This is a genomic window from Arthrobacter sp. UCD-GKA (assembly GCF_001863355.1).
Lineage (GTDB): Bacteria > Actinomycetota > Actinomycetes > Actinomycetales > Micrococcaceae > Paeniglutamicibacter.
Genome location: NZ_MOLR01000001.1, coordinates 1 through 113211 on the forward strand (window position 1 = coordinate 1; position 113211 = coordinate 113211).

105 protein-coding genes, 1 tRNA gene and 1 riboswitch (1 of these 107 only partly in view) are annotated in these 113211 nt (G+C 66.9%); of the genes, 60 read left to right on the plus strand and 46 right to left on the minus strand.

What is annotated here, in order from left to right; genetic code table 11:
• The 5 genes from BLJ79_RS00005 to BLJ79_RS00025 form a co-directional block, all read left to right on the plus strand.
• The coding region (locus BLJ79_RS00005; RefSeq protein ID WP_502686085.1) for a PLP-dependent aminotransferase family protein at positions 1-588 on the plus strand (588 nt) is incomplete at its 5' end.
• Positions 589-730: 142 nt separating this feature from the next.
• Positions 731-2146, plus strand: coding sequence for an L-serine ammonia-lyase (locus BLJ79_RS00010; RefSeq protein WP_071212631.1), 1416 nt, complete (start codon positions 731-733; stop codon positions 2144-2146).
• A 123-nt stretch (positions 2147-2269) separates the two neighbouring features.
• Positions 2270-2791 (plus strand): GNAT family N-acetyltransferase, encoded by a 522-nt coding sequence (locus BLJ79_RS00015; protein ID WP_071212633.1) that lies wholly within the window; start codon positions 2270-2272, stop codon positions 2789-2791.
• 519 nt (positions 2792-3310) lie between these two features.
• Positions 3311-4669, plus strand: coding sequence for a magnesium transporter (mgtE, locus tag BLJ79_RS00020; protein ID WP_071212634.1), 1359 nt, complete (start codon positions 3311-3313; stop codon positions 4667-4669).
• Between the two features lie 197 nt (positions 4670-4866).
• A complete protein-coding gene (locus BLJ79_RS00025) occupies positions 4867-6015 on the plus strand; it encodes a baeRF2 domain-containing protein (protein WP_071212636.1) in 1149 nt (382 codons plus the stop codon).
• 87 nt (positions 6016-6102) lie between these two features.
• Here BLJ79_RS00025 and BLJ79_RS00030 read toward each other — a convergent pair whose 3' ends face one another.
• On the minus strand, positions 6103-7098 hold the full coding sequence (locus BLJ79_RS00030; protein WP_071212637.1) for a metal ABC transporter solute-binding protein, Zn/Mn family: 996 nt from the start codon (positions 7096-7098) through the stop codon (positions 6103-6105).
• 79 nt (positions 7099-7177) lie between these two features.
• Complete coding sequence (locus tag BLJ79_RS00035) at positions 7178-8503, minus strand: YibE/F family protein (RefSeq protein WP_083410888.1); 1326 nt, start codon at positions 8501-8503, stop codon at positions 7178-7180.
• A gap of 181 nt (positions 8504-8684) precedes the next feature.
• On the opposite strand from BLJ79_RS00035, the gene BLJ79_RS00040 reads away from it, so the two are divergent.
• Positions 8685-9296: a class I SAM-dependent methyltransferase gene (locus BLJ79_RS00040; RefSeq protein WP_071212639.1), complete on the plus strand. Its 612-nt coding sequence runs from the start codon at positions 8685-8687 to the stop codon at positions 9294-9296.
• Between the two features lie 33 nt (positions 9297-9329).
• Here the strand turns inward: BLJ79_RS00040 and BLJ79_RS00045 are convergent, their stop codons facing one another.
• The 5 genes from BLJ79_RS00045 to BLJ79_RS00065 all read right to left on the minus strand — a co-directional run bounded on the left by BLJ79_RS00045 (position 9330) and on the right by BLJ79_RS00065 (position 14839).
• On the minus strand, positions 9330-9704 hold the full coding sequence (locus tag BLJ79_RS00045) for a hypothetical protein (RefSeq protein ID WP_071212640.1): 375 nt from the start codon (positions 9702-9704) through the stop codon (positions 9330-9332).
• A 42-nt stretch (positions 9705-9746) separates the two neighbouring features.
• The gene (locus tag BLJ79_RS00050) at positions 9747-11231 is read right to left on the minus strand and encodes a gamma-aminobutyraldehyde dehydrogenase (protein WP_071212641.1); all 1485 of its coding nucleotides are present in this window, start codon (positions 11229-11231) and stop codon (positions 9747-9749) included.
• Complete coding sequence (locus BLJ79_RS00055) at positions 11228-11626, minus strand: cupin domain-containing protein (RefSeq protein WP_217641760.1); 399 nt, start codon at positions 11624-11626, stop codon at positions 11228-11230. The genes BLJ79_RS00050 and BLJ79_RS00055 overlap by 4 nt, the downstream gene beginning before the upstream one ends.
• Positions 11623-13089: an NAD(P)/FAD-dependent oxidoreductase gene (locus tag BLJ79_RS00060; protein WP_083410889.1), complete on the minus strand. Its 1467-nt coding sequence runs from the start codon at positions 13087-13089 to the stop codon at positions 11623-11625. Before BLJ79_RS00060 ends, BLJ79_RS00055 begins: the two co-directional genes overlap by 4 nt.
• 82 nt (positions 13090-13171) lie before the next feature.
• Positions 13172-14839, minus strand: a complete 1668-nt coding sequence (locus tag BLJ79_RS00065; RefSeq protein WP_071212643.1) for an amidohydrolase — start codon at positions 14837-14839, stop codon at positions 13172-13174.
• A 137-nt stretch (positions 14840-14976) separates the two neighbouring features.
• On the opposite strand from BLJ79_RS00065, the gene BLJ79_RS00070 reads away from it, so the two are divergent.
• Positions 14977-15663 (plus strand): TetR/AcrR family transcriptional regulator C-terminal domain-containing protein, encoded by a 687-nt coding sequence (locus tag BLJ79_RS00070; RefSeq protein WP_071212645.1) that lies wholly within the window; start codon positions 14977-14979, stop codon positions 15661-15663.
• 73 nt (positions 15664-15736) lie between these two features.
• Here BLJ79_RS00070 and BLJ79_RS00075 read toward each other — a convergent pair whose 3' ends face one another.
• Both BLJ79_RS00075 and BLJ79_RS00080 read right to left on the minus strand, forming a co-directional pair.
• Positions 15737-16219 (minus strand): hypothetical protein, encoded by a 483-nt coding sequence (locus BLJ79_RS00075; RefSeq protein ID WP_139194646.1) that lies wholly within the window; start codon positions 16217-16219, stop codon positions 15737-15739.
• Between the two features lie 10 nt (positions 16220-16229).
• A complete protein-coding gene (locus tag BLJ79_RS00080) occupies positions 16230-18146 on the minus strand; it encodes a primary-amine oxidase (protein ID WP_071212647.1) in 1917 nt (638 codons plus the stop codon).
• Positions 18147-18324: 178 nt separating this feature from the next.
• Here BLJ79_RS00080 and BLJ79_RS00085 point away from each other — a divergent pair, with 178 nt between their 5' ends.
• The 4 genes from BLJ79_RS00085 to BLJ79_RS00100 all read left to right on the plus strand — a co-directional run bounded on the left by BLJ79_RS00085 (position 18325) and on the right by BLJ79_RS00100 (position 23135).
• Positions 18325-18936 carry a TetR/AcrR family transcriptional regulator gene (locus BLJ79_RS00085; RefSeq protein ID WP_071212648.1) on the plus strand — a complete coding sequence of 204 codons (612 nt, stop codon included), beginning with the start codon at positions 18325-18327 and terminating at the stop codon, positions 18934-18936.
• A 134-nt stretch (positions 18937-19070) separates the two neighbouring features.
• A complete protein-coding gene (locus BLJ79_RS00090) occupies positions 19071-20000 on the plus strand; it encodes an AraC-like ligand-binding domain-containing protein (protein ID WP_071212649.1) in 930 nt (309 codons plus the stop codon).
• 134 nt (positions 20001-20134) lie between these two features.
• On the plus strand, positions 20135-21625 hold the full coding sequence (locus BLJ79_RS00095) for an APC family permease (protein WP_071212650.1): 1491 nt from the start codon (positions 20135-20137) through the stop codon (positions 21623-21625).
• A gap of 73 nt (positions 21626-21698) precedes the next feature.
• Positions 21699-23135, plus strand: a complete 1437-nt coding sequence (locus BLJ79_RS00100; RefSeq protein WP_071212652.1) for an aldehyde dehydrogenase family protein — start codon at positions 21699-21701, stop codon at positions 23133-23135.
• A 110-nt stretch (positions 23136-23245) separates the two neighbouring features.
• Here BLJ79_RS00100 and BLJ79_RS00105 read toward each other — a convergent pair whose 3' ends face one another.
• Both BLJ79_RS00105 and BLJ79_RS00110 read right to left on the minus strand, forming a co-directional pair.
• Positions 23246-23839 (minus strand): hypothetical protein, encoded by a 594-nt coding sequence (locus tag BLJ79_RS00105; RefSeq protein WP_071212653.1) that lies wholly within the window; start codon positions 23837-23839, stop codon positions 23246-23248.
• 123 nt (positions 23840-23962) lie between these two features.
• On the minus strand, positions 23963-24439 hold the full coding sequence (locus BLJ79_RS00110) for a hypothetical protein (protein WP_139194647.1): 477 nt from the start codon (positions 24437-24439) through the stop codon (positions 23963-23965).
• A gap of 156 nt (positions 24440-24595) precedes the next feature.
• Here BLJ79_RS00110 and BLJ79_RS00115 point away from each other — a divergent pair, with 156 nt between their 5' ends.
• Positions 24596-25090: a hypothetical protein gene (locus tag BLJ79_RS00115; RefSeq protein ID WP_071212656.1), complete on the plus strand. Its 495-nt coding sequence runs from the start codon at positions 24596-24598 to the stop codon at positions 25088-25090.
• Positions 25091-25158: 68 nt separating this feature from the next.
• Here the strand turns inward: BLJ79_RS00115 and BLJ79_RS00120 are convergent, their stop codons facing one another.
• Together BLJ79_RS00120 and BLJ79_RS00125 are read right to left on the minus strand one after the other, a co-directional pair.
• Complete coding sequence (locus tag BLJ79_RS00120) at positions 25159-26529, minus strand: aspartate aminotransferase family protein (RefSeq protein ID WP_071212658.1); 1371 nt, start codon at positions 26527-26529, stop codon at positions 25159-25161.
• A 35-nt stretch (positions 26530-26564) separates the two neighbouring features.
• The gene (locus BLJ79_RS00125; RefSeq protein ID WP_071212659.1) at positions 26565-28058 is read right to left on the minus strand and encodes a CoA-acylating methylmalonate-semialdehyde dehydrogenase; all 1494 of its coding nucleotides are present in this window, start codon (positions 28056-28058) and stop codon (positions 26565-26567) included.
• 114 nt (positions 28059-28172) lie between these two features.
• On the opposite strand from BLJ79_RS00125, the gene BLJ79_RS00130 reads away from it, so the two are divergent.
• Positions 28173-29822, plus strand: coding sequence for a PucR family transcriptional regulator (locus BLJ79_RS00130; RefSeq protein WP_071212660.1), 1650 nt, complete (start codon positions 28173-28175; stop codon positions 29820-29822).
• A gap of 162 nt (positions 29823-29984) precedes the next feature.
• Here BLJ79_RS00130 and BLJ79_RS00135 read toward each other — a convergent pair whose 3' ends face one another.
• The 3 genes from BLJ79_RS00135 to BLJ79_RS00145 form a co-directional block, all read right to left on the minus strand.
• Positions 29985-31271, minus strand: coding sequence for a dicarboxylate/amino acid:cation symporter (locus BLJ79_RS00135; RefSeq protein ID WP_071212661.1), 1287 nt, complete (start codon positions 31269-31271; stop codon positions 29985-29987).
• A 242-nt stretch (positions 31272-31513) separates the two neighbouring features.
• Positions 31514-33463, minus strand: a complete 1950-nt coding sequence (locus BLJ79_RS00140) for an acyl-CoA dehydrogenase family protein (RefSeq protein ID WP_071212662.1) — start codon at positions 33461-33463, stop codon at positions 31514-31516.
• A 194-nt stretch (positions 33464-33657) separates the two neighbouring features.
• Positions 33658-34329 (minus strand): helix-turn-helix transcriptional regulator, encoded by a 672-nt coding sequence (locus BLJ79_RS00145; RefSeq protein ID WP_071212663.1) that lies wholly within the window; start codon positions 34327-34329, stop codon positions 33658-33660.
• A gap of 96 nt (positions 34330-34425) precedes the next feature.
• Here BLJ79_RS00145 and BLJ79_RS00150 point away from each other — a divergent pair, with 96 nt between their 5' ends.
• From BLJ79_RS00150 to BLJ79_RS00160, 3 genes are all read left to right on the plus strand, one after another.
• On the plus strand, positions 34426-34833 hold the full coding sequence (locus BLJ79_RS00150) for a DoxX family membrane protein (protein WP_071212664.1): 408 nt from the start codon (positions 34426-34428) through the stop codon (positions 34831-34833).
• 265 nt (positions 34834-35098) lie between these two features.
• Positions 35099-35383 (plus strand): cupin domain-containing protein, encoded by a 285-nt coding sequence (locus BLJ79_RS00155; protein WP_071212665.1) that lies wholly within the window; start codon positions 35099-35101, stop codon positions 35381-35383.
• A gap of 261 nt (positions 35384-35644) precedes the next feature.
• Positions 35645-37264 carry an MDR family MFS transporter gene (locus BLJ79_RS00160; protein WP_071212666.1) on the plus strand — a complete coding sequence of 540 codons (1620 nt, stop codon included), beginning with the start codon at positions 35645-35647 and terminating at the stop codon, positions 37262-37264.
• A 110-nt stretch (positions 37265-37374) separates the two neighbouring features.
• Here the strand turns inward: BLJ79_RS00160 and BLJ79_RS00165 are convergent, their stop codons facing one another.
• A complete protein-coding gene (locus BLJ79_RS00165; protein WP_139194648.1) occupies positions 37375-38790 on the minus strand; it encodes an aspartate aminotransferase family protein in 1416 nt (471 codons plus the stop codon).
• Positions 38787-39224 (minus strand): Lrp/AsnC family transcriptional regulator, encoded by a 438-nt coding sequence (locus tag BLJ79_RS00170; protein WP_071213195.1) that lies wholly within the window; start codon positions 39222-39224, stop codon positions 38787-38789. The genes BLJ79_RS00165 and BLJ79_RS00170 overlap by 4 nt, the downstream gene beginning before the upstream one ends.
• A gap of 317 nt (positions 39225-39541) precedes the next feature.
• Between BLJ79_RS00170 and BLJ79_RS00175 the strand changes: the two genes are divergently transcribed.
• From BLJ79_RS00175 to BLJ79_RS00220, 10 genes are all read left to right on the plus strand, one after another.
• Positions 39542-40780, plus strand: coding sequence for an ABC transporter substrate-binding protein (locus BLJ79_RS00175; protein ID WP_286135205.1), 1239 nt, complete (start codon positions 39542-39544; stop codon positions 40778-40780).
• Complete coding sequence (locus BLJ79_RS00180; protein WP_071212667.1) at positions 40780-41997, plus strand: ABC transporter substrate-binding protein; 1218 nt, start codon at positions 40780-40782, stop codon at positions 41995-41997. Before BLJ79_RS00175 ends, BLJ79_RS00180 begins: the two co-directional genes overlap by 1 nt.
• A gap of 2 nt (positions 41998-41999) precedes the next feature.
• Positions 42000-43154, plus strand: a complete 1155-nt coding sequence (locus BLJ79_RS00185) for an ABC transporter ATP-binding protein (RefSeq protein WP_071212668.1) — start codon at positions 42000-42002, stop codon at positions 43152-43154.
• Complete coding sequence (locus tag BLJ79_RS00190; RefSeq protein WP_083410891.1) at positions 43151-44095, plus strand: ABC transporter permease; 945 nt, start codon at positions 43151-43153, stop codon at positions 44093-44095. Before BLJ79_RS00185 ends, BLJ79_RS00190 begins: the two co-directional genes overlap by 4 nt.
• A gap of 11 nt (positions 44096-44106) precedes the next feature.
• A complete protein-coding gene (locus BLJ79_RS00195) occupies positions 44107-44904 on the plus strand; it encodes an ABC transporter permease (RefSeq protein WP_071212669.1) in 798 nt (265 codons plus the stop codon).
• 104 nt (positions 44905-45008) lie between these two features.
• Positions 45009-45482 carry a MarR family winged helix-turn-helix transcriptional regulator gene (locus BLJ79_RS00200; protein WP_071212670.1) on the plus strand — a complete coding sequence of 158 codons (474 nt, stop codon included), beginning with the start codon at positions 45009-45011 and terminating at the stop codon, positions 45480-45482.
• A 409-nt stretch (positions 45483-45891) separates the two neighbouring features.
• Positions 45892-46128 carry a 50S ribosomal protein L28 gene (rpmB, locus tag BLJ79_RS00205; protein WP_071212671.1) on the plus strand — a complete coding sequence of 79 codons (237 nt, stop codon included), beginning with the start codon at positions 45892-45894 and terminating at the stop codon, positions 46126-46128.
• Positions 46128-46295: a 50S ribosomal protein L33 gene (rpmG, locus tag BLJ79_RS00210; RefSeq protein ID WP_007270730.1), complete on the plus strand. Its 168-nt coding sequence runs from the start codon at positions 46128-46130 to the stop codon at positions 46293-46295. The genes rpmB and rpmG overlap by 1 nt, the downstream gene beginning before the upstream one ends.
• Before the next feature lie 2 nt (positions 46296-46297).
• Complete coding sequence (gene rpsN / locus BLJ79_RS00215; protein ID WP_071212672.1) at positions 46298-46603, plus strand: 30S ribosomal protein S14; 306 nt, start codon at positions 46298-46300, stop codon at positions 46601-46603.
• A gap of 111 nt (positions 46604-46714) precedes the next feature.
• On the plus strand, positions 46715-46903 hold the full coding sequence (locus BLJ79_RS00220) for a hypothetical protein (protein ID WP_071212673.1): 189 nt from the start codon (positions 46715-46717) through the stop codon (positions 46901-46903).
• 67 nt (positions 46904-46970) lie between these two features.
• Here the strand turns inward: BLJ79_RS00220 and BLJ79_RS00225 are convergent, their stop codons facing one another.
• Complete coding sequence (locus BLJ79_RS00225) at positions 46971-47618, minus strand: DnaJ family domain-containing protein (protein ID WP_071212674.1); 648 nt, start codon at positions 47616-47618, stop codon at positions 46971-46973.
• Positions 47619-47769: 151 nt separating this feature from the next.
• Here BLJ79_RS00225 and BLJ79_RS23190 point away from each other — a divergent pair, with 151 nt between their 5' ends.
• The 12 genes from BLJ79_RS23190 to BLJ79_RS00280 all read left to right on the plus strand — a co-directional run bounded on the left by BLJ79_RS23190 (position 47770) and on the right by BLJ79_RS00280 (position 60198).
• Entirely contained in the window at positions 47770-47937 is a 168-nt protein-coding gene (locus tag BLJ79_RS23190) for a hypothetical protein (RefSeq protein WP_175475349.1), read from the plus strand.
• Positions 47938-48041: 104 nt separating this feature from the next.
• Positions 48042-49028 (plus strand): SDR family NAD(P)-dependent oxidoreductase, encoded by a 987-nt coding sequence (locus tag BLJ79_RS00230; protein ID WP_175475350.1) that lies wholly within the window; start codon positions 48042-48044, stop codon positions 49026-49028.
• A 322-nt stretch (positions 49029-49350) separates the two neighbouring features.
• Positions 49351-49635, plus strand: coding sequence for an HU family DNA-binding protein (locus BLJ79_RS00235; protein ID WP_071212675.1), 285 nt, complete (start codon positions 49351-49353; stop codon positions 49633-49635).
• 187 nt (positions 49636-49822) lie between these two features.
• A complete protein-coding gene (locus BLJ79_RS00240; protein WP_139194649.1) occupies positions 49823-50452 on the plus strand; it encodes a hypothetical protein in 630 nt (209 codons plus the stop codon).
• Between the two features lie 58 nt (positions 50453-50510).
• Positions 50511-51122, plus strand: coding sequence for a copper resistance CopC family protein (locus BLJ79_RS00245; RefSeq protein WP_071212677.1), 612 nt, complete (start codon positions 50511-50513; stop codon positions 51120-51122).
• A gap of 213 nt (positions 51123-51335) precedes the next feature.
• Positions 51336-51914: a copper chaperone PCu(A)C gene (locus BLJ79_RS00250; RefSeq protein WP_071212678.1), complete on the plus strand. Its 579-nt coding sequence runs from the start codon at positions 51336-51338 to the stop codon at positions 51912-51914.
• Positions 51901-53133, plus strand: a complete 1233-nt coding sequence (locus BLJ79_RS00255) for a Dyp-type peroxidase (protein WP_071212679.1) — start codon at positions 51901-51903, stop codon at positions 53131-53133. Before BLJ79_RS00250 ends, BLJ79_RS00255 begins: the two co-directional genes overlap by 14 nt.
• Positions 53134-53242: 109 nt before the next feature.
• Entirely contained in the window at positions 53243-55372 is a 2130-nt protein-coding gene (locus BLJ79_RS00260; protein WP_286135207.1) for a bifunctional copper resistance protein CopD/cytochrome c oxidase assembly protein, read from the plus strand.
• The gene (locus tag BLJ79_RS00265) at positions 55362-56135 is read left to right on the plus strand and encodes a hypothetical protein (RefSeq protein ID WP_139194650.1); all 774 of its coding nucleotides are present in this window, start codon (positions 55362-55364) and stop codon (positions 56133-56135) included. Before BLJ79_RS00260 ends, BLJ79_RS00265 begins: the two co-directional genes overlap by 11 nt.
• A 105-nt stretch (positions 56136-56240) precedes the next feature.
• A complete protein-coding gene (locus tag BLJ79_RS00270; RefSeq protein ID WP_071212682.1) occupies positions 56241-58196 on the plus strand; it encodes an NHL domain-containing thioredoxin family protein in 1956 nt (651 codons plus the stop codon).
• 245 nt (positions 58197-58441) lie between these two features.
• On the plus strand, positions 58442-58921 hold the full coding sequence (locus tag BLJ79_RS00275) for a MarR family winged helix-turn-helix transcriptional regulator (RefSeq protein WP_083410894.1): 480 nt from the start codon (positions 58442-58444) through the stop codon (positions 58919-58921).
• Positions 58918-60198, plus strand: coding sequence for an MFS transporter (locus BLJ79_RS00280; RefSeq protein ID WP_286135208.1), 1281 nt, complete (start codon positions 58918-58920; stop codon positions 60196-60198). The genes BLJ79_RS00275 and BLJ79_RS00280 overlap by 4 nt, the downstream gene beginning before the upstream one ends.
• An 18-nt stretch (positions 60199-60216) precedes the next feature.
• Here the strand turns inward: BLJ79_RS00280 and BLJ79_RS00285 are convergent, their stop codons facing one another.
• The 10 genes from BLJ79_RS00285 to BLJ79_RS00330 all read right to left on the minus strand — a co-directional run bounded on the left by BLJ79_RS00285 (position 60217) and on the right by BLJ79_RS00330 (position 69005).
• Positions 60217-61212, minus strand: coding sequence for a hypothetical protein (locus tag BLJ79_RS00285; RefSeq protein ID WP_139194651.1), 996 nt, complete (start codon positions 61210-61212; stop codon positions 60217-60219).
• Between the two features lie 47 nt (positions 61213-61259).
• Positions 61260-62963: a helicase HerA-like domain-containing protein gene (locus BLJ79_RS00290; RefSeq protein WP_139194652.1), complete on the minus strand. Its 1704-nt coding sequence runs from the start codon at positions 62961-62963 to the stop codon at positions 61260-61262.
• 77 nt (positions 62964-63040) lie between these two features.
• Complete coding sequence (locus BLJ79_RS00295) at positions 63041-63820, minus strand: amino acid ABC transporter ATP-binding protein (RefSeq protein ID WP_071212685.1); 780 nt, start codon at positions 63818-63820, stop codon at positions 63041-63043.
• Complete coding sequence (locus BLJ79_RS00300) at positions 63807-64472, minus strand: amino acid ABC transporter permease (RefSeq protein ID WP_175475352.1); 666 nt, start codon at positions 64470-64472, stop codon at positions 63807-63809. The genes BLJ79_RS00295 and BLJ79_RS00300 overlap by 14 nt, the downstream gene beginning before the upstream one ends.
• A gap of 66 nt (positions 64473-64538) precedes the next feature.
• Positions 64539-65360, minus strand: a complete 822-nt coding sequence (locus tag BLJ79_RS00305) for an amino acid ABC transporter substrate-binding protein (protein ID WP_071212686.1) — start codon at positions 65358-65360, stop codon at positions 64539-64541.
• 203 nt (positions 65361-65563) lie between these two features.
• On the minus strand, positions 65564-66490 hold the full coding sequence (locus BLJ79_RS00310; RefSeq protein ID WP_071212687.1) for an AEC family transporter: 927 nt from the start codon (positions 66488-66490) through the stop codon (positions 65564-65566).
• Positions 66491-66589: 99 nt separating this feature from the next.
• Positions 66590-66660, minus strand: a tRNA-Gly gene (locus tag BLJ79_RS00315).
• Positions 66661-66749: 89 nt separating this feature from the next.
• Positions 66750-67937 carry a cation:proton antiporter gene (locus BLJ79_RS00320; RefSeq protein ID WP_071212688.1) on the minus strand — a complete coding sequence of 396 codons (1188 nt, stop codon included), beginning with the start codon at positions 67935-67937 and terminating at the stop codon, positions 66750-66752.
• An 18-nt stretch (positions 67938-67955) separates the two neighbouring features.
• Entirely contained in the window at positions 67956-68438 is a 483-nt protein-coding gene (locus tag BLJ79_RS00325) for a cation:proton antiporter regulatory subunit (RefSeq protein ID WP_071212689.1), read from the minus strand.
• Positions 68439-68513: 75 nt separating this feature from the next.
• The gene (locus BLJ79_RS00330) at positions 68514-69005 is read right to left on the minus strand and encodes an SseB family protein (protein ID WP_071212690.1); all 492 of its coding nucleotides are present in this window, start codon (positions 69003-69005) and stop codon (positions 68514-68516) included.
• A 109-nt stretch (positions 69006-69114) separates the two neighbouring features.
• Between BLJ79_RS00330 and BLJ79_RS00335 the strand changes: the two genes are divergently transcribed.
• Entirely contained in the window at positions 69115-70821 is a 1707-nt protein-coding gene (locus BLJ79_RS00335) for a fumarate hydratase (RefSeq protein ID WP_071212691.1), read from the plus strand.
• 126 nt (positions 70822-70947) lie between these two features.
• Here the strand turns inward: BLJ79_RS00335 and BLJ79_RS00340 are convergent, their stop codons facing one another.
• The gene (locus tag BLJ79_RS00340) at positions 70948-72225 is read right to left on the minus strand and encodes an Nramp family divalent metal transporter (protein WP_071212692.1); all 1278 of its coding nucleotides are present in this window, start codon (positions 72223-72225) and stop codon (positions 70948-70950) included.
• Positions 72226-72360: 135 nt separating this feature from the next.
• Positions 72361-73194 (minus strand): M15 family metallopeptidase, encoded by an 834-nt coding sequence (locus tag BLJ79_RS00345; RefSeq protein ID WP_175475353.1) that lies wholly within the window; start codon positions 73192-73194, stop codon positions 72361-72363.
• Between the two features lie 179 nt (positions 73195-73373).
• Here BLJ79_RS00345 and dcd point away from each other — a divergent pair, with 179 nt between their 5' ends.
• Positions 73374-73955, plus strand: coding sequence for a dCTP deaminase (gene dcd, locus BLJ79_RS00350; RefSeq protein WP_071212694.1), 582 nt, complete (start codon positions 73374-73376; stop codon positions 73953-73955).
• 88 nt (positions 73956-74043) lie between these two features.
• Here the strand turns inward: dcd and BLJ79_RS00355 are convergent, their stop codons facing one another.
• From BLJ79_RS00355 to BLJ79_RS00365, 3 genes are all read right to left on the minus strand, one after another.
• The gene (locus BLJ79_RS00355; RefSeq protein ID WP_071213203.1) at positions 74044-74442 is read right to left on the minus strand and encodes a GNAT family N-acetyltransferase; all 399 of its coding nucleotides are present in this window, start codon (positions 74440-74442) and stop codon (positions 74044-74046) included.
• 83 nt (positions 74443-74525) lie between these two features.
• On the minus strand, positions 74526-75581 hold the full coding sequence (locus BLJ79_RS00360; RefSeq protein WP_071212695.1) for a malate dehydrogenase: 1056 nt from the start codon (positions 75579-75581) through the stop codon (positions 74526-74528).
• Between the two features lie 51 nt (positions 75582-75632).
• Positions 75633-76955 carry an MFS transporter gene (locus BLJ79_RS00365; protein WP_071212696.1) on the minus strand — a complete coding sequence of 441 codons (1323 nt, stop codon included), beginning with the start codon at positions 76953-76955 and terminating at the stop codon, positions 75633-75635.
• A 245-nt stretch (positions 76956-77200) separates the two neighbouring features.
• On the opposite strand from BLJ79_RS00365, the gene BLJ79_RS00370 reads away from it, so the two are divergent.
• The 6 genes from BLJ79_RS00370 to mnhG are packed head-to-tail and all read left to right on the plus strand — an operon-like array spanning position 77201 to position 83553.
• Positions 77201-80188 (plus strand): Na+/H+ antiporter subunit A, encoded by a 2988-nt coding sequence (locus tag BLJ79_RS00370; RefSeq protein ID WP_071212697.1) that lies wholly within the window; start codon positions 77201-77203, stop codon positions 80186-80188.
• Positions 80185-80649, plus strand: coding sequence for a Na(+)/H(+) antiporter subunit C (locus BLJ79_RS00375; RefSeq protein WP_071212698.1), 465 nt, complete (start codon positions 80185-80187; stop codon positions 80647-80649). The genes BLJ79_RS00370 and BLJ79_RS00375 overlap by 4 nt, the downstream gene beginning before the upstream one ends.
• Positions 80646-82271, plus strand: a complete 1626-nt coding sequence (locus tag BLJ79_RS00380) for a Na+/H+ antiporter subunit D (RefSeq protein ID WP_071212699.1) — start codon at positions 80646-80648, stop codon at positions 82269-82271. The genes BLJ79_RS00375 and BLJ79_RS00380 overlap by 4 nt, the downstream gene beginning before the upstream one ends.
• The gene (locus BLJ79_RS00385; protein ID WP_071212700.1) at positions 82272-82886 is read left to right on the plus strand and encodes a Na+/H+ antiporter subunit E; all 615 of its coding nucleotides are present in this window, start codon (positions 82272-82274) and stop codon (positions 82884-82886) included.
• The gene (locus tag BLJ79_RS00390) at positions 82883-83146 is read left to right on the plus strand and encodes an MrpF/PhaF family protein (protein ID WP_071212701.1); all 264 of its coding nucleotides are present in this window, start codon (positions 82883-82885) and stop codon (positions 83144-83146) included. The genes BLJ79_RS00385 and BLJ79_RS00390 overlap by 4 nt, the downstream gene beginning before the upstream one ends.
• Positions 83146-83553, plus strand: coding sequence for a monovalent cation/H(+) antiporter subunit G (gene mnhG, locus BLJ79_RS00395; RefSeq protein ID WP_071212702.1), 408 nt, complete (start codon positions 83146-83148; stop codon positions 83551-83553). The genes BLJ79_RS00390 and mnhG overlap by 1 nt, the downstream gene beginning before the upstream one ends.
• A gap of 105 nt (positions 83554-83658) precedes the next feature.
• Here mnhG and BLJ79_RS00400 read toward each other — a convergent pair whose 3' ends face one another.
• Positions 83659-83919, minus strand: a complete 261-nt coding sequence (locus BLJ79_RS00400; protein WP_071212703.1) for a DUF4235 domain-containing protein — start codon at positions 83917-83919, stop codon at positions 83659-83661.
• 69 nt (positions 83920-83988) lie between these two features.
• A riboswitch (TPP riboswitch) is annotated at positions 83989-84110 on the plus strand.
• A gap of 58 nt (positions 84111-84168) precedes the next feature.
• Here BLJ79_RS00400 and BLJ79_RS00405 point away from each other — a divergent pair.
• Both BLJ79_RS00405 and BLJ79_RS23875 read left to right on the plus strand, forming a co-directional pair.
• On the plus strand, positions 84169-84795 hold the full coding sequence (locus BLJ79_RS00405; protein WP_071212704.1) for an ECF transporter S component: 627 nt from the start codon (positions 84169-84171) through the stop codon (positions 84793-84795).
• 32 nt (positions 84796-84827) lie between these two features.
• On the plus strand, positions 84828-87182 hold the full coding sequence (locus BLJ79_RS23875) for an ATP-binding cassette domain-containing protein (protein WP_071213204.1): 2355 nt from the start codon (positions 84828-84830) through the stop codon (positions 87180-87182).
• A gap of 130 nt (positions 87183-87312) precedes the next feature.
• Here the strand turns inward: BLJ79_RS23875 and BLJ79_RS24000 are convergent, their stop codons facing one another.
• From BLJ79_RS24000 to BLJ79_RS00425, 4 genes are all read right to left on the minus strand, one after another.
• Positions 87313-87759 (minus strand): hypothetical protein, encoded by a 447-nt coding sequence (locus BLJ79_RS24000; RefSeq protein WP_502686091.1) that lies wholly within the window; start codon positions 87757-87759, stop codon positions 87313-87315.
• 107 nt (positions 87760-87866) lie between these two features.
• Complete coding sequence (locus BLJ79_RS00415; RefSeq protein WP_071212705.1) at positions 87867-88238, minus strand: hypothetical protein; 372 nt, start codon at positions 88236-88238, stop codon at positions 87867-87869.
• A gap of 490 nt (positions 88239-88728) precedes the next feature.
• Positions 88729-89190, minus strand: a complete 462-nt coding sequence (locus tag BLJ79_RS00420) for an NUDIX domain-containing protein (protein ID WP_071212706.1) — start codon at positions 89188-89190, stop codon at positions 88729-88731.
• Between the two features lie 57 nt (positions 89191-89247).
• Positions 89248-90123 carry an aminodeoxychorismate lyase gene (locus BLJ79_RS00425; protein ID WP_071212707.1) on the minus strand — a complete coding sequence of 292 codons (876 nt, stop codon included), beginning with the start codon at positions 90121-90123 and terminating at the stop codon, positions 89248-89250.
• Positions 90124-90224: 101 nt separating this feature from the next.
• Between BLJ79_RS00425 and cls the strand changes: the two genes are divergently transcribed.
• Complete coding sequence (gene cls / locus BLJ79_RS00430) at positions 90225-91715, plus strand: cardiolipin synthase (RefSeq protein WP_175475354.1); 1491 nt, start codon at positions 90225-90227, stop codon at positions 91713-91715.
• A gap of 34 nt (positions 91716-91749) precedes the next feature.
• Here cls and BLJ79_RS00435 read toward each other — a convergent pair whose 3' ends face one another.
• Positions 91750-92313 carry a TetR/AcrR family transcriptional regulator gene (locus BLJ79_RS00435; RefSeq protein ID WP_071212708.1) on the minus strand — a complete coding sequence of 188 codons (564 nt, stop codon included), beginning with the start codon at positions 92311-92313 and terminating at the stop codon, positions 91750-91752.
• A 75-nt stretch (positions 92314-92388) separates the two neighbouring features.
• Here BLJ79_RS00435 and BLJ79_RS00440 point away from each other — a divergent pair, with 75 nt between their 5' ends.
• Positions 92389-93285: an alpha/beta fold hydrolase gene (locus BLJ79_RS00440; RefSeq protein ID WP_071212709.1), complete on the plus strand. Its 897-nt coding sequence runs from the start codon at positions 92389-92391 to the stop codon at positions 93283-93285.
• A 15-nt stretch (positions 93286-93300) separates the two neighbouring features.
• Here BLJ79_RS00440 and BLJ79_RS00445 read toward each other — a convergent pair whose 3' ends face one another.
• Positions 93301-94497, minus strand: a complete 1197-nt coding sequence (locus BLJ79_RS00445) for an FAD-dependent monooxygenase (protein ID WP_071212710.1) — start codon at positions 94495-94497, stop codon at positions 93301-93303.
• A 449-nt stretch (positions 94498-94946) separates the two neighbouring features.
• Between BLJ79_RS00445 and BLJ79_RS00450 the strand changes: the two genes are divergently transcribed.
• From BLJ79_RS00450 to BLJ79_RS00465, 4 genes are all read left to right on the plus strand, one after another.
• Positions 94947-96230 (plus strand): MFS transporter, encoded by a 1284-nt coding sequence (locus tag BLJ79_RS00450; RefSeq protein WP_083410897.1) that lies wholly within the window; start codon positions 94947-94949, stop codon positions 96228-96230.
• 461 nt (positions 96231-96691) lie between these two features.
• Positions 96692-97810, plus strand: coding sequence for a PheS-related mystery ligase SrmL (srmL, locus tag BLJ79_RS00455; protein ID WP_071212711.1), 1119 nt, complete (start codon positions 96692-96694; stop codon positions 97808-97810).
• A gap of 164 nt (positions 97811-97974) precedes the next feature.
• Positions 97975-98331 (plus strand): VOC family protein, encoded by a 357-nt coding sequence (locus BLJ79_RS00460; RefSeq protein WP_071213206.1) that lies wholly within the window; start codon positions 97975-97977, stop codon positions 98329-98331.
• Between the two features lie 118 nt (positions 98332-98449).
• Complete coding sequence (locus BLJ79_RS00465) at positions 98450-98866, plus strand: DUF1801 domain-containing protein (protein ID WP_071212712.1); 417 nt, start codon at positions 98450-98452, stop codon at positions 98864-98866.
• A gap of 57 nt (positions 98867-98923) precedes the next feature.
• Here BLJ79_RS00465 and BLJ79_RS00470 read toward each other — a convergent pair whose 3' ends face one another.
• From BLJ79_RS00470 to BLJ79_RS00490, 5 genes are all read right to left on the minus strand, one after another.
• Complete coding sequence (locus tag BLJ79_RS00470) at positions 98924-100966, minus strand: chorismate-binding protein (protein ID WP_071212713.1); 2043 nt, start codon at positions 100964-100966, stop codon at positions 98924-98926.
• Complete coding sequence (locus BLJ79_RS00475) at positions 100956-101465, minus strand: low molecular weight protein-tyrosine-phosphatase (protein ID WP_071212714.1); 510 nt, start codon at positions 101463-101465, stop codon at positions 100956-100958. The genes BLJ79_RS00470 and BLJ79_RS00475 overlap by 11 nt, the downstream gene beginning before the upstream one ends.
• Positions 101466-101580: 115 nt before the next feature.
• A complete protein-coding gene (locus tag BLJ79_RS00480) occupies positions 101581-102201 on the minus strand; it encodes a LysE family transporter (protein ID WP_071212715.1) in 621 nt (206 codons plus the stop codon).
• Positions 102202-102281: 80 nt separating this feature from the next.
• Positions 102282-103772, minus strand: a complete 1491-nt coding sequence (locus BLJ79_RS00485) for a glycoside hydrolase family 1 protein (RefSeq protein WP_071212716.1) — start codon at positions 103770-103772, stop codon at positions 102282-102284.
• Positions 103773-103950: 178 nt separating this feature from the next.
• Positions 103951-104415, minus strand: coding sequence for a MarR family winged helix-turn-helix transcriptional regulator (locus tag BLJ79_RS00490; RefSeq protein WP_071213207.1), 465 nt, complete (start codon positions 104413-104415; stop codon positions 103951-103953).
• A gap of 125 nt (positions 104416-104540) precedes the next feature.
• Here BLJ79_RS00490 and BLJ79_RS00495 point away from each other — a divergent pair, with 125 nt between their 5' ends.
• The 6 genes from BLJ79_RS00495 to BLJ79_RS00520 all read left to right on the plus strand — a co-directional run.
• Complete coding sequence (locus BLJ79_RS00495) at positions 104541-106670, plus strand: MMPL family transporter (RefSeq protein WP_083410898.1); 2130 nt, start codon at positions 104541-104543, stop codon at positions 106668-106670.
• 256 nt (positions 106671-106926) lie between these two features.
• On the plus strand, positions 106927-108702 hold the full coding sequence (locus BLJ79_RS00500) for a DEAD/DEAH box helicase (RefSeq protein ID WP_071212717.1): 1776 nt from the start codon (positions 106927-106929) through the stop codon (positions 108700-108702).
• Between the two features lie 298 nt (positions 108703-109000).
• Entirely contained in the window at positions 109001-109474 is a 474-nt protein-coding gene (locus BLJ79_RS00505; RefSeq protein WP_071212718.1) for a hypothetical protein, read from the plus strand.
• A gap of 346 nt (positions 109475-109820) precedes the next feature.
• Complete coding sequence (gene dnaK, locus BLJ79_RS00510) at positions 109821-111665, plus strand: molecular chaperone DnaK (RefSeq protein WP_071212719.1); 1845 nt, start codon at positions 109821-109823, stop codon at positions 111663-111665.
• A gap of 14 nt (positions 111666-111679) precedes the next feature.
• Positions 111680-112237 (plus strand): nucleotide exchange factor GrpE, encoded by a 558-nt coding sequence (locus tag BLJ79_RS00515; RefSeq protein WP_071212720.1) that lies wholly within the window; start codon positions 111680-111682, stop codon positions 112235-112237.
• A 188-nt stretch (positions 112238-112425) separates the two neighbouring features.
• Positions 112426-113211, plus strand: partial view of a DnaJ C-terminal domain-containing protein gene (locus BLJ79_RS00520; RefSeq protein WP_071212721.1) — the 5' portion only. It continues 183 nt past the right edge of the window; the window shows 786 of its 969 coding nt (coding positions 1-786); its start codon is at positions 112426-112428; the stop codon falls past the right edge of the window.

Sequence of the window (113211 nt, forward strand, 5' to 3'; positions counted from 1 at the left end):
CGCGGCGGGATCATCCTGACCAACGACGCGGACATCGCCAAGAAGGTCAACTCCGCGGTGTTCCCCGGGCAGCAGGGCGGCCCGCTGGAGCACGTGATCGCCGGCAAGGCGGTCGCGTTCAAGATCGCCGCGACCGAGGAGTTCCGCGAGCGCCAGGAACGCACCCTGGCCGGGGCGCGGATCCTGGCCGAGCGCCTCACCGCACCGGACGTGGCGGCGGTCGGCATCAGCGTGCTGACCGGCGGCACCGATGTGCACCTGGTGCTGGTGGACCTGCGCAACTCCCAGCTGGACGGGCAGCAGGGCGAGGACCTGCTGGCGAAGGTGGAGATCACGGTGAACCGCAACGCGGTCCCCTTCGACCCGCGTCCGCCGATGGTCACTTCCGGGTTGCGGATCGGCACCCCGGCGCTGGCCACCCGCGGCTTCTCCGAGGCCGCGTTCGTGGAGGTCGCGGACATCATCGCCGAGACCCTCATCGCCGGCACGAAGGCGGACAACGAGGCGACGCTCGCGGCGCTGAAGGACCGCGTGCATGCCCTGGCCAACGCCCACCCGCTGTACCCGGAATTGGCAAAACTGGCATAATCCCGGTTCGCCAACCACCTCGCCGCGAGCCCGGGATCCACAAGGTCCTGGGCTCGCGGTCTCTGCACCACCGACAGTGACGCGCCTCACCAATCCGCGTGTCGGCTCCCACCCAGCAATGTCTCTTGAAAGAAGTATTCTCGTGGCTATCAGCGTTTTTGATCTTTTCACCGTCGGCATCGGGCCATCGTCCTCGCATACGGTGGGACCCATGCGTGCGGCCCACGCATTCGCCGCCAAGCTGGTGCGCGAGGAACACCTCGCGAACACCGCCACCCTGCGCGTCGATGTCTACGGCTCGCTGGCAGCCACCGGCCGCGGACACGGAACATTCACCGCAATCATGCTGGGCCTCGAGGGCTACGAGCCCGAGGCCATCCTGCCCGAAGAGGTGGACTCGCGCCTGGAAGACATGGCCGCCACGGGCAAGCTGCAGCTGTGCAAGGCCGTGGGCGAGGGCGCCGGCAAGGAACTCGACTACAAGGTCGAAGACATGATCCAGCACCCGCTGACCATCCTGCCGCGGCACACCAACGGCATGAAGATGGCAGCCCTGGATGCGGACGGCAACGTCCTGGCCGAGGACACCTATTACTCGGTGGGCGGCGGATTCATCGTGCGCGAGGGTGCCGAGGAAAAACTCGCGGCGAACCTCGAGGAGGCTGTCAGCGCGCAGCCCTACCCGTTCACCACCGCCGCCAAGCTGCTCGAGCACTGCGCGGAGACCGGGCTGTCGATCGCCGGGGTCATGGCCGCCAACGAGGAGGTCTACCGCTCCAAGGAAGAGATCCGGGAAGGGCTGCTGCACATCTGGCAGGTCATGGAGGACTGCAAGAACGCCTCGCTGGAACGCGAGGGCGTGCTGCCCGGCGGGCTCAAGGTCCGCCGCCGAGCTCCCGAGTGGCACAAGCGCCTGGCCAAGGAAGACAAGGACCGCGACCCGGTGTTCTGGCAGGAATGGGTCAACCTGGTTGCCCTGGCCGTCAACGAGGAAAACGCCTCCGGCGGTCGGGTGGTGACCGCCCCGACCAACGGGGCGGCCGGCATCATCCCCGCGGTGATGTTCTACGCGACCCACTACGCACCGGGCGCCAAGTACTGGAACCAGGAGGAGCGCGAGGACGTGATCGTGCGCTTCATGCTCACCGCCGCGGCCATCGGCGTGCTCTACAAGGAGCAGGCCTCGATCTCCGGCGCCGAGGTCGGCTGCCAGGGCGAGGTCGGTTCGGCCTCCTCGATGGCCGCCGGCGGGCTGGCCGAAATCCTCGGCGGAACCGTTGACCAGGTGGAAAACGCCGCGGAAATCGCGATGGAACACAACCTGGGCCTGACCTGCGACCCGATCGGCGGACTCGTGCAGATCCCGTGCATCGAACGCAATGCCATCGCCGCTTCCAAGGCCATCAATGCCGCCAAGATGGCGCTGATGGGCGACGGGCAGCACCACGTGACCCTCGACGAGGTCATCATCACCATGCGCGAGACCGGCAAGGACATGAGCGACAAGTACAAGGAAACCGCGATGGGCGGCCTGGCCGTGAACGTCATCGAATGCTAGCGGCGTAGTCGGTAGCCTGTTGCGGCCCGGCCGGTGCCGCGACCCGGAGGACTCCGGGACGCGGCACCGGCCGGGCCGTCGTTCTTTTTCCGGTGCAGGTGTCCGGCTGGTAGCGTTCGAAGCATGCTTGAGATTCGCCCCTTCACCGCCGCCGACGGCCCCGAGGCGCTTGCCGCGCGCACCGAACTGGACGCAGAGGACTTTGATTTCCTGCTTGGCTACTCCTCCCGGCGGGGCTTTGAATCCTACCTGGAGCAATTGCAGGCGCACGAAGACGGACTGGGCCTGCCTCCGGGATGGGTGCGTTCGGCGCTGTGGGGCGCTTTCGTCGACGGGCAACTGGTGGGCCGCACCTGCATCCGGTTCGAACTCAACGAGAACCTGCGGGCGGTTGGCGGGAACATCGGCTACGCGGTGCGTCCCGAGCACCGGCGCCGCGGCTACGCCACACAAATCCTGCGCCTGTCCCTGGCACAGCTGGCACAGCGCAACATCGAAGCGGCGCTGGTGACCTGCCGGGAAGACAACTTAGCTTCGGCCCGAACCATCGAGGCCAACGGGGGAGTGCTGGAGAACATCATCGAGGCCTCCGACGGGCCGACCAAGCGCTACTGGGTTCCCACCTCCGCGACGCCCCGGGGCTGAATCGGCGAAGGTGGACCACGGGGTCCGGAAGCCCGGGCCGGGACCCGCATTGGCCGTTCGAAGCGGTGGTGGCCTAGGATGGGAAGGACGCCCCGACCCGGTGCGGCTTGCCCGGAATGCGGCGGCCGTCCAGGGATTTTCGGGCCCTGAGGACGGATGGAGGTGACCGCACGCATGGATGACGGACCTAGTCGATCTATCACGCCGCGCGAGCATCACCTGGGTGCTCGGGAAGCCCTGACCCTCCAGCACTGATCCTCCCTTCCTCCGCCGGATGCCATGCACCGGCCCTGAGGGGGAATGGATCCCGCACCCTTGCGCGCACCGCGCCGAGGCTGCAGGTCCCCGATGAACGGATCACGGCCGGAGGCCACCGCGGGCCGTCCCGGGGATTGAGGCGCTTGCTGCGCGGTTGTGTTTTTGCGCAACACCCAGCCCACACCACCCATTCCTGGCACACGTCGCCAAGCACGCGCCGGCGCGATGCATGCGTGTGTTTTCACCGGAGGGAACCGGATCATGATCAAGACGCCCACCAGCTCGTTTGATTTCAGCGCGGAACAACTGGCCAAGGCCCTGGCCGCCAACGACATTGCCGCGACATCAAAGGTGTTCCACCCCCTGGGGACCGCCGAGACGCTGGAACAACTTGAACGCCTGAACACCTTCGACCGGGCGCTGGCCTACCGCACGCTGCCCAAGGACCGGGCCATGGAGGTCTTCGAGCGACTTGACGCCTCCTTGCAGGCGGACCTGGTCGCGGGCCTGCAGGAAGCCGACGTTGCCGAGGTCTTTGCGGCGATGAGCCCCGATGACCGGGTGGCGCTGCTCGACGAACTGCCGGCCGCGGTGGCGAACCGGTTGATCCTGGGACTGACCGAGAAGGAACGTGCGCTGACCAGCACCGTGCTGGGCTACCCGCAGGGCGCGGTCGGGCGCTACATGAGCCCGGAGTTCGTGATCACCCACCCTGAGATGAGTGCGGGGGAGACCCTGGGGCGGGTGCGTGCCCAGCTTGACGACGCCGAGTCCGTCTACACCATCCTGGTCACGGACACGGGCCGGCACCTGGTGGGCGTGGTGTCGTTGCGCGATGTGCTGCGCGCGGAGCCGGACGAGCGCGTGCAGGACATCATGAAGAAACCCATCAGCGTGGGTGCGACGCTCGACGCGGAGGAAGCCGCCCGCTATTGCGCCGACGCCAAGATCCTGGTGCTGCCGATCGTTGACGGCGAGGAACGCCTCGTGGGCATCCTGACGGTAGATGACGCGCTGCGGATCCTGGAGGATGCCGAGTCCGAGGACGCGGCCCGGTCCGGTGGCTCCGAGCCGCTGCGCCGCCCCTACCTGGCGACCCCGGTGCGCGCCATTGTGCGGGCCCGGGTGGTGTGGCTGCTGGTGCTGGCGCTCGGTGCCACCCTGACTGTCCAGGTCATCGGCGCGTTCGAGGCGACCCTCGAGGCCCAGGTGGTGCTCTCGCTGTTCATCCCGCTGCTCATCGGCACCGGCGGAAACACCGGGAACCAGGCGGCCACCACCATCACCCGCGCCCTGGCGCTGGGGGACGTGCGCCCGCGCGACGTGTTCAAGGTGTTTGTGCGCGAGGTGCGGGTCGGCGCGCTGCTGGGCCTGCTGCTCGGGTCCCTGGGCTTCGCCATCGCCGCGCTGGCCTTCGACGTGCCCATCGGGCTGGTCATCGGGCTCACGCTGCTGGGGGTGTGCACCATGGCCGCGAGCATCGGCGGGCTGATGCCGTTGCTGGGCAAGGCGGTGCGCGCGGACCCGGCGGTGTTCTCCAACCCGTTCATCTCCACCTTCGTGGATGCGGCCGGGCTGATCATCTACTTCCTGATCGCCACCAGCGTGCTGGGGCTCTAGGAAAAGCCCGGCAAAAGGGCCCCGACGTGCCGTTTCATTCGGGCCTACAGGCCGGGGCCGCAGGGCACGGATGAGATCATGGTACCGGCTGGGAGCCCTTCTGGGCAGACCCTTTCGGCGGGACCTCCAGCGGTGCTACGGTGAGCAGACGGTTCGAATCGGCACGCGGGCTTCCCCGCGTGGGAAGGAGCTCCCCCATGGCATCACGCGCAGGTTCCACAGGAATCGACGCCTCGCTCTACCGTCGAGAGGGCCAATGGTGTACCGCCCTCGTAGACGTTTCGCTTGGAACAACCGCCGCGCAGGAAGCGGTTGACGCACTGCCCGAGGTCGTGGGCAAGCTGCTCGCTTCGCAGCAGGCCTCGGAGGCCGACATTGCCGCCCTGGCCGAGGCGCTGCTGCCGGCGCAGGGCCATGCATCCCCGGTGGCACGCTTCGTCGCGGTGAACAACGGGGAGGTAGTTCTCGACGAGCTCATTGACGGACTGAAGGTCGAGGCCGCGGACGTCGACTGCGGCCCGTTCCCCAACCTGGTCGCCCTGGCCCGCGCCCGCGGCGGGCAATTCCCCTACCTGGTGGCCGAGGCCAGCAAGGACGGCGGCGAGGTGCGGCTCTACCATTCCTCGGTCCAAGGCGTCGGCGAGTCCCGCGGCGTCACCGGGGACCCGGAGGAGGCACACCACGCCCGGAAGGTTCCGGGCCGCTACGACGAACCCAAGAACCGTTCCAACACCGAGGAGATCTGGCGGCGCAACGCCGACGAGCTGGCCAAGCAGATCGACGAGCTGGCGCGGGAAAACTATGTGAAGCTGATCGTGCTGGCAGGCGACATCAAGGCCCGCGAGCTGGTGGCCGGCAAGCTGGCCCCGGCGCACAAGCCGATCACCAGCATCCTCGAGCAGCACACGCGCACCGGAGGCGCCGACCAGGCCGCGTTCGCGGCCGCGGTGCAGGAGCAGGTCGACGAGGTTCTGGGCCGGGACGTCCAGGACCTCTCGGAACGGGTGGCAAACCGCAGCGGCAACGGCCGCACGGAACTGGCCCTGGGCTTCGACGAGGTCGTGGCCGCGCTGCAGCAGGCCCAGGCCGACACGGTGCTGGTGGGCCAGTACCAGGACGATGAGACGCTCATGGCCCTGGATGCCGACCCGTGGCTGTGCGGCGAGGACTCCGAGGAACATTCCGAATCGGTCATCGGGTCCTGGCCGGCCCCCGAGGTGCTCCTGCGTGCCACGGCGTTGACCGATGCCACCATCCGCTATGTACCCGAGGGAGTGCTGCCCGAGGGCGTGGGCATTGCCGCGCTGCTGCGCTGGCCCAACAGCACCGCCGAGCCGGCGAGCTGACGGCAGGCGGGAAACGGCAAGGTCCGTGGGGCGCGAACCACCGGTTCGCGCCCCACGGACCTTTTTGCTGCCCGGCGGGAGGCAAGGCTACTTGGCCAGTGCCTCCATGGCCCGGATGTTGGCGTCCATCCAGGAGACGTAGTCGGTGTTCGGCGGCAGCGTCTCGGTGAAGTCGATGACCTCGACGTTGGCGGCGTCGGCCAGCGCGCGGATGCGTTCGGTCTGCGGGCTTTCGGTCTGGGTGTTGTAGGCCAGCACGTCGATGGAGCCGTTGTCGAACAAGGTGCCCATCTCGTTGAAGGCCTGCGGGGAGACCTCGCTGCCGCCCTCGATTGATTCGCTCAGGCCCTTGGGGGTGGCGTCCTCCATCCCCAGGTCCTCAAGCAGGTGGAATGGCACAGGTTCGGTCATGGCGAAGTGCTTGGCTTCCAGTGAGCCGCGCAGGGTTGCGACCTTGGCTTCCAGGCCCTGGATCTCGGTGGTCAGCCCCGCCGCGTTCGCGGTGAAGGTCGAGGCCTTCGCCGGGTCGAGGGTGGCCAGGCGGGCGGCGATCTCGTCGGAGAGCAGGCGCATGGATTCGAGGTCATACCAGACGTGCTCGTTGAAGGCGGCGTGTTCCTCGGCGGTTTCGCCTGCGTGGTCAGCGTGTTCCTCGGCGGTTTCGCCCGCGTGGTCGTCGTGTTCGTCGGCGGCTTCGCCCTCATCGGCCACCGGGGAGGTGTCCACCGCGCTGATGACGGTGGTCGCGGGAAGGTCCAGGTCCTTGGCCAGCACGTCCATGAAGGCGTCGTATCCGCCGCCGTTGGCGACCACCAGCTGGGCCTTGGACATCGCGAGCTTGTCACGCGAGGTCGCCTCGTAGGAGTGCGGGTCCTGGGACACCGAGTCGATGAGGGCGGTGGCCTGCACCGCGTCGCCGCCGATCTTTTCCACGAGGTTGGCGTACACGGTGGTGCTGGTGACCACCTGGAGCTTCTCGCTGCCGGGGGCTGGCTCGTCGCCGGCGGCGTTGCCGCCACAGGCGGCCAGTGCGAGGGTTCCGGCAAGGGCCAAGGGAAGCAGGGTGCGGGTGCGGCGATTCATGGGGCGGGAAGGTCCTTGTGTCGGGTGAAGGGATGATGCGTTCGGATTCCCAGCCTATCTTAAACAAGAACGATTCGCATTAGACGCCGGGGTGCGGGCCCGCATCCACCGCGACTCCGTCCTGCCGGGGCGTAACCGGTGCCGACGGCTGCAGCACCAGGGCCCGCCGTCCGGTTGGCCGGGAGGCGGCTTCTGCCGGAGCGGCACCCGAGCCTGTCGCCTTGACGACGGCCACCGCTATCGCGGTGGTAACCGGGATGGCCAGGACCAGGCCGATCGAACCCACCAGGATGCGGATGACCTCCTCGGCCATCTGCCCCGTGGTGAGGGTGTCGATCAGGGGCCTGTCGTACAGGCTGACCAGCACCAGGATGGGAAGGGCCGCACCCGCGTAGGCGAAGGCGATGGTGTAGACGGTCGAGGCGATGTGGTCCCTGCCGATGCGCATGCCCGAGGCGAAAAGCTGCCGGGCGGTGGAGTGCGGTGCGATCTCCGCCAGCTCCCACACCGCGGAGGACTGGGTGATGGTCACGTCGTTGAGCACGCCCATGCCGGCAATGAGCAGTCCGCACAGCAGCAACCCGGACAGGTTCAACTGCGGCACCACCGTGCTCAGCGTCAGCGCCGCGTCGTCCGTGGCCCCGGTCAGCGCCGCCGCATCGGTGGCCCAGACGGCTATCGCCGCGGTGACTCCCAGCCCGAACAGTGTCCCGAGCAGGGCCGTGGAGGTTCTGGCCGAGAAACCGTGGGCAAAATACAGGGCGGCAAACATGACGACGGTGGAGGTGGTCAGCCCGACCAGCATCGGGGACTCGCCCTCCAGCAGTGCCGGGATCATGAAGCCGACGATGAAGGCCAGCCCGCCAACGAGCCCGGCCAGGGCACGCAGCCCGCGCCAACGCGCGACCAGGCAGACAACCACCGCGTAGATGATTCCCAGCAGGGCCAGCGGGGTCGAACGCACGAAGTCAACAAAGACGTAGGGCGCCGAGGAATCGGTGGTGTGCGACAGATCGAGGTACTTGATCTTGTCCCCTGCCACCAGGGGCCGGGACTGGGTGGTTTCCGGGGGCACTTCCAAGGCGAAGGATGCGCCGCCGGCCTCGGGGGCGACGTAGGAAACATCGCACAGCAGCTCCTTGCCGCCGACCTCGTCCAGGCCCTGGGTGGAGGGACAGGTTTCGCTCACGGTCCGGGTGACGGTGCCGGTGGAGAGCTCCACGCCGTTCGCGGTGTCAAAGACATCGCCCAGGGGAGCCTGGGCGATGCCGCCGCTGGGCCAGAGCACCAGGGTCGCCACGAAGGCCAGGACCCCGACCGGGGCCAGCAGGATCCACAGGATGAGGTTGGCGCGGCGGCGCCTGGCGGGGTCGACGAGCACGTCGCCGTGGTGGTGTCCACCCATGAAAGTTCAGCTCCAGATCGGTTGGAAGGCCTTGTGTCCCCAAGTATTGCCCAAGGGAACAGTGTAGCGATTCGAGAAGAACAACTGGCGTTTGTGCCCGCCGGCGGCGTCAACGGAGCCGGTCCCGGAACACGGATTTGGAGCGCACAGTGCCATGGTGTGCCCGGCTAGAATCGAGCCCATGTCGAGAACCCGCGTGCGCGATGCCTACTCCCGGCGCGCCGATGAATACATCCAGGCCGTGGGCTCGATGGATCATGTCCATCGGGATGACCGTGAACTGGTGCTCGAGATGGCGCAGCTTGCCGAAGGGTTGATCCTGGATGCCGGTTGCGGGCCCGGCCAGTGGACCAATTTCCTGCAGGAACACGGTGCCGAGGTCGTGGGCGTGGATCTTTCCCCGGTCTTCGTCGAGCGTGCGCGGCAACGCTTCCCGCGGGTGCCTTTCCGGGAAGGCACCCTCGAGGACCTCCAGGTGCCGGACGGATCGGTCGGCGGGATCCTGTCCTGGTACTCGATCATCCACACCGATCCCGCGGACCTGGGCAGGATCCTGCGCGAATTCGCCCGCTGCCTCAGGCCCGGCGGCTACCTCGTGACCGGGTTCTTCGAGGGCCCGCGCCTCGAGGCCTTCGACCACCAGGTCGTGGGGGCCTATCGGTGGCCGGTGCGCGAACTGTCCGGCGCGCTTGGGGACGCCGGATTCACCGTGCATCGGGTCCACACGCGGACAGACCCGGGCCGGCGGCCCCACGGCGCGATTCTCGCCCGAAGGAACGTCGGAGACAACTAGCGCGGGGCCAAGGTTGCGGGGCCGGTCCCGGTGCTACAGGGCGTCCCCGGGAACCGCGACGACCTGCACGTCGTCCTCGTGCGTGATCGTCCCGGGGCTGGTTGAACGCAGCTCGATCCACCCGACATGGTGCCTGTCCAGCAGTTGAAGGTATTCCCGGGTCATTTCCAGCAGGTGCGTTGCCGAAACCTTGAACCACGAGCATGCGCCCGGCAGCGCATAGTATTCCGGAGACGCACTGGTCGGATCCGGATACAGCGCGTTGGCCGCGGCGTTGGCGGTGCGGTGCCAGGCCACGTCGGCAGGGTCGAGCCTTCCGGCGGAGGCCAGCCCGTTCGCCAGCGCAAACACACCGGGAAACCGGCCATGCCGGTTCGGGGCGGTGCCCTGGTACCTGATGAATTCCATGTCTCGACACTACGGCAGCGGGCGCTTGCCGGTGTCGGGGACCTAGCGCTGCTTGAAGACGGTGTCCTGCCAGGCCTTGTGCACGTCGGTGTCGTGGGAGATCAGCACGTGCTTGACGTTGGTGTATTCCTCGAAGGAGTAGGAACTCATGTCCTTGCCGAAGCCCGAGGCCTTGTACCCGCCATGCGGCATTTCCGAGACGATCGGGATGTGCTCGTTGATCCACACGCAGCCGGCCTGGATCCGGGCCGCGGCACGCATGGCCAGGTTCACGTTGCTGGTCCACGCGGAGGCGGCCAGCCCGTAGGGGGTGTCGTTGGCCAGGGCGATGGCCTCGTCCTCGGTCTCGAAGGGCAGCGCGACCAGCACGGGACCGAAGACCTCGTCCTGGACGATCTCGGAATCCTGTGCGGCACCGGTGATGAGCGTGGGGCGGTAGAACGCCCCGGGCAGCTCCGGGGCCAGCCCGCCGGCCAGCACGCTGGCACCGGAGTCCCGCGCGCGCTGGACCATGGAGGCGACCTTGTCGCGGTGGGCAAAGGAGATCAGCGAGCCCATGTCGGTGTCCGGGTCGGTGGGATCGCCCACCACCATCTGGTCCATGAGCTCGGCCACCCGTGCGGTGAATTTCCCGAACAGCGAGGAATGCACATAGGCGCGGGTCGCGGCGGTGCAGTCCTGGCCGGCGTTGATGGTGGAACCGGCCACGGCGCCGTGGGCCGCGGCCTCCACGTCGGCGTCGGCAAAGACGACCAGCGGCGCCTTGCCGCCAAGTTCCAGGTGCACGCGCTTTCCGGTCTCGGCGGCCATTTCCATGATGCGCCGGCCCACGGCCGTGGAACCGGTGAAGGAGCTCATGGCCACCCGCGGGTGGCGGACCAGGGCCTCGCCGACCTCGCGGCCGGACCCCGTGACGATGTTGATGACCCCGTCGGGGATGCCTGCGGCGGTGGCCGCCTCGGCGAAGACGAGCGAGGTTGCCGGGGTCAGTTCGCTGGGCTTGAGCACGATGGTGTTGCCGGCCGCGATCGCCGGAAGGATCTTCCAGGCCGCCATCTGCAGCGGGTAGTTCCACGGGGCGATGGAGCCGATCACGCCGATGGCCTCGCGGCGGATCATCGAGGTGGAGTTTCCGGCGTAGTCCCCGGCGGCGGCCCCCTGCAGGTTGCGTGCGGCCCCGGCAAAGAAGTTCACGTTGTCGATGGTGCCGGGCACGTCGAACTCGGTGGACATGCGCCTGGACTTGCCGGTCTGGGCTGTTTCCAGGGCGGCGAGCTGCCCGGCCCGGGAGGCAAGTTCGGTGGCGAAGGCCAGCAGGAAGTCGGAGCGGGCGCCGGGGGTCAGTCGCGACCAGGTGGTGAAGGCGGCCGCGGCGGCGGCCACCGCGGCCTCGACATCCCGGGGCCCGGCATAATCGATGACCGAGTCGACCGCCCCGGTGGCGGGGTTGATGCGTTCGGTGGCGGGGCCCGAACCCACGCGGTGGGAGCCGTTGATGTATTGGTTGCCCTGGCTGGCGGTGCTCATGGATTGCTCCCGGTGGTGTGGGTGGGGGTGAAGTAGATCTTGCGAAGCGGCTCGGTGACGGTCCAGGTGGTCTGCATTCCCGCGCTCAGGCGCATGATGGTTCCCGGCACAAGGTCGGCGGTGCGGGCGGGGTGGCCCTCGAAGGGGGCGATGACCACGGTACCGTGCCCGGCGGTGACAACGAAGATTTCCTCGGCTTCCACGTCGTACATGGAGCCGGCGGCCATCTCCCAGATCCCGAATTCGGTCCCGGCCAGGGTGCCGAGTTCCACCGCCGCGGTGGTGGTGGTTTCGTCGGCCGCCTGAGCGGGGGCCACCGGTTCGTGGTCCATGGGCACGCGGTTCACGCGCAGGGCCTGGCCGCCCAACAGGTGTGGGAAGTCGGGGGTGCTCACGAGTCGAACCCCATTCCGAGCCGGTCCATGGCCTTGAGGAACGGGCCGCGCCTGCCCTCGTTCCGGTCGGCCTTGACCAGGCCGTTGGTCATCAATTTGACGCCCRGCCAGGCCACCGGTTCCGGGGGGAAGGGCAGCGGCTTCTTCCTGACCATTTCCAGTTCGGTCAGTTCCGTATTGGCGCCCGAGAGCAGATCGAGCATGACCCGTGCCCCGAAGCGCGTGGCGCCCACGCCCAGTCCGGTGTACCCGGCGCAGTAGGCGACGCGTCCGCCGTGGGAGGTGTCGAAGAAGGCGAAGAAGCGGCTGCAGGTGTCGATGGCCCCGCCCCAGGCGTGGGAGAACCTGATGCCCTCCAGCTGCGGGAAGGTGCCCACGAAGTGCGCGGCGAGCTTCCGGAAGGTCTCGTGGTGGGTGTCGTATTGGTGCTTGACGCCCCGCCCGTAGTGGTAGACGGCGTCGTAGCCGCCAAAGAGGATGCGCCAGCCGCCGTTCGCATCCACGGTGGGACGGGAGTAGTGGAAGCGGTTGTTCAGGTCGGCCAGGCCCATGCCTTCCTCCCAGCCGATGGCCGCACGCTGCTGATCGGTCAGCGGCTCGGTCATCAGGGCGTAGTCGTACACCGGGATGGTGTGCATCCGGTGGCGCTTGAGCAACGAGGGGAAGACGTTGGTGGCCAGGGCGACCCGCGCGGCGGTGATGTGCCCCGCTCCGGTGCGCACCCCGATCGATTCGGGGGTGGAGGAAAGTTCCTCGCCCTTGGTGTGCTCGAAGATCTTCACGCCCTTCTCCAGGCAGACCCGGCGCAGGCCCCAGGCGAGCTTGGCCGGGTGCACCAGCACGGTGGTGTGCTTATCCCAGTTTCCGCCCTCGAAGATCGGCGAGTTGATGTGGCTCCTGACCTCCTGTGCATCCATGAAGGGCACCTCGGGGTTGGCCGCCGCCTCCTCCTGGAGCCAGGACACCTGGTGTTGTTCGGTGGCGACGTTCAGCACGCCGCTGGGGGACAGGTCGCAGTCGATGTTGTACCTCTGGATGGTTTCCACGATGCCGGCGAGGTTTTCGGCGCCGAGCTCGGTGAGCCGCTTGTTTTCCCTGGGCAGGTGCTTTTCGCCGTTGGATCCCCCGTGCACCAGCGATGCCTCGCAGAAACCGCCGTTGCGCCCGGAGGCGGCCCAGCCGATGGTCTCGGATTCGATCAGGGTGACATCGCGGGCAGGGTCCGCTTCCTTGGCCAGCAACGCGGTCCACAACCCGGAGTAGCCGCCGCCGACGACCAGCAGGTCGGTGGACACGCTGCCTTCCAACGCCGGAAGCGGGGCCGGGCGGTCGGGGTGCTGCAGCCAGTAGGGGGAGTAGTCGGTGCCGGACAGAGCCGCGTCGATGGCGGACCCGGAAACGGCCGCCTCGATGCGGTCAAAGGAGACGTGGGTGCCGGTGGAGGTGGCAGGAGTGCTGCTCATGGAGGTTCCTTGCATGGACGAAGTGAACGTGGGTTCGGGTAAGGACTGCGTGCGGGGGAGGACTGGAGCCGAATCGGTGCCGCTAGACGCCCGCGGTGGCCCGAGTGAAGACCGCATGCCCGGAGGCGAGGGTGAGTTCCACCCCCACCCGGTACAGGTCGCGGGAGGGGATGGAGAATGGATCGGCATCCAGCAGCACCAGGTCGGCCCGTGCCCCGGGTCGGAGGTTTCCGCCTTCGTGGTCGCGGTTCACCCAGGCGCTGCCGGAGGTGTAGCCGCGCATGGCCTCCAGCACCGTGATGGCCTGCTCCGGGACCAGCGGTGCGCCCTGGGGGTGGCCGGGCTCGGTGCGGTTGACCGCGACGTGGATGGCTGCGAACGGGTCGGGCGTGGAAACCGGCCAGTCCGATCCCATCACCAGGTGCGCCCCGGCGTCGATCAGGGAGCGGAAGGGGTACTGCCAGCCGGCGCGTTCCGCGCCCAGGATCGGGTTGGTCAGCTCCAGCATTTGCTCGTCGTTGCAGGCCCAGAGCGCCTGGGCGTTGATGCTCAGGCCCAGGGCCCCGAACCGTGCCACGTCGTCGGGGTGGATGACCTGCAGGTGGGCGAGGTGGTGCCGCCCGCCGGTGATGCCGTTGGCCGCGCGGGCTGCCTCGAGTGCATTCAGTCCCATCCGGACGGCCCCGTCGCCGATGACGTGCAGGTGCAGGTCGAACCCGGCGGCGTCCAGCGCCACGGCAACCGCGGTGAGCACCCCGGCGGAGAGGTAGCGCAGCCCGGTGTCGCCCGGGGAGCCGGGGGCGCAATCGCAGGCACGCAGGTAGGGATCGAGCATGGCGGCGGTCCGGTTCTCCGCGACCCCGTCGACCATGATCTTCGCGGTGGTCGTGCGGAACCCGGCGGCGGCGTTTTCCTTCCGGCGGGCCAGGAAATCCTGGACCAGGGCGGGCACGGACTCGAGGGTGGTCTCGCGGCGAACCCAGAGCGCGCCCGCGGCCTGCCCGGTGAGCAGGCCCTCGGCCAACAGCCCGCGGTAGATACCGGACCCGTCCGTATATCCGGCGTAGTTGCCCAGGATCGCTTCCTGCCATCCGGTGATCCCGAAGGAGTGCAGGTTCCGCTGGCCGGCCAGCAGCCCCGCGCGCAAGGTGGCTGCCTCGGGGGCGGGGACCAGGGCGTTGACCAGGTCCATGGCGCCCTCGTGCAGGGTTCCGGTCGGATGTCCCTGCGCGTCGCGCTCGATCCGCCCGTCCGCCGGGTCCGCCGTTTGTGCGGTGATCCCGGCAAGCTGCAGGGCCGCGGAATTGACCCAGGCGCCATGGTGGTCGCGGTTGATCAGGTAGGTGGGGATCGCGCCGGTGGCTGGGTCCAGCATTGCGGCGGTGGGGGTGCCGCCGGGGAAGTCGCTCATGGTCCAGCCGCCGCCGGTGAGCCAGCCGCCGGTGTGGGTTGCGGCAAAGGAAGCGATGGCTGCCAGGGTTTCGTCCGGGCCGTCGGCACCGGTGAGGTCGCAGGCCAGGGACTCCACGCCGCCCATCAGGGCATGGACGTGTGCGTCGGTGAAACCGGGGGACAGCGCACGGCCGGCCAGGGAAACCTCGTGGTCCGGGTTCGGAAGCGCGCGGCGGACCTGCGCCTCGGGGCCCACAGCCAGGACCCGGCCGTTGCGCACGGCGAGCGCGCTGCCGGCGGCCATGACGTTGTGGCCATCGAAGATGGTGCCCGAGTGGAAAAGCCAGGTCTCGCTCACTGCCGCCCTTTCGCCGTGGAGGTGCGCAGCAGTTGCCTGCGACCCTGAAGAAGTGATCCACTTCATAAAATCGCACCCATGGCCTAAAGTCAACACTGTTGACTTTAGTGCGAGACAAGAGGGAGCGACACCCGCCGATGGATATCGACAAGCCAGTGGACAAGGCATCCGCCCCGCGCCGCCGCGCCCAGGGCCTGACTCGGGAGGTTATCCTCGAGGCCTGTTTGGGGCTTGCAGCCGGGACCGAACCCGATGCGCTCTCCTTCCGGAAGATCGGCAAGGAACTCGGAGCCGATCCCACCGCTCTGTACCGCCACTTCGCCGACAAGGACGAGTTGCTGCTGGCGCTCGCCGACCGGGTGATCGCCAGGGGCATGGACGGCTACGGCCCGGGCGCGGGCTGGGAGGCCTCGGTGCGGGAGCTGATGCTGCGGATCCGGGCAAGCTTCCTGCACTACCCCCAGGTCGCCACGCTTGCCGCATTGCGGGTGACGCGCCAGGAGGGCGAGCGTGAATTCATCGAGGCGATGCTCGCGGCGCTGCGCCAGGCGGGATTCGGGAAACGGGAAGCGGCACTGGTGTACCGCGCGTGCGGGGACTTCGTGCTGGCCTGGACCGGTTTCAGTGCCGGCCTGCTGCTGCTGGGCGAGAAGTCCGCGCAGGACGACGAGGCCTGGGTGCGCAGCTACGCCCAGGAACCCGAGGGGAAGTACCCCCTGGGGACCGGCTCGGTGGAAGCGATGGCAGCGGTCCAGGACGAGGAGAACTACCGGTTCGCCCTGGATCTGCTGCTGGGCGGGATCGCCGCGCGGCTGGTGCGCTGAGCGCCGGGCCACCGCGTCGGGGAACCGGGAAGTATCCCAAAACCCGCCGCGGCGGCGAAACGGTGACTGCGGTTTATCGGCCGGTGCCGCCGGTGCCCGCCGCGGAACGGTTGGCGGCCAGCCGCATGCCGATCCCGCAGAGCATGACCAGCGACAGTTCGGCCGCGGCGATGCCCAGCATTGCGCCGGCGCCGGAGCCGGCGGTCGCGACCKGTCCCTCGCCGCCGTGCCGGTGTTCGTGGACGCCCAGGGCCATGAAGGTGTGCGCCAGGGCCATGAGGGCGGACATGGCCAGCAATTCGACCAAGGCCGCCGGGTGTCCCCAGGACCGGTGCGCGCACTTGAGGCACAGCAACACCATGGCGCCCAAAACGGCGCCCACCCACGGCCCGTGGGGAAACGCGACCATGACCCACACATGGACCAGGCCCAGCGCCACGGCCAGGACGGCAACGATCCGCGCATAGACCACTGGCCCCGGCGCCCGGGTCCGCACCGTCGCACCAATCCGCGGCACGGGCCACGCGGCGGGCGTTCCGGCAAGATTCGTGGTCATGGCATGCCGCCTAGGAGTGGCAGGACTTGCCGGTGGCCGGAGCCGGGACATCCAGGACCGGCGAGCGGTCGAAGAAGCCCTCGGGACGCAGCTTGAAGCCCACGGTGTCCACCGGCATGATGGGCCAGTCCTCCGGGCGCGGGAAGTGTGTGAGCCCGAAGGTGTGCCACAGGACGATCTCCTCGCCGTCGATGCTGCGGTCGGCCTTGACCCATTCGGGCAGCCCGGCACCACCGGCATGCTGGTTCACGAAGTCGCCGGTCGGGTAGCGCTGGTCCTCGGTGGCCGGGGTGACCCACAGGGCCTTGGCGGCAAAGGTGGCGCGGCGGTGGATCGAGGATCCCTCGTCGGCCAGGAGGGTGGGATTGCCCTGCGGGTGCAGCTTGTAGCCCACCGGGTGGCCCAGGCGGTTTTTCGATTCCGGGTTGGAGACCACCCAGGTGCGGCCCTTGGCGTTGTCCGCGTCGCGGATCGCTTCGGACTCGCGGGCCAGCACCGTGCGCTGGCGCGAGAACGCATTGCCCCGCAGGTTCTCCGGTCCGGTGGGCACACGAACCACGTCCTCTTCCTCGACGCGGCCGGGGCCGCCGTCGAGGGCGAAGTCCAGTCGTGCTCCGAAGAGGTGCTGGTGGTAGGGGGCGCCGAGCCCCGGGGCCAGCTCGGAGGCGTAGGGCGTTTCCCCGTCCGGAAGCGCACTGGTGAACACGATGCCGGTGGCCTTGGCCTCGAACTCGATGGTGCCGTCAAGGTAGAGGTACCAGTAGAAACCGTAGTCGTAGTTGCCGATGGTGGTGAAGAAGGAGATCACCAGGCGGCGGTTGCGGCGGGTGTAGTTGATGCCGCTCCACAGATCCGAGTGCTTGGCCAGGATCGAATAGTCTTCCTCGTGCATGCAGATGCCGTTGCGGATGGTGCGTGCCTCGCCGCGGGCGTTGGAGACCACCGGGGAAATATAGTGGATCTCGCCCAGGCAGTCGCAGCCCAGCTCGAGCGAGTTGGCGAACTGGCCCACCAGGTATTCGCCGGTGTCGAAGTAGTTCTGCCAGCTGCGCACCGGGGAGGGATCGCCATAGGGGACCACCATCTCGGCGATCGAGGCGCGGTTGAGGATGCGCCGCGGTGCACCCTTGTCCAAGAAGGAAATATTGTGCAGGACCAAACCCTCACGCACATCGAAACCCACATCCAGGCTCCATTTTTCCCACTCGACGTGGTTGCCTCCGGTGACGGCAAAGCTGGGGCCCTCGGGTTGCGTGATGGAGATCGGCTTCTGCGTGGTGCGCAGCGGGCCGGTCAATTCGGGGTCGGTGTAGTTGCCGTGTTCGGCGGGGATCGGGACGACGCCCAGGTCGATGACCTGGTCCACGCTGCGGTTTCCCACATCCACGTAGCCGACGAGTCCGTCGACCGGGTGGGCCCAGGCCGAGTCTTCCGGGTGGTCCTGCACGAAGGCCAGTCCGCGCAGGATGCGGCGGCCCGATTCCTCCGGGTACTCGAACACACCTGCAGAGAGCGGGGCGACGCGCACCTTGTCCACGTCGAGGTTCCGCTTGGCCAGGGCCTCGAGCCAGCGCGGGTCCTGTGCAAGCAATTGCTCGACGACCTCGAATTCCTCCTCCAGCACCGGCAGCTCGCCGCTGGTGACTGTGTCCAGCTCGATGACGCTTTCCACCTCGCCGCGGGTCACGGAAACCACGATGTCCTTGGGGCGGTTGCCGCCGACATCGAGGAGGAAGACCCGGAAGCGGCGATCGGTCTCCGTTGCGACCCGGCGAGGATCCTCGAGTCCCAGGTAGGCAACGCGGGCCGATTCCGGGAAGTGGCCGTTTTCGGCCAGGATGGTGCGCACCTGTGCGATTTCCGCTTCGGCGGCAAGGGCATAGGCTCCGAGGCGGGTGTCTTGGTCGATGGCGTTGCTGAGGTTCATGGCGTTGCCCTTTCGGGGGTGGGGACGAACGAGACGTGCATTACCGGTGCCGGTGACCTGCACCACGTTTTTATTCTCTGCTTGTAGAGAATAACCGCGTTTGTCGGGCATGGCAAGGGGGTGGTCCCGGGCGGTGCGCCGTGCGGCAGGGGATGGGGGAATCCGTAGGATGGGTGGCATGCCAAAGATTGTTGATCATGACGCCCGCCGCCTCGAGCTTGTCGAGGTCACCTGGAGGGTCATTGCCCACCGCGGCTTTGACGGGGTGACCCTGCGCGACGTGGCGGCCGAGGCCGGCTTTGCCAACGGGGCGCTGAAGCCGTACTTTCCCACGCGGGCCAGCCTGGTCCGCGCAACCTTCACCCATGTCTTCGGCCGCACCAACGCCCGGGTCGAATCTTCCATTCGGGGCTTGAGCGGGCTGGGGGCCCTGCACGCATTTGCCCTAGAGGTCCTTCCACTGGATGAGGACCGGCTCGACGAGGCCCGGGTCGTGATCCCGTTTTGGCAGGCGGCCATCCACGACCCCGAATTTTCCGCACTCAATGACGAGGCCATGCTCCAATGGCGGAGCTGGATCAGGGAGTGGCTCGCCGAGGCGGCAAGCCAGGGTGCGCTGCGCCAGGAGGTCCGCACCGACGCCGCGGCTGAATCGCTGCTGACCTTCCTTCTGGGCGCCCAGGTGGCGGCCGTGCTGGATGCGGGGTTCAACGACCCGGCGCAACTGCGCGCCCAATTGGATCAATATCTGGAGCTGTTGAAGGCGGGCCGACCCGACACCTGGATTTAAAACCTACAGTCAGAGAAAAAACGTGACTTTAGGGGCTGTTGCGCGTACATTGACTGGAATGTGATGTCGTTCACTTCCCTTGGAGCCGTTCATGCCGAGGGACATCACCGCAATTGGGGAAAGGTCTCTCGCTCATGTACCAGATGCAACACGTTGATTCCTTCGAAGCATGGAAGTCGCTCGTGTCCAGTGCCTTCGTTCCGCTGCATTCGGAACCGGTGCGTGCGGGAGCCTTTGCCGGAAGCATCGCCGGCAGCCAATTCGGCTCCGTGGGCGTCATGCAGGTCGAGGCCACTGCCCACGCGGTGCGCCGCACAGAAAACCAGCTGGCCGCAGGCGACGCGCCGCACTTCAAGCTCAACCTGCAGCTCAGCGGGCATGGAATGCTGCTGCAGGACGGTCGGGAAACCCTGCTGCGACCCGGCGAACTGGCCATCTACGACACGCAGCGCCCCTACACGCTGATGTTCGAGGAGGACTTCAAGACCCTCGTCCTCATGTTTCCCCAGCACCAGTTGGGACTGCCGGTGGCCAAAATCCGGGAGATGACGGCCACTGCCATCGGAACAGAACATCCCCTGGGCCGGGCCGTCACGCCATTCCTGGGGCAACTGGCGGGCCTGCTTCCGCAGCTTCGGGATCCCGTGGGGCATCGGCTGGCCGCAAACGCCATTGACCTGTTGGGCACCTTGCTCGCGGCCGAACTCCACGACCACGACGACTCGGCAGCCGACGGCCAACACCGACAGCTCCTGGCCATACAGGCCTACATCAACGAGCATCTCGCCGGTCCCGAATTGTGCCCGGGCTCCGTAGCCGAGTCGCATTTCGTGTCCTTGCGCAGCCTGCACAAGATTTTCGCCGAGTCGGGGCACACCGTCGCCGAATGGATTCGCACCCGAAGGCTCGAGCAATGCCGACGAGACCTGGAAGATCCCCTCCAACGCCACGTCCCCGTGGGAGCGGTTGGCTCCCGCTGGGGTTTTCCCGATGCAGCGCATTTCAGCAGGGTCTTTCGTGCGGCGTACGGGATCTCGCCCTCGGCGTTCAAGGCCCAATTCTAGTTTCGACACGACAGCCGGGCGGGGTCCGAGGGCAAGATTGCACTGTTTGCCAAGGAGCGCTCACGCAAAGCCAAGCCCCAACACCCGACTGGCAAGCAAACTGGTAGGAAAGACGCTACAAGGAGGAACTTCCCATGGCTTCATCCACCGATTCACACATCACCACGGCCCCGAGCCTCGGCAAACGCACTCTCGGGGTGCCCGCGCTGGTCTTCATGATCATCGCCGCTTCCGCGCCGCTGACGGTCGTCGCCGGGGGAGTCACCAGCAACTACGCGGTCACCGGCGTGCTGGGCATCCCGCTGTCCTTCGTCGTGCTGGGCGTCGTCCTGCTGGTCTTCGCCGTGGGGTACACGGCCATGAGCCAGCACGTGAGCAACGCTGGCGCGTTCTACGCCTATGTGGCCCGCGGCCTGGGCAAGCCCGCAGGGATCGGTGCCGCGTGGGTGGCGCTGATCAGCTACAACGCCATGCAGATCGGCATCTACGGGATGTTCGGGTTCGCGCTCGCCGATTTCCTCGCCACCACGTTCGGGTTTTCACTCCCGTGGTGGGTGTGCGCCCTGGCCGGCTGGGCCGTCGTGGCCATCCTGGGCGTGAACAAGGTCGATCTCTCCGCCAAGGTGCTGGGCATCGTGGTGGCCTGTGAATTCCTCGTCGTCATCGTCTACGACGTGCTGGCCTTCAAGGTCGCTCCCGAGGGCATCTCCACCGAGTCGCTGGAACCGGCAAGCCTGTTCACCGCCGGTGCGGGTGCCGCCCTGGCCTTCAGCATCGCGGCGTTCATGGGATTTGAATCCGGCGCCATCTACGGCGAGGAGGTCAAGGACCCCAAGAACACCCCGCGGCGGGCGACGCTGATCGCGATCGGCATCATCGCCGTCTTCTACGCGCTCTCCGCGTGGGCCATGGCCGTAGGCGAGGGACACAGCGCCGTCATCGAAAACTCCGCCGCGGGTCCAGGCCTGGTCTTCGGGTTCCTGGCCGCCCACACCCCAGGGTGGTTTGTCACCCTCGGAAACCTGCTGTTCATCACCAGCCTGCTCGCCGCACTGATCGCCTTCCACAACGTGGTGGCGCGCTACGTCTTCTCGCTGGGCCGCGAGGGCGTGCTTCCCGCGGCCGCGGCCAAGACCAACCCGCGCACCCATGCCCCGGTGGCAGGCTCGCTGGCCCAGTCGGCAGTGGCGTTGCTGGTGCTGGTGGTCTTCGCGATCGCCGGGGCGGGCGCCGACGTCATGTTCCCCGTGTTCACGCTGTTCACCTGGCTCACCAACACCGGCGCGTTCGGGCTGGTCATGCTCATGGCGCTGACGTCCTTCGCGGTCATCGGCTACTTCCGCAGCGAACCGCACGGGCTGGGACGGTGGACCACCGTGGTGGCACCGCTGCTCGCCGGGATCGCACTCGTGGTCCTCTTCGGGGCGATCGTGGCGAACTTCGACGTGCTGATCGGACTGGAGGGCGCCAGCATCCTGGGATGGCTGCTGCCGGCACTCGTGGTGGTCCCGGGCATCCTCGGCCTGCTGTGGGCCTTCAGGCTGCGCTCCACCCAACCGGCGATCTACGCGGGCGTCGGACACGGCGGGGACCTAGACGAAGCCGACGAGACCCCACCGCGCTGATCCGCCGCCCCCACCGACCCATTCAACAAACACGACTTCCGGCAAACCCAGAGACAAGAAAAGGGAACGAACCATGAGCACCGAAACCAACACCGTCGCCAGCTACGCCACCGCGGACGAGCTGCTTGCCGCCATCCAGCCGGCCACCGGCGGGCGCGAAATCCTCGACCCGGCCACCGGCGAACTGGTGGGCCGCGCACCGGAGCACGAGGTCGCGGACCTCGAGGCCGCCATCGCCGCGGCCCGTGCGGCACAGCCGGAATGGGACGGACTGGGCCACGAGGCACGCCGCGCCCTGATGAACCGGGCCGCCGACGCCATCGAGGCAAACGCCGAGGCGCTGGCCCACCTGCTCTCGCGCGAGCAGGGCAAGCCGCTGAACGGCCCGAACGCCCGCTTCGAGGTCGGCGGTGCCGTGGCGTGGCTGCGGGCGGCGGCGTCCTTCGACCTCGAGGCCGAGGTGCTCGTGGACGACGGAACCACCTACGCGGAGATGCACTACCGCCCCTTCGGCGTCGTCGGTGCCATCGGCCCGTGGAACTGGCCGATGATGATCTCGGTCTGGCAGCTGGCCCCGGCCCTGCGCATGGGCAACACCGTGGTGATGAAGCCCAGCGAATACACCCCGCTGAGCGTGCTGGCCCTGGGCCACGTCATCAACCAGGTGCTCCCGGCCGGCGTGCTGCACGTGGTCGCCGGCGGCCGCGACGTCGGCCAGCTGCTGAGCACCCACCAGGACATCGACAAGGTCATGTTCACTGGCTCCACCGCCACCGGCAAGGCCATCATCCGGTCCTCGGCCGACACCGTGAAGCGGCTGACCCTGGAACTGGGCGGCAACGATGCCGGCATCGTGCTGCCCGACGTGGACCCCAAGGCCATCGCCGAGAACCTGTTCTGGGGCGCGTTCATCAACACCGGCCAGACCTGTGCGGCGCTCAAGCGCCTCTACGTGCACAAGGACATCTACGATGAGGTCTGTGCGGCGTTGGTCGAGGTCGCGAGGAACATGCCGATGGGCGTGGGCCTGGACGAGGCCAACGTGCTGGGGCCGCTGCAGAACAAGGCCCAGTACGACATCGTCGCCGCACTGGTGGACAAGGCCACCAAATCCGGTGCGCGCGTGCTGCTCGGCGCCAACCCGCAGGCGGACCAGCCGGGCTACTTCTACCCGAGCACGCTGATCGCGGACATCGCCACCGACAACCCGCTGGTCGTCGAGGAGCAGTTCGGCCCGGTCCTGCCGATCGTCAAGGTCGACTCGATCGAGCAGGCCCTGGAACTCGCCAATGGGCTCGMTGTCGGCCTGGGTGCCTCCGTGTGGTCCGGCGACCGCGAGGCGGCCCGTGCCGTTGCAGCGCGCATGCAGGCCGGTACCGTGTGGATCAACAGCCACGGCGGCGTGGATCCGCGGATTCCCTTCGGCGGGGCCAAGTCCTCCGGCTACGGCGTGGAATTCGGGGTGGACGGGCTCAAGGCCCTGGGCCAGCCGCAGGTGATCAACGGCTAGTTCCGACCAGCACAAGGGGTCGGGGCAGGGAGGCTCGTCAGCAGACGGGAGCTCCCCACCCCGGCCCCTTGTGTGCGCGTCGCCACGACCGCTGCGGCGTTGGTCGGTGGCTAGTCGACCTTGGCGCGCTGCGCCTTGGCCTGCTCGGCGATCACCTTCTCGGCGATGCCCTTGAGTTCCGGAGTGTAGGCGGTGAGGTGGCCGCCTTCCTGGGACACCCACCACTTCCCGCACAGGTGCGTGGTCTTTCCCTCCTGGCCGGTGGGCCACCAGTCCGCCGCCAGCAGGGGCGTCTGGTACTGGGATTCCACACGTTCGGCGAGTTCCTGGGCGGCTGCCGGATCCTCGGCGTCCAGCCCCGCCGACAGCTCGGCCTCACTGGGCTTGCCGGTCTCCGCGATCGAGGCACAGCTTTCCGGCAGCGCGCCGCCGAACTCCATGCGCAGGATGCGCTCGTTGCCCGTGGTGCGCACAACCTCCTTGAGGTTCGTCGCTTCGTCGGGAACCCAGGACGGAACGACCTTCTTTTCCTTTCCCTCGGCCCCGGTGGCGAAGTCATGGCTGGAGCTCTTGTCGTACGTGGACTCGATTCCCAGGGCGCTGCACCCGGTGAGCGCCAGGGCCGCCAGGACCGTGGCGGAGGCCAGGAAGACGGCCTTGGGGCTTAGGCATGCGGAGGGAGAAGAAGGCGTTGTCTGTGTCATGGCTTCGAGCCTACGAAGCCGCAGGGCTTGCGCGCATCGGAGGCCGGGCGCAGGTTTCGGGCATCCGACTAGGACCTGGGGTGGAGAGCCCCGGCCCCCGACGGGACCAAGGTACCGATTCGCTCAGCCCCGGCGCAGCTCCAGGGCGTGTTCGACGGCATGCTTCGGGTCCAGCCCGAATGCCGCATCGCGCAGGACCGGTGCACCCACGGCGTCGAAGGACACCTCGATCCCCGTGGCCGCAACGCCGTTGGCGTCCACCAGGTCGACCAGGGCCGCCGAGCCGTTCCAGCCGGTCATCACCACGTCGGACACGACATAGCGGGTTTCGACGTTGGCCACGAGATTCTTTTCGGATTGCTTCCACCCGGCGCCGAACATGCCGGTGAACACCAGGGCAGCGATGAGCCCGAGGGCGGCGACACCCGATTCGATGCCCATGTCCCTGCGCCGCGCGTAGGTCTGTTGCTGGGGAGGGTCCTTGCGGAACTTGCGCCAGCGCACCAGTGCGTGGATGCCCATGGGAATGGCAAACACGAGGATGATCCCGGCCACGGCGAGGTGGAGCTGCGGGCTGGCGAAATCCACTGGCTGGTACATGTCCCCAGACTAACAAGGCATTTGCGCGTGCCGCATCGACCTTTGGGCGTATTGCCGTTCCGGTCGGCCGGATACTGTTCTAGGCTCGTTGCAGGGGCGGGATTCCGGCGCGGGGCCACCCTTAGCTTGCCGGTGAACCGACCCGGATGGAGCAGCATGATGCACAGGGGCCAAGGCGGAACGGCCCGGGCACTGGGCTTGCTGGTGCTCGGCGTCCTGTTGGCCGGATGCATGCAGTTGACCGACCAGGTCCCCGGTCCCCGGGACGGTGCCGGGCCGACGCTGCAGCCCAGCCAGCGGGCGGAACCGGCACCACTGCCGGAAATCCGCAGGCTGCTGCCGGGGAAGGGGGAAGCGGTCGTAACCCGGATGTCCGGCTACCGAGGGTCGGCCAAGGGCAGCTTCTGGCTGGGCCCGGGGGAAACGACGGTGCACTGGACCTGCGACGGGTTCGGCCCCATCGACATCACCTTCAGCGACGGCAGAAGCTATGGGGCCCGCTGCGAGGACTTCGAACCAAACGAGGTCAGGCTCGATTCCTTCCGGAACGAGTCCCCCCGCAAGCTGTTCATCGCCATCGATGCCAGGGAACGGCAGCTCTGGCAGGTGCTCGTGACCCAGCAGGCGGGGCGGCCCGGCCCCGCCGCTTGACGAGGGTTGGCCGTGCCGCGCGGAATTCCTTCCGCGGGACACGGCCAACGTTGGCACTGCGGATGCGTCTATGCCTCGACGAATCCGTCGGCGACCGTGAGCGCCTCGTCCAGGATCGCAAGACCCGCGCGCAGGTCCTCGTCGCTGATGTTCAGCGGCGGAACCACATGGACGCGGTTGAAGTTCACGAACGGCAGCACGCCGCCGGACTTCAACGCCGCGGTCACCGCGGCCATGGCCGGGGAGGAACCGCCGTAGGGAGCCATGGGTTCGCGGGTTTCGCGGTTGGTGACCAGCTCGACGGCCCAGAAGCAGCCGGTGCCGCGCACGTCGCCCACCGACGGGTGCCTGGCCTTGAGTTCTTCCAGCACCGGGCCGATGATGTCGGAGCCCAGGCGTGCGGCGTTTTCCACCATCCCCTCGTCCTTCATGGCGTTGATGGTTGCCACGACGGCGGCGGAGGCCAGCGGGTGGCCCGAGTAGGTCAGGCCGCCCGGGTAGGCGCGGTCGCGGAAGGTCTCGAAGATGGCATCCGAGATCGCCACCCCGCCCAGGGGAACGTAGCCGGAATTCACGCCCTTGGCGAAGGTGAGCAGGTCCGGGGTCACGTTCCAGTGGTTCACGKCGAACCACTTTCCGGCGCGGCCGAAGCCGGCCATGACCTCGTCGGCGATGAAGACGATGCCGTGCCTGCGGGTCAGCTCGCGCACGCCTTCCATGTAGCCGGCCGGCGGCACGTAGATGCCGCAGCTGCCCGGGATCGATTCGAGGATCAGCGCGGCAATGTTGCCCGGGCCCTCGAGCACGATGGTGTCTTCAAGGTGGCGCAGTGCGCGCTGGGTCTCTTCGGCCTCGGTGGTCGAGTTGAAGTAGGAGCGGTACGGGTAGGCCGGGAAGAAGTGCACGACGCCGTCGGTGGCGTTGTCCGAGGCCACGCGGCGCGGGTCGCCGGTGACGTTCACCGCCAAGTGCGTGCCGCCGTGGTAGCTGCGGTAGGCCGAGAGGACCTTGTGCCTGCCGGTGTGCACGCGGGCCATGCGGATGGCGTGCTCGTTGGCGTCGGCGCCGCCGTTGGTGAAGAAGATCTTGTTCAGGTCCCCGGGGGTCAGCTCCGCGATCAGCCGGGCCGCCTCGGAACGGGCGTCGTTGACGTACTGCGGGGCGATGGTGCAGATGTCTGCCGCCTGCGCCTGGATGGCCGCGACGACCTTGGGGTGCTGGTGGCCGATGTTGGTGTTGACCAGCTGCGAGGAAAGGTCAAGAAGCTTGTTGCCCTCCCCGTCCCAGATCCAGGAGCCCTCGGTCTTGATGATTGTCATCGGATCGAAGGGGCCCTGGGCCTGCCAGGAATGGAAGACATGCTCGCGGTCCAGGTCGTGGGCCACCTTGCCGGCGGCAATCTGCTCCGCGGTGATCTCGGTGTTCACGGAAGTGCTCATGGGAGTAGTCCCTTTCTGGATTCTGTGCTTGTCGCTTAGGCGTTCTGCGGGAAGCCGAGGTTCAGGCCGCCGTGGCTCGGGTCGAGCCAGCGGGAGGTGACGACCTTGCCGCGGGTGAAGAAGTTGATGCCCTCGGCGCCGTAGGCGTGGGTGTCGCCGAAGAGCGAGTTCTTCCAGCCGCCGAAGGAGTAGTAGGCCATCGGCACCGGAATGGGGACGTTGATGCCGACCATGCCGACCTGGATCTCGTTCTCGAAGCGGCGGGCGGCGCCTCCGTCGTTGGTGAAGATCGCGGTGCCGTTGCCGAACTCGTTGGCGTTGATGGTCTCGATGCCCTCGTCGAAGGAGTCTACGCGCACCACCGAGAGCACCGGGCCGAAGATCTCGTCGGTGTAGATGGACATGTCGGTGGTGACGTTGTCGAAGAGCGTCGGGTTCAGGAAGAAGCCCGCCCCGTCGGCATCCGGGGTGACCTTGCGCCCGTCCAGCACCATGGTGGCTCCAGCCGCCTCGCCGGCGTCGATGTAGCCGGCGACCTTGTCGCGGTGCGCGGCGGTGACCAGCGGGCCCATGTCGCAGCCGCGGGTGCCGTCGCCCACGCGCAGGGTGGCGGTGCGCTCGGCGATCTTGGCGACGAGCGTATCGGCGATCGAGTCGATGGCGACGATCGCGGAAATGGCCATGCAGCGCTCGCCGGCCGCGCCGAAACCGGCGTTGACGGCGGCGTCGGCCGCCAGGTCCAGGTCGGCATCCGGGAGCACCAGCATGTGGTTCTTGGCCCCGCCCAGGGCCTGGACGCGCTTGCCGTGCGCGGTGCCGGTGGCGTAGACGTACTGGGCGATCGGGGTGGATCCCACGAAGGAGACCGAGGAGACGCGCGGGTCGGTCAGCAGGACATCGACCGACTCCTTGTCGCCGTTGACCACGTTGAACACACCGTCCGGAAGTCCTGCTTCCTTCCAGAGCTCGGCCATCCAGATGGCGGCGGTCGGGTCCTTCTCGCTGGGCTTGAGCACCACGGTGTTGCCCGCGGCGATGGCGATGGGGAAGAACCACATCGGGACCATGGCCGGGAAGTTGAAGGGGGAGATGATCGCCGAGACGCCCAGTGGCTGGCGGATCGAGTGGACATCGATCTTGGTGGAGGCGTTCTCCGTGTAGCCGCCCTTGACCAGGTGCGGGATGCCGCAGGCGTACTCGACGACTTCCTGGCCGCGGGCGATTTCTCCCATGGCATCGTCCAGCACCTTGCCGTGCTCGGCGGTGATGATCGCCGCGAGCTCTCCCTTGCGCTTGTTGAGCAGCTCGCGGTAGTTGAACAGGATGTTGGCGCGGCGGGTCAGCGAGGTGTCGCGCCAGGCCGGGAAGGCGGCGTGCGCCGCTGCGATGACCTCGGCGGTGGTGTCGGCACTGGCCAGCGCCACGCGGGAGGAGACCTCGCCCGTGGCGGGGTTCATGACGTCGGCGTAGCGGGAGTCGGCGGGTGCTTCGAGGGTGGTGCCGTTGGACCAGTGTGCGAGGGTTTCCACGGAGGTGGTGTCCTTTCAAGACGGGGATGTTGTTGCCTCCATTGTGTCGTCCGGGACACACCCACAACACTGGCAACATGTAATCCCTTGGTGTAAAAGTATTACACTCTGTTCATGAGTCCCCTGAACACCCACCCGGAGCCGGCCGTGGCCGGGACGCTGAGCATCGCCCGGATCCTTGAATTGCCCGCCGTTGCCGCGGGGGAGCCGGAGGTCCTGGGAGGATCCTCATTGCTTCAGAGCCCGGTGCGCTGGGTGCACGTGGCCGAGACCCCGCAGCTGGCGGACCTGCTGTCCGGAGGGGAACTGGTGTTGACCACCGGCATGACCTTCGGGGATACCGGCAGCGGGGTAGCCGAGTTCCTGGACCAGGTGCGCCGGGCCGGGGCCGCGGGGATCATCGTCGAATTGGTCGCCTCGCCGGCCGCCCAGCGCTCCCCGGCCATCGAGGCCCTGCGCCGGGTGGCCGCGCAAAGTGAATTCCCGGTGGTGCTGCTGCACCGGAGGGTCAGGTTCGTTGAGATCACCGAGGTGGTGCACCGGATGCTGGTCTCCGACCAGCTCGCCGCCCTGGAGCGCTCGCGGATGATCCACGAGGTCTTCACGGCGCTGAGCCTGCAAAACGCCACCGAGGAAGGGATCGTGGCGCGCGCCGCGGAACTCATCGGCGCCCCCGTCGTCCTCGAGGACGTGGCGCACCTGGTCTTGGGCTTCGACCCCGGGCCGCGGCCGGATGCCGGGTTGCTGTCGCACTGGCCCGAGCGCTCGCGCCGGGTCGGCTACCTGGAATCCACCGGACGCGGCATGGGGGAGGAAAACTGGCTGCAAACCCCGGTGGGGATCCAGGGCCAACGCTGGGGCCGGCTGGTGGTTCCCGGGGAACCGGGCAACGACTCGGACGCGGCCATGGTGCTCGAACGCGCCGGGCAGACCCTGTCGATTGCCCGCCTGGCCGGGCGGGACCAGAAGGAATTGCTGCACCAGGCCCGGGCCGGGCTGCTGCACGAACTGCGCCAGCCCCACGCCCTGGGTGCCGAGGAGGTGCTGATCCGGGCGCAGGCGCTCGGGCTGGTGGAATCCCCGCACTACGTCCCGGTGGTGTTCCGGCTCGACAAGCACCGCGGGCAGACGCCCACCGGCGTGCAGCTGCGCGAGCGGGCCCTGCTGGATGCGATCAACGCCGTGGTGGATTCCACCAGGTCCACCGCGCTGGCCGCGTCCCTGCAAAGCGGGCAGGTCGGCATGGTGCTGGGCGTCGGGGCCAAGCAGCTCGAGGAACCGCTGCTGGAGCGGATCTGCCGGCAACTGGCCCAGGGCCAGCCCGCCATCGACTGGTCGGTGGGCGTGGGCCGGGGACGGCGCGGCGTGAAGGAGGCCGCGCACGGGCTGGAGGAAGCGATCCAGGTCGCCGAGACCGTGGCGACCTTCGACACCCGCGCGCGGCCCTTCTACCGCTTTGCCGATGTGCGCCTGCGTGGATTGCTGGCCTTGATGCGCGAGGATGCACGGCTGAAATCCTTCGCCGAGGCCGAGCTGGCCGGGATCCTGGACCCGCCCGACGAGCCCGCGCTTGAGCTGCTCGGCCTGTACCTGAAGCACGGCGGAAACAAGTCGGCGCTGGCCCGCACCGGGTTCCTGAGCCGCCCGGCGCTCTATGCGCGGCTGGAGAAGCTTGAGGACAAGCTCGGGGTCAGCCTGGAGGATGCCGAGTCGCGCACCTCCCTGCACGTGGCACTCCTCTGGCTCGGCTTGGGCGCGAAGTAGCCGGCCCGCCACGGGGCCACCGGTTGGCGGGCTCCATTCCCGCGGAACGGGCAAGGCCGCCCGGGCCGCGACTTGCGCGGTGGTCCGGACGGCCTTCCTCGCATCACCTTCAGCGGGGATGCACGTGGCCGGCGTCGTTGGACGACGCCGGCCGGGTACGTCCTAGTTGCTCGGCAGGGCGTGCTCTTCGAGCTTGCTGCCCTCGGCGGCCTCGATGTTTTCGTCCGCCGGGTCCTGTGCCTGCGTGCCCAGGTGTCCGCGGGTGAGCTTGTTCATGATCAGGGCGATGGCGCCGTCGCCGGTCACGTTGGTCGCCGTGCCGAAGCTGTCCAGCGCGATGTACGCGGCGAACATGAGGCCCACCTCGACCTCGCCGAAGCCGAGCATCTGTGCCAGCAGGCCCGCGGCCGCGGCGATCGCGCCACCGGGAACGCCCGGGGCGGCGATCATCATGACGCCGAGCATCAAGATGAAGGGCAGGTACGCGCCGAAGGTGACGTCCCCGCCGGTCAGCAGCAGCACCGCGATCGAGAAGCAGGTGATCTTGACCATCGACCCGGAAAGGTGGATGGTCGCGCACAGCGGAACCACAAAGCCGGCAACCGAGTTGGAGACGCCGTTCTTCTTGGTCGATTCGAGGGTCACCGGGATCGTCGCGGCCGAGGAGGAGGTGCCCAGGGCCGTGAAGTAGGCATCGCGCATGTTCCACAGCGCCTTCAGGGGATTTTGGCCAGTCATGGCACCTGCCACCGAGTACTGGATGAGCAACACGACGAGGCACAGCGTGAATGACACCACGGCAACGAGCAGGAACTTGGTGACGATGGTGACCGCCGAGCCGCTGGCCGAAAGATCCATGAAGATGCCGAAGATGAACAGCGGCAGTGCCGGAACGATGATCCGACGGATCACGGACTCTACGATGGTGCGGAACTCGACGGCTCCGCGGAAGAGCACCTTGGAGTGGAAGGCGGTCAATCCGACTCCGATCACGAAGGCGAGGACCAGTGCGCTCATCACGTCGATTACCGGCGGCAGCACGATCTCGGTGGCCGAGTCGCTGGCGCTGCCAACAATTGTGATGTACGGGGTGAATCCGGAACCCGACTCGTCGCCCAGCTCCTCCAGCCCGCCACCGGCCAGCGACGGGGTGAACAGCCAACGGCTCACGAAGTACGCGAGCAGCCCCGCGATGATGGTGGAACCGTACGCGATTGCGGCGGTGGCACCGAGCCACTTGCCGGCGCCCTTGCCGAGCTCGGCGATGGCCGGCATGACCAGGCCCAGGATGATCAGCGGCACGATGAAGCCGAGGAACCCGGAGAAGATCGAGTTGTAGGTCAGGAACGCCCCGCCGAGCCACTCGGGCATGATCGGGCCGGTCAGGATGCCCAGGACGATGGCTACGATGATCCAGCCGAGCAGGGGGATCGATTTCAGGAAATTCATGGGGTCCTCAAGGTGACGGAAACGAGTGCCGCGGGTATGCGAAACATGGAGGTGGCGCTGGTCACGCCTCAGCAATCGTAGGCTGTGCGGGCCATTACTCGAAATCCGCGGGCCGTGCCCCTCCCGCCCGCGGCGGAGGCGGGCCCCGCGGCGTCCGGGGCGGATCGACGGCGGCACGGGGAACCCGAGGAAGCAAGCACCGGGGGAAACCGTGCCGTGCCGCCGGGGCGCGGCCTCCGCGTCTAGGCCCCGTAGGGTCGCCGCCGATCGGGCAACGTCTCGGTCGACCAGGGAGCGATCCACTCCCCGGTCCCCTCGGAAGGATCGAGGATTCCGGATTCCAGCCAGGTGAAGTCGCCGGCAAGGACCTTCTTGGAGAGCTTCCGGTCGGTCTTGTCGCTGTTGGCCCACAGGTCGCGGAACAGGGTTTCGCAGCGGTGCTCGGATTGTTCGCAGAAGGCCAGGGCCAGCAACTCGGCCGAGGTCGCGTTTGCCGGGTCCTGGGTGCGCATGAGCTCGACCCGGGCGATGCAGGCGGCCATGGCGAAGAGCTCGGCGCCAAGGTCCACGACCCGGCCCAGGAATGCCTGGTGGCTTTCCATGCCGGCCTGCCAGGTGGCCATGCCGGCGAAGGTGTGCCGGGCCAGGCGCCGCGAGGCCCGCTCGATGAAGCGCAGGTACTTGGCCAGCCTGCCGTGGTCCGAATAGGAATGGGGCAGCAGCCCGGAACCGACCGCCAGGGTCGGCAGCCACTTGGCATAGAATCCGGAGGCGCCCATGGCTGCCTTAGCTTTCGCCTGCAGGTCCGCGTCCTTGTTGGCCAGGTCCCCGGCGGCCTTCAGATGGGCATCGACAGCCTCGCGGGCGATGAGCAGGTGCATGATCTCGGTGGACCCCTCGAAGATCCGGTTGATCCGCAGGTCCCGCAGCAGTTGCTCCACGGGTACCGCGCGTTCCCCGCGTGCTTGCTGCGAGGCGGCGGTCTCGTAGCCCCGTCCACCGCGGATCTGCAGCAGCTCGTCGGCGATCTTGTAGGAGACCTCCGAGGAGAAGAGCTTGGCCAGGGCGGCCTCGATGCGCACGTCCTTCATCCCGGCATCGGCCAGGGCGGCGGAAAGCTCAAAGACCGCCTCGAGGGCGAAGGTGTTGGCGGCGATGTAAGCGATCTTCTTGCCGACCGCCTCGTGTTCCCCGACCGGCTTGCCCCACTGGATGCGGGCGTTGGACCATTCGCGGGCGATCTTCAACGACCACTTCCCGGCCCCCGCGCACATGGCCGGGATGGACAGGCGTCCGGTGTTCAGGGTGCTCAGGGCGATCTTGAGACCCGCGCCTTCCTTGCCCAGGCGGTTTTCGACTGGGACCACCACATCGCGGAAGCGGGTCACGCCGTTTTCGATGCCGCGCAGCCCCATGAAGGCATTGCGGTTTTCCACGATGATGCCGGGGGAGTCGGCCTCCACGACGAAGGCGCTGATTCCGCCCCTGGACTTGCTGCCGTCGGGCAGCTCGTGGGGCGGGACCGCTGCCATGACCACGAGCAGCTCGGCGACCACCCCGTTGGTGGTCCAGAGCTTGGCCCCGTTGAGGGTGTAGCTCGTGCCGTCCGCCGAAAGGGTTGCCGTGGTGCCCAGGCGTGCGGGGTCGGAGCCGACATCGTTTTCGGTCAGCAGGAATGCCGAGATGGACCCGGCTGCGCAGCGGGGCAGGAAGGCCCGTTTTTGCTCCTCGGTGCCGAACATTTTCACAGGCTCGGGAACGCCGATGGATTGGTGGGCAGAGAGCAGCGCACCGAGGCTGGGGTTGAGCGTGCCCACCAGCATCAGGGCCCGGCCGTAGTCGGCCAAATCAAGGCCGAGCCCGCCGTATTCCACCGGGATCTTCATGCCGAATGCGCCGACCTCGCGCAGTGCCCGGATGATCGCGTCGGGGATCCGGGACTCGCGTTCGATGGCACCGGTGTCGAGGTCCTTGATGGCCTCGCGCAGCCGTGCCATGAACGCCGTGCCGCGCGCTGCGGCCTCCGGGTCGGGTTGCGGATGCGGGTGGATCAGGCCCCAGTCGAAGTCGCCCATGTACAGGCCCTTGGCGAAGCTGGGCCGCTCCCACTGCTGCTCGCGGGCGGCTTCGGCCACCTGGCGTGCAACCTTCTCATCGACGCGTTCACCGGAATGCTGTTCATCAATGCTCATGGTGCTTCCTTTGTCGAAAACAAAGGGCCCGACACGGGGACTTACAGGCCCTGGCGTATTGATGCCAGCCTAGCCGCGGCGCCCGGTTGCCGATAGGGGCCTTGGCGAGGTGCAACGCGGGCCGCCAAGGGGCACCGGAGCTCGAGCGGGTCGCGGAGCAACGGAAAGGATCGGCGCACGGGCCCGCTGCGCGGCTACACCTCGTGCGGGTCGAGCCGCACGCAGCAGTGGTGCTCGTTCGTGGGTGGGTCGAAGCATGCGCGGTACGGCGCGTTGGCGCCGTCGACCGCGGCCGTGAGCAACTCGAAGTTCATGGTGCATACGGTGGTGCGGTGGCTGGCCGAGAGCTGGTGGAACGGGCAGTCCAGCAGGCCGATGGAGCCGTCCTCACGTTCTTCGGGTCGGTAGCCGTGGTCTGCCAAAGCCTGCGTCAGCGAGCCGGCATGTGCACCAATTGACCGACCGGCTTCGCGTGCCACCTCGGCCAACACAGGTGCAACGGGCCGGTTCTCGGTGCCGGCCCGATCGATGGCACTGGCCATGATATTCGCGGCCAACGCGTATTCCCGGTGCGGAATGCTTGCGGATACGTCGATCCGGGTGGCCGCATAAAGCTTTGCCGGGCGCCCCGACCCCGGCCCGCCCTTTCCGTTGAGTCGCCGAAACTCCACGGAAAGGAGTCCTTGGTCTGCGAGCTTGTCCAGCTGGAACGCGACGGTGTTGCGTGGAAGTTCGAGGGCCGAGGCGCATTCGTCGCGTCCCACGGCAGTCTCACTGGTGCGCACGAATTCATAGACTGCCTTGCGTACCGGATCGGCCAAGGCAGCCACGGCATTGAGCCCTTGATCCCTTGCTTGAAACCTCATGGCTCCAGTCTAAATCTAAAGTTAGCAACTGTTGACTTAGAGGGGGTGGTGTTTCTAAAGTTAAATATCACCACTTTAGAAGGAAGGGTCGAGATCATGGCCACCCACACCGTGAACACCGCGGCCGAGAGAAGCGTCCAGCTTCATCACCAGGCGTTCTTCGTTTTGCGCACGATCTTCACCGTCGCACCCATCGTCTTCGGGCTCGACAAGTTCACCAACCTGCTGACCGACTGGACGCACTACCTGGCTCCCTTGGCCACCGACATCATCCCGGTCAGCCCGCAGGTTTTCATGTATGCGGTCGGCGTCGTCGAAATCATCGCCGGCATCCTTGTGGCACTTCGCCCCAAGATCGGTTCCTTGGTCGTTTGCCTCTGGCTGCTGGGAATCATCGTGAACCTGATCATCCTGCCGGGGTTCTTCGACGTGGCCCTTCGCGACTTCGGCCTGCTGGTGGCCGCATTTGCCCTGAACCGTCTGGCGTTGGCGCGAGACGTTTAGGTTGGTTGGCCCCCGGCGGCACGACACCGACATTGTGGCGGCCCGGTGGACGAAGAAGACTCGTTCACCGGACCGCTGCTTCTTTTYTGCACGGGATCGAAGGGGCGGTTTGCTGAACGAAGGTGCCCGGTAGCCTTTGGCTGTGCTGTTGCCCGATGCCGGAGCGAGATGCGACGATGGGCCAGAACCCGACCGCAGGACTCCTCCGGGACCCCAGGCAACGCCAACCAGGCCCACGCCGCCAACGAAAAGGGCAAGAACCTTCATGAAGCGAACCGCAGCCACCGCCACCGTGCAAATCGACAACGATCGTGTCCGGGTGACCGAGTGGCGATTCCCGCCCGGCACCGAAACCGGGTGGCACATCCACCCGACCGACTACGTCGTCGTGCCCATGGACACCGGTGAACTGCTGCTTGAGGCCAGTGACCGCACAGCCCGGAACAAACTCACTGCCGGGGTGTCCTACACCCGTGCAGCCGGAAGCGAGCACAACGTCGTCAACGATGCGGATACCGAATTCGTGTTCGTGGAAATCGAGCTCAAATAGTGTCTTCCTGTATGCCTGCTGTGTAGCGGGCGACGGTCATTGTTTCCACGAAGCCGGACTGCCACCATGGAAGAATGCCCCGCACACCCATTGGATGCATGAACAGCGCAATGAACCGAAAGTCGCGGTCGGAGGCACCGCGACACTTTCCGTAGTCCCGTCCCGTGCAAGAAGACCAACCACAACAACGCCGGTGCAACGCGGGTCCGCGATGCGAACCTTTGGGGCACGCGGTTCTTGCAACGAACGGAATGCCTTCCAATGACGATTCCAGCGKCACGCGCTGAACGCACCGAAGAGCAAAAACAACACCGCAACATCCTGCTGGTCTTTGCCGGCCTGGTCATGACGATGCTGTTGGCCTCCTTGGACCAAACGATCTTCTCCACCGCACTGCCAACGATCGTCGGTGAACTCAACGGCGTCAACGAAATGCTGTGGGTCATCACCATATACATCCTGGCGTCCACCATCACGCTGCCGATTTACGGGAAGATGGGCGATCTGGTGGGCCGCAAGGGCATCTTCATGGGCGCCATAAGCCTGTTCATCGCCGGGTCGATCGTGGGAGGCTTTGCCCCGGACATGGCGTGGTTGATTGCCGGGCGCGGCATCCAGGGGCTGGGCGGCGGCGGGCTGATGGTGCTCTCCCAGGCGATCATCGCCGACGTGGTTCCGGCCCGCGAGCGCGGCAAGTACATGGGCATCATGGGCGGGGTCTTCGCGCTGTCCTCCGTGGCGGGCCCGTTGCTGGGCGGCTGGTTCACCGAGGAAGTGACGTGGCGGTGGTGCCTGTGGATGAATATCCCGCTGGGCATCATGGCCTTGGTTGCGGCGCTGTTCTTCCTCCACCTTCCCGAGACTGCCGCCGGGGAGCGGCCGCGGGTGGATGTCGGCGGCATGCTGCTGCTGGCGGTGGCCTCCACGGCGTTGGTGCTGACCACCACCTGGGGCGGGACCACCTACGCGTGGGATTCGGCCATGGTGCTCTTCCTCATGGGACTCACGCTGGCCGCCGCGGTGCTGTTCGTGCTGGTGGAACGGCGGGCCCAGGCCCCCATCATGTCCATGAAGTTGTTCAGGGAGCCCAACTTCATCCGGACCACCCTGGCCGGCCTGGTCATCGGGGTGGCCATGTTCGGGGCGCTGGCCTACCTTCCGACGTTCCTGCAGATGGTCACCGGGGCCAACGCCACCCAGGCTGGTTTGCTGATGATCCCTATGATGGGCGGGCTGCTGGTGACCTCCATTGGTTCCGGCGCCTTCGTGAGCAAGACCGGGCGTTACAAGTGGTTTCCCGTGGTGGGCACGCTCGTGGTCGCCGGGGCGCTGGCCCTGCTCTCGACCATGGATGCAGACCTCCAGGTGTGGATCATCTGTTGCTACCTCGCGCTGATGGGCGTCGGGCTCGGGCTGGGAATGCAGATCCTGGTGTTGATCGTGCAAAACACCTTTCCCAACTCGCAGGTGGGCATGGCCACGGCGGCCAACAACTACTTCCGGCAGATCGGTGCCTCGATCGGCACGGCCGTGGTCGGCAGCGTCTTCGTCACGAATCTGGGTGACCTGCTCACCGAGCGGATGCCGGCCGCAGGTGCCGGCCCGCAGGGCGATTCCAACTCGTTCACCCCGGACCTGGTGCGCTCCCTGCCCGAGGGGATCCGCCACATCATTGTCGGGGCCTACAGCGATGCGCTGACTCCGGTGTTCCTCTACATGGTCCCGTTGGTGATTGCCGCCGCGATCGTGCTGGTGTTCCTGAGGGAAAAGCCCCTGGCCACCTCCATCGAGCGCGACGGGCAGAAGAATCCGGCCACGGTTGCGGGCTCCGGGCCCGGGCCGGCGCCTCGCCATCGTGCGGTGCCCCCGGACGAGGGCTAGGCGCACCGCGCGCGAAAAGAAGCGGCGGTGCATCCGCAAAAACGCCCGGGAGGCCGGGGCGGTGAATATCTTTACCGTCCCGGCCTCCCCGTTCCGTTCCCGCTGCTTTCCTAGAAGTGGTTTTCCGCCTCGGAGAGCACCGAACGCAGGATCGACTCTATTTGGTCGAACTCCGGCGGACCCACCGTCAGCGGGGGAGCCAGCTGGATGACCGGGTCGCCGCGGTCATCGGCGCGGCAGTACAGCCCGGCGTCGTAGAGTGCGGTGGACAGGAATCCGCGCAGCAGGCGCTCGGACTCCTCGTCGTTGAACGTCTCCTTGGTCTTCTTGTCCTTGACCAGCTCGATGCCGTAGAAATAGCCCGCACCGCGCACGTCCCCGACGATCGGCAGGTCCTTGAGCTTCTCCAAGGTCGACTTGAAGATCGGGGCGTTGTCCTTGACCCGCTGGTTCAGGCCCTCGCGCTCGAAGATGTCCAGGTTCGCCATGGCCACCGCGGTGGACACGGGGTGTCCGCCGAAGGTGTAGCCGTGGTAGAAAGTGGTGTCCCCGTGCTTGAACGGCTCGAAGAGCCTTTCGGAGGCGATCATGGCGCCCAGCGGCGAGTAGCCGCTGGTGATGCCCTTGGCGCAGGTGATGATGTCCGGGACGTAGCCGAAGTCGTCACAGGCGAACATCGAGCCGATGCGGCCGAAGGCGCAGATGACCTCGTCCGAGACCAGCAGCACGTCGTACTCGTCGCAGATCTCCCGCACCCGCTGGAAGTAGCCCGGGGGCGGCGGGAAGCAGCCGCCGGAATTCTGCACCGGCTCCAGGAAGACCGCCGCGACCGAGTCGGCGCCCTCGAACTCGATGGCCTCGCGGATGCGCTCGGCGGCCCAGAAGCCGAAGTCCTTCTCGTTGTCCGCGAACTGCTCCGGGGCGCGGTAGAAGTTGGTGTTCGGGACCCGGAACGTGCCGGGGACCAGGGGCTCGAACGGCGTCTTCATGTCCGGAAGGGAGGTGATGGCCAGGGCGCCCTGCGGGGTGCCGTGGTACGCCAGTGCCCGGGAAATGACCTTGTACTTGCCGGGCTTGCCCTGCAGCTTGAAATACTGCTTGGCGAGCTTGAACGCCGACTCGACTGCTTCTCCGCCGCCGGTGGTGAAGAAGACGCGGTTCAGGTCTCCCGGTGCGTAGTTGGCCAGGCGCTCGGCGAGGTCGATGGCAGGTTCGTGCGCATAGGACCACAGCGGCATGAAGGCAAGCTTTTCGGCCTGCTTGGCGGCGGCCTCGGCCAGTTCGGCCCTGCCGTGTCCGGCGTTGACGACAAAGAGGCCTGCAAGCCCGTCGATGTAGCTCTTGCCCTGGTCGTCCCAGAGCGTATGGCCCTTGCCTCGGGTGATGATCGGAACGCGGCCGCCCTCCTGCAGGACGGAGTGGCGTGCCATGTGCATCCACAAGTGGTCCCTGGCAGCGACCTGGCGGTCGGTGCCCAAGGGCGTGGTGCTCGTTGCGGTGTTTGCAGTGGTGCTGGAAATGCTCATCGGGTACCCCAGTTGTATTCCTGTTTGCGTAGCGAGAGATACATGAACGTTTCGGTTTCACGTACCCCTTCCACGGATCGAATTTCTGTGATGATACGAAGCAGGTCCTCATCATTGGCGCAAATGACTTCCGCAATGATGTCCGAAGGTCCGGCCACCACAACGCAGTAGTCGACTTCGGGCAGGGCCGCGATCCTGTCGGCGGTGGCAATGATGTCGCCGGTGGATCGGATGCCCAGGAGGGCCTGGCGCTTGAAGCCAAGCTGCAGCGGGTCGGTGACCGCCACTACCTGCATGACTTTGCTGTCGACGAGTTTTTGGACCCGCTGCCGCACGGCTGCCTCGCTGAGGCCCACGGCCTTGCCGATGGCAGCGTATGAACGCCGCCCGTCTTGCTGCAATTGCTCAATGATTGCCTTGGACGTTTCATCCATGACGAAGCCATTGGATGTGCCGTTGGGTGCGGATTGGGTCACTTCCTATCGACCTCCTGATCGAACGAATTGGGTGGCCACGCTCGCGGATGCGGCTTGGGCCCCACCACTTGGGAATGAGCATAGCCCGAAGGAATCAGTTGTGGAAGAGGTGTTTTACAGCAGATTTCAGTGGTTCCTGAAATGCAACTCAACGAAAACTATTGTCAGCTCGGAAGATTCCTGACATGATCCATGTCAAGAGTTGAGCGTGACGAGCGTCACGATCGCCCAGTGTTCATCAAGGGAAGATGCAACGCCAGTTGAAGGGGAACCAGATGATGTCCAACCAGAACCAGCGCGAAATGCCTCGGGATCCGGCCGTCCGGGCCCTGATCGGACAGGCGCAGCGCATCCAGCTGTCGCGCCGCAAGTTGCTGGCAGGTGCCGGCGGCCTGGGACTGGCAGCCTTCCTGGCTGCCTGCGGCACCGGAGGCGGAGGAGGCAGCGCCACCAGCGCCTCCGCGGCCGTGACGGACATGTCCGAAAGCGACAAGAACGTCTTCTGGGCCAACTGGACCCTGTACCTGGACTACGACGACAAAACCAAGAAATATCCAACGCTCGAGGATTTCACCAAGCTCACCGGGATCAAGACGCATTACGCCGAGGACATCGACGGCAACGATTCCTACTACGGCAAGGTCCAGGCGCAGCTGGCCGCGGGCCAAGACATTGGCCAGGACATCATGACCCTGACCGACTGGATGGCCGGCCGGGTCATCCGCCAGGGCTTCACCCAGGAACTGGACCACGCCAACATCCCGAACATGAAAAACCTGTTGCCGAGCCTGAAGGACGTTGACTTCGACCAGGGCCGGAAGAACTCGCTGACCTGGCAAAGCGGCTACGCGGGCATTGCATACAACAAGGCCAAGTACCCAAAGGGACTGCGCAGCGTCTCCGACCTGTGGAACCCGGACCTCAAGGGCCGGATCACGGTGCTCGATGAAATGCGCGACACCATGGGCCTGTTGCTGCTCGACAACGGCGTGGAAATCTCCGGCGCCTGGGGGGACACCGAATTCGCTGCGGCCACCGATGTGCTTTCCAAGCAAATCGCCAATGGCCAGATCCGCCAGGTGAAGGGCAATTCCTACAAGGAGGACTTCATCTCCGGGGACGCCATCGCCGGGATCGTCTGGAGCGGTGACATCACCCAAATGAACTTCGAGAACGACAACCAGTGGGAGTTCGTGCTTCCCGATGCGGGCGGAACCCTGTGGAGCGACAACCTCATGGTCCCGGTCGCCTCCCCGCGCAAGGCCAACGCCGAGAAGCTCATGGACTACTACTACGAACCGGAGGTCGCCGCCCAGGTGGCCGCGTACGTGAACTTCATTTCCCCGGTCGAGGGGGCCAAGGAAGCCATGGAAAAGATCGACCCGGAACTGATGAACAATCCGCTGATCTTCCCGTCCGAATCCGATCTGGCCAAGGCGCACGTCTTCAGGTCGCTGAGCGCCGAGGAAGAAACCAACTTCAACAGCCAGTTCCAAACCGCGATCGGAGCCTAATGTCCCGCCCTGACCGTCAGTTCTCTTCCCGTCGACGCATCGCGCGCGGGATCGCGGAAGCCCAGGCTTCACGCAGGGGCGTGTTGGCCGGTGCCGGCGGGCTGGCATTGGCCGGCCTGCTGGCAGCTTGCGGGACCGCCGGCTCCAAGTCCTCCGCCGGCCCCAGCGCCGCAGTCGACCTGTCCGGCGAGCAAAAGCTTGTCAGCTGGGCCAACTGGACGCTGTACCTTGACTACGACGACGAGACCAAGAAGTACCCGACCCTTGAACGGTTCATGAAGGAAAGTGGCATCACCGCCACGTACGCGGAGGACATCGACTCCAACGACACCTACTACGGCAAGATCCAGGCCCAGCTGGCCGCCGGCAAGGACATCGGCCAGGACATCATCACCCCCAGCGACTGGATGTCCGAGCGGCTGATCCGCCAGGGCTACGTCCAGGAACTCGACCACGCCAACATCCCCAACATCAAGAACCTGCTGCCCGAACTGCGCGATGTCCGCTTCGATCCCGGGCGCACGAAGTCCTTGACCTGGCAGTCCGGGTTCACCGGGCTGGCCTGGAACAAGGAGGCCTTCCCGAGGGGCCTGAAAAACGTCTCGGACCTGTGGGATCCGGCGCTCAAGGGCCGGGTCACGGTGCTCGACGAAATGCGTGACACCATGCCGATGCTGCTGCTCGACCACGGCGTGGACATCCAGGGCGACTGGGGAGAGAACGAATACGGGAACTCGCTGGACGTCCTGGAAAGGAACATCGCCAACGGCCAGATCCGCCAGGTGAAGGGCAACTCCTACAAGCAGGACTTCATTTCGGGCGATGCGATCGCCGGGCTGGTCTACTCCGGGGACATCACCCAGCTGAACTTCGAAGAGGGCGACAAATGGGAGTTCGTGATGCCCGAAGCCAAGGGCCTGATCTGGAGCGACAACTTCATGGTCCCGATCGGTGCCACGCACAAGACCAACGCCGAGAAGCTCATGGACTTCTACTACGACCCGGACGTCGCCGCCGAGGTAGCGGCCTACGTGAACTACGTCTGCCCCGTGGTTGGCGCTCGTGAGGCCATGGAAAAGATCGACCCGGACCTCGTGGACAACCCGCTGATCTTCCCGACAAAGGAATTCCTCTCCCTTTCCTCCACCGAGCGCGCGATGAGCGTGGAGGAAGAAACCCAGTTCCAGAACATGTTCCAGCAAGTGATTGGTGCCTGACTATGACAACCACGACTTCCCTGAAGGGCAAGGCCCAGCCCATGACAGCCTCGGGGGCGGACCTTCACCTGGGCAACGTCACCAAGCGATTTGCCGACTTCACCGCGGTCGACGACCTGACCCTGACCGTGCCCAGCGGCACCTTCTTCGCACTCTTGGGCCCCTCGGGCTGCGGCAAGACCACCACGTTGCGGATGATCGCCGGTCTTGAACAACCCACCAGCGGCACCATCAGCATCGGCGGGCAGGACGTCACCAAGCTCGCTTCCTACCAACGCCAGGTCAACACCGTTTTCCAGTCCTACGCGCTCTTCCCGCACATGAGCGTGCTGGACAACGTGGCCTTCGGACTCAAGCGCAAGGGCGTCAAGGACTCGGTGTCCCGGGCCAAGGCCGCACTGGAAATGGTGGAGCTCGAACACCTCGCGTCGCGCAAGCCGGTCCAGCTCTCCGGCGGGCAGCAGCAGCGCGTGGCCCTGGCCCGTGCCCTGGTCAACCGCCCCGCGGTCCTGCTGCTTGACGAGCCCCTCGGGGCCCTGGACATGAAGCTGCGCCGGCAGATGCAGGTGGAGCTCAAATCCATCCAGACCGAGGTCGGCCTGACCTTCATCCACGTGACCCACGACCAGGAAGAGGCCATGACCATGGCCGACACCGTCGCGGTCATGAACAAGGGAAAGATCGAGCAGATGGGTGCCCCGCGCGACCTGTACGAACTGCCCAAGACCGCCTTTGTGGCCAACTTCCTGGGCAAGTCAAACCTCATGTACGGAACGGTGACCGAGGACCTCGGGGACGCCGTCGCCGTGAACGCTGCCGGACACCGCCTGGTCATGCCCAAGGACCGGTCGGTGGCCCACAGCGGTGCCGCCGTGGTGGGGGTGCGCCCGGAAAAGATGCGGGTCATGAACCTGTCCGACGAATACTCGCCCAGCGCCAACATGCTCACCGGCACGGTCCTGGACGCCTCGTTCACCGGGGTCAGCACCGAGTACCTGGTGGAGGTCCAGGGCATCGGAACCATCGGGACGTTCTCCCAGAACATGGGCCAGCCACCGGCACAGCGCGGGGACACCGTGCGCATGACCTGGGAACCGGAGTTCTCCTTCGGGCTTGACGGGGCCGAAGAGGCATCCGCGGGGAGGGACGCGGTATGACCACCACCGGATCCCGCCCCCGGAACAAGAAAAAGCCGGCAACCGTGGACCTGCGCAGCGAGGAGGAACTTGCCGCCGAGCGGCGCAAGGGAAGGGTCGGGCTGTACCTGATCATTCCGGGAATGGCCGTCCTGGCACTGTTTTTCGCGGCGCCGGTGCTGGTCCTTTTGAGCATGTCGCTCTACGCCAGGCCCCCGGGCGCCGAAATCGGCGAGTTCGTCCCGGCCCTGGAATTCGGCAACTACGTCACGGTCATCGGCGCGTACTGGGACGTGTTCCTGCGTTCGTTCTTCTTCGCCCTTATCGCCACGGTCGCGGCCCTGCTCATCGGCTACCCCATGGCCTACCTGGTGGCGGTGCGGCTGCGCGGGCACCAGCTGATGCAGGGGATCTTGCTGGTGCTGCTGATTGCACCGTTCTTCTCCAGCTTCATCCTGCGCACCCAGGCCTGGAAGCAGATCCTCTCCGACGAGGGCCCGGTGGTCACGGTGCTGCGGGCCATCGCGATCCTGCCGGCGGACGGACACCTCACCGCCACGGCCTTCGCCGTGGTGTGCGGGCTGACCTACAACTTCCTGCCGTTCATGATGCTGCCGATCTACGCCAACCTCGACCGGCTGGACACCAACCTGCTGGAGGCCTCGGGAGACCTGTATGCTAGCCCGCTGACGACCTTCTTCAAGGTGACGCTGCCGCTGTCGATGCCCGGGGTCTTTGCCGGCACGCTGCTCACGTTCATTCCCGCGGCCGGCGACTACGTCAACGCGGCGCTGCTGGGCAACAACCGGGACACGGCCATGATCGGGCAGATCATTGATTCGCGCTTCTTCAAGGTTGTCGACTACCCCGGCGCCTCGGCGTTGAGCTTCATCCTGATGATCCTGATCCTTGCCTTGGTCATGATCTACATCAAACGCTTTGGCACCAAGGAACTGTTCTAGGAAGGCTTGGAATGCGACAAAAATTTGGGCGCTGGTTCATCCCGGTCGCCGGAGGCCTGGCCTTCATCTATCTCTTGGTACCCATTGCGTACATCTTCGTGTTCTCGTTCAATGACGCCGGACGCACCAACCTCGAATGGCGGGGCTTCACGCTCGAGAACTGGAAGAACCCCTGCGGCGCACCGAATGTGTGCGAGTCGTTGGTCAACTCGCTGCAGATCGGGTTGGTCGCCACGATCTTCGCCACGGTGCTTGGCACCTGCGTGGCCCTGGGCCTGGTGCGCTACAAGTTCAAGTTCCGCAACACCGCGGACCTGTTGATCATCCTGCCGCTGGCCACCCCGGAGGTCGTGCTCGGCGCCTCGCTGCTGGCCCMGTTCCTGAACCTGGGATGGGAGCTTGGCTTCAGCACCATCGTGATTTCCCACGTGATCTTCTGCATGTCCTTCGTGGTTGTCACCGTCAGGGCGCGCGTTTCCTCGCTTGACCCCAGGTTGGAAGAAGCGGCATCGGACCTGTATGCCAGCCCGTTCCTCACGTTCTGGAAGGTCACCTTCCCGCTGTTGCTTCCGGGGATCGTGGCCGCGGCGCTGCTGTCCTTCGCGATGAGTTTCGATGACTTCATCATCACGAACTTCAACTCCGGAAATTTCTCGACGTTCCCGAAGTTCATCTACGTTTCGGCCACCCGCGGCATCCCCGCGCAGGCCAACGTGATCGGGTCGGCCATGTTTATCCTGGCGCTGGTGGTCGTTGTCACCTCGCAGGTCATTGCCTACCGCCGCCGCAAGGCCCTGGCCGCGCGCTAGAAGCGGCGGGGCCGTGCCGTGCGGTGTGACCTTCTCCAACGGTGAAAGGGCACACCGGAGCACGGAATCTTGAAGCGGGCATGAGCTATGCAAGGATAGTGCCCATGAGCGAACCTAAGTGGCTAAGCCCCGTTGAAAGAGACGCTTGGCTGGCCCTGGTGTCCGTCACCACGCTGCTGCCCGCCGCACTCGACAGCGAGTTGCAGGTCCAGGCCAAGATCACCCTTTTCGACTACAACGTGCTTGCCATGCTGTCGGAGGCCCCCGAACGGATCCTGCCGATGAGCGAACTGGCCTCCCGGACCAGCGCCTCGCTCTCGCGGCTGTCGCACGTGGTCAAGAAGCTGGAAGGCCGGGGATGGGTTGAACGAACCAGGTCCCCGGAGGATGCCCGCGTGACCATCGCCAGGCTCACGGACGATGGGTGGGACAAGGTTGAGTCCCTTGCCCCCGAACATGTTGGTTCGGTGCGGAAACTGATTTTCGAGGGTTTAGACGACCACGACGTGGCGGAACTGGCACGCATCGGCCAGAAGCTCGTGGGCCGGCTGGACCCCGCGCACTGGATTCTGCGCTAGGAGCGCCTCGGGTCCGGTGGCCCCGCCTCGGGGCCTTTGATTCGGACGTGAGGCAGATCGCATGCCGGGGACCCGGAAAGCCCTGTTGTCGATTTGGCTGCCGATGTGTTAATCGCCTAGAATGGTTAGGCGTTAAGTCGTGTATGCCCAAACGGGTTTGCACGGTTGCCCGTAAAACCGAATATCATGGTCAGCCGAGTAGGGAAAAGTACTCATTGGCCATGAGGTTCACCGTCTTTCACGCTAAAAAAGGCTCTTCGGTTGGTTCTCACCCAGCCTGGTTACCTTCTGCAGTAATAACGGTGTCACAACTGGTGGCGGGACTCTTATACGCAGATTCAGAGGCAGCAGTTTTCCGCTGTATCTGTCAACGAGTACCGCCAATATTTACTACAACTGAGGAGTGATCATGGCAGCTGTATGCCAGGTGACTGGTGCGGTTCCGAACTTCGGACACAGCATCTCCCACTCGCACCGCCGCAACAAGCGTCGGTTCGACCCGAATATTCAAAAGAAGCGCTACTGGGTTCCGTCCCTGCGTCGCAACGTTACCCTGACCCTTTCGGTCAAGGGCATCAAGCGCATTGACGTCCGCGGCATTGATGCCGTTGTAGCCGACCTGCTTGCGAAGGGTGTGAAGCTCTAGTGGCTAAGGATAAGGACGTACGTCCGATCATTAAGCTCAAGTCGACCGCCGGCACCGGGTTCACCTACGTGACCCGCAAGAACCGTCGTAACAACCCAGACCGCATGGTTCTGAAGAAGTACGACCCGGTAGTCCGCAAGCACGTCGAATTCCGAGAGGAGCGCTAAACATGGCCAAGAAGTCTATGATTGCTAAGAACGAGCAGCGCAAGGTCATTGTTGAGCGTTACGCCGAAAAGCGTGCAGCCCTCAAGAAGACCTTGGTTGATCCGAACGCAACCGATGAGGCACGCGAAGAGGCCCGCTTGGGTCTGCAGAAGCTGCCCCGCAATGCTTCGCCGGTACGCGTTCGTAACCGCGATTCCATTGACGGCCGCCCGCGCGGCACCCTCCAGAAGTTCGGTATCTCCCGTGTTCGCTTCCGCGACATGGCACACCGTGGCGAGCTTCCGGGCATCACCAAGTCTTCCTGGTAAATTCCAGAAGCAGTCAAAGGCCCCAACCGAATCGGTTGGGGCCTTTGGCCACTTAACAAGCGCTTTCCCGATCCGGTCCCTTAAAGATCGGAACGAGAGTAGGCTCGCAGCATGGACATGCTATCGATCTTGATCGTCGCGGGGATTCTCGTGCTGTGTCTGTTGTCGGTCGGAATCGGAATGCGCAGGACCCTGGACAAGCGAGCAGTCGACATTCAGCGGACTGATCCCGAGACCGCTCGCGCTCTGCGCGAAGCGCGACGCAACATCGATCAGGGCAGAGGCCTCTACCGCCGCTGAATGCCTCCGCCACCCGTACCGGGCAGGCCGGGTGGCGCCGCCGACGGCCTGGATGGCCCACTGGCGGTCACCGCTTTCGTGCCGACCCGAACAAGCGCCCGAACCGCCCGGGACGGTGCTCCTGCCGTGCCTTTTCTGTGGGTGCCGCGGCCACCGCACGGGCGGTTCGGCGTTCTCGCCACGCGGCGACTTCGTCCTCGACGTCACGCAGCGCGGTTATCACCGGTGGACCGCCGAGCAGCTGGCGGCGGGCCTCGATGATACGGGCGTTGAAATCCTCCAGCAATGACCGCACCGCGGCGGGATCCGCCATCCGGTCCAAGGTCTCTTCCAGTTCTTCGTCTTCCTTGCGCAGCAGCAGCGCCGGGGGACCGACACCGCTGATCTGTTCACGCTTCATCAGCCCCTTGATCCACCAATCGGGATCCGCGGTGGATCCAAGGCCCGGTATCGGCTTGCCCGCATAGGCGAGGTTGTCGAAGTCGCCTCTGGCGAACGCGGCGTCCAGGGCGCTGTTGGCGACTTCCCAGACCTCGTCGTCGGCGTGGAAGCTGCGGACCTCGGCTGCCGGTTCCGACTCATCGCCCAGCCTCCGCCCGGTCCTTTCGGCGTACTCATCGACGGGGAGCTGTTCCCCGTCGACATCGCGAGCCAAGCGGTAGCGGGCCGAGCGCAGTGCGGCCTCACGGTTCTCATCAAGGTTGCGTCGGGACATGTGCTGGGACCACCCTTCCGGGATGTTGCCTTAACCTTAACCACGCGCTGGGCCAGCATCAACAGGCAGGCACTGGTGGTTCCCGGGCGCTGGGCCTCCAACGTCTCGCCCGATTAAGGCCCTGCTTTTCTCGTTCGGTAGGCTGTGCCCGATGAAGGCACTATTTGGCACCTCAACCGTTCTGTTCCTGCTGACTACCGCCATTGCCCTGAGCATCGACCTGCTGTGGGGATTGCTGACGGCCGCTGGCGCGCTTTCATCGGGCATTGGCTATCTTCTATGCCGCAACCAAGCCAAGGAGAGCAAGCTGGAGCGCTGAGCCAACGACTGGCCGGGACGCGAGCCACCGAAAGCCGGGGAGCACCGGCAGACCAACCCCACGCATCGGGCACTGCTATCGGGAAGACTGTAGCTTTGGACATCATGGACCAGTTCAAGACCACAGGCATCAACAAGACCCGAACCTCCAGGCAGGAAGACGCGGTGGTGGCACGTCGCCGAAACGGCGACGCCAGCGGCCTGCGCATCTTGGTCACCGGAGCGAATGCAGGGATTGGATTCTGGACCAGTCTCCACTTGGCCCGGCGCGGGGCCGAAGTCATCATGGCGTGCCGCGACAAACGCAAGGCGGAAGCCGCCGCGCAGGCAATTCGTGCACGTGTACCCGGGGCACGGCTTCGCCTGGCGACCCTTGATGTTTCCAGTCTCGGATCCGTCGCCGCAGCGGTTGCCGAACTTGGCCGCCTTGAGCACCTGGATGTGCTGATCGCCAACGCCGGCATGGTGCATGCCCCGCGCACGCGCCAGCAGAGCGTGGACGGGCTGGAACTCGTGGCTGCGACCAACTTCTTCGGGCACTTCGCGCTGGTCGCCGGGCTGCTTCCGGTCCTGGAACGGGCCCCGGCCGCCCGCGTGCTGACCCTGGGCTCGCTTTCCACCCTGCTGGTTCGCCCGCACCTGGATGATCCGCAATTGCAGGGCAACTATTCCTCGTGGCAGGCCTACGCCCAATCCAAGATCATGCTCCAATCCTTCGCTTTCGAACTCGACCGACGGCTGCAGCGAACCCCCGGCACGACCAGGGCGTTGAGCGCCCATCCCGGTTATTCGCTCTCCGGGCGCACACCCGGGATTGCCGGCGTCAACGAGCCCGGCACGTTCAAACGAGTCGTTGATACGCTCCAGGCCCCGTTTACCCAGGGCAAGGACCGGGGTGCCTGGCCGATAGTTCGGGCCGCCGTGGACCCCGACGCCTTCAGCACTCCGGGAGCGGTCTTTTACGGACCGCGGTGGCTGGTCAGGGGTGGCCCGCGCAAGGCCACCCCTGCGTCAATCACCACGGATTCCGGGCCTGCCGCAACCATATGGAAGGCAGCCGAATCCGCCACCGGAATTTCCCTTTTCGGTTAGCCCATTGACCGCTTGCCGGCGGACCGACGTCGATGTTTGAAGTCCCTGGAAGCGATGGCCAGGGAACCCGAAATGACCGCGTGAACCGGTCTGCTGGATTGTGGCGACTTCGACCCCCAAGAGTGCTGTTCGTCTCTCTTTCGGAGTAAAACGGGCCGCTGAAGGCGAAAAAACCGCCAAACTTCAAAAAATTCCCGGGAATTCGGCCCGTATCGGGCGTTTCGCGCAGGAACATTTGGTAAGTTCTCACACAGAAGTCCCCGCGAACGCGAGGCGACCCGGGCCAACTGCGTCCGGGAAGAGAAGTCCAGGAGGACATACTTTGGCTATGAACCGTAGTGAACTTGTTGCAGCTGTCGCCGAGAAGACCGGCAACTCCCAGGTAGCCGTCAACGGTGTTTTGGATGCAGTGTTCGACGTATTCGTTTCCCAGATTTCCAAGGGCGAAAAGGTCTCGATCCCGGGCTGGCTCGCAGTCGAGCGCACCGACCGTGCAGCACGCACCGGCCGCAACCCGCAGACCGGCGAAGCCATCCAGATTCCGGCCGGCCACTCGGTCAAGCTGACCGCTGGCTCCAAGCTGAAGGCTGCCGTTACCGGCAAGTAGTCTGCGCCGCGCGCAACAGCTTTCAAGCCGCCCCACGCAATGGTCCCAAGGACCGGATGCGGGGGCGGCTTTGGCGTTAATGGGTGCCGTGGGCGAATTTAGAATTCTACGACCCGTAGAATCGCGTAGAATGACTTGCTGGAACCATGAGGCATTACCTATCAATCCCTTGGCGGAGGAAAACGGCATGAAGGATCACGGCCTGCGCATCTTGCGTGGCTGGATTGGTGCATTGATTTGCACCTGCCTTGCCGCCGCCTCCCATACCGCCGTGGACGGGGTCATGCCGCCGCTTGCCGTCATCGGACTCCTGCTATGTATCAGCGCCGTCATCTGCACGGCCCTGGCCTCCGGCAAGACCTCATTGATGCGCACCGGCCTCGCGGTGTTGCTGAGCCAGGGCGCCTACCATGGCGCCTTCGGCCTGTTCGGCCACCAGCACCAAGGCGCCGCCGGGCTCATCCTGGAAAGCGGCGCCCACGCAGGACACGGTCTTGAACTGGGCATAGGCCCAACCGTGGCCGCCGCAACCGCCGCCGAGTCGCCAGCGGGCTGGCTGATGACCGTCGCCCACGTGGCCGCCGCAATCGTGACCATCACGGCCATGCGCCGGGGTGAGATCGCCGCCCGCACATTTGCCCAGGCCATCTCCCTGTACGTACCGCGCCTGATCCTGTTTGTACGCGGGCTGCAGGCAACTCGGGGCATACAGCCCCTGCTCGGCGTTGCCTACCGCGTGCTGGTCCTGCGTGACGTGCTGCGCCCGGCCCTGCACCGCCGCGGTCCTCCGCGGGGACCTGCTTTCGCACACCCGTAAAGCAACCCCCAACTTCCTGCGAGCCAACATCGCCGCGGAGAAAAGGACCACGTACCCCATGACTGACACAATCCAAGCCCCACGCACCGCCACCCGAATCGGCGTACTCGTCGCCGCCGTGCTGCTGTGCCTGATGACCGTTTTCGGCGTATCAAGCGCCCAGGCACACGACGAACTGATTTCCTCCACACCTGCCAGCGGAGAGGTGCTCAAGACGGCACCCAAATCACTGGTGCTGACCTTCAGCGGAGACATCAAGAAGATCGGGACGATCCTTGAACTTTCGGATGGCAAGGGAACCAACGTCGATACCACCTTTGCGATCGACCGCCGCGAAGTAACCGTCACCCCGTCCACCATCTTGGCCAACGGAGATTACACCCTCATCGCCCGGGTGGTGTCCTCGGACGGGCACCCGATTGACAAGAAGATCGCCTTCGAGGTCAACGACCCGGCGGCAGTGGCCAGCAGTGCACCGGCAACCGCGAGCACTCCGGCGGCGTCCGCTACGCCGAGTGCCACGCCGTCGGAGCAGCCGAGCGCCGAGGACGGCGACACCACCACACCGGTTGCCGGCATGCCCGCGGGCCTGGTCTGGGCCATCATCGGCGTTGCCGGGATCGGCATCATCGCCCTGGTGTTGCTGAAGGTCCGCCGCCAGACCAAGTAGCCGCCCGGCCACACCCCGCCGAGTCCGCCACGAGGGCCCCGGTTCCCCGGCACCAGCGCATGCCGGGGAACCGGGCGGCGCCTTGCGGCTCGGCGGCGACACGACCTTCCCCCTGAACAGGCATCGCCTTCCTCCATCGGAAGCGATGCCTTGCGGGCCATGCCCACGGACAGTCTTGGCGTGCCCGCAGCCCTGAATTTTGGAGAGTTTCCCATGAACTTCAACATCCCCACCCATCGCTTTTCCGCACCCCTCGCTGCCGCATCCATGGCCGGCCTGCTGCTGAGCGGATGCGCAGTTGCCGGCGCATCCGATGCGGCTACTCAGAATGCAAACACCACCGAAGCCGAATCGCTGCAGATTTCCGAATCCTGGATCAGGGCAGCCAGCGACGGGATGACCAGCGGCTTTGCCGTGCTGGAAAACCCCACGGACCATCCGGCCGCGCTCGTCAAGGTCGACTCGACCCTGGCCGGCAGCACCGAGCTGCACGACATGGAAGGCTCGGGCACCGCCATGAGCATGAAGGAGCTTGACGGTCCGCTGGAGATCCCCGCACATTCAACCATCGAGCTTGCCCCGGGTGGCAAACATGTGATGCTGATGGACCTGAAGCAGGAACTCAAGGTCGGTCAAAGCCCTGCCCTGAGACTCACCTTCGGCGACGGCAGCACCCGCGAGGTCCCCTTCGAGATCAAGAGCTTCACCGGGGCCAAGGAGTCCTACGCACCGGAAGCCGAGGAATCGGGCCACGCAGGTCCCGCGGAAGGGGACGGGCATGCCGGTCACTGACACCGCCCATGCGAAGGCAAGCCGCCTACCCTCGCGCCGCGGCCTGCTGCTCGGCTCGGCCGCAGCCGCTGCGGGTGCCGCGGCGGGATTCACCGCCGCCGGCCTGCCACTCGGCGCGGCAGCCGCCGAACCGGGCCAGGCGCTGCACGGCTCGGACACCATTGCGTTTCACGGGCAGCGCCAACCGGGAATCACCACCCCTGCCCCGGCATATGCCACATTCCTGGCCCTGGACCTGATCCATGAACCGGGCGCCAATGAGGCAACGACACGTGACGCGCTGGCCCGGATACTGAAGATCATCAGCGACGACGCATCCCGCCTCCTGGCCGGCCGCGGCGTCCTTGCCGACACCGAACCGGAAATGGCGGCAAACCCGGCGCGACTCACGCTCACGGTGGGGCTGGGGCAGCACGCCGCGGCCATCCTGAATCCGGACCTGGTGCCCGGGTGGCTGAAGGACCTTCCCCGCTTCTCCGTTGACCGGCTGGACAAGGCCTGGGGCCAAAGCGACGTGCTGGTGCAATTATGCGGGGACGACCAAATCTCGCTGGTGCACGCCCGCCGGGCCATCCAAAAGGACCTGCGCACCCTGGCCAAGACCAGGTGGGTGCAGGACGGGTTCCGCCACTCGCGCGGTTCCATGCCCGAGGGGGCGACCATGCGCAACCTGTTCGGGCAGAAGGACGGCACCGGGAATCCCGTCGATGCCATGCTTGATCGGGCGGTTTTCGGCGGCGAGGGACTTGAACCCTGGGTGGCGGGTGGAACCTCGCTGGTGCTGCGGCGCATCGAGATGGACCTGGATGCCTGGGACGGGGTGGACCGCCCGGCCCGGGACTTCTCCCTGGGGCGCCGCCAGTCCGACGGCTCACCGCTGACCGGGGAGCACGAGTTCGACACCCCCGATCTGCGGGTGCGCGACGCCGCCGGCTTCCCGGTGATATCCGACGATTCGCACGTGGCCCGCTCGCAGGCCCGCGAGGCGGATGAAAAAATCCTGCGCCGCGGCTACAACTACATCGACGTCACCAAGGCGGGGTTGCTCTTTGCCTCCTACCAATGCGACGTCGATCGCCAATTCGTCCCCATCCAGCAACGCTTGGATGCGGCCGACCTGCTCAACGAGTGGACCACGCCGATCGGGTCAGCTGTCTATGCGATCCTTCCGGGGTGCCGCGAAGGTTCGTTCCTGGGCAAGGAACTGCTCGCCACCTGATCCCCGGATACCGGTCCCGAGGTGCCGGCGGGTGGCGTGAGCCACCTTGGCACCTTGGTGCCGGGCAATCGGTGGGAGAATGGATCGGCGAGGAAGCTGAAAGGACATTGTGAACAAGTCACGGAACACGCAGGCCACGGCCACCAAGGTCGAGGCGTCGATGCCAGGCAAGAGGCTCTTGCTCATGCTGACCCTTCCCGCACTCGTGGTCGGGGTGCTGGTGATCATTGCGGCCAGCTATTTTGCCGGCACCGCCCAGGCCAGTGAGCTGGGGGACCCCGGGCCCTTCGTGCGGTGGGCGCTGCCTGCCGCCAAGGCACTTCATCACTCGTCGATGGCCATCACGATCGCCGCCCTGGTCTTCGCCGCAACCATCCTGCCGCGTTCCACCAAGCCCAAGCGCCCGGAACCGGGCAAGCACGACACCGACGGCGGCCAAACCCACCCCGCCTTTGCCCGCACCTTGAACGTTGCCGCCGCCTCCGGCATGGTCTGGACGGTGTCCGCGGCCGCGGTGCTGGTCTTCAACTTCTGGGACCTGGTCGGCAAGCCCATGAGCACCGACCCCAGCTACACCTCCGCCATGCTCGACTACGTCCTGAACATCTCCGTGGGCAAGGCCTGGGCGTGGATGATCGTGATTGCCGCGATCACCTCCTCCCTGGCCTTCGGCGTGCGTTCCCCGGCCTGGGTCGGGGCCACCACCGCCTTCTCCTTCGCCGGGATCCTGCCGATGTCGCTGATCGGCCACGCCGCCGGGGGAGACGACCACTGGGGTGCGGTCAACTCGATCATGCTGCACCTGGCCGGGGTGTGCCTGTGGTTCGGCGGCATCGTGGTGCTCGCCGCGCTGGCACCGTTGCTGGCCGCCAAGGCCCCGGGACGCTACCCCGGCGCCCGCCCGATCCTGGCCGGCACCGTGCTGCACCGCTTCTCCGCGCTGGCCACCATCTCCATCATCCTGGTCGCCGGTTCCGGTGTCGTGAACGCGACCATCCGCATCACCGACTGGGACCAGTGGATGACACCCTACGGGTGGCTGGTGATCGCCAAGGCCCTGGCCACCATCGCCCTGGGCGCGCTGGGCCTGGCCCACCGCCGCCGGGTCATCCCCGCCCTGGAAGCCGGAAAGCTTGCGGCAACCCGCGCGGCCTGGCTGGTCGTGGGAGCCGAAACCATCATCATGGCCACGGTCATGGCCCTGGCCACGGTGCTGGCCCGCACCGCGCCGCCCACCCCGGACACCCCGCCGGAATTGCCCACCCCGGCCCGGCTGCTCACCGGGTACGAGCTGCCCCCGGAACTGACCAGCTCCAGCTGGATGGAAGTCTGGCGCTTTGACTGGCTGTGGATCGCCATCGCGCTCTTCCTGGCCGTCGCCTACCTGTGGGCCGTGGTGACGGTGCGCCGTCGCGGCGACAAGTGGTCGATCCTGCTGACCATCTCCTGGCTCCTCGGACTCACGGCACTGTTCTACTTCACCTCCGGTGCGCTGGCGGTCTACGGCAAGATCCTGTTCTCCGTGCACATGGTGGACCACATGGCCCTGACCATGGTGGCCCCGCTGCTCCTGGTGGTCGGCTCGCCGGTCACCCTGGCGTTGAAGGCCCTGGGCTCGCGCACCGACGGGACCCGTGGGCCGCGTGAATGGATCCTGGTGCTGGTGCACTCGAAGTTCTCCGCCCTCGTCACCAACCCGCTCTTTGCCGCGGCCAACTTCGCCGGTTCCATCATCATCTTCTATGAATCCTCGGCCTTCGGCTTCGCGCTGCGCAACCACATGGGCCACGAGCTGATGAACCTGCACTTCCTCATCACCGGGTACCTCTTTGCACTGTCAATGATCGGCACCGACCCGGTCCCGAAGCGGGCACCGCACGCGATGCGCCTGGTGATCCTGCTGGCCACCATGGCCTTCCACGCCTTCTACGGCGTCTCCATCATGAGCTCCACCTCGCTGTACCAGGCCGACTGGTTCGGCAACATGGGCAGGAGCTGGGGCGAGGGTGCGCTGGCCGACCAGCGGCTGGGTGCCGGGGCCATGTGGGGGATCGGGGAGATCCCGACGCTGCTGATCGCCTTGGGCGTGATGGTGTCCTGGAACCGGGACGACACCAGGGAATCCAAGCGCAAGGACCGGCAGGCGGACCGCGACAACGACGCGGAACTGCACGCCTACAACGAGATGTTTGCCCAATTGAAAAAGCAGGACGAGGAGATTGCACGCCGTGGCCGCTAGGACCAAGACGGGTGCGTTGCGCACTCTTGCCCTGACCCTTTCCCTGGGGCTGGCACTTGCCGGCTGCGCCGGGGCCCCGCAAGCCGTGGAACTGCCCGAGGGACACGCACCGTTGCCCACCGGCGCCTCCGCCGCCGCAACGCCCAGCGGTGAGGCCGACGAACTGAACGTCTCCGAACTCTCGGTGGCCTCGGGCATCTCCATGGCCGCACGGCTGGGCTTCGACAAGGCCCGGGTGATCTCCGGGACCGAACTCGCCGACCTGAAGAAGGCCCCCGAAGACACCCCGGGAGGGGTCGCGGTGCTGCCCACCCAATGCGCGGATGTCATCGAGTCGCTGAACTGGTCCCCGGTGCAAATGGGCGGCGAGGGAGCGCGTACCGACTTCCTCACCGAGAAGATCCCCGCCACCGGATCGGTCGAGGTCGCGAAGGTCACCGACAAGTCGGCGCTGGATGCCCACTACGCCACGGTGCTGGCGATGCTCACCGAATGCCAGAAGGTGACCATGCACCAGGAAACCGAGACCGTTCCCTTCTCCACCGAGAAGCCCGTGTTGAAGGCCGGGGACGCGGATTCGGCCATCCTGTGGACCCGCGGCAGGCAGGGCCAGGGAATGCGGCAGCAGGCCCTGGTGTTGATCAAGGCCAAGGGGGATTACGTGGCAATGGTTTCGTTCATTGCCGCCGACGGCCTGAAGGCGCCGGAGTTCAGCCAAATGGCGGCCCAGGTGCTCAACGCCGCCCTGACCCAGGCCCGCTAGCCCGTCGACGGATCGTCGCATCATGTCATGATCTCGGCTTCGCCGGGCAAAAACGGGATAATTGAATACAGCACAACGTCAGCCGACAAGCCCAGGAGCAGATCCATGACAGCAACCCCCAGCACCGGAACCGAATCCGTACGCACCTCCTACAAGGTCCGTGCCTCCGAACTGGTCGGCCGCAACTGGCTGAACACCGGCGGGAAGCAACTGACGCTGGAGGACTTCCGCGGCAAGATCACGATCCTCGATTTCTGGACCTTCTGCTGCATCAATTGCCTCCACGTGCTCGATGAGCTGCGTCCGCTGGAGGCCAAGTACTCCGATGTCCTGGTGACCGTGGGCGTGCACTCCCCGAAGTTCGAGTACGAGGCCGATCCGGTCGCGCTGGCCGCCGCCGTGGAACGCTACGAGATCGAGCACCCGGTGCTGGACGACCCGGAGCTGGTCACCTGGCAGGCCTATGCCGCACGCGCCTGGCCCACCCTGGTGGTCGTGGACCCCGAGGGCTACATCGTGGCCCACCTCTCCGGCGAGGGCCATGCGGCCGGGCTGGAATCGCTCGTCGAGGAACTCATCGCCGAGCACGATGCCAAGGGCACGCTGCACCGCGGCACCGGCCCCTACGTGGCGCCGCCGGCACGCGAGGGGGACCTGCGCTTCCCGGGCAAGGCCGTGGCGCTCCAAAACGGGAATTTCCTGGTCGGGGACTCGGGCCACCACCGCATCGTGGAACTGGGCAACGACCTGTCCACCGTGGTGCGCACCTTCGGCTCGGGCGTGAAGGGCTTTGCCGACGGCGACGCGGAAACCGCGCAGTTCAACGAGCCCCAGGGCCTGGCCCTGCTCCCGGCCGAGCTCGCCGCCACGCTGGGCTACCACGCGGTCATCGCCGACACCGTGAACCACCGCCTGCGCGGGCTGGACCTGGACACCGGGAACGTCACCACGCTGGCCGGGAACGGCATCCAGCGCCTGCTGGACGCCGACCAGGCACGCGCCGCTGTCGACGAGAACAACGAGGAAGCCTGGATCAGCGACCTGGGCAGCGACCCGCTGGGCACCTCGCTGTCCTCCCCGTGGGACGTGCTGTGGAGCCCCAAGACCCAGGCCGTGGCCATCGCGATGGCCGGAACCCACCAGATCTTCGCCTTCAACCCGGTGACCGGCGCCCTGTCGGTCTTCGCCGGCACCGGCCTGGAAGGCCTGGCCGACGGCGGCCCGGATGCCAGCTGGTTCGCCCAGCCCTCGGGCCTGGCCCTGGACAAGGACGAGAACATCTGGGTCGCCGACTCGGAGACCTCCGCGCTGCGCCGCCTGGTGCTGGCCGAGGACGGATCGGTTGCGGCCGTGGAATCGGCCATCGGTGCCGGACTCTTCGACTTCGGCTTCCGCGACGGCGCCGCCGCCGAGGCCCGCCTGCAGCACCCGCTGGGCGTTGCCGCGCTGCCGGACGGCTCGATCGCCATTGCCGACACCTACAACGGCGCGGTGCGCCGCTACGACCCGGCCACCGCGACCGTCAGCACGCTGGCCCGCGGCCTGAACGAGCCGGCCGACGTGCAGCTGGATTCCTCGGTGGACGGCGAGCCGGTGCTGCTGGTCGTGGAGACCAACAACCACCAGCTGGTGCGCCTGCCACTTCCGGCCGAGGCCCTTCTCGTCGACGAGGGCGCGTCCCAGACCCAGCGCCCCAAGACCAAGGTCGCTTCGGGGGAGCACGCGCTGACCGTGCGCTTCTCCGCACCCGCAGGGCAGAAGCTCGATGACCGCTGGGGGGATCCGACCCAGCTGAAGATCTCCTCCTCGCCGGAGGAATTGCTGCTTTCCGGCGGCGGCACCTCCACCGGGCTGACCCGGACCCTGGAACTGAACCCGGAGATCGCCGAGGGTGTCCTGCACATCACGGCCCGTGCGGCCGCCTGCGATGGCGAGCCCGGCGGGGAGATCCCCATGCACGCCGCCTGCCACCTGTACCAGCAGGACTGGGGAATCCCGGTGCTGGTGGATGCCGAGGGCGAGACCGAACTGGTCCTGGACCTGCGCGGCATGGACAACTAGGCGGCAACACCACGCCCGAAGCGAGGCCCGTCCCCCGAAACGAGGGGGCGGGCCTCGTTCGCGCTTAACACCGGGGTCGGTGGTTAGGCATCTCACCCTTCAGATGGGTGCCCGGGTGATGGCCATCATGGCGGGAATATTTCGACCCAAGTATTGTTAGCAATGCTAAGGAACTGAAGAGGTCGAAACCCAAGGCGCCGGCGCCCCGGCGCATTGAAGGAGAATCCCGGGCCCGCCCGGATCACATGAACGCAACCAATGATGCCCCGAAACCCGTACGCATAGCCCCCACCCGCGTCAGCAACGCAACCAACACCGGCGACCTGGCCGCCGAACTTCGGGTGGCCGTGATGAAGACATCCCGCCGCCTGCGCCTGGAATCAAGCTCCGAAACCCTCACCCCCGCCCAGTACTCGGTGCTGGCGGGCCTGCGGAACCAGCAACACACCATCGGCGACCTGGCTGCCCGCGAACAGGTCGCCGCCCCGTCCATGACCCGCATCGTGAAGTCCCTGCTGGAAGCCGGGCTGGTCACCCGCACCGTCAGCGAGGCCGACGCCCGCCAGGTGATGATCGCTCCCACCCCCGAGGGGATGGCCGCCTACCACGGCGCCCGAAGCCAACGCACCGCCTGGCTGGCCGTGCGGCTGGAAACGCTCGATGCCAAGGACCGGGCAACCCTGGCGCGGGCCGCGGCCCTGCTGCAGGAAATGAGCGCCAAATGAGCAAGATGTTCAGCGCCCTGAAGATCCCGAACTACCGCCTGTGGACCGCCGGCGCCCTGGTTTCCAACATCGGCACCTGGATGCAGCGCGTCGCCCAGGACTGGCTGGTGCTCACCATCCTGACCGACCACGACGGAACGGCTGTCGGCATCACCACCGGCCTGCAATTCCTCCCCATTCTCATTTTGGGACCCTTTGCTGGCGTGCTTGCGGACCGCATGGACAAGCGCAAGCTGCTGTTGATCACGCAGTCGGCGATGGGCTTCTTTGCCGTGGTGTTGGGCGTACTGGTGGTCACCGGCGCCGCGGAGCTTTGGCATGTCTACCTGCTTGCACTGGGGCTGGGCGTGGCCAGCGCCTTCGACGCCCCGGCACGCCAGGCCTTCGTCTCCGAACTCGTCCCGGCCAGCGACCTGCCCAATGCCGTCGCCCTGAACAGCGCCTCGTTCAACCTGGCCCGGCTGGCCGGCCCCGGCGTGGCCGGGATGCTGATCGCCTGGTTCGGCACCGGACCGGCATTCCTGATCAATGCAGCCAGCTTCGGGGCCGTGATCTTCTCGCTGGCCAAGATGCGCACCGAGCAGTTCCAGCCCACCCGGCTGGTGGCCCGCCAAAAGGGCCAGATCCGCGAGGGCGTCGCCTACGTGCGCAACCGCCCCGATCTGTTGCTGATCTTCGCGCTGGCCTTCGTGGTTGCCACCTTCGGGCTGAACTTCCAGCTCACCAACGCGATGATGGCCACCGATGTCTTCCATGTCGGGGCGGGGGAGTTCGGCCTGCTGGGAACCATTATGGCCATCGGCACGCTCGCCGGGGCCCTGCTGGCCGCCCGGCGCGGCAAGCCGCGGATGCGCTACCTGCTCGGTGGCGCCGTCGGCTTCGGCCTTGCGGCATTGGTCGCCAGCTTCATGCCCACGTTCTTCTGGTACGCGGTGATGATGGTGCCGGTGGGACTGGCCTCGCTGACCTTCCTGAACAGCTCCAACACCATGATCCAGCTCTCGGTCGACCCCGCCTACCGCGGGCGCGTGCTGGGGCTCTACGTGATGGTCGTCCAGGGCGGCACGCCGCTGGGCGCCCCGCTGGTGGGTTGGCTCGGCACCGAGTTCGGTGCCCGGTGGTCGGTCGGCAGCGGAGCATTGATCTCGCTTGTCGCCGGGCTCATCGCGGTGGCCGTGGTGCTGCGCCGGACCCGTCGCACACAGAAACAGGGCTCCGGGACCCCGGCCAGGCACAAGGCCCGCGCCAGGTCCCTGGTCCCGGCGCTGGGCCGCTAGGACCCGGCAACCGGGCGGCTACTCGCTGGAAACCGGGGTGACCCTGACCTTGGTGGTGCTGGCCTTGAGCACGGCGGTGAACCCGAAGCTGTCATCAACGGTCCGCTCGGTGTACCGCCCGGTGCGCAGGTCCTGTTCGGTGACGTCCAAGCGTGCCTTGACCGTCAGCGGGCGCAGGGCCCACGAGCCGTCGTAGGCCACGATCTCGGCCGAGGGGTAGTCGACGATGCTCCAGTGGATGGAATCCGAACGCACCCGCGCAGTGGTGGAGTAACTCATCGGGCAGCCCGCGGGCATGAGGACCTGCTGCTTTGCGCAGTCATCCAGGTACGCGGTGATCTGCTTGTTGACCTCGTCGAGCAGCTTCTTGGTGGGCTGCGTGCGAAGCTTGACCTCGGTGGCCTTCTTCGAGAACCCGGTGACCGCCAGGCCGCGCGAGTCGGCCCGGAAGTTCGGGGTGGCGAAGCTGGTGTCGATGACGGCCGGAACAAACACCGGGACCGTGGTCTTGCCCTTGACCAGCGGGGCGGGGCGCGCATTCACGACCACCTCGTTGGTGGTGTTCGCGGAGATCGCCACGGTGGGAAGCGTCGTGGGCACAAACGACCAGTTCTCGAAGAACAGCCAGCTGCGGCCCGTGCGTTCCAGTTGGTAGGTCGTCTGTTGCTGCACCCCGTGGATGGAGTAGGTTGCCGTGACGGTGGCCAGGTCATCGGCGCCGGCGACCTTTTCGGGCTTGCCCACCGTGAAGTCCTTGACGTCGGCGCTGGCGGCCTTCAGGCCCTCGCCGTCAAGCAGCAGGGCATTGCCCTTGGGGACCGTGGCCTGGAGCAGCCCCAGTGCCGCGGCGCCTTCGCCGCGGGTGAGATGCACATGCAGTTCCTTGACCTTCTGGGCGGGTCCGAAGGAGTTGTGGTTGACCAGGGCAATGGCAGCAAAGGCCAGGACGGCCAGCACCACAAGGGCCGCCGCCCATGTGGCGGCGACCCTTGTGGGAGATAAACGTTCGCTCATTGTGTCCAAGGCTACCGGGAATTCGGCGTGGTTCGCGCCGACCCTCCCTAGCGGCGGCGGCGCCGCTTGGTGCCGAACATGCCGCGAAACAGCTCTCTGCCGATCATGTTTGCGGCCTGCAAGGCCATGTCAAGCACGGGATTGTCGGGTTTCGGCGCGGGGGCGGGGGCACTTGCCTTGCGGCCGGGGGCTCTCTTCGCGGTCGCCGGAGGTTCGGGCATGGCGTAATCGGTGGCGCCGGGTTCCGGTGCGGAATGGGGGATCGACGAGGGCCGGCCCAGGATCGATTCCTCGATTTCGCGGGCAGCGGCATCGATGTCGGCCTGGGACTGGCCCGGACCGGGCACGCGTGCGGCCACCGATCCGCCGGTGGGGACCTGGGCGGCGGCAGGCGCCGCGGCGCCCGCGGTGAGTTTCTCGTACGCGGACTCCCGGTCCACGGCCGTGCCGTAGACCTGCATCAGGGCCGAGGTGCCAATGATCCCGGAAACCGTTTCCGGCGCCGAGGGGCCCATGGTCGATTCCGGGCTCCACATCCGGGTCCAGGCCACCGGGGTCGGCGCGCCCTTCTCGTTCATCACGGTGACCACCGCTTCACCGGTCCCGGCCTGCGTCAACGCCGCATCCAGGTCGTAGTCGCTGGTGGGGAACGTGGAGATGGTGGCCTTCAGGGCCTTGGCGTCGTCCGGGGTGAAGGCGCGCAGCGCGTGCTGGACGCGGTTGGCCAACTGCCCGAGCACGTCCGCGGGGACGTCCTTGGGCGTCTGGGTCACGAAGAACACCCCGACGCCCTTGGAACGGATCAGCCGCACCGTGGCGGTGATCGAGGCCAGGAACGCCTTGGAGGCCCCGTTGAAGAGCAGGTGGGCCTCGTCGAGGAAGAACACCAGCTTCGGCTTCTCCGGGTTTCCGATCTCGGGCAGCTCGGAGAAGAGATCGGCCAGCAGCCAGATCATGAAGGTGGAGAAGAGCACCGGCTTTTCCATGAGCGTGGGAAGTTCCAGGCAGCTGATGATTCCCCGCCCGTCGGGAGCCTGGCGCAGCAGCTCGGCGGTGTCGAATTCCGGTTCGCCGAAGAAGGACTCCATGCCCTGGGCCTGCAGGGTGACCAGCTCGCGCAGGATCACCCCGGCGGTGGCCTTGGAGACCCCGCCCAGCCCTTCGAGCTCGGTCTTGCCCTCGTCGCTGGTCAGATGCGTGATGACCGCGCGGAGGTCCTTGAGGTCGTGCAGCTCGAGGTCCTTGGTGTCCGCGTAGTGGAAGATCAGCTGCAGGCAGGATTCCTGGGTCTCGTTCAACTCCATGATCCGCGAGAGAAGCAACGGGCCGAAGGAGGAGATGGTGGCCCGGATCGGGATCCCCTGCCCGTCCCCGCCCAGAGAGTAGTACTCCACGGGGAAGGACTTCGCTTCCCAGGCCATGCCGACCGAGGCGGTGCGCGCCGTGAGTTTTTCCGTGGGTGTTCCCGGGGTGGAAAGTCCGGTGAGGTCGCCCTTGATGTCCGCCAGGAACACCGGGACCCCATGGGAGGAGAGCTGCTCGGCCATCAGCTGCAAGGTGATGGTCTTGCCGGTGCCGGTGGCGCCGGCCACCAGTCCGTGCCGGTTCATCATGCGCAGCGGCAAGCGGACCTGCGCCTCGGGGAAGAGCTGGTCATCGACCAGCGCCGCTCCGAGTGTCACGGCCGGGCCTTCGAAGGCGTAACCGGCGGTTATGGTTTCCACGTGCTGGGATGTCGTCATCTTGGCCATGTCCATAGCCTACGGTCTGGAACACGTCCGTGGTGGTGGGCGCACCAATTCTTTTTCTCCCGTCAGGGCCGCGGTCCCTAGAACGGGTTGAGCAGCCGGTGCACAAACTGCTTGGTGCGCTCGTTCTGCGGGGTGCGCAGCACCACCTCGGGATGCCCGCGCTCGACGACCACGCCCTGGTCCATGAATACGATCTCATCGGCGACCTCCCGGGCGAAGGCCAGCTCGTGGGTCACCAGCACCATGGTCCAGCCCTCGTCGGCGAGTTCCTTGATCACCCTGAGCACGTCTCCCACCAGTTCCGGGTCCAGGGCCGAGGTCGGCTCGTCGAAGAGCAGCAGCGACGGCTTCAGCGCCAGCGCCCGGACAATGCCCACGCGCTGCTGCTGGCCTCCGGAGAGCTGGTGCGGATACTGGTCGCGCTTCTCGGCCAGCCCGACCCGGGCCAGCAGGGACTCGGCCTCGGCGACCACCTCGACGCGTTTGCGGCGCTGGACCTGGAGGGGGCCCTCGATGACATTTTCCAGCACCGTCATGTGCGGGAAGAGGTTGTAGTTCTGGAACACCATGGCGCTGCGGGTGCGCAGCACCTGCGCCTGCTTCTGCGTGGTGCCCGGGGCGAAGGCCACCGCCGGTCCGCCGTCGAAGGCCACCTCGCCGCCGTCGGGGATCTCCAACCCGTTGAGGCAGCGCAGCACCGTGGTCTTGCCGGAACCGGACGGTCCGATCAATGCCAGGACCTGCCCCTTGCCGATCAACAGGTCAATGGACTTGAGCACCTGGTGCTCGCCGAAGCTCTTTTGCAGGTCGGTGGCCCTCAGCAGGGGCCGGGCGTTGCCGGGGTCAGTGTGCGACATAGCGGTCAAACCTTCTTTCCAGTCGGGTCTGGCCCGAGGAAAGCACCAGGCAGAACACCCAGTACACCAGGGCTGCCTCGATGTAGACGAGCATGAATTCCTGGCTGAAAGCGGCGATTTCCTGGGCGCGGCGGAACAGCTCGGTGAATGTGATCAGCGAGGCCAGGGAGGTGTCCTTGACCAGGGAAATGAATGTGTTTGACAGCGGCGGGACGGAAACCCTGGCCGCCTGCGGCAAGATCAGCCGGCGCAGCGTGGTGGTGCGCGACATGCCAATGGTGTAGCCGGCCTCCCACTGCCCCTTGGGGACCGAAAGGATGGCCGCCCGGATCACCTCCGCCGCATAGCCGCCGACGTTCATCGAGAAGGCAATGATGGCGCTTGGCCACGGGCTCAGGGTCACGCCGATGGAGGGCAGCCCGTAGAAGATGACGAAGAGCTGCACCAGCAACGGGGTGCCGCGGATCACCGAGATGTACGCCCGGGCGATGAAGGACACCACCGGGTTTCGGCTCAGCCGCATCAGCGCCATGACCAGCGCAATCGCCAGGCCGATGGCAAAGCTTGCCAGCGACAGCGGAATGGTGCCGCTCAGCCCGCCCAGCACTATGGGCCAGAGGGAATCGCCGATAAGTTCCCAATTGATGTCCATGGGCAGGGCTCCTTCGCACGGTGGAATCGCGGGCCGCCGGGCTGCAGTCCGCGATGCTGCAGGAAACTACTTGGTGACGTCGGCCCCGAAGTACTTATCGGAGATCGTGGACAGGGTCCCGTCACTCGAGAGCTCTTCGAGCGCCTTGTCCACGGCCTTGACCAGGTCCTCGCTGCCCTGCCGGAAGGCCATGGCGCTGAGGGACTTCTCGGCGGTCTCTGCGGCGATCTTGATGCCGTCGTCCTGCTTGGTTTTCTGCGAATCCAGGTAGGTGAGCTTGTCATTGATGGTGGCATCGACGCGGCCCTGCTTCAGCAAGGTGATGGCCTGGGCCCAGCCCTCGACGGCCTCGATATTCGCCCCGGAGTCCTTGGCCAGCTGCTGCCAGTTGCTGGTCAGGGACTGGGCGGTGGTCTTGCCCTTCAAATCCGCGAAGGAGGAAATGTCGGTATTGCCGGACTTGGTCACGATGACCCCGGTGCTCACGGTATAGGGCTTGGAAAACTCGTACTTGGCCTCGCGCTCCGGGGTGATGGAGACCTGGTTGGCGATCACGTCGGAGCGCCCGGCTTCCAGTCCGGCAAAGATCGCATCCCACTGGGTTTCCTCGAACTGCGGCTTCACGCCCAGCTTCTGGGCCACGGCGGTGACGACGTCCACGTCGAAGCCGGTCAGCGCGCCGGTCCCTCCCTCGTGGAAGGAGAACGGCTTGTAGGTTCCCTCGGTGCCGATCTTCAGCACCCCGGCATCCTGGACCTGCTTGAGCGTCAGGCCGGTCGCGGTGCCGCTGGCGGAAGGGGACCCGGAAGGATCGGTGGAGCCGCTGCACCCGGTGACCGACACGGCGAGCAATGCGGCGGTGGCCAGGGCGATGATGTGGCGCTTCATGGGAAACGGTCCTTTCGGTCACGGTCGTCCACCCGCCGCCCGGCAGCTGCCGCCGTCGCGAATCGAGGCGGGCACCGGATGCCGAACAAGTGAACCTTGATCAGACGCTAACACGGAGGTGGGAATCGCATAAGCCCTTTGTTCCGAAGTGCGTCGCCATGTCGCGTTCCGGCCCGCAACCCGGTGCCAATCCGGGAAGAAGCTCAGGTCAGCAACAGGGGAACGAGCATCATGGCCGGGACCGCGACGATGGTGGTGAGCAGGACGGTGTCCTTGGCCAGGACGATGCCGCGCTCGTAGCGCGAGGCGGTGACGAAGATGTTCTGGGCCGTGGGAAGTGCGGCCATGATGACCGCGACAAACACGGCGTGGGGATCCAGGCGGAACACCCACACGGCCAGCGCCCAGGCGACCACGGGCTGGAACACCAGCTTCATGCCGGTGGCCACCAGGGTGTCGGCCCTCCGGCCGCCGGAGGCCTCGAGGGGCTTGGAACCCACCAGCGAAATGCCGAAGGCGATGAGCATAGCCGGGATCGAGGCCCCGGCGATCAGCTCGATGGGGTCGGCCAGCGGCTGGGGGAGCCTGATGTCGAACAACGCACACGCCAGGCCCGCCAACGATCCGACGATCATCGGGTTTTTCAGGGTCTGGACCAGCATGGAAAACACCGTGGTGCGGTGCCTCGAGGTGCTGGCATCCAGGATGGCCAGGCACACGGGGGAGTAGAGGGCCAGCTGCCACAGGATCACCGGCGCCGCATGGGCCATGTCGCCCAGGACGTACAGGGCAATGGGCAACCCCAGGTTGGCCGAGTTCACGGTGGAAGCACTCATGGCGCCGATGGTCGACTCGGTCAAATCCCGGCGCAGCCACCAGCGGGTCACCAGCACGAAGGCAATGGCGGTGGCCAGGGAGGAAAGCGCGGCAACACCCAGGAACGGGCCAAGCACCGAGGCGGGGTTGGAGTCGGCCAGGGTGGTGAACAGCAGGGCCGGGCTGGCGACGAAGAAGGTCAGCCGGTTGAGCACGTAGCGGGCGTTCTCTCCCAGCACGCCGGTCCGCCCGACGAAATACCCCACGGCGATGACGGTCCAGACCACGGCAAAACCAGAGAGTACTCCGCTCATGAGGTTTAAGGGCCTGCTTCCCGCTGTTGGTGGCCCCGCGCTGCGCGAAGGCCTTAACGACGTGGGACCCGGCCGCCGGCCGGGTCCCACATGCTTGCGAGCGGGCGACGGGAATCGAACCCGCGTGTCCAGCTTGGGAAGCTGGCGCTCTACCATTGAGCTACGCCCGCAGTGCTCCGGGAAGCCTAATGGCCGCCCGGGCAGAAAACAGCATATCCCAAGGTGGGGTGCGAAAACCTAATCGGCGATCCCGGGCGCGTCAAAAAGCGGTGTCCGGCTCCGGTGCGGCCTTGGACAGGAACGGACGGGACAGAGGCTCGGCCAGGCGGGCCGCCACGGGGCCGAGGACCGCCAGCAGCAGCACATAGGCGGTTGCGAGCGCTGCCAGCTCGCCGGTGACCGCCCCGGAAGCGACGGCCAAGCCGGCAATGACAATGGAGAACTCGCCGCGGGCAATCAAGGCCAGGCCGGCGCGGATGCGCCCGGGGACCCCGATGCCGGCGCGTCTGGCGGCCCAGACACCGGTGGCGACCTTCGTCAGCGAGGTGACAACGGCCAGCAGGACCGCCATCGGCAGCACTGCGGGAATGGTGGTCGGATCGGTGTTCAGCCCGAAGACCACGAAGAACATTGCGGCAAACAGGTCACGCAGCGGCTCGAGGATCTTGGTCGCCGAGTGCGCGGTGGACCCGGAAATCGCGATGCCGAGCATGAAGGCGCCGACCGCGGCGGACACCTGCAGCGCCGAGGCGAGGCCTGCGACCAGCAGTGCGGCGCCGATCAGCTTGAGCAGGAAGTTTTCGCGGTCCGAGGAGTGGATCAGCCGGGAGATCTGCGGGCCGAAGCGCAGTGCCGCCAACAAGACCAGGGTGATGGTGCCCAGCGCGATGCCGACCGCACGCAGGCCGCCCAGGAAGCTGAGCCCGGCCAGTGTGGCGGTGAGCACCGGCAGGTAGATGGCCATGGCCAGGTCCTCGAGCACCAGGATGGAGAGCACCACCGGTGTTTCCCGGTTGCCCAGCCTGCCCAGGTCCGAAAGGACCTTGGCGATGATGCCGGAGGAGGAGACATAGGTGACTCCGCCCAGGACCAGTGCCCCGGGAAAGCCCCAGCCCATGAGCAGGGCCAGTCCGGCGCCCGGGGTGAAATTCAGCACCAGGTCCACGATCCCGGCGAGCCAGGCCCCCTTTAAGCCGGTGACAAGTTCGCGGGCGGTGTATTCCAGGCCCAGCATCAGCAGGAGCAGGATCACCCCGATTTCGCTGGCGATCTCCCCGAACTCGGAAATGCCCGCCAGGTTGACCATGCCGCCGCTGCCAAAGAGCAGCCCGCCCAGCAGGTACAACGGAACGGGGGACATGCCGACCCTGGCGGCCAGCCTCCCCAACAACCCAAGCCCCAAGAAAACGGCGCCAAGCTCAACCAAGATCAGCGCGGTGCCGTCCATGTCCCGTGCACCTCTCCCTTAGCCGTCGTTGATCAGGTGCGCTGCGTTTTCCAACCCTGCAGAGGTTCCGACGATGACCAGCACGTCCCCGGCATTGAGCTCGAACCCGGGGCTGGGGGAGGGGAAGACGCTGCCGCTGCGTGAGATCGCGACGACCGAGACGCCCGTGCGGGTGCGCAGGTGGGTGTCCCCGAGGGTCTGGTTCACGTACGGGCTTTCGTGGCTGAGCACGAATTGCTGCGTGTTGACCCCGGGCAAGTCTCGGTGCTGGTCCGACAGCTGGGTGACCAGTTGCGGTGCACCGAGCATGGCGCCGATGGCCCCGGCCTCTTCGGTGCTCAGCGGTATGGCCGCGGCGCAGGCGTCGGGGTCCTCGCGCTGGGAAATGATCAGCTGCATGGTTCCGTCACGCAGGATCACCACGCCCACCCGGCGCCCGGACGCGAGGGTTATTTCGCGACGGACGCCCAGGCCGGGCAGCGACGTATCTTCAAAATTCATGATCCCACTCTAGACCTCGCGGCGGGCCGTGGCCCGTGATTCCGGCCACCCATGCAGGCGGGATGAACCGTGGGCCTACTTCGAGGGGTTTTTCAGGCTTCCGTCGAGGTTGAATTCCTGGCGGATGGTCTTCACCCCGGCGGCGTCGATCTCCAGGCAGAGCTCGTGGCCCGGGTTGATGACCAGCCCGGTGTCTTGCAGCGAGCGGATGATGGTGCCGCCCAGCAGCTGCACCCCGTAGGGTGCGACGTCGATGTAGGCACCCGGGATCCGGGCCAGGTGGGTGAACAGGGCGATGACGGGTTCGCCGGCGGCGTTCTGCAGCAGCATCGGTTGCGCGTTGGTGGTTTCGCCGGAGACCTCCTCACGGCTGAGGAAATACACTTCCGAGTTCATGAAGCTGGCGATGACCTGTCCGTTTAGCGCCGGATCATTCTGGGCGGCGCGGATCATCATCTCCAGGTGGGTGGCCGGCTCGTTGCCGACGGTCTTCGGTTCAACGCCCAAGGCCGCCTGGATGTCCTCGGCGTTGGTGCTGGTCTTGGCTTGCTCGTTCTCTTCGCTCATGCCCCCAAGCATGTCGACTAAGCGACCGGCGGCGCAACCCGATGTCTGGTTGAAGGGCCAACCGTTCTAGAGTGGAGGGACAAAATTGTTTCTGTTGCAAGGAAGCCTGATGCCCGAATTCCAGTACGAAGACCTCCTGCCCATCGGGGCGGACGAGACCACCTACCGCCAGATTTCCACCGAAGGCGTACGCACCATCGAGGGTCCGGGCGGCCGGACATACCTCGAGGTCGACCCCGAGGCGCTTGAACTGCTGGCCTCCACCGCACTGCACGACATCTCGCACTACCTGCGCCCGGCGCACCTTCAGCAGCTGCGCAACATCCTCGATGACGAGGAAGCCAGCCCGAACGACAAGTTCGTCGCCCTGGACCTGTTGAAGAACGCCAACATCGCCGCCGGCGGCATCCTGCCGATGTGCCAGGACACCGGAACGGCCATCGTCATGGGCAAGCGCGGTTCGCAGGTGCTGACCCAGGGCCCGGACGAGAAGGACCTGTCCAAGGGCATCTACAACGCCTACACCACGCTGAACCTGCGCTACTCGCAGCTGGCCCCGCTGACCACCTGGGAAGAAAAGTCCACGGGCAACAACCTGCCGGCGCAGATCGAGCTGTACGCGGACACCACCCCGGGGCACGAGAACCAGTACAAGTTCCTCTTCATGGCCAAGGGCGGCGGCTCGGCGAACAAGTCCTTCCTGTACCAGGAGACCAAGGCCATCCTGAACCCGAACGCGATGCTGCGCTTCCTTGATGAGAAGCTGCGCTCGCTGGGCACCGCCGCGTGCCCGCCGTACCACCTGTCCATTGTCATCGGCGGCACCTCCGCCGAATTCGCGCTGAAGACCGCCAAATACGGTTCGGCCAAGTACCTGGACAACCTGCCGACCACCGGCGCGATGACCGGCCGCGGCTTCCGCGACACCGAGCTGGAGGAGCAGGTGCTGGAGCTGACCCGCAACTTCGGCATCGGCGCCCAGTTCGGCGGCAAGTACTTCTGCCACGACGTGCGCGTGGTGCGCCTGCCGCGCCACGGTGCCTCGCTGCCGGTCGCCATTGCCGTCTCGTGCTCGGCCGACCGCCAGATGCTGGCCAAGATCACCCCCGAGGGCGTGTTCGTGGAGCAGCTGGAAACCGATCCGGCGCGCTTCATGCCGGAGTCCGACCACCCGGCGATCGCCGCCCACGACTCGGAGACCGACGGGGTCACCGGCACCGGCGGCTCCTCGGTGGTGAAGATCGACCTGAACCAGCCGATGGAGCAGATCCTGGCCGAGCTGACCAAGCACCCGGTCAAGACCCGCCTGTCGCTGTCCGGGCCGCTGGTGGTGGCCCGAGATATCGCGCACGCCAAGATCAAGGAACGCCTGGACGCCGGCGAGGACATGCCGGCGTACCTCAAGGACCACCCGGTCTACTATGCGGGGCCGGCCAAGACCCCCGAAGGCATGGCCTCGGGTTCCTTCGGCCCGACCACCGCCGGTCGCATGGACTCCTACGTCGAGCAGTTCCAGGCCGCCGGCGGCTCGATGGTGATGCTGGCCAAGGGCAACCGCTCCAAGGCGGTCACCGACGCGTGCAACACCCACGGCGGCTTCTACCTGGGCTCCATCGGCGGCCCGGCCGCCCGCCTGGCCCTGGATTGCATCAAGAAGGTCGAGGTTCTCGAGTACGAGGAGCTCGGCATGGAAGCGATCTGGAAGATCGAGGTCGAGGACTTCCCGGCGTTCATCGTGGTCGACGACAAGGGCAACGACTTCTTCTCCGAGTCCTCCAAGCCGACCTTCACGGGCCTGCCGATCCGCACCAAGTAGGCATCACGCAGCGGAGCCTCCAAGGTTTCCACGGCACCCAAGTGGGGGTTGCGGGCAGTCCTGCCCGCACCCCCACCGGTGTCTTGCATCCGGTGGCGGCCCCGGGCCCGCGCAGCTTTTGGGGCATCAGCCCCGGACGGTGAGCACGATCAGCAGCACGTTCAGCGACACCAGCAGCACGGAAACCAGGATCCCGGCCCCGGTCGTGAACCAGCGGTTGGCGTGTGCGCCCATGACGGCCTTGCGGGCCGTGAGGTTCACCAGCGGGATCAGCGCGAAGGGGATGCCGAAGGACAGGGCAACCTGGCTGATGATCAGCGCGAAGGTCGGCTCCACTCCGGAGGCCAGCAGGGCCAGGGCCGGGGCGAGGGTGATCAGGCGGCGGGCCAACAGGGAAATGCGCCGGTGCAGCAGCCCCGCCATGATCTCGGCCCCGGCGTAGGCGCCCACCGCGGTGGAGGCCAGGCCGGAGGCCAGCAGGCCCACGGCGAAGAGCGTGGCGACCACGGGGCCCAGGGCAACCTCGAGGGCGGCGTGGGCCCCCTCGAGGGATTCGGTGCCCTCGACCCCGGCCAGGTTCACCGCGGCCAGCAGCAGCATCGCGACGTTGACGGACCCGGCGATGAGCATGGCGATCGAGACGTCCCAGCGCGTGGCCTTCAGCAGCCGGGGGATGGAGCGGAGCAGCGGCTTGGAGCCGAAGCGGTCCCGTGCCAGCGAGGAGTGGGCATAGATCGCGTGCGGCATGATCGTGGCGCCGAGGATGGACACGGCCAGCAGCACCGAGTTGGTGTCGGCGAAGCGGGGAACCAGCCCGCTGGCCAATCCGGCCGCCTCGGGCGGTGCGATGAACACCCCGGCGCAGAATCCCACGGCAATGACCAGCAGCAGGCCGATCACGATGCGTTCAAAGACCCAGGGTCCGCGGCGGGACTGGACCAGCAGAAGCCCCATGGAGATGACCCCGGTGATCAGGCCCCCGGCCAGCAACGGCAGGTCGAAGAGCAGGTAGAGGGCCACGGCCCCGCCGATGACCTCGGCGACATCGGTGGCCATGGCGACGGCCTCGGCCTGGAGCCAGTAGGCGATCCGGCCCGCCCGGCTGCCGAAGCGTTCGCGCAACACCTCGGGCAGCGACTTTCCGGTCACCACTCCGAGCTTCGCCGAGAGGTACTGCACCAGCCAGGCCATGAGGTTGCCGCTGAGCACCACCCACACCAGCAGGTACCCGTATTGCGCCCCGGCGCTCATGTTGGCCGCGACGTTGCCCGGGTCCAGGTAGGCGACCCCGGCGACCAGGGCCGGGCCCAGCAGCCAGAGCAGGCGGCGGGTCGCCGGCAGGTTCGTGCCGGGGGTTGTGGATTGCCCTGTTGCTACCGGGGCCTCGGGGGTGTCTTTCGCCATGGCTAAAGAATAGCCCGCTTTAGGCATGGCTAAAACACCTGGGTGGTTGGCGTGGGCACGGCCTTGGCGGCCGATTCACCCGGCGAACCATCGCCGGGAGGGAACGGGAAAGCCCCGCGGAAGCCAGGTGGCTTGCTAGCGGGCGAAGTCGTAGCCGATTGACCAGTCGCGGTACGGCGGCAGGAACCGCAGCACCAGCAGGGACTCGCGCTGCTGCTTGATCTCTGCGGCCGTCAGCGGCTTGACCTTGGACGCCTTGACCAGGGCCGCGTGGAATGCCTCGAAGGTGCCGGCCTTGGATTTTGCCATGGCCTTGGCCTGGTCCACGCCGATGTAGCGCAGGTGCCACGGCTCGTACTTGTATCCGGTCACCGTTTCGCCGTCGGCCGGGTAGCGGACGATGAAGCCGAAGTCCGCGGCATTGGCGGCCAGCCACTTCCCGCCGGCGGTGTCGCCGAAGCAGGCCTTGAGGTTGCAGTATCCGCTGGACAGGCCGATGTCCGCGGCCAGCCCGATCTGGTGTTCGCTGGTTCCGGCCGGTGCCGACAACCGTGTGGCGTATTCGGTCCCGTACCGGGCCTTGTACCCGTTGAACAAGGACAACTGGCGGTCATAGGAGCGGTACGCGCTGAGCACGGCCAGCGACTGGGAATCCTTGCGTGCCGCCTTGAGCAGGGACTCCAAGGCGGTGGCGGCATCCTTGCGCAGTTCGTGCCCGCTGCCGGCGACGTCGCGCAGGTCCTTGGGCTTGTAGTTCGCCGGATCCAGGGGATGGTCCCGGCTCACCAGCGCCAGGTAGGAACCCTGGTCCTTGGTCAGTTCCTCGGTTGTCGGCGGTTTCGGCTGCTTTTCCGCATGCACCTGCGCCGCAGCGGGTGCCGCGGGCGCGGCCTGTGCGGCGAGGGGGGCTGCCAGCACCAGGCTGGCGCCCAGCAACAGGGCGGGAATGCCGGCACGAAACAAAGACACGATGTCCCTTCGGGGAATGAAGCAAGATGGATCCCCTTCAGGATAACCGCTGGTCCCGTGGTTAGCCCATGCCGGAGGGCCCGTAGCGCCCGCCCCGGGACCCGAAGCGGCACGGGCCGGGCGGCTCGACGAGGTCACCAATGCCCGGTCCACGTGCCCAATGGGATATTTTGGGTACTGTGCTGATTTCTGATGGTGATATTCGACGCGAGCTGGCCTCCGAACGTATTAAGCTCGACCCCTTCGACCCGGCGATGGTCCAGCCGGCGAGCGTGGATGTGAGGCTCGATCGGTTCTTCCGGCTTTTCGACAACCACAAGTACGCCCACATAGACCCGGCAGCGGACCAGCCGGAGCTGACGCGCCTGGTGGAAGTCGCTCCCGACGAGGCATTCATCCTGCACCCCGGAGAATTCGTGCTGGGCTCGACGTACGAAACCGTCACCCTGCCCACCGACATCGCCGCCCGGCTGGAGGGCAAGAGCTCGCTGGGGCGCCTGGGCCTGTTGACCCACTCCACCGCCGGATTCATCGACCCGGGGTTCTCCGGGCACGTGACCCTGGAACTGTCGAACATGGCGACCCTGCCCATCAAGCTGTGGCCGGGATCGAAGATCGGGCAGCTGTGCTTCTTCAAGCTCTCTTCCCCGGCCGAGCACCCCTACGGGTCCGGTGCCTACGGAAACCGCTACCAGGGCCAGCGCGGACCCACCGCATCGCGCAGCCACCTGAACTTCCACCGCACGACGCTGGAAAGCTAGCCACAACCACCTGGCGTTCGTGTGCGTGCGCAGGTCCGGGGAACCGGGCCTGCGCACCAGCTTAAGCGCCCGGCGGGGCCGCACATCCCTACAGCTGCAACTTCATGCCATCGTGGCTCGCCGTGAATCCGAGGCCCGCATAGAAGCGGTGCGCGTCGGCGCGGCTCTTGTCCGTCGTCAGCTGCACCAACGAGCAACCCTGGGACCGCGCGTACCCGATACACCACTGAAGGAATTTCTTCCCCACCCCGCGCCCGCGGTAGTCCGCCCGGATGCGCACCGCCTCGATCTGCGCGCGCCAGGCCCCGCGGCGGGACAAGCCCGGGATGAGAGAGAGCTGAAGCATCGCGATGACCTGCCCCGCATGCTCGCACACCAGCAATCGGTGCGCCGGGTCCCGCTCGATGGCCTCGAATGCCGCCAGGTACGGCCCCGAATCGTCCCCGGGCGCATCCCGTGTTGCGCCCAGTTGGTCATCGGCCAGCATCGACAGGAGCGCGGGCAGGTCGGCCCGCGCCGCATCGCGAACCGCGACCTCCAGCCCGGGGACCTCCAAGCGGGCCAGGGGCTTCACCGGCCGTGCCTTCCGTGGTCGCGTCCGATCAGCCCCATGGAGGCGACCAGCTCGCGTTCCTCCTCGAGCTCCCTGACCGAGGCCGCGATCCGCGCACGGACCTCGGCTCCCGGCTCCAGGCCCTGCTCGATCTGCCAGGCGCCGTCGCGCGAGTGCACGGGAAAGGAACTGACCAGGCCCCGGGGCACGCCGTAGGATCCGTCCGAGACCACCCCCGCCGACGTCCACGAATCGGCGGTTCCCGAGACCCAGTCCCGGACGTGGTCGATGGCTGCGGCCGCGGCCGAGGCGGCGGAGGAGGAACCTCGCACGGCAATGATCTCCGCCCCGCGCTTGGCCACCCGGGGAATGAATCTCTCCGCCAACCAGGACTCGAGGCTGCAGCTGCCGCCCAGGGCCTGCGTCAGCGCCTCGGGCAGCGGGCGGCGCGTGCCGTCGGGGCCCTGGACCCAGCCGTGGGAGATGTCCGGGACCTGGGTGGCCGAGTGGTTGCCCCAGATGGTCACGTTGCCGATTCCCGCCACGGGGACATCCAGGGTGCGGGCCACGAGCGCCAGGGCCCGGTTGTGGTCCAGGCGGGTCATGGCGGTGAAGCGTTCGGGGGGCACATCCGGCGCATGGGCCGCGGCGATCAACGCATTGGTGTTGGCGGGGTTTCCCACCACCAGGACGCGCACATCCGCAGCCGCATGGGCGTTGATGGCTGCACCCTGCGGGCCGAAGATCGCACCGTTGGCGGCCAGCAGGTCCCCGCGTTCCATCCCGGCCCCGCGCGGCCGGGAACCGACCAGCAGGGCCACGTTGGCACCGTCGAAGCCGCGGGAGGGATCGCTTGTCACTTCCACCGATGCCAGCGAGCCGAACGCACAGTCCTGCAATTCCAGGGCGCTGCCCTCGGCCGACTTCATGCCGGCAGGGATTTCCAGCAGCTGCAACCTCACCGGGGTGTCGGGTCCGAACATGGCCCCGGAGGCGATGCGGAACAGCAGCGCGTAGCCGATCTGCCCTCCGGCTCCGGTCACGGCAACGGTCACGGGTGTTGGTGTGCTCATGGCTAAATGCAACCACCAATGACGGGCAAAAGCCACGGCCCGCCAGACAGGCTAGGAGGACGTGCGCGGGCCGCGAACCGGGATCAGCAGCAGCAGCCCCAGGAGCAGCACCACCAGGATGCCCAGGATGCCGTAGCGCTGGGCCTCGGCCACATGCGGGGCGGCCAGGGCGATGGAGGCCGCGAAGAGGGCCGGGGCCAGGAAGCTGACGGCACGGCCCGTGGTGGCGTAGAGCCCGAACAGCTCGCCCTCCTGCCCGGCCGGGGCCAGCCGGGCCAGGAAGGCTCGGCTGGAGGCCTGGGCGGGACCGACGAACAGGCACAGCAGCAACCCGAAGATCCAGAAGCTCGAGGCGTCGGGGGAGAAGAACACGCCCAGGCCCGCAACGAGCAACCCGAGCAGGGAGATGACGATGACCCGCTTGGGACCGATCCTGTCATCGAGCATGCCGCCGACCATGGCCCCGGCCGCGGCCACCACGTTGCCGACGATGGCGAAGATGATCACCTGCTGCAGCGGGAAGCCGAAGGTGCCCGCGGCGATGATCCCGCCGAAGGTGAACACCGCCGCCAGCCCGTCGCGGAAGACCGCACTGGCGAACAGGAAATAGACCGTGTGGCGATCCGCGCGGGCCAGCGCCACGACGCGGCGCCACAATTCCTGGTAGGACTGCACGATGGTGAAGCGCGGCCCCCCGGGATCCCCGGGGATCTCGGGCACCGCAAAGAGCACCGGCAGGCCGAAGCCCATGAACCACACGGCGGAGAACACCGCGACCAGGCGCAGGTTCAGCGAGTTGGTGTCCGAGGCCCCGGCCCAGTCGAAGAGCGGGGTCACCAGGGTGAACAGCACGATCGCCAGGGCCAGGATGCCACCGAGGTAGCCCATGCCCCAGCCGAATCCGGAGACCTTGCCGATGGTGGACGGGGTGGAAATCTGCGGCAGCATCGCGTTGTAGTTCACCGCGGCGAACTCCGCGAAGACCGAGGCCGCGGCAATCAGGGTCACCCCGAGGACCAGGAAGCGCGGCTCGGGGAAAACGAAGAAGCAGGCGGCCGTGAGAAGGGCCACGATCACGGTGTTCACACCCAGCCAGAAACGCCTCCGGCCCCCGGCATCCGAACGCAGCCCGGTGACCGGGGCCAGCAGCGCGATGGCCACCCCGGCGATGGCCAGGCCGTTGCCCAGGACCACCGAATTGGCGTCCTTGTTGCCGAAAAGGTCGCTGGTCAGATACACGGTGAAGACGAAAGTTGTCATCACCGCGTTGATCGCGGCGGAACCCCAATCCCAGGATGCCCATGCCAAGACGGGTTTGGTGATTATTTTCCGCCGGTCGGTCGATGCCGAGGGTGCCACAGGGAACTCGCTCATGGGTGCATCGTAACTCGCCGAAACAAACAACGGGGGAAGACCGGCAAATTTCGTGCTCGCGCCGCAGAAATTTTCTTTGCAATTCGGATCTTAAACAATCCGGAAACGCGTATTATTCCTCAAAACTTCATCGGCTGAATCCCGTGCCAAAGAGCTGTTCGACACCATCCGGCTGATATCCTAAAAGCTGCCTTTTGACCGTTTTTGTTGCCAGGGCACTGGCCTGCCGACCATGGGAGATAAGTGTGCTCCTAGTCCTGATTGCGCTTTTTGTTGTTGCGGCAATTGCACCATTGATTTTTCGGCTGCTGGGCCGTTCAACCTTCTATGTCTTGGCGGCGGTTCCCGCCGTGGCCTTCGCCTGGCTTGTGGCCAGCTTCCCCTCGTTCCTGGATGCCGAGCAGGCCGCCGCGAGCGGTGAGCCCAACGCACCGCCCTCCGAGCTCTACAGCTGGATCGGCCCGCTGAACGCCCATCTCGATTTCCGGATGGATGCCCTGGCCGCGGTGCTGTGCCTGCTGGTGCTCGGGGTCGGTTCCCTGGTGCTGTTTTACTGTGCGCGCTATTTCAAGAACGAGGACCCGCACACCGGAGCTTTCGGCGCCCAGCTGCTGGCCTTTGCCGCCTCGATGTTCGGCCTGGTCACCGCCGACGACATGATCATGCTCTTCATCTTCTGGGAGCTGACCACGATCCTGTCCTTCCTGCTGATCGGGTTCAACCGCACCAGGATGAGCGCACGGCGTTCGGCACTGACCGCCCTGATGGTCACCACCTTTGGCGGCCTGACGATGCTGGCCGGACTGGTCATGCTCGGCAATGCGGCCGGCACCTACCGCATCTCCGAGATCCTGGCCATGGCCCCGGAACTCACCGCCCTGGGCACCTACATCGACGTGGCCATCGCCCTGGTGTTGATCGGCGCGATCTCCAAGTCCGCTCTCGTTCCCTTCCACTTCTGGCTCCCCGGCGCCATGGCGGCCCCCACCCCGGTCTCCGCGTACCTGCACGCAGCGGCCATGGTCAAGGCCGGCATCTACCTGGTGGCACGACTGGCCCCGGGCTTCAACGAAACCGCCTTCTGGCAACCCATGCTGCTCTGGCTCGGACTGGCGACCCTGCTGATCGGCGGCTGGCGAGCGCTGAAGCAACACGACCTCAAACTGCTGCTGGCCTACGGCACGGTCTCCCAGCTGGGCTTCCTGATCCTGGTCATGGGCATCGGAAGCCCCAACGCGGCGCTCGCTGGCCTGGCCATGATGCTGGCCCACGGGTTCTTCAAGGCAACGCTCTTCCTGGTCGTGGGAATCATCGACCACAAGTCCGGAACCCGCGACCTGCACCAGCTGTCCGGGCTCTACCGCTCCTCCCCGGTCCTCTTTGCCGTTGCCGCCATCGCCGCGGCCTCGATGGCAGGCTTCCCGCCGCTCTACGGCTTCGTCGCCAAGGAAGCGGTCTACGAGGCGCTGCTGGAGCATGCCCAGGGCAACGGCGCCACCGGTGTGGTGCTGCTGGTGGGCGTCCTGCTCGGGGCCATGATGACCTTCGCCTACTCCGCACGCTTCTTGTGGGGCGGCTTCGCCTCCAAGCGGGGCCTTGAACCCAGCGTGTTCCCGCGCGTCCCGGCACTGTTCCTGGCCCCGCTGCTGGTCCTCACCGGCGCCACGGTCGTGTTCGCCTGGATCCCGCACGTGCTCGAGGGCGCCATCGCCCCCTACCTGGGCCTGTTCGGATCCGCCGAGAACCCCATCCACCTGGGCCTCTGGCACGGGTTCAGCCCCGCGCTGGGTCTGAGCATCCTGACCATGATCGCGGGCACCGCGCTCTTCCTGGCCCGGGAGAGGACCTTCCACCTCCAGTCCCGGGTCCCGGCGTTGCTGGATGCCGAACGAGACTACAAGCACATGGTCACCGGCGTGGACAACCTGGCCATCTGGCTCACCGGACGCACCCAGCGCGGTTCCTTGTCCTTCTACCTCGTGGTGATCCTCATCGTGGCGCTGCTGCTGCCGGCCGGCACCGCGATCCTGCTCAGCACCCCGGCACCGGGAAACTTCATCGCCTTCGACCACCCCGCCCAGCTGGTCATCGGGCTCATCATGATCCTCGGCGCCCTCGGTGCGCTGCAGGCCAACCGCCGCTTCCTGGCGGTGCTGATGGTCTCGGTCAGCGGCTACGGCATGGCCGCGATCTTCGCGCTGCAGGGAGCACCGGACCTGGCCGTGACCCAGCTCTTGGTCGAAACCATCGTGCTGGTCGCCTTCGTGCTGGCGTTGCGCGCCCTGCCGGTGGAACTGTGGGCCAAGAACCCCACCGGGCACCGGCTGGGCCGGGCGCTGATCGGCATCGGGTTCGGCGCCTCCATGATCTACATCGCCGCCACCTCGATGGCCTCGCGGGTCGCGGATCCGATCTCGCTGGCCTACCCGGAACTTGCCTACACCGGCGGAGCGGGCAAGAACATCGTCAACGTCACCCTGGTGGACATGCGCGCCTGGGACACCTTCGGGGAAATCACGGTGCTGGCCGCGGCCGCCACCGGCGTGGCCTCGCTGATCTTCGTGCGCGGTCGCGGGGACAAGCGGGTGCGCGCCTCGAACGTGCCGCGCGGATCGGTCGACCACGGTTCCGAGGCCATCGGCGGGGCCAGTCCCAGCCGTGCCGGGCTGGCAGTGGCCAGGACCTTTGCGATCTCCAAGAAGGATTCCTGGCTGGTCGCCGGGCACACCCTGGCCCCGGAGCGCCGCTCGATCACCTTCGAGGTGGTCACCCGGCTGCTCTTCCACACCATACTGCTGGCCTCCGTGTACTTGCTGCTGGCCGGCCACAACACCCCCGGCGGAGGCTTTGCCGGCGGGCTGCTGGCCGGCCTGGCCCTGACCATCCGCTACCTGGCCGGCGGCCGGGTGGAACTGGCCGAGGCCACCCCGGTCAGCCCGGGCACGCTGATGGGCACCGGGCTGGGCCTGGCGGCACTGACCGCCGCGGCGCCGCTGCTCCTGGGCGCCCAGATGTTCACCTCCGCGGCCATCGAATTCACCTGGCCGCTCTTCGGGGAGCAGAAGTTCGTGACTTCCACGCTCTTCGACATCGGGGTGTACCTGGTGGTGGTCGGGCTGGTCATCGACGTGCTGCGCTCCCTGGGCTCGGAGATCGACGACCGTTCCGAGGGCCGCAGCCCCACCGACACACATGACATGGTTTCCGACGCGGATACGGGAGTTGGACGATGAGCACCAATATCACCTTGCTCATAGTGATGGGCGTGCTCTTCGCCGTGGGCATCTACCTTTTGCTCGAGCGTTCGCTGACCCGCGTGCTGCTGGGCATCGTGGTGCTGGGCAACGGGGTGAACCTGTTGATCCTCTCCGCCGGAGGGCGCCGCGGCGAGGCGCCGCTGTACCGGTCGGCGCTGGATGCACAGGAATACAGCGACCCGCTGCCGCAGGCGCTGATCCTCACGGCCATCGTGATCACCTTCGCGGTGACAGCGTTCATGCTGGGCATCATCTACCGCTCCTGGGTCATCTCCCGGGCCGACGTGGTCGCCGACGACGACGAGGACCTGCGCGTCTCGCAGCAGTCGACCTTCGACTTCGAAGAAGACTCCCCGGTCCCCGAGGACACCACCGAATTCGAGGGCGAGGACGCCGAGCCCGCAGGGAACCACCCGGAGAAGGGGCCGCACGCATGATCGATGCACCACTGACCGCCGTTTCATTTGCCCCGCTGGTCGTGGCCTTGCCGATCTTCGGTGCCGCCCTGGCCTTCATCCTGCGCCGCAAGCGCCGCACCCAGCGCCTGGTGACCATCGCGGTCCTGGTGATCACGCTCTGCCTGGAAGCCTGGATGCTGGCCACGGTCTGGGGCGGGGGGACCTACTCGGTGACCCTCGGCGGCTGGGCCCCGCCGTTTGGCATCTCCATGGTCGTGGACGGGTTCTCGGCATTCATGCTGGTGGTCTCCTCCATCGTCTCCCTGGCGGTGCTGCTCTACGCCACCAGCCAGGGCATGGCCGACGGGGACGAGGACGGGCCCGTCTCGATCTTCCACCCCGCCTACCTGATCCTGGTCGCCGGGGTCTCCAACGCCTTTTTGGCCGGGGACCTCTTCAACCTCTACGTGGGCTTCGAGATCCTGCTGACGGCCTCCTACGTGCTGCTGACCCTGGGCGGGACCACCGCGCGGATCCGAGCGGGCACCACCTACGTGGTGGTCTCGGTCGCCTCCTCGCTGCTCTTCCTGATCGCCATCGGCATGATCTATGCGGCCGCCGGCACCGTGAACATGGCGGACCTGGCCGTGAAGCTGCCGGAGATCTCCCCGGGCACGCAGACCGTGCTGCACGTGATGCTGCTGGTCGCCTTCGGGATCAAGGCCGCGGTCTTCCCGCTGTCCTTCTGGCTCCCGGACTCCTACCCGACCGCCCCGGCCCCGGTCACCGCGGTGTTCGCCGGGCTGCTGACCAAGGTCGGGGTCTATGCGATCATCCGCACCGAGACGCTGCTCTTCCCCGGGAACCAGCTCTCCGAACCCTTGATGGTCGTGGCCGGGCTGACCATGCTGGTGGGCATCCTGGGTGCCGTGGCGCAGACCGACATCAAGCGCATGCTCTCCTTCACCCTCACCAGCCACATCGGATTCCTGATCTTCGGGGTGGCCGTGGGGAACCAGCTGGGGCTGGGGGCCACCATCTACTACGTGGCCCACCACATCGTGGTGCAGACCTCGCTCTTCCTGGTCGCCGGGCTCATCGAACGCCGGGCCGGGACCTCGAACATCGAGCGGCTCGGCTCGCTGGCCAAGCTTTCGCCGTTGCTGGCGCTGCTCTTCTTCGTCCCGGCCATGAACCTGGGCGGCATCCCGCCGTTCTCCGGCTTCCTGGGGAAGCTCGGGCTGGTGCAGGGCGGCGCCGAACTGGGCACGCCCGTGGCCTGGGCGCTGGTGGGGGTGTCCCTGTTGACCTCGCTGTTGACGTTGCTGGCGATAGCGCGTGTTTGGAACAGGGCGTTCTGGCGCAAGGCCGAGGACGCCACGGACCCGGACCCGCTGCTGCTGGTGGGCGTGGAAGCCGCGCGCGGGGCGACCTACGACATCGTGGCCAACGAGCCGGCCAGCCGCTATTCCGACCGCGGGAACACCGCACTGCTGCCCAACGGCATGCTGGCCATGACCGCGGCCCTGGTGCTGGTGGGCGTGGCGCTGACGGTGTTTGCCGGGCCGCTGTTTGAATTCAGCGACCAGGTCGCCGGCCAGCTGCTGGACCCAAACAACTACATCGAGGCGGTCCTCGGAACCGGGCAGGGGGTACGGTAAATGACCAAGGAACAACGGCTGAAAGACGCCACCGACGAATCCGGGGCACGCCAACGCGCCACCCTGCGCCAGGAACTGCCTTTGCTTGCAGGCATGATGCTGGTCTGGGGTGCGCTCTGGCAGGACTTCGCCATCGGCAACCTCGTCTTCGGGCTGCTGATCTCGCTGGTGCTGGTGCGGGTCTTCCGGCTGCCGCCGGTGATCCTATCGGGGCGCTTCAATGTTTGGCGTGCCGCAGTGTTCGCCGGGGCGTTCCTGCGGGACGTGACCCTGGCCAGCTTCGAGGTGCTGTACCTGGCGGTGTTCCGCGGCCCGCGCACCACAAGCGCGATCATCACCGTGCAGCTGCGCACCGAATCGGACTTGCTGGTCACCTTCGTGGGCCACGTGCTGACGCTGGTCCCCGGCTCCTACGTCGTGGAGGTGGACCGGCGGACCTCGACCCTGTACCTGCACGTGCTCAACGTCAACGACGAGGCCGGGGTGGAAAAGGCGCGGGCCTCGGTGATGATGATCGAGGAACGGCTGATCCGCATGATGGGCACCAAGGAAGAACTGGCCGAGTTGAATGCCGAGAAATCGGCCCCGGGCAAGGAACACGGAGAAACACCATGAACATCGTCCTGTGGATCTGCGGGATCACGCTCTCGATCGCCGGCGCCCTGGCCATGATCAGGCTGGCCAAGGGGCCCTCGATCCTGGAACGCGTCATCGCCACCGACGTGCTGCTGCTGATCGTCTCCGCGGCGCTGTGCGTGGACATGACCATCAACAAGCACACCGACAACCTCATCTTCGTGCTGCTGGCATGCCTGGTCGGGTTCGTCGGCTCGGTGACGGTTTCGCGCTTCGTCACGGACCGGAGGAACGCCTGATGCTGGACACCGTCATCGACATCGTGGCCGGGACGTTCATGATCGTCGGCTGCCTGATGTCACTGGCCGCGGGCATCGGCATGCTGCGCTTCCCGGACCTGCTCTCGCGCCTGCATGCGGCGACCAAGCCGCAGGTGCTGGGGCTGTTCCTGCTGCTGGCCGCGCTCGGGCTGGAACTGCGGTCCTGGGCGGTGCTTCCGGTGCTGCTCCTGGCCTGGCTGCTGCAGTTGCTCACCGCCCCGGTCTCGGCGCACATGGTGGGACGGGCCGGCTACCGGACCCGGCACCTGAAGCGCGAGACCCTCATCGCGGACGAATTGGCGGCGGTGGTCGAGGCCGCGGAGCAGCGCGAAGAGGCCGAGCACGGCCGGGACGGCAACAGGGACCGCGCCGACTTCATCGACTAGTCCACCGGACCCTGGGCCGGCGCCGCCAACCGGCACGGGCCACGCCAAAGCAGGGCCCGGCCGAACGCATCCGGCCGGACCCCCCGTGTGCGGAAGTGCGGAAGCTCAGGCCTTCTTGGTGAACCTCGCGATGGCCCGCTGGGTGCCGCGGTCGGTGAGCACCTGGATCAACGCGGCGGTGACGGCCGACAGCACGGCGAACCCGATGGCCTGGCGCATCGAGGCCTCGGCCTGGGCCTCCTTGTTGCCGTGCTTGGGCGGCTGCTGGCCGGTGAAACCGATCCAGGCCTTGTCGACGATCTTCCCTCCCAGGAAACCCGCGGCGATGGAAATTGCTGGACCGATCAGTTTCATCAAGCTGTTCATGGGGACTCCCGAATATTGCGGCAAAGGTACTAGGCCCAGCCTAGCTGAGGTAGCATCATAGAACTGAAACAATCACGACAGGGGAGCGTCGTGCGGGGTAACCCGCACCCAGGCGCTGAGAGTGCGGATAGCCGCAGACCCTCGAACCTGCCCCGGCTAGTACCGGCGAAGGAAGTCGAGTTCTCAGGGGTGCGCGCGGAAGTGTGCGGGCATTCCCTCCCCTCCTTGAATCCAAGGAGGATCAACACCATGGGCATCACCCACCAGCCCGCCGGGCACAAAACGGCAACCACATCCTGGCGCGTCGTCGACATCGTCATCGCGGCAGTCATCGCAGTGTCCTCGGGCGTCATCTTCTGGGCCTGGAACAGCAGCCACCACCTGCTCGACGTGCTGTTCCTGGCCTTCCCGCCTTCGGCCGCACTGGTCTCGGGCATGTGGCTCTTCCCCGCGGTGCTCGGCGCACTGATCATCCGCAAGCCCGGCGCGGCACTGTTCTGCGAAGTGGTCGCCGCGATGGTCTCGGCGCTCATGGGCTCGGAATTCGGGCTGACGGTCCTGGCCTCGGGCCTGATCCAGGGCCTGGGCGCCGAAGTGGTCTTCGCCGCGTTCCGCTACCGCACCTTCAACCTGCCCGTGGCACTGCTGGCCGGCGCCGGAGCAGGACTATTTGGAAGCGTCAACGACACCTTCATCTTCCGCTGGTTCCCCGAATACACCACCGGCATGCTCTTGGCCTACATCGGGTTCATGACCATCTCGGGCATCATCATTGCCGGGCTGCTCTCCTTCCTGGGAACCCGCGCCCTGGCCAAGACCGGCGCACTGGGCGCGCTTGCCAGCCGCAAGGCAGCCACCGAACCAATCCTCGGCTGATGGGCACGGGCATCACCATGTCTTCAGCCTCGATGCTGCACCGCGAAAACGACACCGCGGCCACGGTGCAACACCGCTGCGACGCGGTGTCCGTCAGCGCCCGGAACTGGGGGTGGCGGCACGCCGACCGCAAGCAAGCAGCGCTGTCGGGCCTGGACCTGGAGATCCGGGCCGGGGAACGCGTGCTGCTGGCCGGGCCCTCGGGCGCCGGCAAATCCACGCTGCTCTACGCGCTGGCCGGGGTCCTGGACGAAGACGACGAAACCTATTCCTCCGGCGAGCTGCTGCTGGACGGGGCACCGGCAGCCCAAGGCCGCGGACTGGTCGGGCTCATGCAGCAGGATCCCGAAACCCAGGTCGTCCAGGCCCGGGTCGGGGACGACGTGGCCTTCGGCGCGGAAAACCTTTCGGTGCCGCCCGCGCAGATCCGGCGGCGGATCATCGAGGCACTGGACGCCGTGGGACTGGAGGTCCCGCTGGACCACCCGACCTCCGCGCTCTCGGGCGGGCAGAAACAGCGCCTGGCCCTGGCCGGGATCCTGGCCATGGGACCGGGGCTGGTGCTGCTGGACGAGCCCACGGCAAACCTGGACCCGGACGGGGTGCTGGAGGTCCGCGACGCGGTGCTGGCCGCACTGGATTCCACCGGCGCGACCCTGCTGATCGTCGAACACCGGCTCGAGGCGTGGGCGGAGCACATGGACCGGGTCATCGTGTTGGAACCCGGCGGCGGCATCGCCCACGACGGAACCCCCGGCGAGCTCTTTGCCCCCGGCCCGGTCCGCGACCAGTTGGTTGCCGCCGGGGTCTGGGTGCCCGGGTACACCCCGGCATTCGACCCGCTGCCGGCCCCCGGGGAATCCGCTGCGTTGCTGCTGGAGGCCACGGACCTTGCCGTCACGCGCAAGCGCGGCGCCAGGCCGGCCGCCTCCGGCCTGGACCTGCGCCTGGGGGCGGGCGAGGCCTGGTGCGTGCGCGGGGCCAACGGCTCGGGCAAGTCGACCTTCGCGCTGACCCTCGGCGGACTGCTTCCGGTCGGATCCGGCACGGTGCTGGCCACCGGCGAATTGGCGGCCGGCACCGAGGCCCGGCCGTACCACTGGCGCGCCACCGAATTGGTGGGACGGATCGGCTCGGTCTTCCAGGAGCCCGAGCACCAGTTCGTCACCCACACCGTGGCCGAGGAACTGGCCTACGGCCCGCGGCACGCGGTCAGGCCCGGAACCCGGGAACCGCTGTTCACCGAGCAGGAAATCTCCTCGCGCGTCGAATCGCTGCTGTCCCGGCTGCGGCTGGGACACCTGGCGGAGGCGAACCCCTTCACCCTCTCGGGCGGGGAAAAGCGCCGGCTCTCGGTCGCCACGGTGCTGGCGGCGGGCCCGCAGGTCCTCATCCTCGACGAGCCGACCTTCGGTCAGGACGCCAACACCTGGCGCGAACTGGCCCTGCTGCTGCGCGAGGAGCTGGGCCGCGGCACCGCGATCATCGCGGTGACCCACGACGCGGACTTCGCCCGCGCCCTGGGCGCACACGAGTTCGTCCTGCAGGCCCCGGACACCGCGGACGCAGCCGCCCCCGCCGCCGCACGGCCCGGGTTGCTCGAGGCCGATGTGCGCGGGGGGACAAGTTTCCTGGGCCGGGCCAACCCGCTGGCCAAGTTGGCCGCGGTTGCCCTGGCAACGATCCCGCTGGTCGCCTCCATGGACTGGGTCAGCAGCGGAATCGTGGTGGCCGCGACCGTTCTGGCGCTGCCGCTGGCCGGGCTGTCCATCCCGCGTTTCCTGGCCCGCGGCTGGCCGCTGCTGCTCGCCGCGCTCTTCGGGGCCTGGGGCACCGCGCTGGTGGGCAACGATTCCGGGGCGGTGCTGCTGGATGCGGGCATCTTCACCATCACCGAGGGCTCGCTGTCCGCCGGTGCGGCCACCGGGATGCGCGCCTTCGCGGTGGCGATCCCCGCGGTGCTGGTGCTGTTCACCACGGACCCGACGGACCTGGCCAACGCGCTGGCGCAAAAGGCGCGGCTGCCGCACCGCTTTGTGCTCGGCGCGCTGGCGGGCATGCGGCTGCTGGGGTTGCTGATCGAGGAATGGACGACGCTGGGCATGGCCCGGAGGGCCCGGGGCGTGGGTAGCCGCGGCTCGGCCGCCGCCCGGTTGCGGGCGAACCTGGGGCAGGTCTTCGGGCTGCTGGTCCAGGCCATCCGGCGGGCCTCGCGGTTGGCGGTGACCATGGAAGCCAAGGGCTTCGGCACCGCCGAGCGGACCTGGCTGCGGCCCTCGAGATACGGCCTGCGGGATGCGGGGATCGTTGCCGCCGGGCTGCTGCTGGGCACCGTCGCAACAGGGGCATCGTTGGCCCTGGGCACCTGGAACCTGGTCTGGAGCTAGGACGTGTCTCCCCATGGTGGTTTCTCGATGTCCGAGCCCCAGATGGGCACGGCATGGAGCACCGCGGCCGAGCGGCAGGCCAGGGCATGCCAGGGGCCCCACGATGTTGCGCCGCTTTTAGGCTTCCTTGTCATGGATCACCGGGCGGCCGCCTGCCGAACCCTTGCGCTTGCGCAGGAGTTTCCTCTTGCCCGGGATGGGGGAGGCTTTGGCGGCCACGGCCCGTTCGGCGCGTCTCCGGGCGCTGCCAGCCGTCGACCTGTGAGCGGATCATGGTGGTCGGGGCGGCGCAGGAGGTTGGTGCCGGGCTGGTGGGCCCGGTTGATCGCCGCGTCCACCGGCACTTCCCAGCCGATCCGGCCGCTGGCTTGGGCGTGGCCCAGCAGGGTCGCCAACACCGTGTTGCAGGTGCCGTCTGTGGCGTAGCGGCGGTGGCGCTTCCACACGGACCTTCAGGACCCGAACTGCTCGGCAGGTCGCGCCAGGGGATGCCGGCGCGGTAGCGGTGGGCGATGCCCTCGACCACGAGTCGGTGGTCCGCGAACCGGCGCCCCGCCGGGCCCGTGGGATCGGGCATGAGCGGGGCGATCGGCTGCCCCTGGACATCAAAGGGGCAGGTGCAACGCGAATTCAGCCGATATCCATGCCGAACCACGCCAATCGGATTTTGATGACAGGCCCTACTTACTCCCCGCAACCTGATTGAACACCATGGGTGGTCTGGCGTGCCGCGGCGCCGCCGTCACACCAGGCGCTGTTTTGCAGCAGCCACGAGAAGCCGTCGGTGGAAGCGTTGAGGTAGTTACCGTTGGCGCCAGGCAGGCCCGCCCCAACGGAAGGGATGGATCCCGGCGTGCCGAAGCCCCAGGCAGCTTCCGGGATGCCGATGCTGGGCAGCCACACCCAGTTGCCAACGATGACGGGCGCGGTGCAGGTCATTCCGCAGGCAGCCGGCGGGCGGCTGACGTTGAGACAGTCGTCGGCCAGGGCGGCCGTTGGGGCAATGAGGGCCAGGGCGGCGGTTGCTCCGGCCACGGCCAGGAATCTTCTGAGCATGATGAACTCCGAACTTTGGGCCCGGTAGATGGAAGCCGGGACCGTTTGTTGTTTCGAACGAGTACACGCAAAGGCGTTGACGGCGGCACAATGGTGCCGTCCGAATTTCACATCGAATCCCCAGTCTGGGTTCAGAGTAGACCTGCACGGCCAACGGCAGCAATAGCCGGTGACAGAGAATCTGGAACCGTCATTTTCAACGGATAACGTGTGGTCGGTCCGCAGGGCCCTTGATTTGCCCTACAGCGGTGACCCTGAAAATTGGGCTTTTCCCCACCGGCATCGTTGCTGCCATGTATCTGCGCACCGCGCGGGCCACCGCGGCGATCCCGGAACGGCTGGGGCACGGGGCGGTGTKCCCGCCCGGACAGGCCTGCCGGGGCCAGATGCACGTGAATTCACCCGGTTTCCCTGCCGAACCACGCCGACCGGAAGTGGGAGACAGTCCCTGGGCGCAGGACCCGCGCGTTCCCGGTGCGTGCCCCCGGGGCTACCGGGTGAAGCCCAGGGACGCGATGGCCGGCAGGGTCCCGGCGGCAAGGTTCTGCAACACGTAGCGCTCGTGCTCCGGCATGGGCTCGGGCAGGTGGTCCAGGTCGAACCATTCCATGGCGGCGCACTTTTCCGGCTCCATGATGCGGGCCTCGCCCCGCCACGTATCTGCCGCGAAGAAGAAGTCAACGCGCTGGGCACGCGGAGAATCCCCGCCGTTGGTGCGGTGCAGGGTCGACAGCGGGACCAGGTCCGCCGGGTCCAGCAGCACCCCGGCCTCCTCGGCGGCCTCGCGCACCGCAGCGGCGAGCACCGATTCGCCGGCTTCCACGTGCCCGGCCGCGGCGCAGGCCCAGTGACCGTCCATGAATCCGGTGTTCTGCCGCAATTGCAGCAGCACCCGCGCGTCGCGGCGGAACACCACGTAGGCGGCCGGCACCAGCTGGAAGAGCTCTTGCATGATGGAACCTCGAATCCGTTGCTTCGCCCCGACGCCGGGGGATTGACCTGGGGCCGCTTATTGGATGGCGTCGACCATGGCGGTGAGTTCGGCATGCAGTTGCCCGTCGCGGGCGATCACGGTGCCGTCGATGGAGTTCACCGGGGTGAGCAGCCGGACGCTGGAGACCAGCCACACGCCCTCGGCATCCAGCAGGTTTTCCGGGGTCAGCGGCCCGTAGCCCAGCTCCCATCCGGCCTCGCGGGCGGCGGCAAAGATGGCTCCCTGGGTGGTTCCCGGCAGGATGCCGGTTTCCAGGGTCGGGGTGATCAGCCGCTTGGTGTCCCCGTCGCGGTGCGCGATGAGCACCGTGGAGGTGGGGCCCTCCAGGACGATTCCGTCGCTTGAGGTGAAGATGACGTCGTCGGCGCCCAGCTTCTTGGCGTGCCGCAGCGCCGCCATGTTCACCGCGTAGGACAGGGTCTTGGCGCCCATCAACAGCCAGGGGGCGCGCTCGGCCACCCGGGAGTCGTAGCCGCGGTCCAGGAAGATCACCGAGATCCCGCTCTGGCGCTGCTGCCGTCCCAGCTCCGGGGCCGGGGAGACCATGACCCAGGAGGTGCCGTGGCCGTTGCCCTCGGTGCCGCGGGTGGCCACGAGCTTCACCACCGCTTCCTCGGCCGGGGTGGCGGCATCGAATGCCGCCACGGCGGTGGCGATCGCCGCACGCCACGCCTCCTCGTGCGGAACCAGCAGGTCGCAGGTCGAGGCCGAGACGCGCAGCCGGGCCAGGTGGGCGTCGAGCTTGCGCACGATCCCGTCGGTGTACAGCGCGGATTCGAAGATCCCGTCGCCGCGGGTCACGCCCTGGTCCAGGACCGAGAGCTGGGCGGTGGCGGCATCGGCGACGCGGCCGGCGGGAAAGTCGGGATCGAGGAACACAAGAGCAGTCATGGTTACCAGATTACCGCCGGGCCGGTGGTTCCCAAGTGTTCCACGCACTGGCGGTAGTCTGGGACAAAGGCCGGGAACCACACTCTGGCAAGGAGGGATCCATGAACGAGGGCAACGACGCGCTGACGATTGGTGCCGCCTTGTGGTCCGTGGCCGTGGGGATCGAACTGACCATCCGCATCACCATGGTGGGCATCGTGCCCGGCAACCGCCGCCCCACCACCGCCATGGCCTGGCTGCTGGCGATCTTCTTCATCCCCGTGGTGGGCCTGCTGCTCTACCTGCTCTTTGCCAACACCAAGCTCTCGAGGCGCCGGATCCAGCGGCAGAGAAACGTCAACGAATCGATCCTTGAAGCCACACAGCACATGATCGGCGGAAACCGCTCGCCAGAGGCCCCGGACTGGGTGCTCTCGGCGGTCGAGCTGAACCGGACCCTGGGTGCGCTGCCGCTGCAGGCCGGGAACGCGGTGGAATTCATCACCGGATACAAGGAATCCCTGGATGAGATGCGTCTGGAGATCGACAAGGCCCGACGCTACGTGCATGTGCAGTTCTACATCATCGGCGAGGACGATGAGTACGTCGGCCCGATCCTCGAGGCCCTGGAGCGCGCGGTCGATCGCGGGGTCAAGGTACGGGTGCTCTTTGACCATCTGGGCTCAATGCGCGTGAAGGGCTACTTCGGGTTGGTGCGGCGGATGAGCGCGGCCGGGATCAACTGGCGGCGGATGCTTCCGCTGGCACCCTTTCAGCGGCGGTGGCGGCGCCCGGATTTGCGCAACCACCGCAAGATCGTGGTGGTGGACGGGCAAGTCGCCTTCACCGGTTCGCAGAACCTCATCGAGCCCGGATACAAGCGGTCCTCCGCGCACAAGATCGGCCGCGAATGGGTCGAGCTGATGGCCAAGGTCCGCGGTCCGCTGGTGACCAGCCTGGACGTGGTATTTGCCACCGACTGGTCGCAGGAATCCGACGAGGACCTGCTCCACGACCTGGCCACGGTCGAGGATGCCATGCGCAAGGCGCCCGACGCGGGGGAGGACATCGGCCAGCTGGTTCCCAGCGGGCCGGGCTTCGAGGCGGAGAACAACCTGCGGCTRTTCAACACGCTGATCTATTCGGCCACCGAGCGGCTTTCGATCACCAGCCCCTACTTCGTCCCGGACGATTCGCTGCTCTATGCGATCACCACCGCCGCCCAGCGCGGTGTGGCGGTGGAACTGTTCGTCTGCGAGAAGGGCGACCAGGCCCTGGTGCAGCACGCCCAGCAGTCCTACTACGAGGCGCTGCTGCGCGCCGGGGTGCGGATCTACCGGTACAAGGCACCCACGGTGCTGCATTCAAAGTGCATGGCCGTGGACGACGAGGTGGTGGTCATGGGCTCATCCAACATGGACATGCGATCCTTCTCGCTGAACCTCGAGATCACCCTGATGCTGCTGGGCTCCGACCTGGTCAACGAGTTGATGAAGGTGCAGGACGTCTACCGGGCCAACTCCACCGAGCTGACCCTGGAGCAATGGTCCAAGCGCACCCCGGTGAGCCGCTGGATCGACAACGTCGCCAGGCTCTCGGCCACCTTGCAATAGGCGGCGGCAGCCGGGACGGCGAACCGCCGGGTTTTTAGCGCGGTGGTGCCGAGGGGGAGGGCAGCGCCGCGCGCAGGACCAGCTCGAGCACCGGCTTCGGGTCCGGCCCGTGTCCGCGTGCCAGGTGGTAGAGCAGCATCCCCTCATAGGCGGACATCAAGGCCGTGGCGGCGACCTCCGGCTGCGCGGCCCCGAGTCGGCCCAGCAGCGGAACGACCAGGGCCTCGAACCCGGCCCGTCCCCGGGAGACCGCATCGCGGACCTCCGCGTGCCCGATGCCCTCGACGAACAGGGCGAAGCGCGCCGCGGTCAGTTCCCGGCCCCCGGTGGTGGAGGCGCGGAATTGCGCGCAGAGGACCTCCAACAGGCCCGTGGCGCTGTCCGGCGGCAGGGCCCCTGCCACCTCGGCGGCCTCGCGGGCCTCGAGCTCCTCCACGGCGCCGACCAGAAGGGCCGAGCGCGTGCGGAAGTGGTTGGAGGTCGAACCCTGCGGCAGCCCGGCCCGGGCATCGACGCGGGCGTGGGTCAGGGCCCGGATTCCACCGGTGCCCAGCAGTTCGAGGGCGGCTTGGAGCGCGCGGGCCTTGGTTGGTGGCATGGGACCAGAGTAGGTCCCCAAACCTTGTACTACAACCATAGTGACGGGATGCCGAGCTCATAGTATTTTCGTGCCATGGACATCAACTCGGGGTCCGCACCGGCCGCTTCCGGGATCGGACACAGATTCATTGACCTGCCGGGCGTGCGCCTGCACGTTGCCGAGACCGGAACGGGAACGCCGTTGCTCCTACTGCACGGGGTTCCGCAGGACGCCACCGTCTTCACCGGCATGATCCCGGCGCTCGCCCAGAACCACCGGGTGATCGCCGTGGACCTGCGAGGCTGCGGGCAAAGCTCGGCTCCGGCCGGCGGGTATTCGCTCGATTCCCAGCTGGCGGACCTGCTGGGCCTGCTTGACGCACTGGACATCAAGCAAACCCGGATCATCGCCCACGACCTCGGCGCCCTCTACGCGTTCATGCTGTGCCTGCGGCACCCCGAGCGGGTGCGCTCGCTGGTGTCGCTGGCGATCCCGCATCCCTTCCTGCGCTTCAACCTCAGGTTCCTGCCCGTGTTCAAGGACGCCTGGTTCGAGCCGCTGCTCGCGACCCCTGGCATGGCCACCTTGCTCATGGGCCGCGGCAGGCAGCCGATGGCCCGGCTGATGTTCAGGAACTACGTGCTGGACCCCGGCATCTGGGACCCGGAACTGCTGGAGTACTACCTGGCGAAGCTGCGCGAACCCGGGCGGGCTGCGGCGATCGGCGCGATCTACCGCCATTGCGTGTTCCCGACCTTCATCAAGCTGCTGCGCGGAGGCTACCTGGATCAACGACTCACCACGCCCACGCTGCTGGCCGTGGGCGATCAGGACAACGCAGTACCGGCGAGATTGCTGGGCGGCTACGAGTCGCACGCCGATCAGATGGAACTGCTGCGCATCCCCGGGGCGGCGCACTTCGTCCTGGACGAGCAGCCCGGGAAGGTGGTGTCCGCGGCGCTGGAGTTCTTCGCCCGGGAAGGCCACTGACCCGGCGCCAGGTGTTCACGGCGCCGGATGGCCCTTGCCCACCACGGAGGCGCCAAAGACGCGCCTGGCGATCACGGCGTTCACCGGGGCCAGGTTCATCAGGTGCAGCGACCACCGGCGCAGCAACAGCGCCCGGCGGCCGGCGGGCACAAAGAACCGGGCGTTGCGCCGTCCGGCGTCCTGCTGCTGCTCCACCAGGGGACGCCAGCTCGCCTCATAGCCGGCCAGTGCCGCGGGGATGCCATGGCCGGAGCCCAAGGCATCGACAAGCACCTTTGCCCCGGCAATGGCCAACGAGGCGCCCTGCCCGGCGAGCAGCGAGACGGCGAAGGCGGCGTCACCCAGCAGCACGCATCGCCCGGCGCTCCAGGCCGGGACCACCGCCTGGGCGACGACATCCTCGAAGATCTCCGCGGGGCGTTGGTCCAGCGCCCGGTCGACATTGCTCCCCAGGCCGCGGAACTTCGCGAACAGTTCCTCCCGGGTATCCGGACCCGGGTCCGGGTCGCTGCACTCGACGACCCCGAAGAACGCAACGCGCCCGTCGGACAGGGCATAGAGCGTCGCCTGGCGGACCAGCGAATCGGTCAGCACCACCTCGCGCCCCAGGCTTGCGGCAAGCCCGGGATCCAAAAAGACGTACCCGAAGACGTGCAATCCCAAATGCCGCAGCACGCCGGTGGCGGGCAGGGCGGGCATGGCGCCGCGCACCGTCGAGTGGATGCCGTCGGCGCCGACGAGCAGGTCGGCATCGAAGTCGCGCCCGTCGGCCAACACCGCCCGTGCGGGAGCCCCCGGCCCCTCGGCATCCGGGAACCGGCCCGGGTCCACGGACACGACCTTCGCGCCCTGGATGATGCCCGCCGAATCGCCGACCCATTCGCGCAATCCCGTTTCGATGTCGGGGCGAAGGATGGAGAAGAACTTCCCGTGGGCGGCGTTCAGGAAGGATTCCATGGCGAACTTCGCCCGGGTTCGCCCGGCCGGGTCGACGTAGCGGGCCCGTGCATACATTTCCCCGTGGCGTTGCAGGTGCGCGATGGCGCCCAGGGACTCGGCCGCGGCAAAACCGGGACCGAAGAAATCGATCATGTAGCCGGCCGTGCGCGGTGCCGGCGCCTGCTCCAGCACCGTGGTCTCCCAGCCGTTTTGTGCCAGTGCCCCGGCGGCGGCCAGCCCGCCGATTCCCGCGCCGACGACCAATGCCCGCATGGTTCTTCACCCCATTCGATCCGCCGGGGCAATCGCTGCCCCTCTGCGGCCACGATACCGCCGTGCCACGCCATCGGTACCCGATCGTTTCCACCAGGAATACACCGGAGGGAAATTGACGGCCCACGGGCGGGGTGTTCCTCGGACGCCAAGGGTTTGGGCTGACGCCAAGCCCCTGGGTGAAGCTCCAGCCGGTTTCTTCCCGGGGCCCGGGATGAAACGCGTTGGACGCTTCGCCCGGCTGGCGGTGTGGTTGCCCGGCGTCGCGAATTCGACATGGCTGTTGCCCTTGATGGTGCCTGGTCGAGGAACGAACCGTTCCGGATCCCACCCGTTCACGGGTCCCGATTCCGCCGGGCATGGCCTTGGGTGTCGCCGCGCGGACGACCGCGGATGCTGGCATACTCGGTGACCTACGCCACGAAGCCGCGAATGGAGCCTGCCGAGCCGTGAACAGCATCAAGGAAGCAGCGGTCGTCCTGCGCCACCGGCAGTTTCGAAGCTTTTGGACCGGGCGGGTGGTTTCCTCGCTTGGATCGGCGGCGGCCCCGATCGCTGTCGCGTTTGCCGCCCTGGAGGCGGGCGGCGGAGTCGAATGGCTGGGGTTCATCCTCGCCCTCAACATCGCCCCGCAGGTCCTCCTGCTGCTCGTCGGCGGCGTGCTGGGCGACAGGGTCCGACGTGACCGGGTCATGGTCGTCGCCAACGCCGTCTCCGGGATCGTGCAGGTGGCCATGGCCATCCTGATCCTGGCGGGTGTGGCCGAACTGTGGATGCTGGCCGCTTCCGTCTTTCTGCTGGGCATGGCCTCGGCCTTCTTCCAGCCGGCCTCGCAGGGATCCATCGTCCAGCTGGTTCCCGCGGAACTTCGGGTGGCGGCGAACGCGGTGCTGCGCCTGCCGCTGAACGTCGCCAAGGTGCTGGGCCCGGCACTTGGCGGACTGGTGGTGGCCCTGGTGGGTCCGGGTTGGGCGCTGGCGTTCAATGCCTCGACATTCCTTGTATCGGTGTTCTTTCTCGCGGCCATCCGCCTGCCGCAGCCGATCAAGGCCAAGGCCTCGGCGATCTCGGCCTTCCGGACCGGGTGGAAGGAATTTCGTGCCAGGCGTTGGTACGTCGTCATGGTGGCGCAGTCCGCCATCACGGTGCTTATGTGGCTTGTGGGATTCCAGCTCTTCGGACCCGTCATTTCCCACTCGTCCCTGGGCGGTGCCTTCGCCTGGGGACTGATCAGCGGGGGATTCGCCTTCGGGCTGGTCGGAGGCTCGCTGGTCGCCGTCGCGGTCCGGCCACAACGGGTGGGCGTCACCGTTTCCCTCTGCCTGGCGACCCAGGCGTTGCCGCTGGTTGCGCTTGGCTTTGTGGCACCGATCTGGGTGATCGTCGGTGCCGCCGTCCTGGCCGGCGTTGCCCTGGATATCTCGATCGTGTCCTGGTCCGCGTTCTTCCAGGAACAAATACCGGAAGGCTTACAGTCCCGCCTGTCCTCGATCAGCACCTTCGGCCAGCTGCTGCCCGTCCCGATCGGGTACGTCCTGTTCGGCGCGCTGAGTCGGGAGAGCGGCACGCTCGGCCTGATGACCCTCATGTCCGGCGTTCTCGTTGTCGCGGCGTTGCTCCCGCTCGCGCTTCCCTCCATTCGCCATCTGAGGCTTGGACTAGTCATCGACGGGGACCGGGCCACGATTCCGGGCGGAGGTTCCACAGTGGGCACGGGCACCAACCTCCGCTGACGATCGGTATCCATGGGATAGCTCCGCGGAACCTAGGTATCGCATGGGCAGCCTTCCCCGCCTAGACAGAGCCTGGAAGGTTCCGTCGCTGTTGTTCTCGGCAGCCAGCGGGAACAACCGGCGGATCGTGCTCGCCGATTGCATAATGGCCAGACGGATGATCCGGGCAATCGCCGGTGGCGAGTTCAGGTGAGGCCCGTCTGTCTTGTCCCACCGGGACAGCCAAGGAATGCGTCAGAACGTGGCAACTTCCCATGCAGACTTCGGATTCCAACGACGATTCACCCGACATCGGCGCAATAAATGCACCCTGCTATCCTTGGGAACATGCGTAGCCCACAGCGATTTATCGGCCCCCGACCGTTTACCGGTCGCGAGGGCTTCTTGGCGCGCGCCTAGGTCCTGGTGACGGAGCGGATCGGGGGATTGCCCACCGATCCATTCCCACCCAAGGACCCCTGATGACTAATTATCTTTCCCCGGCCGAACTTCACGAGGCGCTGGCATTGCGCGACCTCTCCGATCCCGAACACGGCCCCCACGCCATGCAAGAGCTGCTGGCGCAAGTGGCAAACGCCCTCACCCGATCGTGGGGCGTGGCCGCCCGAACGGTGCGAAATAGCCCGCTGGTCTCGGTGGCCGACAACTACGACAAGCTCGGCTTCTCCGCATCGACGGTGACCCGCGACCGGCGGTATTCGCGCTACGTGAGTCCCACGGTGATGCTTCGAAGCCACACCTCGGCCTCCGTCCCGGCCCTGCTCCGGAACCTGCCGCCAAAGCAACAAATGGATGAGTTGGTCGTGATGCCGGGGCTGGTCTATCGCCGGGACGCCATTGACCGCACCCACGTCGGTGCGCCCCACCAGGTCGACCTCTGGCGGATCGCATCCACCCCCACGCTGGCGCCGAGGGACCTGGAATCCATGGTGGCCGAGCTTGTTGAAGCCGTCCTTCCCGGTGCCCCATGGCGCACGGTTCCGGCCGTGCATCCCTACACGAGACACGGGATGCAGGTGGATGTGCTGGTGGGGAACGACTGGCTGGAACTGGCCGAATGCGGCTTGATGGCGCCCGGGCTCTTCGCCGATGCGGGACTCGACCCGGAGCAGTGGTCGGGCCTGGCCCTGGGCATGGGCCTGGACCGCGCCCTGATGCTGCGCAAGGGAATCCCAGACATCCGCCTCCTGCGCGCCGGCAACGAACGCATCGCATCCCAGATGCTCGACCTGGAACCGTGGCAACAGGTCTCCCTGCTCCCTCCCACGCGCAGGGACATCTCGATCGTCGTGCCCGAATCATTCGACGACGAGATCCTGGGCGACGAAGTCCGCCAAGCCCTGGGCACGCGCATGGACGACTTGGAATCCGTCGAGCTCCTGGACCTGACACCCTTCACGGAGCTGCCCGCCGCGGCACGGGACCGGCTGCGGATCGAGCCAGGACAGGCCAACGCCCTGATCCGCCTGGTGTTGCGGCCCATCGAGCGAACACTGACGGCGCCGGAAGCCAACCTGATTCGCGACGACATCTACCGGGCGCTGCACCAGGGCCCGGTCATGGAACTCATCGCCGGTTGACCCTGCGCGGGCGCGGGCGGCCGCAACTCCAAGTCGGCCGCGCCCCCGGCAAGGTTCGGCAAGCCGGATGGCCACGGGCGTTGCCGGAGCGACCGCGACCCGAGTGATGGACGCCCGACCGACCGGGTTGCATGATGGAAAGACCTCGAGAATTGGAGAAGCGCATGAACGTCATCCGAATAACGATCGACCTCACCGTGGAAGACATCGAGGCGGCGAATGCCTTCTATTCCGACTACCTGGGGCTGGACGGGCAGGACATGGGACTCGACTGGGTCACCCGTTTCGTGGTGCCCGGATCCGGGGAACACCTTCAGCGGGTCTCGCGGGACGCGACGGCATCCGAGAACCCCAAGCTCACCGTCAAGGTCGACGACGTCGACGGAGCCTACTCCGGGGCCGTCCGACGTGGCTACGAACTCGTCCATCCGCTGACGACGGAGCCGTGGGGCATCCGCCGGTTTTTCGTACGGGCGCCCGACGGGACGGTGCTCAACATCGCCCAACACAGCGACACCTAGCCACCTCCCCGGGCCGCATCCAACGCGGGACATCCAAGCCAGCAGGATTCAAGAAGCGCTGCCCGCTGACTCCGCCTAGAGTGAATGGCGTAACGCAGACGATCGAGAGGAACAAGCCATGAACACGACCTTCAGCAAAGCGGAAAAGGCAGCGATGCGGGCTGCCGCCGCCGAAGCCAAGGCCTCAAAGGCCGCGGCCGACCTGGAAGCGGCTTGCCTTGCCGCCATCGGGGAGATGACCGGCACGGACAAGGAACTGGCCCAGACCCTGCACGAGCTGGTCCAGGAGCACACGTCCCTGGGTGCGAAGACGTGGTACGGCATGCCGGCTTACACCAATGCGGAAGGCAAGGTGGTGGTCTTCTTCCAGAGCGCCGCCAAGTTCAAGGTGCGCTATGCCACGATCGGTTTCCAGCCGGACGCGAACCTCGACGACGGCAATTTCTGGCCAAGCTCCTACGCCGTGACCAAGTTGACCGCAGACGACAAGAAGCAATTGGTTCAGTTGCTGAAGAAGGCCGTCAGCCAGGCATAGTCCGCGGGGGATGCCTCCGGGCCGCTGCGGCACCACACCGCGGGTCCCGAGTGCCTGCTAGTTGCCCGGGAAGGTGGTGCCCAGGGCCGAGAGCACCCCGAAGGCCTTGGTGCGGACCTCGTCCCATTCCTCCTCGGGGGAGGAATCCGCGGTGATTGCCCCGCCCACGCCCAGGGACAGATCCCACGACCCGGCTTCGGCCTCCGGTGTCCGGCTCATCACCAGGGTGCGGATCACCACCGACAGGTCCGCGGACCCGGTGGCTGAGAAGTACCCGACGGCCCCGGAATACAGGCCGCGGGCAGCCCCGTCCTCCAGGGAATCGAGGATCGCCATGGTGGAGACCTTTGGCGCCCCGGTCATGGAGCCGGCGGGGAACGCCGCGGCGATTGCCTCGGCGCGAGGGGCTCCCGGGCGCAGCTTCGCATCGATGGTGGAGACCATCTGGTGCACCGTTGCATAGCTTTCAATGGCGCAGAGCCGCGGCACCGACAGGGTGCCGGGCACCGCGAAGTGCGAGAGGTCGTTGCGCAGCAAATCCACGATCATGATGTTCTCGGCACGGTCCTTGGGGGAGGAGGCCAGGTCCCGGTGAAGCCGCTGGTCGGCATCGGGCGTTTGGCCGCGCGGCCGGGTGCCCTTGATGGGTTCGGCCCGCATCCAGCCGTTGGCGCCGATGGACATGAACCGCTCGGGGGAGGTGCTGGCCGCTGCCATGTTCCCGAAGCGCAGGTAGTGGGCGAAGGGCGCGGGATTTGCCGCGCGCAGGCGCAGGTAGTTTCCCCAGGGGTCGCACGGTACGCCCGGGGCGCCCAACGCGGTGGTCAGGCAGACCTCGTAGCTGTTGCCCTGGCGGATCTGCTCCTGGGCTGCACGGACCTTGGCCAGGTAGCCGTCGCGCTCGTCGCGCACCGTGAACCCGGGGGCCGGCTCCAGTGCCGCGGGAACCGCGGGCGCCTCCACGGATCCGGGCAACACCTTCCTGACCCGGGCCTGGAATCCGGCCGGGTCGCTGGTGGCCAGCAGGTGCACGGTGGAGGTGTGGTGGTCAACGACCACGACCTGGGAGGGCCTGAGCAGGGCCGCGTCGGCCGGCCCGCCGGGAACCCGTGCCGCGGCCCGGTTATCGCTGCCTCCGGTTTCCCGCTTGAGCTCATAGCCCAGGTAACCCMGCCAGCCGGGAAGGAAGGGCAGGCCGTTCTGGTCCGGCTGGAAGCTTCCGGCTTCCCAGGCGCGGGAGAGCCAATCGAAGAAGCCGCCGGCGAGCCGTGCGGTGGCGGTGCCCTCGGTGAGGACCCCGACCCCGCCGCGTTGTTCGTAGATGGCGCACTCGTCGGTGGTGGCTGCGGCCATGATGGAATAGCGGTTGCGTTGGTGCGGGTCCGTGAAGCCGAGGTTGCTTGATTCGAGCAGCACGGCATGTTCAGCCCCGGAATACAGCGCGGCGAAGAGCGCGGCGGCATCCGGGGCAGCATCCAGCGCCAGGTGGACCGGCTCCCGCGCCGCGGATTCGGCGCGCTCGGGCGTGAGCACGCGGTGGCAGGCCGGCAACGACAGCAGTGCCCGCAACACGTGCCCCGGGGCGCTGCCGTCGGCCCGGTTCTCCACGGTGACATCGGCCTGGTCCTGCACCGCGTCGGCGGCCAGGTAGGAATCCTCCTGGGCGGCCCAGTCGTCCCAGTGGGCGGCAAAGACCTCCCCGTCGCGTTCCAGGGCGCGGGTCTTGCGGGTGTCGTCGGGCACCTGGACCCAGAGGAGGGCATCGAGCAGGGGGCGGGCGGCTGCACAGCCGGCCCCGACGCCCTCGATGATGATGACCGGGGCGGGATCCAGTGCCGCCCGGGTTCCGGGGGTGCTCGAGCTCCAGTCCCAGGTGTCCCAGCCAGCGGCGCGGCCAGCGGCCAGGGGGGTCAGGACCTGCTCGACGTAGGCCGCGGTGCCGGCGGCCAGGCCGTCCCATCCGGGGTAGATGTCCTCGAGGTGGAAGACGGAGACCTCGCGGTGGCGGCGAAGGACGGTGGCCAGCTCCGCGGCAAGGGTGCTCTTCCCGGCGCCGGAGCGGCCGTCGATGCCAAGGACCAGGACGGGGCTAGTTGCCACGTTGGGGCATGATGTGGGCGCGCACGTAGTCGAGCACTCCCGGGATGGCGGCGTTGACCATTTGCCAGCACAGGCGGAAATCCGCCGAGTCGCCGAACCACGGATCGTAGATGCCCTGTTCCTCGAGCGGGGTCGCGGACAATGCGGTGTCGAAGGAACGCATCATGCGCAGCTCGGGTCGCGGGGCCGAGGCCTCGGTGGGCAGCAACTTCGCCAGCGCCGCGTGGTGGTCCTGGTCCATGGCCAGCAGCAGGTCCACCCCGGACAGCGAATCGGGGTCGAGGGCGCGGGCGACGTGTTCCTCGGCATCGATGCCGTGGGATTGCAGGACGGCCGCGGCCCTCGGGTCGATGCCGTGGCCTGCCTCGCCGTCGCTGGTGCCGGCGGACTCCACCGAGACGTCCGTGATCCCGGCATCCTCAAGTGCCGTGCGAAGCATGTACTCGGCCATGGGGGAGCGGCAGATGTTGCCCGTGCACACTGTCATTATCCGAAACATGGTTTTAGTCTAGGGCCCTTACGCACCTAGTGACAGGCCCAAACACGCTTCCACCCGATGGTTACCGGATTGTGCCCTTCCACCGTGCCTGCCGACCGTGGTGCCGTGCGGGGCGTCAGTGGATGAAGACCAGCAGGGCGGCGACGAAAATGAACAGCGTGCCAAAGGTCAGGTTCAGGATCTTTTGCCCGCGCTCGGTGGCGGTGAAGCGGCTGAAGCTCTTGGCGGAAGCGGCAAAGAACAGCCACATCACCACGATGTCCACGGCCACGATGGTGCCGATGAAGACCAGGTACTGGGGCGCCGCCGGGGCATCGAGCCGAATGAACTGCGGGGTGAAGGCCAGGAAGAACACTATGGCCTTGGGGTTGAGCAGGTTGACCCAGAGCCCGCGGCGGAACATCGAGAGGGCCGATTCGCGTCCGCGCAGGTCGATTTCCTCGCTTCCCTGCGGCTTGGCCAGGATCAGCCGAACACCCAGGTACACCAGGTAGGCGGCGCCGGCATAGCGGATGGCGGTGAAGAACAGCGGGGAGCGGGACACCAGCAGCCCCACGCCGGCGGCCACAACGATCACATGGATGAGCAGGGCGGCCTGTTGGCCCAGGATGCCCCACATGGAGCGGCGGAAACCGGAGTTCAGCGAGTTGGTCATGGTGTTGATCGCCCCGGCGCCGGGGGTGAAGCTGATCAACGTGGAAGCGCCTAGCAACGAGAGCCAAAGGGAAAGAGTCACCGGACAAGTTTAGGGGAGCGCGGGCCCCCACCTGTACCTGCCCGGCCCGGCATCCCGGCAGGTGGGACGGCCGGCGAACACTACTCCCGGGCCGGCACCCGGTGCGAGGAGGCAACCTGCGCATACCAGCGGGCCGAGGCCTTCGGGATGCGGGCCTGGGTGCCGTAGTCCACCCGCACGATCCCGAAGCGCTTGTCGTAGCCGAAGGCCCACTCGAAATTGTCCAGCAGCGACCACACCAGGTACCCGCGCACCTCGGCCCCGCGTTCCATGGCCCGGTGCACGGCCCGCAGGTGCGCATCGATGAACGCCAGCCGGTCGGCGGAGTCGTCGACAAAGCCGGAAGCATCCGGTGCATCGTCGTAGGCGGCGCCGTTCTCCGTGACGACCATGGGGATCCCGGCCGGCCCGGTGTATTGCTCCTGCAGGCGCAGCAGCAATCGTTCGAGCCCCTCGGGTTGGACCTCCCAGCCCATGGCGGTGCGCGGCAGGGGCCGGTCGATGTTCCGCACCCGTTCGCTGCCCACCGCGGGGCTCCGGCGCGGGAGCCCGCGCTCGGACGCGAACACCAGCGACTGCTCGGAGGCCGGCTGATCCTGGGGAGCGGCAACCAGCACCCCGTTGTAGTAGTTCACGCCCAACACGTCGATGGGTGCGGCAATGGTTTCCAGGTCGTTGTCCCGGATGTGCCCGGCCAGGCCGGCCCCGGCCATGTCTTCAAGGACGTCTGGGGGGTATTGGCCGCGGAAGATCGGGTCCAGGAAGACCCTGTTGAAGGAGCCGTCGATGCGCCGTGCGGCATCGACGTCCCCGGGGTTGGCCGGGTCGGCGGGATCGGCGACGGTGAAATTCAGCGTGATGCCCAGACGGTGCTCCTTGCCCGCGACCTCCCGCATCGCTTCGGTGGCCAGCCCGTGGCCCAGCAGCAGGTGGTGCGCCGCGGCCACCGCCTCTTCCGGGTCCGTGTGCCCCGGGGCATGCTCGCCGCCGGCATGGGAGAGGAAGGAGGCGCACCAGGGCTCGTTCAGCGTGGTCCAGTCCGTGACCCGGTCCCTCAGGTGCTCGAACACCGCCAGGGCGTAGTCGGCAAAACGGTAGGCGGTGTCCCGGTTCGCCCAGCCGCCGCGCTCGCCCAGGGCCTGCGGCAAATCCCAGTGGTAGAGCGTCAGCCACGGGGAGATCCCGTGTTCCAGCAGCTCGTCAACCAGCCGCGAGTAGAAGTCCAGGCCCTTGGGGTTCAGCGCCCTGTCCCCGGGCTTGATGCGCGCCCAGGAAGTGGAGAACCTGTAGGTGTCCAGGCCCAGCTCGGCCATCAGCGCCACGTCCTGCGGCATCCGGTGGTAGTGGTCCGTGGCAACCGCACCGTCATGCCCCTCGAAGACGGCGCCGGGCAGCCAGCAAAAGGCATCCCAGATGGAGTCCTCCCGGCCGTCCTCGTGGCTTGCGCCCTCGATCTGGAAGGCGGCGGTTGCCGACCCGAAGCGGAATCCGTCGGGAAATTCCAAGGTGCGCGTGGAATCGAATCCGGCGGCCAGGGGACGGGGCGTGCCCGTGGTGGGGAGTTCGGTCATGGCGGGGACTGGTCCTCAACGATCATGAACGCACCAGCGTTCGGCCGACGGTTGCCACGAGCCTAGTGCGAATACCCGCTGCGGGCCAGCGCCGGCAGGGCAGGCCGGGACAGGCGCAGCTGCCGAGGGCCCGGTCCGCGGCGCGCTCGCCGGGACCCGGCCGGGCCAAGGTCGGCGGCTACGTGTGCTCCGCGTTGTGCCTGGCCTTGTCCACGCCGGCCGTCGCATCGGCCATGAAGCGGGATACCAGCTTCACCTCCTGATCGGTGTAGGTGGAGATGACCTCCATCATGCTTGCCGCCAGGGGTGCGAACATGGCCCGCCCGTCGGCCTGCGCCTTCGGTGTCATCTTGACGCGGACGACGCGTCGGTCCTTGTCGATGCGCAGGCGCTCGATGTGGCCGACGCGCTCGAGCCGGTCGAGCAGGGCGCTGGTGGCCGGCGAACTCAGTTGCAGGGTCCGCGAGAGTTCGCCCGGGGTGGGCGGGGTCCCGGCGCGTTCGAAGCGCATGATGACGGCCAGGGCATTCATGTCCGTGCGGTGGGTCTTGTGCCTGGACACGGTGGTTTCCACGTAGCGGTCCGAGGCCTGGCCGAACTGCTGAAGCAGCAGGACGAGTTCGAAGGCGGCGGCGGGATCCATGGGAACCATTCTATGCCTCAACTTGTAATAGTTCCATGATGGAAATACTCTTTGATGGAGACGTAACTGAATGTGGATGGAAAGCCATCGGCACAACGAGGAGTTGGAACGTGGACAATCGAGTCATGGCGGTCGGGGCGGGCCCCGGCAAACCGGGAAAGAAGCCCGGTCCGGGAACGGGCAAAGCCGTTTTCCGCGCGGTGCTGGCCGTCGTGCTGGTCGCGATCTGGCTGGGCGTCGCCGGAGTGGGCGGGCCGACCTTCGGCAAGCTGGGGGATGTGCAAACCAACGACCAGGCGGCGTTCCTGCCGGCCACGGCAGAGGCGACGCGGGCCCTGGAATGGCAAGCGAAGTTCCGCACCTCCGACGCCATCCCCGCGGTGGTGGTGATTGCCGGCGAATCGGCGATCGACCAGGACCGGATCAAGGAGGTTGCCGCCTCGCTGACGGACCTCGGGGGCCTGGACGGCGAGATCGTCGGCCCCTTCGCTTCCGAGGACGGGCTTGCGGCACAGCTGCTGGTTCCGTTGGACGGCAATGCGGAGGTCGACGCTGCGGTCGACGACCTGCGCGCGGAGCTTGCCGAGCGGATTCCCGAGGGGACCCGCGCCTACGTCACCGGCCCGGCCGGATTCAGCGCCGACCTCGTGGAGGCCTTCGGGGGCATCGACGGGGTGCTGCTCGGGGTGGCGCTCGGCGCGGTCTTCCTGATCCTGCTGCTGGTCTACCGCTCCGTCCTGCTGCCGGTGACGGTGCTGTTCACGGCCGTCGCCGCACTCTGCGCCGCCATCCTCGCGGTGTACTTCATGGCCAAGGAAGGCTGGATCAGCCTCGACGGGCAAAGCCAGGGCATTCTCTCCATCCTTGTCATCGGCGCCGCAACCGACTACTCATTGCTGCTGGTGGCCAGGCACAAGGAGGCGCTGTCCAAGGGGCAGGACCGCTGGGAGGCCGTGGTGACGGCCTGGAAGCGATCCGTGGAACCCATCCTGGCTTCAGGCGGCACAGTGACGGTCGGCCTGCTGTGCCTGCTCTTCTCGGACCTGAACTCCAACAAGGCGCTGGGCCCGATTGGCGCGAGCGGCATCGTCTTTTCCATCATCGCCGCCCTGACCTTCCTGCCCGCCGCGCTGGCGCTGCTGGGCAGGAAAGCCTACTGGCCCTTCATGCCGAAGCCCGAGGTCCGGTTGGACGCCGAGGAACTGCCCGCGGGCCTATGGGGACGTGTCGCCGGATTCGTCGGTCGCCACCCCCGGCCGATCTGGGTGCTTACGGCGTTGGTGCTGGCCGCCGGTGCCCTGGGCATGACCCAGCTCAAGGCCTCCGGCGTGCCGCAAAGCGAACTGGTCTTGGGCCAGACCGATTCGCGCGACGGCCAACTCGTGCTCGGGGAGCACTTCCCCGGAGGCACGGGAAGCCCGCTCTTCGCCATCGTCGACGAATCGCGCGCCGCGGACCTGTTGCCCCGGATCGAGGACGCCGGCGGGGTGGCCTCGGCCTACCTCCAGGCCGCCGACGGCGGACCCGCCCTCGTGCAGGCCGGACGCGAGCCCCAGGTGGTCGAGGGGCGGAGCCTGATCTCCATCACCCTGGACGACGCCGCGGACTCGGACGCCGCCAAGGCGACGCTGCTGGACCTGCGGGAGATGCTCCACGGGCAGGACCCGGAATCGCTGGTGGGCGGAACCACGGCGACGCTGAGCGACACCGCGACCACGGCACAGGCCGATCTGGTCAAGATCATCCCGCTGATCCTCGGCGCCATCCTGCTCATCCTGATGCTGCTGCTGCGATCGATCCTGGCCCCGGTGCTCCTGGTGGCGACCACCCTGCTGTCCTACGGAACCGCCATGGGGGTTTCCGCCTGGGTCTTCAACGGCATCTTCAACTTCGTCGGGGCCGACCCGTCCGTTCCGCTGTTCGGATTCGTGTTCCTGGTGGCGTTGGGCGTGGACTACAACATCTTCCTGATGACCCGGGTCCGGGAGGAATCCCTGGAGCACGGCACGCGTGCGGGCGTCCTGCGAGGCCTGGCCGTCACCGGTGGCGTCATCACCTCCGCGGGCGTGGTGCTGGCGGCCACGTTCGCCGCGCTGGGCATCATCCCCATCATGTTCCTTCTGCAGCTCGGATTCATCGTAGCCTTCGGCGTGCTGCTTGACACCCTGGTGGTCAGGTCGCTGCTGGTGCCGGCACTGGTCCATGATCTCGGCGGGAAAGTGTGGTGGCCAAGCAAGCTCGGGCGCACAAGGTAACGGATCTCTCGTTCGGCGAGGCCCCGGGTGCTGATAAGCTGGGTACTTGTAGATCGGTAAGGTGCGAGCACTCTGCTTGCAGCCCGAGGGTCTATGCGTCGACAGACTGGATTTCCCGATCCGCCGCACGCCTTGCTTCCTTTCGAGGGAGCGAACGCGGCCGGTCAATGTGCGCTTAGCGCCATCTTGGCTCTCTCTTTCTTCGGCGACCACGCGCGCCGAAACCGTCGTGCGAAGCTTTGAGAGAAAGTACCACGTGAGTCCTTCATTCACTTCCCTTGGCGTGCCCGCAATCTTCGCAGACGTCCTCGCGTCGCAGGGGATCGAGAGCGCATTCCCCATCCAGGAAGCCACCCTTCCGACCACCCTCAACGGCGGAGACGTGCTCGGCCGCGGCCAGACCGGCTCGGGCAAGACCCTGGCATTCTCCCTTCCGGTGGTCGCCCGCCTGGCCGCCAACCCCAAGCCGCGCAAGGCCCGCTTCCCGCGTGCCCTGATCATGGCACCGACCCGCGAGCTGGCCACCCAGATCGCCAAGGTCGTTGAGCCGCTGGCCAAGGCCGTGGACCTGCGCGTTGCCGTCGTCTTCGGCGGCGTCTCGCAGGTGCGACAGGAAAAGGACCTCAACGCCGGGGTCGACATCCTCATCGCCTGCCCGGGCCGCCTCGAGGACCTGCTCAAGCAGCGCGTCGCCGACCTCTCCCGCGTGGAGATCTCCGTGCTGGACGAGGCCGACCACATGGCCGACCTCGGCTTCCTGCCGGTCGTCAAGCGCATCTTGGACCAGGCCCCCCGCGGCATCCAGCACATGCTCTTCTCCGCCACGCTGGACAACGGCGTGGACAAGCTTGTCCAGCGCTACCTCGCGAACCCGACCGTGCACTCGGTGGATTCCTCCTCGGCCTCGGTGAACACCATGGAGCACCACGTGTTCCTGGTGTCCAACGACGACAAGAAGGAACTGGTCCGCACCCTGGCCTCGGGCTCCGGGCGCCGCATCATGTTCATGCGCACCAAGCACCACGCCAAGAAGATGGCCGTCTGGCTGTCCAAGTGCGGCATCCCGACCGTTGACCTGCACGGCAACCTGAGCCAGAACGCCCGCGACCGCAACCTTGCCGCCTTCTCGGCCGGGGATGCCCGCGTGCTGGTGGCCACCGACGTCGCCGCCCGCGGCGTGCACGTCGACGGCGTCGAGCTTGTCGTCCACATCGACCCGCCGGCAGAGCACAAGGCCTACCTGCACCGCTCGGGCCGCACCGCCCGCGCCGGTTCGGACGGCACCGTCGTCACCGTCGTCACCCCGGACCAGCAGAGCGACGTCAAGTCGCTGCTGAAGGCCGCAGGCATCAAGGTGCCGATGGTCAAGGTCACCCCGAACGCCCAGATTGTTTCCGACGTTGTCGGCGAGCGTGCCGAGCCCGTTGCCTACGTTGCCCCGCAGCTGCGCAGCACCGCAAGTGTCCGCAAGGACACCCTGAACGACTCCGACGCAGCAGGCGGCCGGGGCCGTCGCCGCGGCGGCCGCGGCACCGCCAAGAGCGCCGGCGGGGAAGCACCGCGCAACCGCGACGAAAACCGCGGCGAGCGTCGCACCGAGAGCCGCGGCGGGAATGGCGCGGCAGGACGTGGCGGCGAACGTCGCACCGAGAACCGCACCGAGAACCGTGGCGAAGGCCGCGGCTACGCCGCTGCAGGCGGCCGTGGCGGGGAACGCCGCAACGACGGCCGCGGCGCCTCGGCCCCGCGTGGCGGCGAGCGTCGGACCGACAACCGCTCCGACCGTCGTGTCGACGTGCGCCAGGACGACCGCGACGTAGCCCGTCGCAGCCCCGTTCCGAACCGCGGTTCGGCAGCGGCCCGCAACAACTCGGGCCAGCGCCAGGGTTCGGGTGCCGGCTCCCGCCCGCGCGGGGGCAACACCATTGCCGAGGCACTGGGCGCCTCCAAGGTGGAGGCCGCAACCGGTGCAGGCCGTGGACGCGGTCCGCGTCGCGCCTCGGCTCCGGCCTCGAACGGCCGCAACTTCTAGGACCATTCCGGCCACCGCTGGTGGCCAGCCTGATCCAACAAGTGGGCCCGGGAATGCAACATTCGTTGCAATCCCGGGCCCACTTGGCGTTTAAGGAACGCTCGGCGACGTTCGCGGAATCATCCCTTTGGTTGAACCCGGTGCGTTCCCATCCCCGGGGAGATCATCCTTTGGATGCCCGGGCCGGGCGGGGAGAGCCAATAATCTGGTGACACGACGCCGCGGCAATCGCCCGAATCATTTGATCGGCAGGGAAACCGCGCAGATGACCGAGACCTGACGACATTGGAGATCCACCTTGATTGAATCGCTGCAGCAGTTCACCGCCGAATTCCCGCCCGCACTGCAGTGGCTCGCCGTGATGCTGGCAGCGGCCGTCCCCTTCATCGAGTCCTACTTCGGCTCGGCGCTCGGAGTGGTCATCGGGGTCAACCCGGTGATTGCCGTGGGGGCCGCTGTCATTGGAAACGTCGCCTCGATGCTCCTGCTGGTCAACGGGGCCCACCTGGTGCGCCGAAAGGTTGCCAAGGAAAATTCCTCCCCGTCGGTGAAGTACGCCAAGCTGCGCTCGGCATTCGACAAGTACGGGATTGCCGGCGTAAGCCTGCTGGGGCAGACCATCCTGCCCAGCCAGATCACCTCGGCCGCGCTGGTGTCCTTCGGGGCCGCCAAGGAAAAGGTGATTTTCTGGCAGGTCATTTCGATCATCCTCTGGGGTACTGCCTTCGGCCTGCTTGCCTACCTCGGCGTGGACCTGGTCCTGGGTCGCTGAGCCGGTTTGCCTCGCGCCACTGCCGCACGCTACCTTGCAGGCCAGGCATCCCCGGGGTATCGATCCGCGGATGCCGRCCGGCTCACCGGCATCGGCCACGGGCGTTTCCCGCATGATCTCTGCCGGCGAACAACGTTCACAGCCAACTCCAAGTTCCCCGGGATTCCGGGGAACTTTTGTTGGATTGGGGACCAGAACCACGCCTCAACGCCAAAGTTGAGCCATCCTCGCTCAACTTTGAATTGACATCGATTTGATGACGAGTAAACTTGAGTCCAGAACGCTCAACCGATGTGAATCGTGCTGGCGTTGGAACATTTTCCCAAGGTAATGAAGGAGCATCCCCATGTCACGTGCCGTAGGTATTGACCTCGGAACCACCAACTCCGTTGTATCCGTCCTCGAAGGTGGCGAGCCCACCGTCATCGCCAACGCCGAAGGCAACCGCACCACCCCGTCGGTTGTGGCCTTCGCCAAGAGCGGCGAGGTCCTGGTTGGCGACATCGCCAAGCGCCAGGCCGTGAACAACATCGATCGCACCATCGCCTCGGTCAAGCGCCACATGGGCACCGACTGGTCGGTCGCCATCGACGACAAGAAGTACACCGCGCAGGAAATCTCCGCACGTACGCTGATGAAGCTCAAGACCGACGCCGAGTCGTACCTGGGCGAGAAGGTCACCGACGCGGTCATCACCGTCCCGGCCTACTTCAACGACGCCGAGCGCCAGGCCACCAAGGAAGCCGGCGAGATCGCCGGCCTGAACGTCCTGCGCATCGTCAACGAGCCGACCGCAGCCGCCTTGGCCTACGGCCTGGACAAGGGCAAGGAAGACGAGCTCATCCTGGTCTTCGACCTCGGCGGCGGAACATTCGACGTCTCCCTGCTGGAAGTCGGCAAGGACGAAGACGACTTCTCCACCATCCAGGTGCGCGCCACCTCGGGTGACAACCGCCTCGGCGGCGACGACTGGGACCAGCGCGTCGTCGACTGGCTGCTGGCCCAGGCCAAGCAGAAGGGCGCAGACCTGTCCAAGGACAAGATCGCCCTGCAGCGCCTGAAGGAAGCCGCGGAGCAGGCCAAGAAGGAACTGTCCTCGGCTACCTCCACCAACATCTCCCTGCAGTACCTCTCGGTCACCGCCGACGGCCCGGTCCACTTGGACGAGCACCTTTCGCGCGCCAAGTTCCAGGAACTGACCGCCGACCTGCTCGAGCGCACCCGCAAGCCGTTCAAGGACGTCATCGCCGAAGCCGGCGTGAAGGTCTCCGAGATCGCCCACGTGATCCTCGTTGGCGGCTCGACCCGCATGCCCGCCGTTGTCGAACTGGTCAAGGAACTGGCTGGCAAGGACGCAAACAAGGGCGTGAACCCGGACGAGGTCGTCGCCGTGGGCGCCGCATTGCAGGCCGGCGTGCTGAAGGGCGAGCGCAAGGACGTGCTGCTCATCGACGTCACCCCGCTGTCCCTGGGCATCGAAACCAAGGGTGGTGTGATGACCAAGCTGATCGAGCGCAACACCGCGATCCCGACCAAGCGTTCGGAGACCTTCACCACCGCCGAGGACAACCAGCCCTCGGTTTCCATCCAGGTCTTCCAGGGCGAGCGCGAGTTCACCCGCGACAACAAGGCCCTGGGCACCTTTGAGCTGACCGGCATCGCGCCGGCCCCGCGCGGCATCCCGCAGGTCGAGGTCACCTTCGACATCGATGCCAACGGCATCGTCCACGTCTCCGCCAAGGACAAGGGCACCGGCGTCGAGCAGTCGATGACCATCACCGGCGGAACCGCGCTGTCCAAGGACGACATCGACCGCATGGTCCGCGAGGCCGAGGAGCACGCTTCCGAGGACAAGGCCCGCCGCGAGGCAGCCGAGACCCGCAACGCCGCCGAGCAGTCTGCGTACTCTGTTGACAAGCTGATCAAGGACAACGAGGACAAGCTGCCCGAGGAAGTCAAGACCGAGGTCCAGGCCGACGTCGACGCGCTGAAGGCCGCCCTGGAGAAGCAGGACAACGACGACGAGGTCAAGACCGCGTTCGAGAAGCTGCAGGCTTCGCAGACCAAGCTGGGCGAGGCCATCTACTCGCAGGCACAGTCCGAGGGCGCAGCCGCCGCTGATGCCGAGGCCCCGAACGCCGAAGAGGACATCGTCGACGCCGAGGTCATCGACGAAGACGAAAAGAAGTAAGGGGCGCATCAACCATGTCAGAGGAAAACCACGACGAGGGCATCTCCAAGGACGAGGTTACCCCCGTTGACGAGGCCCACGACTCGGGTGACGCGTTGAGCCAGGCCGAGGCCATCCTCAACGAGGCAGCAGCCGACACCGAGGCGCCGGAGGCAAACGACAAGGAAGCCGAATTGCGCGACGACCTGTTGCGCCTGCAGGCCGAGTACGTCAACTACCGCAAGCGCGTCGAGCGCGACCGTGACGTGGCACGCGATGTCGCCGTGCAGTCGGTGTTCGTCAACCTGCTGCCGGTGCTTGACGACATCGACGCGGCCCGTGCCCACGGCGACCTGACCGAGGGCCCGTTCGCCTCGATCGCCAACAAGCTCGACGCAGTGCTTGAGAGCCTCGGCCTGGAGCGCATCGCCGAGGCCGGGGTGCTCTTCGACCCGAACATCCACGAGGCGCTGATCCAGCAGCCGCACGCGGAGATCCCGGCGGACCACGTGGCCCAGGTGCTGCGCACCGGGTTCAAGAAGGGCGAGCGCATCCTTCGCGCAGCCCAGGTGATTGTTTCCCTCGGGGAATAGCCACCACCGGCAACGACTGCAGCAATGCACGAATTGCACCACCGTATGCGGCGGATCGCTTCGCTTCCCCTTGGGGGGAACCAGCGATCCGCCGCACACTTGGTGAAGCACCACCCACAGATTTCTGGTCCGCCGCGAATTTCCGGCGGGCCATCCACAGAGAATTTCACCACCAAAGGAGGCGCCTGATGGCAAGTCAGGACTGGGTCGAAAAGGATTTCTACGCCATTCTTGGCGTCTCCAAGGACGCCAGCGACGCGGATATCAAGAAGGCGTACCGGAAGCTTGCCCGCAAGCACCACCCGGACACCAACTCCGGGGATCCCGCGTCCGAGCGCAAGTTCAAGGACATCACCGAGGCGCACTCGGTGCTCTCGGATCCCGAGGACCGCCAGCAGTACGACGCCATCCGTGCCATGGGCTCCGGGGCGCGCTTCAGCGCCGGCGGCCAAGGCGGGGCACCGGGCAACGGCGGATTCGAGGATGTCTTCTCCAACCTCTTCGGTGGCGGCGGAGGCGGAGGAAGCCGGCGCGGCGGCCAGGTGCCGCCGGAATTCGCCGACCTCTTTGGCGGCGGGGGCGGCTTCGGGGGCTTCGGCCAGCAGGCGCCGCGCAAGGGCGCGGACCGCACCGCAAGCACCACCATTTCCTTCGCCGGTTCCATAAAGGGAACCACCATCGGCCTGCGCGAGGCCAACGGCGAAGTCATCGACGTGCGGATCCCCGCGGGGATCAAGGACGGGCAGTCGGTGCGCGTGCGCGGCAAGGGATCGCCCGGTTCCGCCGGCGCCGGTGACCTGATCGTCAAGGTCACCGTCAGCCCGCACCCGGTCTTCATCCGTGAAGACAACAACATCCGCATCCATGTCCCGGTCACCTTCGACGAGGCCGCACTGGGCGGACAGATCGAGGTGCCGACACTGACCGGGGAAAGCGTCAAGATGAAGGTCCCCGCGGGATCGGCAACCGGGCGC

What these genes read in the sequence shown, in the direction of transcription:
- BLJ79_RS00340 (WP_071212692.1), bottom strand. Translation starts at nt 72,225, where the DNA reads ATGGCGAAAGACACCCCCGAGGCCCCGGTAGCAACAGGGCAATCCACA.
- BLJ79_RS00170 (WP_071213195.1), bottom strand. Translation starts at nt 39,224, where the DNA reads ATGGATGAAACGTCCAAGGCAATCATTGAGCAATTGCAGCAAGACGGG.
- BLJ79_RS00380 (WP_071212699.1), top strand. Translation starts at nt 80,646, where the DNA reads ATGATCGATGCACCACTGACCGCCGTTTCATTTGCCCCGCTGGTCGTG.
- BLJ79_RS00295 (WP_071212685.1), bottom strand. Translation starts at nt 63,820, where the DNA reads ATGTCGCACACTGACCCCGGCAACGCCCGGCCCCTGCTGAGGGCCACC.
- BLJ79_RS00115 (WP_071212656.1), top strand. Translation starts at nt 24,596, where the DNA reads ATGATGCACAGGGGCCAAGGCGGAACGGCCCGGGCACTGGGCTTGCTG.
- BLJ79_RS00035 (WP_083410888.1), bottom strand. Translation starts at nt 8,503, where the DNA reads ATGGGTGGACACCACCACGGCGACGTGCTCGTCGACCCCGCCAGGCGC.
- BLJ79_RS00400 (WP_071212703.1), bottom strand. Translation starts at nt 83,919, where the DNA reads ATGAACAGCTTGATGAAACTGATCGGTCCAGCAATTTCCATCGCCGCG.
- BLJ79_RS00090 (WP_071212649.1), top strand. Translation starts at nt 19,071, where the DNA reads ATGTACCAGATGCAACACGTTGATTCCTTCGAAGCATGGAAGTCGCTC.
- BLJ79_RS00225 (WP_071212674.1), bottom strand. Translation starts at nt 47,618, where the DNA reads ATGTCCCGACGCAACCTTGATGAGAACCGTGAGGCCGCACTGCGCTCG.
- BLJ79_RS00190 (WP_083410891.1), top strand. Translation starts at nt 43,151, where the DNA reads ATGACCACCACCGGATCCCGCCCCCGGAACAAGAAAAAGCCGGCAACC.
- BLJ79_RS00290 (WP_139194652.1), bottom strand. Translation starts at nt 62,963, where the DNA reads ATGGCCAAGATGACGACATCCCAGCACGTGGAAACCATAACCGCCGGT.
- BLJ79_RS00185 (WP_071212668.1), top strand. Translation starts at nt 42,000, where the DNA reads ATGACAACCACGACTTCCCTGAAGGGCAAGGCCCAGCCCATGACAGCC.
- BLJ79_RS00445 (WP_071212710.1), bottom strand. Translation starts at nt 94,497, where the DNA reads ATGCGGGCATTGGTCGTCGGCGCGGGAATCGGCGGGCTGGCCGCCGCC.
- BLJ79_RS00460 (WP_071213206.1), top strand. Translation starts at nt 97,975, where the DNA reads ATGAACGTCATCCGAATAACGATCGACCTCACCGTGGAAGACATCGAG.
- BLJ79_RS00250 (WP_071212678.1), top strand. Translation starts at nt 51,336, where the DNA reads ATGAACTTCAACATCCCCACCCATCGCTTTTCCGCACCCCTCGCTGCC.
- BLJ79_RS00165 (WP_139194648.1), bottom strand. Translation starts at nt 38,790, where the DNA reads ATGAGCATTTCCAGCACCACTGCAAACACCGCAACGAGCACCACGCCC.
- BLJ79_RS00390 (WP_071212701.1), top strand. Translation starts at nt 82,883, where the DNA reads ATGAACATCGTCCTGTGGATCTGCGGGATCACGCTCTCGATCGCCGGC.
- BLJ79_RS00465 (WP_071212712.1), top strand. Translation starts at nt 98,450, where the DNA reads ATGAACACGACCTTCAGCAAAGCGGAAAAGGCAGCGATGCGGGCTGCC.
- BLJ79_RS00150 (WP_071212664.1), top strand. Translation starts at nt 34,426, where the DNA reads ATGGCCACCCACACCGTGAACACCGCGGCCGAGAGAAGCGTCCAGCTT.
- BLJ79_RS00325 (WP_071212689.1), bottom strand. Translation starts at nt 68,438, where the DNA reads ATGAATTTTGAAGATACGTCGCTGCCCGGCCTGGGCGTCCGTCGCGAA.
- BLJ79_RS00030 (WP_071212637.1), bottom strand. Translation starts at nt 7,098, where the DNA reads ATGAATCGCCGCACCCGCACCCTGCTTCCCTTGGCCCTTGCCGGAACC.
- BLJ79_RS00245 (WP_071212677.1), top strand. Translation starts at nt 50,511, where the DNA reads ATGACTGACACAATCCAAGCCCCACGCACCGCCACCCGAATCGGCGTA.
- BLJ79_RS00475 (WP_071212714.1), bottom strand. Translation starts at nt 101,465, where the DNA reads ATGTTTCGGATAATGACAGTGTGCACGGGCAACATCTGCCGCTCCCCC.
- BLJ79_RS00375 (WP_071212698.1), top strand. Translation starts at nt 80,185, where the DNA reads ATGAGCACCAATATCACCTTGCTCATAGTGATGGGCGTGCTCTTCGCC.
- BLJ79_RS00415 (WP_071212705.1), bottom strand. Translation starts at nt 88,238, where the DNA reads ATGCTCAGAAGATTCCTGGCCGTGGCCGGAGCAACCGCCGCCCTGGCC.
- BLJ79_RS00280 (WP_286135208.1), top strand. Translation starts at nt 58,918, where the DNA reads ATGAGCAAGATGTTCAGCGCCCTGAAGATCCCGAACTACCGCCTGTGG.
- BLJ79_RS00355 (WP_071213203.1), bottom strand. Translation starts at nt 74,442, where the DNA reads ATGCTGGCCGATGACCAACTGGGCGCAACACGGGATGCGCCCGGGGAC.
- BLJ79_RS00320 (WP_071212688.1), bottom strand. Translation starts at nt 67,937, where the DNA reads ATGGACGGCACCGCGCTGATCTTGGTTGAGCTTGGCGCCGTTTTCTTG.
- BLJ79_RS00285 (WP_139194651.1), bottom strand. Translation starts at nt 61,212, where the DNA reads ATGAGCGAACGTTTATCTCCCACAAGGGTCGCCGCCACATGGGCGGCG.
- BLJ79_RS00135 (WP_071212661.1), bottom strand. Translation starts at nt 31,271, where the DNA reads ATGAATTTCCTGAAATCGATCCCCCTGCTCGGCTGGATCATCGTAGCC.
- BLJ79_RS00085 (WP_071212648.1), top strand. Translation starts at nt 18,325, where the DNA reads ATGCCAAAGATTGTTGATCATGACGCCCGCCGCCTCGAGCTTGTCGAG.
- BLJ79_RS00015 (WP_071212633.1), top strand. Translation starts at nt 2,270, where the DNA reads ATGCTTGAGATTCGCCCCTTCACCGCCGCCGACGGCCCCGAGGCGCTT.
- BLJ79_RS00495 (WP_083410898.1), top strand. Translation starts at nt 104,541, where the DNA reads ATGGCGGTCGGGGCGGGCCCCGGCAAACCGGGAAAGAAGCCCGGTCCG.
- BLJ79_RS00485 (WP_071212716.1), bottom strand. Translation starts at nt 103,772, where the DNA reads ATGACCGAACTCCCCACCACGGGCACGCCCCGTCCCCTGGCCGCCGGA.
- BLJ79_RS00045 (WP_071212640.1), bottom strand. Translation starts at nt 9,704, where the DNA reads ATGGAATTCATCAGGTACCAGGGCACCGCCCCGAACCGGCATGGCCGG.
- BLJ79_RS00105 (WP_071212653.1), bottom strand. Translation starts at nt 23,839, where the DNA reads ATGACACAGACAACGCCTTCTTCTCCCTCCGCATGCCTAAGCCCCAAG.
- BLJ79_RS00145 (WP_071212663.1), bottom strand. Translation starts at nt 34,329, where the DNA reads ATGAGGTTTCAAGCAAGGGATCAAGGGCTCAATGCCGTGGCTGCCTTG.
- BLJ79_RS00515 (WP_071212720.1), top strand. Translation starts at nt 111,680, where the DNA reads ATGTCAGAGGAAAACCACGACGAGGGCATCTCCAAGGACGAGGTTACC.
- BLJ79_RS00330 (WP_071212690.1), bottom strand. Translation starts at nt 69,005, where the DNA reads ATGAGCGAAGAGAACGAGCAAGCCAAGACCAGCACCAACGCCGAGGAC.
- BLJ79_RS00360 (WP_071212695.1), bottom strand. Translation starts at nt 75,581, where the DNA reads ATGAGCACACCAACACCCGTGACCGTTGCCGTGACCGGAGCCGGAGGG.
- BLJ79_RS00050 (WP_071212641.1), bottom strand. Translation starts at nt 11,231, where the DNA reads ATGAGCACCGCCAGCCAGGGCAACCAATACATCAACGGCTCCCACCGC.
- BLJ79_RS00070 (WP_071212645.1), top strand. Translation starts at nt 14,977, where the DNA reads ATGGATATCGACAAGCCAGTGGACAAGGCATCCGCCCCGCGCCGCCGC.
- BLJ79_RS00040 (WP_071212639.1), top strand. Translation starts at nt 8,685, where the DNA reads ATGTCGAGAACCCGCGTGCGCGATGCCTACTCCCGGCGCGCCGATGAA.
- BLJ79_RS00405 (WP_071212704.1), top strand. Translation starts at nt 84,169, where the DNA reads ATGGGCATCACCCACCAGCCCGCCGGGCACAAAACGGCAACCACATCC.
- BLJ79_RS00230 (WP_175475350.1), top strand. Translation starts at nt 48,042, where the DNA reads ATGGACCAGTTCAAGACCACAGGCATCAACAAGACCCGAACCTCCAGG.
- BLJ79_RS00385 (WP_071212700.1), top strand. Translation starts at nt 82,272, where the DNA reads ATGACCAAGGAACAACGGCTGAAAGACGCCACCGACGAATCCGGGGCA.
- BLJ79_RS00270 (WP_071212682.1), top strand. Translation starts at nt 56,241, where the DNA reads ATGACAGCAACCCCCAGCACCGGAACCGAATCCGTACGCACCTCCTAC.
- dnaK (WP_071212719.1), top strand. Translation starts at nt 109,821, where the DNA reads ATGTCACGTGCCGTAGGTATTGACCTCGGAACCACCAACTCCGTTGTA.
- BLJ79_RS24000 (WP_502686091.1), bottom strand. Translation starts at nt 87,759, where the DNA reads ATGCCCGATCCCACGGGCCCGGCGGGGCGCCGGTTCGCGGACCACCGA.
- srmL (WP_071212711.1), top strand. Translation starts at nt 96,692, where the DNA reads ATGACTAATTATCTTTCCCCGGCCGAACTTCACGAGGCGCTGGCATTG.
- BLJ79_RS00025 (WP_071212636.1), top strand. Translation starts at nt 4,867, where the DNA reads ATGGCATCACGCGCAGGTTCCACAGGAATCGACGCCTCGCTCTACCGT.
- rpmB (WP_071212671.1), top strand. Translation starts at nt 45,892, where the DNA reads ATGGCAGCTGTATGCCAGGTGACTGGTGCGGTTCCGAACTTCGGACAC.
- rpsN (WP_071212672.1), top strand. Translation starts at nt 46,298, where the DNA reads ATGGCCAAGAAGTCTATGATTGCTAAGAACGAGCAGCGCAAGGTCATT.
- BLJ79_RS00220 (WP_071212673.1), top strand. Translation starts at nt 46,715, where the DNA reads ATGGACATGCTATCGATCTTGATCGTCGCGGGGATTCTCGTGCTGTGT.
- BLJ79_RS00175 (WP_286135205.1), top strand. Translation starts at nt 39,542, where the DNA reads ATGATGTCCAACCAGAACCAGCGCGAAATGCCTCGGGATCCGGCCGTC.
- BLJ79_RS00310 (WP_071212687.1), bottom strand. Translation starts at nt 66,490, where the DNA reads ATGAGCGGAGTACTCTCTGGTTTTGCCGTGGTCTGGACCGTCATCGCC.
- BLJ79_RS00130 (WP_071212660.1), top strand. Translation starts at nt 28,173, where the DNA reads ATGAGTCCCCTGAACACCCACCCGGAGCCGGCCGTGGCCGGGACGCTG.
- BLJ79_RS00080 (WP_071212647.1), bottom strand. Translation starts at nt 18,146, where the DNA reads ATGAACCTCAGCAACGCCATCGACCAAGACACCCGCCTCGGAGCCTAT.
- BLJ79_RS00140 (WP_071212662.1), bottom strand. Translation starts at nt 33,463, where the DNA reads ATGAGCATTGATGAACAGCATTCCGGTGAACGCGTCGATGAGAAGGTT.
- BLJ79_RS23875 (WP_071213204.1), top strand. Translation starts at nt 84,828, where the DNA reads ATGCTGCACCGCGAAAACGACACCGCGGCCACGGTGCAACACCGCTGC.
- BLJ79_RS00435 (WP_071212708.1), bottom strand. Translation starts at nt 92,313, where the DNA reads ATGCCACCAACCAAGGCCCGCGCGCTCCAAGCCGCCCTCGAACTGCTG.
- BLJ79_RS00240 (WP_139194649.1), top strand. Translation starts at nt 49,823, where the DNA reads ATGAAGGATCACGGCCTGCGCATCTTGCGTGGCTGGATTGGTGCATTG.
- BLJ79_RS00440 (WP_071212709.1), top strand. Translation starts at nt 92,389, where the DNA reads ATGGACATCAACTCGGGGTCCGCACCGGCCGCTTCCGGGATCGGACAC.
- BLJ79_RS00255 (WP_071212679.1), top strand. Translation starts at nt 51,901, where the DNA reads ATGCCGGTCACTGACACCGCCCATGCGAAGGCAAGCCGCCTACCCTCG.
- BLJ79_RS00425 (WP_071212707.1), bottom strand. Translation starts at nt 90,123, where the DNA reads ATGACTGCTCTTGTGTTCCTCGATCCCGACTTTCCCGCCGGCCGCGTC.
- BLJ79_RS00365 (WP_071212696.1), bottom strand. Translation starts at nt 76,955, where the DNA reads ATGAGCGAGTTCCCTGTGGCACCCTCGGCATCGACCGACCGGCGGAAA.
- BLJ79_RS00095 (WP_071212650.1), top strand. Translation starts at nt 20,135, where the DNA reads ATGGCTTCATCCACCGATTCACACATCACCACGGCCCCGAGCCTCGGC.
- BLJ79_RS00155 (WP_071212665.1), top strand. Translation starts at nt 35,099, where the DNA reads ATGAAGCGAACCGCAGCCACCGCCACCGTGCAAATCGACAACGATCGT.
- BLJ79_RS00335 (WP_071212691.1), top strand. Translation starts at nt 69,115, where the DNA reads ATGCCCGAATTCCAGTACGAAGACCTCCTGCCCATCGGGGCGGACGAG.
- BLJ79_RS00200 (WP_071212670.1), top strand. Translation starts at nt 45,009, where the DNA reads ATGAGCGAACCTAAGTGGCTAAGCCCCGTTGAAAGAGACGCTTGGCTG.
- BLJ79_RS00275 (WP_083410894.1), top strand. Translation starts at nt 58,442, where the DNA reads ATGAACGCAACCAATGATGCCCCGAAACCCGTACGCATAGCCCCCACC.
- mnhG (WP_071212702.1), top strand. Translation starts at nt 83,146, where the DNA reads ATGCTGGACACCGTCATCGACATCGTGGCCGGGACGTTCATGATCGTC.
- BLJ79_RS00110 (WP_139194647.1), bottom strand. Translation starts at nt 24,439, where the DNA reads ATGTACCAGCCAGTGGATTTCGCCAGCCCGCAGCTCCACCTCGCCGTG.
- BLJ79_RS00180 (WP_071212667.1), top strand. Translation starts at nt 40,780, where the DNA reads ATGTCCCGCCCTGACCGTCAGTTCTCTTCCCGTCGACGCATCGCGCGC.
- BLJ79_RS23190 (WP_175475349.1), top strand. Translation starts at nt 47,770, where the DNA reads ATGAAGGCACTATTTGGCACCTCAACCGTTCTGTTCCTGCTGACTACC.
- BLJ79_RS00420 (WP_071212706.1), bottom strand. Translation starts at nt 89,190, where the DNA reads ATGCAAGAGCTCTTCCAGCTGGTGCCGGCCGCCTACGTGGTGTTCCGC.
- BLJ79_RS00300 (WP_175475352.1), bottom strand. Translation starts at nt 64,472, where the DNA reads ATGGACATCAATTGGGAACTTATCGGCGATTCCCTCTGGCCCATAGTG.
- BLJ79_RS00490 (WP_071213207.1), bottom strand. Translation starts at nt 104,415, where the DNA reads ATGGATCCCGCCGCCGCCTTCGAACTCGTCCTGCTGCTTCAGCAGTTC.
- BLJ79_RS00305 (WP_071212686.1), bottom strand. Translation starts at nt 65,360, where the DNA reads ATGAAGCGCCACATCATCGCCCTGGCCACCGCCGCATTGCTCGCCGTG.
- mgtE (WP_071212634.1), top strand. Translation starts at nt 3,311, where the DNA reads ATGATCAAGACGCCCACCAGCTCGTTTGATTTCAGCGCGGAACAACTG.